This window comes from Campylobacter sp. IFREMER_LSEM_CL1846 (assembly GCF_025772105.1).
Taxonomy (GTDB): Bacteria; Campylobacterota; Campylobacteria; order Campylobacterales; family Campylobacteraceae; genus Campylobacter_D; species Campylobacter_D lari_D.
Window position 1 is genome coordinate 1 of sequence record NZ_JAKMRM010000007.1, and the last position, 86,349, is coordinate 86,349.

Genomic DNA, 86,349 nt, shown 5'->3' on the forward strand with positions numbered 1-86,349 from the left:
AGGTTTTGGTTCAGGTTTTGGTTCAGGTTTTGGTTCAGGTTTTGGTTCAGGTTTTGGTTCAGGCGCGGGCTTATTAATACTAACTTTATCTTCATCTAATACAGCAACAAAATCAATACTATTGTTTCCTGATATTTCAACTTTTTCAAAGTCATTTATATTATTTTTTAATCCAGCTAAATTTATAGTAATTATATTGCCACTAGTGTAAAACATAGGTAATGGTATGTATTGTAATTTACCACCTTCTATTTGATAAGAATTTGCTATAAGTTTAGAATTACCATTATTTCCAAAATCAAGCTGCAAAATAGCATTGTTTTTTTGGTTATATAGACCTTCTACAATTAAATCGCTTAAGTCTTGATTTCCAGGTCTCACAATTCCTTGATTGTATAAATTATTTTTTATTAAACCATTTCCGCTAAATTTACCATTAGTTAAAACTTTAACCTCTCCACTTATAATTCCTTTATTATTTTGTGTTTTTATTAGGGAAAGCTCACCCTCTTTTACTATAGTTTTACCAAGATAAGTATTTTCTCCACTTAAAATTAACCTCCCTTGACCATCTTTGATAAATCCAATATTTAAATTTTGTATTTCATCTTTTGGAGAATTTAAAGCATCGAGTCTATGTAAACTATCATCCCATTTTTTTTGAGATATGTCATTGCTAAAAATCGCGTTATATCCTTGAGTATTTATAGCATAGTAAGCTTCTTTTTCGCCATAAGTATCGGTAATATCTTGTAAATTTAATCTATTTGCATCTAAAATTCCTATACCATTTATGGCTTTTTCAATGTCTAGAATGCCTTGTCCTAAGATTTGTTCTTTTTTGAGAGTTTGTATTCCTTTGTAGTCTTCATTGGCATTTTGCATAAGTGGATATTTGTCGATTAGATTGTTTAATATCTTATCTGCTTCAAAACTCCAATATCCAGCATCTATCAAATCTTGTTTTATTTTATTTTTATCATCAGGGATAGGCGTATCTATATAAATAATAGTATAATAGGATTGTTTTCTTCCATTGGAAGTATTAAGAAGTTGAGTTTCTTTTACTGTTAGTTTTGGAGTTTTGTAATTTTTATTTGCTGTACTTAATAAAACATCAGCTATTTGTTTTCCATTTAAAAAAGGGAATTTTTCTGACACTAAAGCAGCAGCTCCACTTACCATAGGAGTTGCCATAGAAGTACCACTCATTTTAACATATAAATTTTTATCAGGTCTTCCAAAAATGGGTTGTATATTATAAGCAGCATTAACTGAATTAACAAAACTTCCAGGTGCTACTAATGAAAAATTTTCAACTCCTTTTAATCCATTGCTATACGATGCTATAGCTTTAGAGGATAATATAAGTTTTCCATTTTCATCTTTTGTAATTTTAGAAGAATCAATGGCTCCAATGCTAAGCCATGATCTTAAATTTTCATCATAATAAGGAAGAGTAGCATTAAATCCAGGTGATACTATACCCTCATTTCCAGCTGCAAATAGTATTAGAATGTTTTTTTCTTTTGCTAACTTTATAATCCCTTCAAGCGGTTTATTGTTGTTTGCTAAATTTAAAAAATAATTAGAATTTTGCTTTTTAAGATCTGATACATACCATCCGAGCTGACTCATTCCTACTATTGGATATAATTGTGTATTCCAACTATTATTGATTATTTTTATTTCTTTATCTTTAAAATAATCATAAATATTATAAGGAATTATTTTTTGACTTCCATTGTTATAGCCAAAAATTTGAATTCCATACATTTTCGCATTGTAAGCAATCCCATATGGTTCTTTAATGTTTTTAAAATTACCAAGTATAATTCCTGCTACATGTGATCCGTGAGTGTCTACTGTTAGATCAGGAGTATAAGGTTTATTATTTACTGTTGAGTATTGTTGCTCTATGATTTGTCCTTGCAAACTAGGATGATTTGCATTAAAAGCAGAATCTATGATACCTACATTTATATTTTTTCCTGTGATATTAAGATCGTGTGCTTTATGAACATTAATAACTTCAAAATCATTTAAAGCTAAAATTTGAGTTATAAAAATAAATATTATTAAATATTTTTTCATATGACTTTCTTAAATTTTATTAAAGATTCTTATAATTTTTAAGTATAACAGAAATATTTTAATTTTGATTAGAAACTTTTGTTTAAGATGCTTATATTATTTCTTTTCCTTCTATAAAAAGTTTTAACACTTCTTTGCTTTGTAAGATAAATTGCAAAGGAAGTTGTTTTAAATTTGTGCTATTTGGTAAAGCAAAAAGACTAAAATCAGCTATTTTGCCTTTTTGAATTTGACCTAGGTTTAAATTTAAGGCTTTTGCGGCTTTATTTGTTGCCATTAAAAGTAATATTTTGGCAAAATTTTCTAACTCTAAATCATCATGTATAAGTAAATTTGCTCTCATTTCATCAAGCATGCTTAAAGAAGTATTTGAACTTAAGCCATCGGTTCCTAGATGGATATTAATACCATTTTTTAAAGCAGATTTTAATTTAAAAGTATTTTTACTCAAAAGCCTATTTGAAAAAGCACAATGCGTGATTGAGTGCAGATTTTTATCTAGCAAATTCCATTCTTTAAAATACACGCAATGTGTAAATAAAGTCCTTTGATCTTTAAAAAGTTCTAAAAAGCTTTGCGGAGTGTAAAGTGGCATAGGATTTTTGCTAAATTTAGCCAAGCTCTTTTTAAAACCACCTTTTTTAAATCTTAGCCAGTTGTTTTCATGATTACTTTCAAGAAAATGTGTGCTTAGTAAATGATCATTTTCTCTAGCAAGTTTTATAGCAAATTTAGCAAGCTCTGGGTGGGTTGAGTAGGGTGCATGCACTGAAATAGCAGGGATAAATTTAGAAGTTTTAAAGCTCATGCTTTTTTCATAACGAGTTAAAAATTCCTCTTTTTTTGCTTGGATAAAATTTTCATTTGAACCTAAAATTTCATTAAAAAATATCACTCTAGCTTGTGAATTTACACAAGGGTTTAAATCGTCCCCAAAGCTTGAAATTTCTCCTATAGTAGCAGTGCCACTTTTTAGCATTTTATGAATATTTTGTGAGATTAATTTTTCTTTGGCTTTTTCGTTTAATTGCTCGCGGTTATTAAAAACACTATCAAGCCATTTTAAAAAGTCTCCAAAGACTAAATTTCCATTATTTGCACTAAATTCTAAATGCGTGTGTGGATTGATAAAAGCAGGTAAAAGTAAGGTATCTTTTGGAGTTGGTATAAGCTTAGCTTGTGGGTAGGATTTTTGTAAATTTTCTAAGCTATCAATTTCTAAAATATTATCATCAAAAAGAATAGCTTTTTTTTCTAAAATACCAAATTTATCATCACAAGTTAGGATGATTTTGGGTGCTATTATAAACATTTTCCATCCTTTAAAAAGGTAAATTGTAGCTAAAATTTAGCTTTAAAGTGTTATAATATAGTAAATTTTACTAAATAAAGGTTAGATTATGAAAGTTATGGTGATACAAGGACCAAACATTAATATGCTTGGTGTAAGAGAAACTCACATTTATGGTAATATGAAAATGGAAGATATCCACGAGCAAATGAAACAAGCCGCAAAACAAGCTAATGTGGAGATTGAGTTTTTTCAAAGTAATTTTGAAGGTGAGCTAGTTGATAAAATTCAAGAATGCTTAGGCAGTGTAGATGGAGTGATTATTAATGCAGCTGCTTATGCACACACTTCTATAGCAATCCGTGATGCGATTGCGGCGATTAATATGCCTGTGATTGAAGTGCATATTAGCAATACTTACAGAAGAGAAGAATTCAGACAAAAAAGCATGATAGCACCAGTTTGTGCAGGTAGCGTGGTAGGTTTTGGTCCTTTTGGTTATCATATGGCTCTAATGGGACTTTTCCAAATTTTTGATCAAATCAATGCATATAAAGCAGCTCAAGCAAAAGCACAACAAGCAAATCAATGAATTTTATCTTAAAAAACGAAAATGCACTTTTTTATGAGTGCGGCTATTCTTGCGATAATGCTTTATTTTTAAAACTTGAAGATAAAGCTTTTTTCATCACTGATGCAAGATATAGCTTTGAAGCTAGTGAAATGATAAAAAATGCTAAGGTAGTTTTAGCACAAGATCTTTTTGCTAGTGCTAGAGAGCTTTTAGAAAAAGCAGGGATTGATAGGGTGTGTTTTGACCCAAAAGACTTTAGCTATTTTGAATTTAAAGAACTTAGTAAAAGTGTTAATATCGTTTTTGAGGAAAAATTAGACTTAAGTAAAAATAAACGCATTATAAAAAATGCCAAGGAATTACAACTTTTGCAAAAGGCTGTAAATTTTGGTAAAGAATGCTTTGAAGAATTTGCTAAATTTATCAGCCAAGAAGGCCATGGAAAAAGCGAAAAAGAATTACATTTTAAAGCATGTGAAATTTTTCAAAAAAAAGGTGCTTTAGGGCTTTCTTTTTCACCTATTGTGGCTATTAATGAAAACGCAGCTAAAGCACATGCTTTACCTGGTGATAAATGTTTAGAATATGGAGATTTGTTATTAGTTGATGCGGGTGTGGTTTATCAAAGGTATTGTTCTGATCGCACAAGAACGGCTTGTTTTGATGAGAATGGTATAGTTTTTGATAAAAATAAGCCAAATTTTAAAGACAAAGAAATTATACAAATTTATGAGGTGGTTAAGCAAGCTCAGCTTCAAGCTATAGAAAAAGCACGCGTTGGTATGATGGCAAGTGAGCTTGATTTTATCGCAAGAGAAGTGATTAAAAACGCAGGTTTTGAAAAAGAATTTATTCATAGCTTAGGGCATGGAGTGGGGCTTGATATACATGAGTTGCCAAATATTAGTCCAAGAAGTGATTATGAGCTAAAAGAAGGTATGGTATTTACCATTGAACCTGGAATTTATATCAAAGATAAACTTGGCATTAGGATAGAAGATATGGTCTATCTTGATAAAGAAAAGGCAGTGGTGTTATAACTTGCTGATTAAAGGGGCTAGAAGGTTAGAAAAAATTCGTTTTTTTCCTTTTTATTCAAAGGCTGATAAAAAAGGAAAATACATAGCCATTATAGGACTTGGAAGCAATATAGAAGATGAAAAAAAACGCTTTCGGAGTTTATTTAGGCTTTTAATGCAAGATAAACGCTTGCAAGTATTGCAAACATCGCCATTTTTGATTAATAAAGCTTTTGGCTTTGAAGAGCAAAAAGACTTTACTAATGCAGTGATGGTTGTAAGCACAAGTTTGCATGCAAGAGCACTTTTAAAAGTTTTGTTTTTTTATGAGTTTAAATTCAAAAGAAAAAGAACTTTTAAAAATGCTCCTAGAACGCTTGATTTGGATTTGTTGTATTTTTCAAAAAAAGCGCGTAAAGATGAGTATTGCATAGTGCCTCATGTGGGGGTAAATGATAGAATTAGCGTAACTTTGCCTTTGGGCTTGTTAAGATAAGGAAAAATATGGGACAATTGATTCATACTTTTACGGTTGAAAGCACAGATGAGATTATACCTAAGGTCAAGCAAGATTATGGCGATAAGGCTTTGATAGTAACTAATAAGCAAATTCGTCCAAAAACTATCAATCAAAAGCCTTTGTATGAGGTTATAGTGGCGATTGAAGAAGCTGATTATGAAGAGCATTTAAAACAAAATAATTTGCCTATGCCACCAAAGAAAAAACCAAACACAGCAAGTTTTCCTGAGGTTAAAATTCAAGCTCCAAAACTTGAAGATGAAAAAAAAGAAGAAGATGTAGTGCTTGATTTTTCTTCGAAAGCTAAGCAAAAACCTATTAATCCTTATTTAAATACAAGCAAAAAAGATGATAATTTTTTAAATTTAAAAAACAAACTTTCTCAAGTTAGTTCAGAAATTAGCAAGGTTTCAAACTATCAAGATTTTTCTATGCCAAATCCAAATTATGATAAAAAAATAGAAGCTTTTGAAAAACAAATGAACAAGCTTAATGATAAAATGAATTTGCTTGTGGATATGATGTGGGATGATAAGGCAGATTTACGCAAAGAATTAGCTATACCACCTGAGTTTGCAAGTATTTATAAGCAAGCTAAAGCAAGTGGTATGCAAGAAGCGCATTTAGAAGCGATTATGAAAGCAACTATTGAAAATATGCCAAGCACTATGAAAGCAAATCAAGAAGCAGTGCAAAGGTATTTTTACTCACTTTTGCGTAATATGCTTCCATGTCGTTTAGAAAGTGAAATTAAAAAGCAAAAAATCATGATGTTAGTAGGCCCAACAGGAGTGGGTAAAACTACTACTTTAGCTAAACTTGCTTTTCGCTATGCTTATGGAGATAGACGCTATAAAACCGGTATTATAACTCTTGATACTTATAGAATAGGCGCAGTAGAGCAACTTTTTCAATATGCTAAGATGATGAAACTTCCTATTATTGATAGTATAGAGCCAAATGACTTAGATGATGCGATTAGAAGTTTAAATACTTGTGAGGTTATTTTAGTAGATACAACCGGAAATTCACAGTATGATAAGGCAAAACTTGAAAAAACAAAAGAATTTTTATCGCATTCTAATGCGCAAATTGATGTGAATTTAGTGCTTTCAGCAAATACAAAATATGAAGATTTATTAGAAACTTATAATAATTTTTCATTTTTAAATATAGACACTTTAATCATTACAAAATTTGATGAAACAAAAGTATTTGGAAATGTGTTTTCTTTGCTTTATGAAACTAGCACTCCGATGAGCTTTTTTTCCATAGGTCAAGAAGTACCTGATGATATAGAAGTAGCAAATAGCGACTTTTTGGTGCGTTGTGTGTTAGAAGGTTTTAGAAGGGATGAAAATGAGTAATCAAGCAGAAAAATTAAAAGATCTAGTAAAAAATGAAAACTCAAATGTAAAACATACCCATTTTATCGCAGTTGCTAGCGGTAAAGGTGGGGTTGGAAAAAGTACTTTTAGTGCAAATTTGGGCAACATCCTAGCTAAAAATGGATATAAAGTAGGGCTTTTTGATGCAGATATAGGGCTTGCAAATTTAGATGTGATTTTAAATGTGCGTGTAGAAAAAAACCTTTTACATGTTTTAAAAGGTGAATGCTCACTAGAAGATATTCTAATAGAAGTCAAGCCAAATTTATGGCTTATCCCAGGTGAGAGTGGCGATGAAATTTTAAAATACAATGATAAAAATATTTATGAGAGATTTTTAAATCAAACAAGTATTTTAGATGATTTAGACTTTTTAATCATTGATACAGGAGCAGGTATTGGTGGCAATATAGGGAATTTCTTAGAAATGTCTGATGAGGTTATTGTCATAACTGTACCTGATCCTGCCGCAATTACCGATGCTTATGCTACTATAAAAACTACTTCAAAGACTAAAGAGAATTTATTAATGGTATTTAATGTAGTTAGAAATGAAAATGAGGCTTTAAGAATTTTTGATAATATTAAAAAAGTAGCAGATATTAACATTAAGCATAATTTAAATTTAGAATTTTTAGGATTTTTAGGTCAAAGTAAAGATATTAGTTCTAGTATTAAAAAAAGAACTTTATTTAGCGATGATGATACTAATGCAAGTGATGAGCTAAAAGCCATAGCTTCTAAGCTTTTATATAGGTTGGAACAAAAAGTGCTTAATAATGTGGGAGATAAAAGCATTATGAGTTTTTTCAAAAAGCTTTTGGATCGTTTTTAGATTGAAGGAAAAAGATGAGACCAGAAAATTTTGTTGCTTTTTTTACTGTTTGTGGTTTTTTTATAGGATTAATGTTCACCATAGTTAATATAGAAGATGCAGTAGAGATAGTTGTATATACCTGTTTGATTACTTTTGTATTTTATGTGTTAATCCATATAGTAATTATGATTTTTGTAGATGCAAATAAAATTAGTGGTAGAAGCTTTAATAAAGAAAAATATGAAAATGAAAATAATAGCTTTATAGCAGAATTAGCTGCAAGAGAAAAGAAAATGGATTACTTGCTTGAAAAACTTCAAGAAGAGCGTGAAGACCTTAAAAAACTTGATAGCTCTTCAAAAAGAAAAGTAAAACATGCAGCCGCATAATGCTTATGCTTCTACGCTAAAAAAAGAACAAGATGACTTAGTCATCTCTTATATGCCCGCATTAAGAGCTATGGCTTTTAGACTTAAAGAGCGTTTGCCTGCAAGTATTGATGTAAATGATTTAATTAGTATTGGCGTAGAAGAGATGATTAAACTCTCGCGTCGCTATGATAAAGAACAAAATGACAATTTTTGGGGTTTTGCAAGAAAAAGAGTAAATGGAGCTATGCTTGATTATCTAAGAAGCCTTGATGTAATGAGTAGAAGCAATAGAAAAATCATCAAAGATATTGACGCTATTATAGATGAGTTTTATCAAGAAAATGAAAAAGAACCTGATGATGAGTATTTAGCACAAAGATTAAATTTAGAAGTAGAAAAGGTAAAAGAAGCAAGAGCAGCTCATGCTATATCGCTTGTTATGCCTTTAGATGAACAGCTAAATTGTTTTAATGATAGTAATATCATAGAACAAATAGAAAAAGAAGAATTAATAGAAAAAATCAACGCGGTTTTGGAAGAATTTAAAGAAAGAGAAAGGCTTGTGATACAGCTTTATTATTATGAAGAATTAAATTTAAAAGAAATTGCAGAGATTTTAGAGATTAGCGAGTCAAGAATTTCACAAATTCATAAGCGTTTGCTTAAGAAGATTAGAGAAAGGCTAGTTTAATGGCTGAAATACTTTCCCAAGAAGAAATTGATGCTCTTTTAGAAGTCGTTGATGATGATAGCGATGATAGTGCTGCTTCTTCAAAATTAGAAGAAATAGAAGATAAAAGAGATATTGTAGTATATGATTTTAAGCGTCCAAATAGGGTTTCAAAAGAACAACTTCGTTCTATTAAAGGAATTCATGATAAATTAGCTAGAAATCTTGCTTCGCAAATTTCATCTATGATGAGAAGTATAGTTGAGATTAAACTACACTCAGTTGATCAAATGACTTATGGTGAATTTTTGATGTCTTTACCTTCACCGACAAGCTTTAATGTTTTTTCTATTAAGCCTTTAGATGGAAATTGTGTTTTAGAGATCAATCCAAGTATTGCTTTCCCTATGATAGATAGGCTTTTGGGTGGTCAAGGTGAAAGTTTTGACACCTTAAGAGAGCTTACAGAAATAGAACTTAACTTGCTTGATTCTATTTTGCGTATTATTATGCAAAGGCTTAAAGAAAGTTGGATGAATGTTACGGAAATTTATCCAAGTGTTGAAGCAAAAGAATCAAGTCCAAATGTTGTGCAAATTGTTTCTCAAAATGAGATTGTTATCATGGTGGTAATGGAGATTATCATAGGAAATTCAAGTGGTATGGTAAATATATGCTATCCAGTTGTGCATTTGGAAAGTATTTTGAGCCGTTTAGCAAATCGTGATATTATGATGGGTGAAACTTCGGCTAAAAAGTCAAGAAACAAAGAACTTAAAACTTTGATCGGTCGTGCTGAAGTGATTTATGAAGCTATGCTTGGTAAAACTTTTATCAATGTAAATGAATTTTTAGATTTAAAACAAGGAGATATTTTAAAACTTGATAGAAGTGCAGATGATAAAGCTATAGTAGCCATAGATAAAAAAGAAGTATTTTTAGCTCAAGTAGGACTTCATAGATTTAGAAAGTCGATTAAAATCTTAGAACTTATTAAAACTGATAAAGATGAGATTAAAGAAATGCTTGAAAAATATGAAGATGAAAGAAGAGCAAAGGCAAATTCTTATGATGAAAATGAAGAGTTAGAAGAGGAAGAAGATGATCAATGATTTTTTAGGCATATTTGTCAACGAGTGCATAAGCACAATAGAAGGCTTAACAGGGAAAAGTGCTGAATTTAGCGAGTATTATGAGTATGATGTAAATTCTCAAGATTCTATGACTCCGCCACTAGTTAGTGCTACTTTTAGTGTCAATAATGAGATGAAAATCAAAATCTTAGCAAGTGCGGTTTTAATGAGTGCAATTGGTGAGTGGATGATGGGAGAAGAAGAAATCTCTAAAAATAGTGAGCTAAATGAAGATGAAATGGACGCGGCCAAAGAAGCTATACAAAATATCATTTCAGCATTTTCTACAACCTTAGGTGCACAAAAAGAAATTCCAAAAATGGAATTTAGTTTAGAAAATTGTGAATTTGTTGCAGATAGTCTAGAACTTGGCGGCTTTCATAAAATATATTTATATAATGTAAAAATAGCTGATTTAGAAGAGAAAATTTCCTTAGTATTTGATGAGAAAATTTATAAAGTTTTAACTAAAACTGATTTAGAAGAAATTGTTACAACTCATGAAGAGCATACTCAAGACCATAAAACCTTAGCAAGCGTTGAAGAGTTAAGAAATATCGGCTTGATTATGGATGTGCGTTTGCCTATAAGAGTGCGTATTGGTAGTAAAAAAATGCTTTTAAAGGATGTTTTAACTATGGACATAGGTTCAGTTATCGAGCTTGATCAATTAGCTAATGATCCTTTAGAAATTTTAATAGGTGATAAAAAGATTGCCTATGGGGAAGTAGTTATTGTAGATGGAAATTTTGGAGTACAAATTACTGAGATTGGCTCTAAAAAAGAAAGATTAGAGCAATTAAGATGAAAAATTAGTTCTCTAATCAAAAAACAATAAAAATCAATATAAGCTAAAAGGCTTAAAATCAAAATGCAAAGATTTTGGAGTATTTAGCTTGAAAGGTTTTAACTCTTTTTTAGGAGCAACAATTAAAGCATAACCGCCTTTATTATATCTATCCCAAATGCTAAAAAATTGACTTTTAGAGCTTATGTATTCTCCATGGCTTGGATCAAGCACTTGTAAATAATTCCCCTTGTGATTAATAATTACCACAAAATGTGGGAAGCGTGGGTCATCTTCAATTTTTACAAGCATTGGAATATTTACAAGCTTGTCTAAGCTTTCTCTATTGATTTGGTATGAATTGCTTTCATAACCTAGCTTTTTAACCGCATCGTTTAAATCTGCAAAGCTTACCATATCCGTATAAAGCTTTTGTCCGCTCATGGTTTGTAAAAGTTTAAGCTCATCAAACTTTTTATCATCAAGTATATTGATTAAAGTTGCCAAAGATGAAGCCCCGCAAGATTGCTCGTAAGTTTGTCTTATTATTCTTTCGTTTTTAATTTCTTGATAAGACTTGACTACCCATTCTGCTTTTGCATTCAAAGAAAGAATGGATAAAAATAATAAAATTTTTAAAATTTTCTCCATAAGCTTATCCCAAATATACTATCAGGCGAAGCAGAACTTCCCCCAAAACTAGCATTAACAGAAACTGCGGTATCTGAATTAATGCTATAAGTAGAACCTAAACTTAAAGTTGGAATAGAACGCACTTCAGAATTTTGATAGCCATTGATTTTTTGCTCGGTTTGAAATCTTTGCTCTGCTCCTAAATCCAAAGTAATCTTAGGACTTAGTATGATAGATAAATCCCCACCCACATAAATACTATTTCCATACTCTATTTTAAGGGTTTTAAATTTTCTTGATTGATTATAACCAAAACCGGTATAAATGCTATATACAACAGGGTCGCTATATCCCCTTAAACTAGCTTGTAAGCTTTGTGATTTTAGATAAAAGTTTTTGGTTTGATTGATTGCTTTTTCTCTTTGAATGACTGCAGTTTGAAAGGTAATTTGTGGAATTAAATCTGCAATGCTATCGCCTGTATAAATAAACCTAGCCATAAACTATCAAAACCTATTCTGTTTTTACTAGAATACTCATTTGTAAAAAAGTTTGTATATTCAGCTCTTGCATAACTTCCGCCCCCCCCCTGACACAAGTATATCGAACTTGGGTGTTAGGGTATAAATGAAAGTTTGAGTTAAAAACACTTGCTTTGTATCATTCCAAATTGTAGGATCTCCACCTACAATGATGTTGGGATAAAGTGCATAAGAATTTGCATTTCCTGTACTAAGCAAAGAAAAGCTTGTGATACTTCTTAAGCCTATTTGCTTTTTAAATAAACTGTCTATACTTAGTTCATCACTAGCAAAAATACAACTAAGTAAAACCATAAATGTTAAGAAAATCTTTTTCATTGTTACCTTTCTAAATATTTTTAGATTTTTTCCATTAAAACAATAAATGTTTCAAATAACAAATTGATTTTAATATGTAATTTGTGATATTCTTTAAAAAAGAGTAAAAATAGCTAAAAAAAGGAAGTTATGTTAAAGAAGTTAGCAAGTTCTTTAATTTTAGGTTCTTTGTTAGTAAGTTCTGCTTTTGCTGGGGATTTTTTAGCTAAAGTTAGTAATGGTGCTTTAAGTGATAATTCTCAAGGCGTAAAAGTTCTAAATGTAGATGAAATGAAACAAGTTAAGGGTGGGTATCAAACTAGCTTTAAGCTAGTTGGGAATAATGAGCTTTTAGCTTTTGCTAAGCCTAGTTGGACTTCAGAATTAACCTTATTTCAAGATAGTAACGGAGATCAATATTATTGGAATAGAGAAGGGCTTGTCCGATTTGGTGGAATGTGCGGTATAGATACCACAAATTGCTTAGTTAATGGAAAACATACATACACAAATCAACAAAGACTTTTGGAAACTATGAGTATAGTAGGAAATGATCCTTATCACAATTTTATTGGATATACTGTAAAAAGAAATATTGGTGTTTCTAATTTAGGAAAAAGATTTGTATATTTCTCCTATGGTGTAGCTGTTATTAACGAACAATTAGGTAGTTGGTATAGAGTAAAATCGAGCACTGTTTTAAACAATTACAAAGTAATTAAAGAAATAAGTTCAAAATATAAGAATGATATGGAATTAGCTCTTGGTGGTTATTCTATAAAATAAAAAGGATAAGTTAATGATAAACGGTATAAATTTCAATTTAAATCATCATCACACTATCTTAAATTTAAATAATAAGAAAGAAGATGAAAAATTTTCAAATAATACAATGACTGAAAATTCCATTTATCGTGGGAAAAATTTGAATTTAATTCTAAAATATTCGGACTTGATAAAAGTATTAGCAAAAAAGATATGAAAAAATTTAATAACTTTATGAAGTCAAATGCTTTAAAAGATCCAAATAAAATAGAAAAATCTTCACTTAAAAATCTTGGTAAAGATTATAATAGTTGGGATATAAAAGATGAAGATATTAAATTGATGAACTTTTCCTCTTACTCTCAAATGTTTAATCTTGGATCTGATATTACTAAAAAAGCATCTAATTTTAGAAAAGAATTTAATAATCTTATGCAAGAAGATTTAACTCTAGAGGAATTTAAAACTAAATATCTTGATTTTAAACAAAGACACGATGAGTTTGTAAAAGAATTTGAAATAGCTATGGGCGATAAAATGTTACTTAATGATAATAATGATACTAGCATACAAGAAAACAAAGAAACTTTTAAACCTATACAAGCAGAAAGTAAAAACAAAGAAACTTACAAAGATGATAATATAAGAAACGAGCTTGTAAAAAAACTATTAGAAGGTAAATTTAGTACAAGCGATGAGTTGAAAATTCTTTTTGGTGTTAAAATAGATGTAAAGATTTAAATAATAACGAATTTACTAAAATCTTTTCATAATTAAGTGTGTATAATATATAAAAGTGTGAATTTGAAAGTTTAGAAATTTAAAAAAATCTAATTTAATGCAGTTTGCAAAAGAAAATTATTTAAAAATTACATAAAAGATTATTATAAAAATTTAGCTAGAATGGAATTTATTTTAACTAAAGGTTATAAAATGAATGAAAAAATAATCCAAGATTTAGAAAAATTTGCTAACATGCCAAACCTAAAAAATGCTATAACTTTTTTTGGTTCTGCAAGATTAAAAGAAGACAATGAATATTGTATTTTGGCTTCAAAATTAGCTCAAAAGTTAGCTGATGAGGGTTATAGCATCATCAGTGGTGGTGGCGGTGGTATTATGCAAGCTGCAAATTACGGGGCTATGCAAAGTCAAGCTTCGCACTTGAAATCTTTTGGATTTAATATACATTTACCATTTGAGCAAAAAGCAAATGACTTTTTAGAGTATAATATCACTTTTAAGAGCTTAGCCATTCGCAAAATGGCTCTTATCCAAAAGAGTCTAGCTTTTGTGATTTTCCCAGGCGGCTTTGGAACATTAGATGAATTTTTTGAAATTCTTACTCTTAAGCAACTTAGTTTTAAAAAAGATGTTCCTATTATTTTAGTTGGGCAAAAATTTTGGCAACCTCTTGATGAATTTATCAAAACTTCTTTACTAGAACTTGGAACTATATCTAAAAATGATGAGTTAAAGTATAGTATAAGTGATGATTTAGATGAAATTATAAGAATGATAAAGGAAAAAGATGAAAATTCTTGTTGCAATGAGTGGGGGTGTAGATAGCACTGTAACTGCTTATAAGTTAAAGCAAGCAGGACATGAGATTATAGGTTGTTATATGAAGCTTCATGGAAAAGCTAATTATCATGAAGAAAATATACAAAAAGTTGAAAAAGTTGCTAAATTTTTAGACATCAAATATCATATTTTAGACTTACAAGAAGATTTTAAAAATCAAGTTTATATGCCTTTTGTTAATACCTACAAAGAAGGAAAGACGCCAAATCCTTGTGCTTTGTGTAATCGCTTTATTAAGCTTGGTAAGCTTTTAGAATTTGCTAAGAGTTTGGGTTGTGAGAAATTAGCTACAGGTCATTATGCAAGGATAGAAAATGGTTTGATTAAAATTGCAGTTGATGAGAGTAAGGATCAAAGCTATTTTTTAGCAAATGCAGAGAAAGAGGCTTTGGAATATTTGATTTTCCCTCTTGGAGAGATGAGAAAAGAAGATGTGAAAAAATTTGCTTCTACAATTGATGTTTTAAAATCTTTTGCAACACAAAAGGAAAGTTCTGAAATTTGTTTTGTGGAAGATACTTATGTGCAAGTTTTAGATCAGTTTATGGATACTAAAATTCCAGGTATTGTAAGAGATAGTAGTGGTAAAGAAGTAGGAAAACACGAAGGTTATATGCACTATACCATAGGTAAAAGAAGAGGTTTTGAGGTACGCGGGGCTCATGAGCCACATTTTGTGTTAAAAATTGATCCTAAAAAAAATGAAATCATAGTAGGTAAAAAAGAAGAACTTAAGATAAGTGAATTTAATCTTGATAATATTAATTTATTTGTTGATGCTAAAGAGCTAGATTGTGAAGTAAAAATACGCTATAGATCAAGATCGACCCCATGTAAAGTTTTGATTAATGAAGATAAAAGTGCAAAAATCATCTTACAAGAACCTGTTTATGGACTTGCTAGCGGGCAAATGGCAGTATTTTACGATAAAGATTTGGTTCTTGCAAGCGGATTTATTAAATAAAAAAGCTAAAGGGTTGCACCCCTTTGGCGTTGCACCCTTTATACTAACTTCTTTTAAAAAAAACTAAAATTATTCTTTTGCAATAAAAAATAAGAAAATTGCGGTTGAGGTTTTTCTAAGATAGATTAAGCAAATCTTGTCTTAGAAAAATTATATTGCATTTGATAAGTTGATCTTATTCAGTCATATCAACAATTGCTCCACGATCTTCACATCTTTCTTGTTTTACCTATTTTCGGTATGTTTATAGTTACTTTAGACTGTGTTTTTAAAGCTAAAATATCTCCATAATGCTTATATCAAACCATAAAAGATCAAATTTAAGTAAAATTCCATAAATTACTGCACTAAATAATCCTGCGAAAATTCCTGCTAAAACATCATCTAGCATTACACCCAAACCACCTTTGGTTTTTTTGTCAATTTTACCTATGATAGAAGGTTTTGTGATATCAAAAAATCTAAATAAAACAAAAGAAAGCAAAAAAGTAAAAACACTCTGTCCGCAAATTGCCAAGGCTAAAAATACCCCAACAACTTCATCTATTACAATATGCTTATCATCGTGTATGCCTGTTTGTTTTTCATATTGATCGATGATTTTTATAGAGATTAAAAAAAGTAAAATTGCAAGTAAGATCAAAGTTCCTATACCCAAATACCTTAAAATAAAAAAAGCAGGGATTAGCGCTGCTATTGTACCAAAGGTTCCTGGAGCTTTATTAACACTACCTGAATAAAAAAAAGTTAAAAATAATTTTTGCATGATTACACCATATATAACATTTGATGAAGTTTTATAAGTTGCTCATAAAATTCTTTATCGCTTCGATACTCTAAAATACCATGTGTAGGGAAAAGATTACTATAGATATTTTGTTTATTATGAAAGCGATTTGGGAAAAGCTCAGATAAAATCAAAGCTGAAATTTCTCTTCTTATAAAAACTGCTGGTGGAATGATACCAAGTCTAAGTAAATTTTTTAAAGAATCACCATGGTATTTCATATGATGATGAGCTCCATGGGGGCATGATTTGGTACTTACTACCATTTTACATTCATCACAAAATACAAATTCAGGAAGTATGGTAACTTCTATATTATAATCTTTTGCAAAATCATCAAGCACGGTAAAGGTTCTGTTTTGATTAAAATACATTCCAAGTCCTGCATGATTTTGTCCTACAAAAAGTTTATTGCAATCAAAACTTTTAGCCAAAGCACACTCAAGCACGGGGTTTAAATGCGAGGCAAAAATTTTGATATTATGTAAAGGTATGAGTAAAACCCTAGAAGATGGTAAGTAATTTTGCGCAAAAACATCAAAACAACGCTTTTTGAGTTTTAAGCTCAATCCGTTGTTTTCATAGGATTCTATAAGGAAAATAATCACTAAATCAGATTGTTCTATAGCCCATCTTAAAATTCTCTCATGTGCTCTATGAAAAGGATCAAAACTTGAAACAATGGCTGTGATATTAGAAGGATTTAATCTTTTTTTGATTTTTTCAAAATCTTCTTTAATGGCTTTGATATTATTGTGATAAATTTCAAATTCACCACTTATACAAATTTTTCCAAAATCTTGGATCAAGCAAGCATTAGGTCTAAAAATATCATTGCTATTTTTATCATTTTCAAATTTGCTTTCTAAAATGATATGTCCTATGGGTTTATCATTGCAAATAAAGTCTATTTTATCGCCAACTTTTGCATTTTCTAAAGCAGTATTATTTTCTTTTGTACTTGCAGGTGCAAAGGTAAGAGTATAAGGAATTTTTTGTTTATGTATCATTCCTGTGGCTATAACTTCATCTCTTTCTTTTTGATTCATTAATTTTGTAAAAGAACCAAAAACTCCTTCTTTGATAAAACATAAAACTTCGTATTCTTCTTCTGAGATTGTAATACTATTTTTTCTTTGTAATGCCATATTTTTTCCTTTTTTCCCATAAAGATTTTCTAGAAATTCCTAATTTTTTTGACAAATCTGTATCAGGAAAGACATTTTGATAACTAATGATAATATGTTTAACATAATCATCAATAGTTAAAATTCCATTACTTTCGAAGTTTTTCTCATCCTCACCCAGTTCTAAAATTTGAAAATCACTATGTTCAACATTTGTACTTGTATGTATAATAACAGCTTTTTTTAAAGCAAGGTTTAACACTTTTTCTTTGTCTGATGATTTTAGAGTTTGGAAATTTACAAGATAGTATAAACAATTATCTTTAAAGATTTTATCTAAATTTTGTTGATGTGAAAGATCTATGTAAATATTTGCGACATTATGCTCATTGGTATAGTTAAATACAAAATGATCTGCAAAATTTTGATTATTAGTTTTTAAAATCAAAGGCAATTTGAATTTTTTATAATCAAAAGTTGGTAATTTAGCTGTCTCAAATTTATGTTTTAAATAAGACTGATAAGTATGATTTAAAATATTTATTTTCTTAAATTCTTGAAAATGTTTGATTTTTCGCGTTAATTCTTCTATCATAAAAGGCTTTTGTATATAATCACTCGCACCGGCTTTTAGTGGCGCTAAAACTGTATCTGAGCTTATATAAGATATGAGTAAAATAATAATTTTATGCTTAAAAATTTCTACAATATGTTCAAAATTAGCCATACTAGTAGAAAGCAAAATGATTTCATAATCATGATGAGCAAGCTCATTAACATTTGCAATAATATCACAATCATAACCTATAGAATTAAGTTTTGAACCTATGCTTTGGGCTAAATAAAATTCATTTTCTACTATTAAAACTTTCATAATTTCATCCAATCAAAATATTTTAAATTCGCACTTACTAAAACAGCAATTCCTTCTTTTCTTCCTACAAAACCTAAATGCTCTGTGGTGGTGGCTTTGATATTGATTTTATTTGGTGTTACTTTTAATATTTTAGCTATATTAAAAGCAATATCTTCTTTAAAATCTTTCATCTTGGGCGTTTGTGCAATGATTGTAATATCAGCATTCACAAGTTCAAATCCATAATTTTGCACCAAAGTATAAGCATTTTGCAATAAAAGCATAGAATCTGCGTTTTTATATTGTATATCATTATCTGGAAAAAGTTCTCCAATATCTCCAAGTCCTGCTGCACCTAAAAGCGCATCAATTAGTGCATGAGCTAGCACATCTCCATCAGAATGAGCTTTCAAACCCATATTTTCATGTACTTTTACTCCGCCTAAAAGTAAGGCTCTTTGCTCTCCAAATTCATGCACATCAAAGCCATTTCCATTAAAAATTTCCCAAGATGGTTTTGGTAAATTTAAGCTTTTTAAATCTTCTTTAAAGGTAATTTTTTTAGCTAACTCATCACCTTGTACATACCAAATCTTACCACCAATAGCTTGTATTGCTGTGCTATCATCGGTAAAATTTGCATTTTGCTCTAAAGCTTTTTTGAGCATACTTGTGCGCGAAAGTTGAGGGGTTTGTATGAGTTTTATTTTATCTCTGTCGATAACTTCTTGAGCATAAATTGCTGTATCGCTTACTTTTAAAACAGGTGTAATACAATCTGCTTTATCGTAATTTTCTATAATATTATTAAAAAGGTTTTTAGAAATCAAAACCCTTGCGACATCGCTAACTAAAACATATTCACTTTGTACTAAATTTAAAGCATTAAGTAATGATTGTGCTCTTGTATTACCGCCTTTAACAAAATGATACTCAGGTGCAAATCTTTTCATATAAGAAATATTACCAGAAGTAACAATTACTTGTTTAAAAGGGTAAAAAGAACTTAAATTTTTAGTTGCATAAAGCCATAATGGATGTTCACCTAGTCTTAAAAACTGCTTTTTTACTGGAGCATTAAATCTTGATGACTCCCCTGCTGATAGCATAATCAAGGAAATATCTAACATTTGTTACACCTTAATTTTTTATTAATGTTACGATATTATACACCATAAAAGCCAAAATTTATATTTAAGTTAGTAGAATTAATCATTTTAAACAACAAGGAGAAAAATTGAAGGAAAAAATCGAAGAAAGACTAAAACAAGTTATATATCCGGGATTTAAAAAAGATATAGTAAGTTTTGGTTTTGTAAAAAAGATTGATTTGAATGAAAAACAAGCTCATATTGTAGTCGAAATCGTTTCGGCTAATGCTCAAATTGCACAAGAACTTAGACTAAACATTGCAAATGTTTTAAAAGATTTAAATTTAGAGCTTAATTTAGAAATCATACAGCCAAAAATTCCTGAAGAAAAAAGCAATTCAAGAAGTGGTAAAAATATCGCTCCGCAAATTAAAAATTTTCTTATGATTTCAAGTGGAAAAGGTGGGGTAGGTAAAAGTACTACAACTTTAAATTTAGCGATTTCTTTGGCTAAAATGGGTAAAAGGGTAGGGCTTTTGGACGCAGATATTTATGGACCAAATATACCAAGAATGCTAGGTGAGAGTAAAAGCAAACCTGAAATTGTAGGTCAAAAAATTCGTCCTATTTTATCTCATGGGGTTTATATGATGAGTATGGGTGTGTTGATAGAAGAAGGTAAGGGTTTAATGTGGCGTGGCTCTATGATCATGAAAGCGATTGAACAACTTTTAGCTGATGTGCTTTGGCCTGAACTTGATGTATTATTGCTTGATATGCCTCCAGGAACAGGTGATGCGCAAATTACCCTAGCTCAAAGCGTACCAGTGAGTGCAGGTGTGTGTGTAAGTACTCCTCAAGTAGTGTCTTTAGATGATAGCAAAAGAGCGCTAGATATGTTTGAAAAATTGCACATTCCTGTTGCAGGTATTATAGAAAATATGAGTGGCTTTTTATGTCCTGATAATGGTAAAGAATATGATATCTTTGGTAAAGGCACCACAGAAGAAATGGCAAAAGCTTATAAGTGTGAAGTTTTAGCTCAAATTCCTATTGAAATGAGTGTAAGAGAAGGTGGAGATAGCGGTAAGCCTGTAAGTTTTTATATGCCTGAGAGTGTAAGTTCAAAAAGATATTTACAAGCTGCTGAAAAAATTTGGGAATTTATAGAAAAGGTTAATCAAGAAGGTAAAGTAGATAATTCAGCTATTCAACCTATAATGAATGGCAAAAGCGCGTGCTCGCAATAAGGAGGAAAATATGCCAATAGAAAGTAAAGAAGAATTTTTAAATTTAATCAAGCAAATCGAACAAAGGATTAATTATAAAAAGCCTAAAGCTTTTGCTATAGCAAGACTTGATCTAAGTCAAGTTGATCCTAGTAAAAAACTTCAAGCTAATTTTGGTGTGATTAATTTTGAGCAAAATTATGCCGCTGCAGCTGTTATGTTTGAAGCTTTTTTTAGAAGAGGGGTTGATGTTGATTTTAATGAAAGTGAGTTTGTAGCTACTTTGATTAAAGAAGATTTGGATTTTGCACTTGAATGCTTTGCGCCATTTTTACAAGAGCAAGGTCATAAAAATATAGAAGCAATCAAAGCAGCAAAGGAAAATTTTAGAGAAAATGCTTTTTCTTTTGTTTGTATTTTTGAAGATGAAGCACCAAAAAGCTTAGAAAGTGTGTATTTAAAACTTTATTTGCTTTCAAATAAAAAAGTACCTTTGAGAAGTTTAAATTTAACAGGTGCTTTTGGGATTTTACCAAATGTTGCATGGAGTGATAATAAGCCTATTGATTTAGACTTTTTAAGAGAAAATGAGATTGATTTAAAAATGAGTGGAAGGTATCCAAGGATTGATTATGTAGATAAATTTCCAAGATTTTTAGCTCATGTTATTCCTGAGGATAATACTAGAATTTTAGAAAGTTCTAAAGTAAGAATGGGGGCGGTTTTAGCTGCAGGTACTACTATAATGCCAGGGGCTGCTTATGTGAATTTTAATGCAGGTACAACTGGAGCTTGTATGGTAGAAGGGCGTATTAGTTCATCAGCTGTTGTGGGCGAAGGTAGCGATGTAGGAGGCGGTGCTTCTATACTTGGTGTTTTAAGTGGCACTAGTGGTAATGCTATTAGCATTGGTAAAGCTTGTCTTTTGGGTGCAAATTCGGTTACAGGAATTCCTTTAGGGGATAATTGTATCGTTGATGCAGGCATTGCTGTTTTAGAAGGGACTAAATTTGCTTTAAAAAATAAAGAAGAACTTCAAAAAATCAATCCTGATTTTAAATTTGACAAAGATATATACAAAGGTTTAGAATTAGCAGGGCTAAATGGCTTACATTTTAGACAAGACTCTCAAAGTGGAGTGATGATAGCAGCTTTAAACAAAAAAGCCGTAAAACTTAATGAAGATCTACATTAAATTCTTAGCCCTTATGGGTTAAGAATTTTAAAACTCATGTTGTAGATTTTAAATTAAACTATAGATATTGTAAAAATGATTTTTAGTATTTAGTTTTTTTAGTGAAAAATCCTACATAAAAGCTTGAGCTGAATACTTATCTAAATAATATTTTGTGATGATCATTTTTCAATGATATATTTTTGTTTAAAAATACATTGAGTTGCTATAAACTATAATTATAAAATAGTACTTAAGCGAACTTGGAATTTTATAAGAGTAGTTTCTCTTGGGAAGTTAAATTTGTTTTTTGACTTAAAGCAATAAAGCTTTGTAAGTCAAAAAACATTATAAATTCTTACATAGAGCAAGTATTTTGGATAGTTGAATTAAGCATCCAAAGAACTTTTTCGTATTTTGCGATATTTTCTTGAGCAAATGCTGCGGTTGTAGTATCGCTTGCTTTTTCAGCTTCTTCATTTAATTTTTTAAATTCAGCTAAAAGATATTTATAATCTTCTCTAATAAATTCTAAAACTTCTACAGGAGTAAAGCAATCTTTACCATTTTCTAGTTTTGGGCTTTTTGCATTTTCCATTAAAACTTTTTGGCAAGTAATAGCTTTTTCTCCAAGTTGTAAAACTCTTTCAGCGCAATCATCAAAAAGTTCTGCCATTTCTTCATAAGCTTTTTCTGTATATTCATGAATTGAAAAAAACTGTAAACCTTTTACATTCCAATGATAATTATGAAATTTAACCCATAAATGATGAGCATCTGCTTGTAATTGTAATAATTGTTTTGTTACTGACATGTTATCTCCTTTTTTTATTTTTAAAATTATAACATAAAATTATTAAATAATAATTATTATTTAATAAATTTTAATGTTAATAATTATTATATTTTCATTATACTCTTTTTTTACAATAAAGCAAATTTATTTACTTAATATATTTTTGAGTATTAATTTTCCCACCTCTACGCCAGGTTGATCATAAGTATTAATTCCAAGCATAATGCCACATGCAGAAGTAAATAACTCATAATAATACATCAAATACCCACAATGATAAGCATCTAATTTTTCAAGTTCTATAACATCAACGCTTAAATTTTCAGCAATCAAAGCATGCATGGTTGCATCACATTGTGCGTTTAGAAGATCATGCAAATTAACCTCATTAGTAAAATCACAATTTTGCAAATGATTAAAGCTTATATTTGGGATACTAGGAGATTTTTGACTATCTTTGATTTTTAAAAAAGTAACAGTTTTATCTTTGGGTCCATCCATGATAAGTTGTAAAAAGCTATGCTGATCTCTAGCACCAATTAAAGCAATAGGAGTTAAACCTATGCGTTTAAAGCCTTGTTTTTTACCTAGACTTTCAGCAATTAGTTGAATATACCATTCATTAAAACCTTTAAAAGCATCCCCATAAGAAAAAAGCACATTAATATGTGCACTTTTATGTGTGCAGTAATGATAAGCCTTTTGTAAAATTTGATCACATTTTTTCTCAAAAAAATCCACATAACAAGCTTTTGCACCTTCTAATAAGGCTTTAGTATCATACCCACAAAAGCTCAAAGGAACAATACCAATGGCAGATAAAACACTAAATCTACCACCGACATTTTTAGGTATAAAAAAGCATTTTATGTTTAATTCTTCTCCTAGTTTGTGAAGTTTTGACTCAAAATCAGTAATAAACACAAAATTTTTGTGTAAATTTTCATTTTTAAAATCAAAATGAGCAATGATGAGTTTAAATAAAGAAATCACTTCTATAGTTGTGCCTGATTTGCTTGCTATGATGAAAAGTGTTTTTTGGGGATTTATTTTTTGCATAGTTTGGGTAAAAGTATGTGAGGAAGTATTATCTATAATGAAAAGTTTTTTTTCTTCTACTTGATCAAATAAAAGCTCTTTTAAAGCTTTAACCCCGCAACTTGACCCACCCATGCCCACTAAAACGATATTTTCTATATGAGTTTTAGTTGCGATAAATTCTTTGCTTTCTTTGATTAAATCAAAGCTTGTATCTACTAAGTGATAATACCCTATATCACCACTTTCTAACTCATCATTCATTCTATTTGCATAAGCGGTAATTTTTTTAAAATCTTGGGTTTTAAAAAATAAAGTATTATTTAGCATTTTTACTTTTCTCATAAAAATAATTTGTCGCCTCAACAAAGCCTTCTACGCTTCCACAATCAAACCTTTTTCCTTTAAATTTATAAGCTAAAACCATATTATTAGTTGCTTGTGAAAGTAATGCATCAGTTAGTTGAATTTCTCCGTTTTTACCTGCTTTAGTATTTTCTAAAATACCAAAAATATCAGGCGTTAGAATGTATCTTCCTATGATAGCTAAGTTGCTTGGAGCATCTTTTGGATCAGGTTTTTCTACCATAGAATTTACCATGATCAAATCCTCTTCCACAGCATTTCCTGCTATAACCCCATAGTTTGAAACTTGATCAGCTTCAACTTCCATCACAGCTATAACAGAGCAGCGGTATTTTTCATAAATTTTTACCATTTGAGCTAAGACATTTACCCCATCTTCATTTACACATAAATCATCTGCTAAAATAACTCCAAAAGCTTCATCTTGCACTAAAGGCTTTGCTTTTAAAACCGCATCTCCTAAGCCTTTCATTTCATTTTGCCTTGTAAAAGTAAAAGTGCAGCGATCTATGAGTGTTCTTATTTCACTTAAAAGATATTCTTTTTTAGTACCTGCGATTTGGTGTTCAAGTTCATAAGAAATATCAAAATAATCCTCCAAAGCTCTTTTTCCACGCCCTGTAACAAAGCCCATAGTTTCCATACCAGCTTCTAAAGCCTCATCCACACCATAATGAATTAAAGGCTTAGTTAGTATAGGTAGCATTTCTTTAGGTAGGGTTTTTGTAGCAGGTAAAAATCTAGTACCATAACCTGCTGCAGGAAAAATACAAGTTTGAAGCATAGTTTATCCTTAAATTTTTATAAGTTGTTTTGATTATAATTTTATTTAAATATTATAACTAATTTAAGGAAAAAATGAAAACTATTGATCAAATTTATCAAGCAAAAATAGAAATCAAAAAATCAACTTTTTTGTCTTTTTTATGTCCTTTTGAAGATTTTCAAACTTTAATGCAAAAGCTAAGAAATGAGCATTTAAAAGCCGTGCATTTTGTATATGCTTATAGGTATTTAAATGAATTTGATCAAATCATAGAAGATAAAAGCGATGATGGTGAGCCAAAAGGAACTTCTGCTATGCCTTGTTTGAATGTCTTAAGAGGGGCTTTGCTTATTAATTGCGCAGTGATTGTGGTGCGTTATTTTGGAGGGATTAAACTTGGTACAGGTGGTCTTGTAAGAGCTTATAGTGAAGCTACAAATGAAGCTATTTTAAATGCGATGCTTTTAGAATTTGAAGCTAAAAATATTTTAAGTTTAAACATTCCTTTTTATCTTTATGCAAGATTTGAGCATTTTTTAAATAAAAATAACATTTCATATGAAAAAAAATTTCAAGAAAATGTTGAATTGATTTTAAGTGTTAATACAAAAGAAGAAGAGGAATTTAAAAAATTTGCAAAAGAGTTTGAATTTAGCGGACTTGTTTGGAAGTAAGCGTTTGCTTACTTCTTTTCATAAAGAATTTAAAAGATCTTTTACCATATCTTTTTGGGGCTCTTGTTTTTCTTCTATATTAGCTTGCATAGGAGTTTCGTTTTGTCCTCTAAAACGATAATTATAAATATTTGACATATTTGAGCTAAAAATTCCTGTGCTAAATTGATCTTGACTCATGGCTTTTGAAAAAAGCTCATCAAGTTTTATACTTTGCTCGTTTAAATTTTCGCTATTGTTTTGACTAAGTAAAGACATAAAGTCTTCATTAGCTCCTTGAGTGCTTTTATAGGCACTACTTTGACCATATCCATACTCTTTAACCGATAAATTATCATGGTTAACTTGCATGTTTTCTCCTTTCAAAATATTACAAGGAAAAAACAAGCAAAAATCATTCCTTAATCACCATGAGTTGGGTAGTATTCAGCTTCTATTTCATTGTTTTTGATAAACTCTTCTCTAGCTTTGTTACAGCGCTCATCTCTTAGTTTTCTATAAGCATTTCTACTTTCTAATTCTTGAGAAGTTAAAGGGCGATCTTCTAAAAATGAAATGTGAAAATAAGTATCATCTTCTTTGCTGAATTTTTCATAAAATTCAACATAGTCAAAATAATCTTTTTCACTTTGAAAATCAATACTTTCTTCTACATAAATAGTTGGGCCAAAACCTCTGTGATTTTGAGTAAAATGTCCAAAACCAGCTGCATATTTTATCTTAAACGAATTCATTCTAAACCTCCTAAAAATTCGTCATAATTTCCTTTAAAGTCTGTTAATTTCCCATCTTCTAAAAACCATATACGATTAGCAAAAGCACTAATTAGCTCTCTATCGTGGCTTATGCATATCACACAACCTTTGAAATTATACAAGGCTTCACCTAATGCAATGATACTTTCAAGATCTAAATGATTATCCGGTTCATCTAAAAGCAAGAAATTTCCGCGTTCTAACATTAATCTTGAAAGCATTAAGCGGTGTTTTTCACCTCCACTTAAGCTAGAAGCCATTTTTTCTTGATCGCTTCCGCTAAAGAGCATTCTACCAAGACATTTGCGAATTTCATCTAAATCTTTGAATTTTTCACTCATTAACCATTCATAAAGTTTCAAATTTTCATTGATTAAATTTGTCGTATCTTGTGAAAAATATCCCATTTCTATGGTAGCACCAAGGTGGATGTGGCCACTATCAGGTTCTAATTTTGATGCAATGATTTTAGCTAAAGTGCTTTTTCCAACATCATTTGCTCCGATTAAGGCTATTTTATCACCTTTTTCTAATTTTAATTCTAAATTCTCAAATAAAGTTTTATCATAAGCTTTGCTAATACCTTTTAATTCTAAAACTTCATTTCCTATTTCTCTATTTGTTCTAAAAACTATACTAGGATCACGCCTACTTGAAGTTTTAATCTCTTCAAGTTCAAGTTTTTCTAAAGCTTTAGCTCTACTTGTAGCTTGTTTGGCTTTTGAAGCATTAGCACTAAAACGGCGTATGAAATTTTCTAATTCTTCTCTTTCTTTTAAGGTTTTATCGCGTTTGAGTTCAGCTTGTTTAGCAAGCAAGGTTGAAGCCATATACCAATCATCATAATTTCCAGCAAAATCGCGTATTTGTTTAAAATCTACATCTAAAATTCTTGTACAAACTTTATTTAGAAAATGTCTATCATGGCTAATTACTACTAAAGTTCCCTCATGTCTTAAAAGTTCATTTTCAAGCCAAGAAATAGCTTCTAAGTCAAGGTTGTTTGTAGGTTCATCTAAAAATAATACATCAGCACCTAAAAATAATACTTGAGCTAATAAAACTTTAAATTTATCCGCACTTTGTAAAGTACTCATGAGAGCATTAAAATCTTTAATATTTAAAGAGCTAAGAATTTTTTCACATCTAAGTTCGCAATCATAGTTTGGATCTTCTTCTGCTGTTATGATTTCAAGCTCGCTTAATCTATCATTGATTTCATCAGTAAATTCTTCACTCATATAAAGTTTTTCTTTTTCTTTTAGTGCATCATATAATCTTTTATTTGCACACATTACCGCATCTTTGATAGTGTAGTTTTCAAAAGCAAATTGATCTTGTCCTAATACTGCGATTTTTAAATTTGGATCTATACAAATTTCTCCACTGCTTGATTCTATTTCGCCTGAGAGAATTTTTAAAAAGGTTGATTTTCCTGCGCCATTTGCGCCTATAAGTCCATATCTTTCACCACGGTTTAATTTTAAATTTACATCTTCAAATAAAAGTTGGTTTGCAAAACGCATAGTGAGATTTTTTACTTCTACCATAATTTTCCTTAAGAATTTTCTAGATATTGTAGCGAAAAACTTTTGAATGAAGAAGGGCTTGAATCAAGTCAAACCTAAAATATCATACTAAAGAAAAGATTTAATCGTTTTGTAAAGCTCTTCAGAACACTGCTCTGCATATTTCTCCATTTTTGTCTGTAAAAATTTCCCATTTTCCTCATAAAACTCACTCTTAGTTAGGCTTTTAAACTCTTTAACTCTCGCTTGAGTATTTTGCTCTAAGTATTGTTTTATAATTTCACAAGTTTTACCCCTTGTGCGATATGCAACTATAAAAACATCGAAGCACTTTACACCTTGCTCCAAAGCTTCCTTATTTAAGAGCTCAAATTTATTTACAAGTTCCAAATCATCACCAGCTGAGCAAAAAGACATATATTGATCTTTAAATTCTACTATGGCTATAAAATCTCCTTTTTCATAATATTTAAAATATCTTATTAAAGGCTTCTTTTCTAAGGTACGTAAAAATGCACGAGAAATGCTTGCAGTTTTTCCTGTGTTAGCTGCACCTTGAAGTGTAATTAACGCGTTAAAATTCACCATTATTTATTCTTGTTTATCTTCATTTTCTATATTTTGTATCAAATCCATAATTTGATAAAAATTATAACTATAAGCCAAATCATCAGCTCTTGTAATATCCCAAATCCATAAAATTATAATTAAGATTTTTAAACCGATTAAAATTGCACCTCCAAATACAAATGCAATCCCTGCGAATTCACTTTGGAGTCCATTAAACACAATCCGTGGAAGAATAAGTATAGCAACCAAAAGAAATATTCTTATCCAACCTGCAACTTTTCGCCCAGTCATAAATCTAGCAATTCCAAAAGCACCGAAAAAAAATGTTAAAAATCGTAATTTTGGTGCTTCTTTTAAATTTAGTTTATCTATCCTACTATCAAATTGCTTTAATTGTTCGCTAGAAAATTTTCCAAGTTTTTGTTCAATTAAATCTAATTCATAATCACCACCAATAGCCCACGCAATGTTTGCTATCGAATCCACTTTATCCACAAAAAACTCCTTTTTAAAAAATGATATTAAATTATTCCACAATTTAGCTTAATTAATATTGAAATAATCAATATTAATTAAATAAAATATAGAATATTTCAATTGTTTTTAATAAAGAATTTTTAATGTAAAATCAGCCCATAAGTATTTAAAAATTTAGGGTAGCTTATGGCAAAAAAGAGCAAACGCGATATGGCATATGAATTAGATATTGATGTTAGCACTTTGTATAATTGGAGAAAATACAAACCTAATTTATATCGCATCGTTATGCTTGGCTTTAAATTTGATGAACTTTTGGAAAAAAATAAAAAAAATTATGAAGAGCTACTTGAGATAAATCAAACCATACAAGATGAAATTGCAAAATTTAAATAAAAACAATTTAATGATTTTAATATATTTATTAGCTTTTTAATTTCATAAAGTTTTATTTTAAAAGTTTTTTCGTGTTATCATTTGTTGCTTTGAAATTTAACTATCTAAGATAAATTACATTATTTTTTACTAAGCATATTTCAGGCATATTTATTTTAATTTCTATTTTTATTTTACTTATAATATGTATTAAAAAAATAATTCAAAATTGTTGTATAATTTTTAAAATTATTTTTAAATTAAGGTTATTTGATTGAGTTTAGTTTTATTATCTTTTTTACCTTCTTTTAGTTTTGTTTTGGAATTTTTAGCTTTATTTTTAGCTTATTTTTTTAAGCAAAATAAGATTTTTTTCTTGCTTTTGTTGATTTTATGTGCTAGGGCTTTATCTTTAGTGGCAAGTGAATATCAAGCGCATTTGTTTATCTCGGTATTTTTACCTTTTTCTTTTGTGCTTTTTGTGTTTTTGCAAGATAGTAAGCTTGTTTTTGAAAGAATTAATTTTATTAAATTTGCGTATTTAGCCTTTATGGGTTTTGTAGCGTTAATACTTAGCACAAGTACTAATTTTAATGCAAGCATTACAAGTGAAATTTTCGGCCTTTCAACGCAATTTTTTAAGCCTATTAGTGAGTTAAGCTTTTGTGTATTTTGGGTAGGAATGATATTTTTATTATTTTCATATTTTAAAAATAATGATTTTCATTTTTTGCTAGCTTATATGGGCTTGAGCGTGCAATTTTTATTTTACAATAGTGTTGATTTGGGTTATTATGAATTTGCTTCTTTGGTGTTGATAGGATTTTTAGTGTATAAAGCTTATAAAATAGCCTTTTTTGACACTTTAACCAATTTGCCAAATTTAAAGGCCTTAAGAAGATATGCCCAAGGACTTGAAAATTTTCATTTAGCCTTGATTGAAGTAAAAAATATCAATGAAATTTATCATCAAAAAGACTCAAAAATGGGCGAGTTTATAATGCATGAATTTGCTAGGATTTTAAAAAAAGCTTTACATGCTAGGGTTTTTAAAGATGATAAGGATTATTTTATTATTGTATTTGAAAATGAAAATATAGCCTTTGTGCAAAGCAAGCTTCAAATGCTTGAAAATTTTATGCAAAAATATTGTTTTGAATTTAAAGAACAAAATGTAAAGTTAGAAATTAAACTTTGTTTATCAAGCAAAAATGAAAACATAGAAGAAAGTTTAAAACAAGCAAAATTAGAACTTAGAAGACAAAAGGATTAAAATGTTAGATTTGATTTTTAGAGAGTATGATATAAGAGGGCTTTACCCAAGTGAGTTAAATGAAAAAAGTGTAAAAGCTATAGGCTATGCTTTGGGTTTAGAAATGAAATCAAGGGGTTGTGAGAAAGTAAGCGTAGGCTATGATGCAAGATATAGTGCAAATGAACTTTTTAACTATTTAATCAGCGGTTTAAATAAAGCTAATATGCAAGTTTTCAATATAGGCTTAGCACCAACTCCTATGGGGTATTTTAGTTTATTTTTTGATGATATTTTTGATGCAAATATCATGATAACAGGTTCGCATAATCCAAAAGAATACAATGGCTTTAAAATAACGATTAATAAAGAAAGTTTTTTTGGTGCTGATTTGAAAAAGCTTTCTTTAAAAGTGCAAGAGTATTTAGAACTTGAAATCAATGATGATTTAAGATATGAAAATTATGATATTAAAAGCTTATACATAGACTTTTTAGCTAAACATTTTTCACATCTTAAGGGCTATAAAGAAAAAATCATTATTGATTGTGCAAATGGAGCTACTGGAGTGATTATAAAGCCTTTGGTGGAAAAATTAAATCTTAATGCACAAATTTTATTTGAAAATCCTGATGGAAATTTCCCAAATCACGCGCCCGATCCAACAGAGCTTGAAAATTTACACGCATTGCAAGTTGCGCTAAAAGAAAATGAAAATGCAAAAATGGGCTTTGCTTTTGACGGAGATGGGGATCGTTTAGTAGTAGCAAGTAAAGACTATGTATTTAAGGGCGATGAGCTTTGCTATTTATTTGCTAAAAATATAAAAAATCCTAGAGTTTTAGGTGAAGTAAAATGTTCTAAAAATCTTTTCGATGAGGTAGCTAAATTTGGTTTTATCATGATGGGTAAGACCGGGCATTCTAATATTAAAAAAATGATGAAAGAGCAAAATATCGACATAGCAGCAGAACTTAGTGGGCATATTTTCTTTAAAGATAGATATTTTGGTTATGATGATGGAATTTATGCATTTTTAAGAACTTTAGAGCTTTTAGTAAATGGTTTTGATATAGAAAAATTAGTTAAAGAATTACCAAAACTTTATGCAAGTGAAGAGATTAAGCTTAAGGTTAGTGAAGAAAATAAATTTCAAATCATAGAAAAATTTAAAGAAAAAGTAAAAGCAAATGCTTTTGAAAATGTGCTTGATTGTAATGAAATTGACGGAGTTAGAATCACCTTTAAAGAAGGTTGGGCACTTTTGCGTGCTTCTAATACAAGTCCATATCTTATCATGCGTGCTGAAGCTACAAGTGCTGAATTTAAAGACTTTTTAGAAACAAGAGTAAAAGAACTTTTTGAAGAAATCATAAAAGAGCTTGCATAAGTTCTTTTACATCAATATTTTTTGTGTATAAATATGCTCTTAAGAGTTTAGGGATTTTTGCTTTTCTATAAATTTCTTTAAATTCTTTTGGCATTTTCTCACAACTTACAAAAGGAAAAATCAAAACTTTTTCTTGTATGTAAACAATGCCTATTTTATGCGAAATTACTCCATCGCCTTTTAAAGCTTCTTGTCTTTGTTTAGCACTTAAAAGTACTCCAAGTTTTTTAAAACATTTTGCGATTAAACTTTCATCTTTATGAGTAATGTAAATATTTTTAAATTCACAAATATTTTCTTCTTTTAAGTCTTTTTCTAGGTATTTAAAGCTTTTTTTTACTCCATTTGGATAAAGCTTTAAAAACTCATTAGCAAAATTTTTGCGTATGAAATTTCTAAAATATTTTTCATCATCATTACTCTCATCATGAAAATAGCTGATATTATTTTCTTTTAAGTAATTTGAAATTTCTTCTTTTGGAATTTCAAGCAAGGGTCTTATGATGGTAAAATATTTTCTTTTTTCAATATCTTTAAAACCAAGTAATTCTCTAAGTCCTGCACCTTTGGAAAATTGCATTAAAAACCATTCTAGTTTATCATTTAAATGATGAGCTAGTAAAAGATTATCATAAGAGTGATTTTTGCAAAGTTCTTCAAAAAATTCATAACGCAAAGCTCTTGCACAAGCTTCGAAATTTTTTGTTATCTTAGGTGCGGTTTTGATGTAAATTTTTTTATGAAAACGCTTGGCTAATTCTTTAGCACTTTGCTCTTCTTTATCGCTATTTTTGCGAGTTTTGTAGTTTATAAAAGCAAGATCAAAATCTATATTTTTTTCTAAAAGCATGAAAAATAAAGCGCTAGAATCACTCCCATGAGAAAATGCTAAAAGATTTTTCCCTTGCTTTAAATGATTTAAATATTTACTATCAATCATCAAACTTTCTTAAGGCTTTTGCAATGAGTTTTTTATCTAAGCTCTGTGTGATTTCACACTCATAAAGCTCGCCCATTTCTAAATTTCCACAATCACTTTCATTGATGAGAATTTCTCCATCAATATTTCTATCCCAACGCAAATCTTTTGCACCGATGAAAAATTCTCCTTCAGAGCTTTGACCTTCACAAAATGCTAAAGTTTTTTTACCAACTTGTTGATTAAAACTTTTTTCTATACATTCATCGACGATTTTTTCTATCACTTTTAATCTTGCATTGATGATTTTACTAGGAATTTGTTCCATTTCAAAAGCTGCGGTATCTTCTTCTTTAGAATAAGCAAAAACACTAATTCTATCAAAACCAAATTCTTTTATAAAAGCGCATAATTCTTCAAAGTCCTCATCACTTTCTCCAGGGTGTCCTACTATAAAACCTGTGCGTAAAAATGAATTTGGAGCTTGTTTCATTAAATTTAAAAGCTCGATTAATTTAGCTTTGTTAGCTCCGCGTTTCATGATTTTAAGCATATTATCACTGATGTGTTGTAAAGGCATATCAAAATAATTTACAAAAACTTTTGATTGAATGATTTTTTCTATCACTTCTTTACTAATGCTTGTTGGATATAGATATAAAATTCTAGCAGCCTTTATACCTTGGATATTTTCTATAGCTTCAATAAGCTTTAAAAGTCCATCTTTTTGACCTTGATCAAACAAATACGAACTTGTATCTTGAGCGATAAAAGAAAAGTCTTTATAGCCTTTTTTAACAAGTTCTTTTACTTCATTTATAATACTTTCTAAGCTTCTTGATTTAAGTTTGCCTTTAAAACTTGGTATAGCGCAAAATGAACATTTTTGATTGCACCCTTCAGCTATTTTGATAAAAGCATGATAGTTTGATCCTGTGATCACACGATTGGTATTTTTATCTTGTAAGTAAGTAGAATTTGAAAATAGATTAGTTTTTTTAAGTATCATTTCATCAATTTTTTCATAATCTCCCACACCGGTAAAAAGATCAACTTCAGGTAGTTCTTTCATTAATTCTTCGCGGTAGCGCTGCATTAAACATCCTGTTACAACCAGCAACGAGTCCTTTTTTCTTTGCTCGTGTAAGTCTAAAATCGCATTTATGCTTTCTTTTTTAGCACTATCTATAAAACCACAGGTATTTACAATCAAAACATCAGCCAAGCTTGGTTCATCACAAATTTCATAATCACTTAATCTTCCAAGCATGATTTCACTATCAACTAAATTTTTATTACAACCTAAAGACATTAAAAAAAGTTTTGGCATATTTCTCACTTTAAATGTTTTATTTTTTGCTAAAATTATAAGATTAAATTATATCAAAATTAGAAAGAAAATTTTTATGGATAATTACGAATACAGCGAACTTTTAAAAAAATTAAAAAACAAAGTTGGAAATATCGCTTCTATCATTAAGCCTGAAGAGATAAAAGCAAGATTAAAAGAAATAGAAAATTTAGAAAATTCCCCTTCTTTTTGGAGTGATGTAAAACAAGCAGGCGTTATAGGTAAAGAAAAAACTAAAATTTCAAATTTACTTAAAAATTATGAAAATGCAAATAATGCTTTAAATGATGCAAGTGAGCTTTTTGATCTTGCTAATAGTGAAAATGACTTAGATACTATAGAAGCTTTATTTGAAGATGCAAACAAGCTAGAAGATCTTATTGTAAATCTTGAAATTTCTATGCTTTTAAGTGGGGAAAATGATGGTAAAAATGCCATAGTTTCTATTCACCCAGGAGCAGGTGGAACGGAGAGTAATGACTGGGCTAGCATGCTTTATAGGATGTATTTGAGATTTTGTGAAAGAGAAGGCTTTAAAGTAGAAACGCTTGACTTTCAAGAAGGCGAAGAAGCAGGGCTTAAAGATGTTAGCTTTTTAGTAAAAGGTGAAAATGCTTATGGGTATTTAAAAGCTGAAAATGGCATTCATCGTTTAGTAAGAACTTCTCCATTTGATAGTGCAGGGCGTCGCCATACGAGTTTTTCTAGCGTGATGGTTTCACCTGAACTTGATGATGATATAGAAATAGAAATTGAAGAAAAAGATATAAGGATTGATTATTATAGAGCAAGCGGAGCGGGTGGACAACATGTTAATAAAACTGAATCAGCAGTGCGCATAACTCATATGCCAAGTGGTATAGTAGTGCAATGTCAAAACGATAGAAGCCAACACAAAAACAAAGCAACTGCTTTTAAAATGCTAAAATCACGCCTTTATGAGCTTGAGCTTATGAAACAACAAGATGAAGCAAATTCAAGTGAAAAAAGTGAGATAGGTTGGGGTCATCAAATCCGTTCTTATGTACTTTTTCCTTATCAACAAGTTAAAGATACACGCTCAAATGAAGCTTTTTCACAGGTTGATAATATCTTAGATGGAGATATTAAAAAAATCATAGAAGGTGTTTTAATAGCGCAAAAAGCGCAAGATTGATACTACAAAAGGATATTAAATGGAAAAAATTCTAGTTTGTGTAGATGTTTTAGAGCCTTGTAGGGAAAGTTTGCATTATGGGGTGTATTTAGCTAAAAAGCTAGATTTACCTTTAATGTTTTTATATACTATAGAACCAAATTTTACTAATGCTGAATTAGCTTGTAGTTTTGGCATAGGTGCTAGTGGGTGTGTGATTGAAGATTTAGTAGAAGAGCAAAGCCAAAAAAATGAAAATCTTTGCAAAAAAGGGCAAAGAATTTTAGAAGAATTTTGTGCTTATGCAAAAGAACAAGGCGTAAAAGAATGCTTTAGTGTGCAAAGAGATGGAGACTTAGAAGAGGTTTTAAAAGAATATAATGATCAAATAAGATTAGCCATAGCAGGTTTAAAAGGCGGGGGTAAGAAAAATAAAATAGGTATTCATACAGAAGAATTAGTAAGAGCTTTAAATGTGCCTATTTTGCTTGTAAATTCTTCTTTTAAAGAGATTAAAAGTGTGATGATGGCTTATGATGGGAGTAATTTAGCTAAAAAGGCCATAGAGCAAGCCATTAAAAGACCTATTTTTAAAGAAGCAAAGCGTTATGTAGTAAATGTTTCTAAAGATGAAAAAGCTTCTTGTGAGTTATTAGCTCAAGTAGGTCAAATTTTTAAAGAAGCAAATTTAAATGTACAAACACAGCATTTAAGCGGAGAGATTACTCAAGCTTTATTTGATTTTGGTGAGCAAAATGATATAGATTTATTGATCATGGGAGCTTATTCACATCATTGGTTAAAAAGTATTTTATTTGGTAGTTTGACAAATGATATTTTAACTAAGGCTAAAAAACCTTTATTGTTAATTCGCTAACATTAATTTATTTTGATTAAAGATTATAAAATAAATACATGAAGAATTTTCATGTATTTATAAATTTAATAATAAAATAAAACTAATTGATATAAAGATTAACCATATAAAAAGAAAAAATGCCATTAAAAATGGTTTAAAACCTGCATTTTTTAAAACATTTTTATGGATATTTACTCCTAAAGCTACCATAGCCATAGAAAGCAAAAGTGTGTCTATAGTTTGTATGCTTGGTTTTATATAGTTAAGCGCAAAATCTGTATTTAATATTTCAAGTGAGCTAATACCGCATGCAAATAAAAACCACAAAGCAAAATAAGGAATATTTGCTTTAATGGAGATTTTTTCATTATTTTTACTTAGAAATTTCAATGAAAAAAGACTTAAGAAAATCAAAAAAGGCACTAGCATTAAAACACGCATCATTTTTTCTATGACAGCACCATCTCCTGCTTTTACAGCTTCACCTGCTGCAACAGCATGTGCAACTTCATGCAAGCTTGCTCCCATGAAATACCCTATTTGCTTTAAATTAAAAAAATCAAACCAACCTAAATTCCAAGCCAAAGGATATAAAAACATCCCTAAAGTTCCAAACACAACCACAGTGCAAACTGCTACGCCAACTTTAGCAGAGCCACCTTTAACAATGCTTTCACTAGCCATCACAGCAGCTGCTCCACAAATGCTTGAGCCACTACTTATAAGTATGCTTTCTTTAAGATCAAGTTTGAATAATTTTCCTAACAAAAGCCCTATAAAAAAGGTAGAAAATACCACTAAAAATGCTAGCAAAATCCCATTTAATCCAACTTTTTCTAAATCATTAAAAGTAATTCTAAAACCATAAAGTATAATTCCAAGTCTTAAAATTTCTTTTGTTGCTATGCCTAAAACTCCTGATTTTTTGAGTAAATTTGCATTTTGATGAGCTAAATTTCCTATTAAAGCTCCTAAAATCACGGCTATGATTAAAGCTGAAATTCCAAGATTTTTAAAAAAATTAAGCTCAGAAATAGCAAAAGCACAAAAAGCAAGAGTAAAAAGCAGTAAAAAAGCTTCAAATTTTCTATTTTTATATATATTTTTATGCATGAATTTTTCCTTTTTTTGTTTTTTTGTAATCTTAATGATTTTTTTATGATAAGTAAAATTAATTTTATTTGATATAATGATTAAAAATATTTATCAAAAGAGTGCTTATGACTTTTAAACAAATAAAATATTTTCAAGCCTTGTGTAGAAATTTAAATTTAAGAGCTTGTGCTAAAGAATTAAATATAACTCAATCTGCTTTGTCTTTAGCTATATTTGAACTTGAAAAAAGTTTAAACACCAAGCTTTTTGATAGAAATGCTAAATTTTTAAGCTTAAATGAAAAAGGAAAGGTTTTTTTAAAACAAATCGCTCCTTTGATTTTAGAATTTGAACGCATAGAAAAAGCAATGCAAGATGATCAAAGCTATGAAATAAGTATGAAAGCTAGTCAAAATGTAGGTACTTATTTACTAGGAACTTTTTTAGATCAAAAGGCGGAAAATATCAAGTTAAATTTGTCTTTGGATAATAGTCAAAATATCATCAAAGATATTTTAGATAAAGAAATCGATATAGGTTTAATTGAAGGTATTTGCAAAGATAAGGATATAAAAAAGATTAAAATTTGTGATGATGAGCTTATTGTGGTGAGTAAAAATGACTTCAAAAAAGAATTTTTCATAGATGAATTAAAGGATTTTAAATGGCTAAGTCGTGAGCAAGGTTCAGGTGCAAAAGAAGTGTTTTTAAATGCTTTGCCTAAAGATGTAAAGCTTAATTTGGTTTATGAGTTAAACTCAACTGCTATGATAAAAGAGTTGGCTAAAAAAGGTAAATTTTTAGCAGTTTTACCTAAATTTAGTGTTAAAGAAGAGCTTGAAGCTAAAAGTTTATTTGAAGTAAGATTAAAAAATTTTAAAATTTCAAGAGAGCTTTGCTTGATTTATCATAAAAATAAAGAACCAAGCAATAAATTTATAAATTTATGTGAGTTTTTAAAATTTTGCATTCAAAAAGATTTAGCTTAATTCTTGAATACATTTTTTAAAAAGTTCTCCTCTTTCTTCATAAGATTTAAACTGATCTAAGCTTGCACAAGCAGGGCTTAGTAGGGCTACTTCATCATTAGTTAAGTTTTGATTGATTTTTTCTACCGCTTTAGGTAAAAACTCACAAAAATATGCTTTTAAATTAGCATTTTTAGCATAATCAAGTATTTTATTGGTGCTTTTTCCTATGGCATAAAGCTCTATATCAAGCTCTTTCATAAAAGCAAATAAAGCACTTAAATTCACTCCCTTATCATCCCCACCTATGATAAGATGAATTTTTTTATCCTTATAGCGTTTAAGAGCAGCTAAACTAGCATCAAGATTAGTCGCTTTAGTATCATTTACCCAAAGTCTATTTTTATGATCAAATATTTCTTCAAGTTTATTTTTTTCTATTTTAAACTCATTTAAAAGCTCATAAGAGCAACGATCTAGTATGATTTTTTCTATACTTAAGGCAATAAGAGCATCAAGCAAAAAAGGGGTTTTAAAATGAATTTTTTCTAAATCAATTTGCATTTTTTTAGCTAAATCTTGCTCATCTTCATAGCTTATAACATAAGCATGGGTTGGATAAGCCTCATACTTTTTAGGTAAAATTACCACATCATTTTCATTCATTCTTTCAAGCACGCTAAGCTTTGCTTGCTCGTAGTTTTCAAAGCTTTTATGCCAAGAAAGATGATCAGGTGTGATAGGTAAAAGTGCATAAATTTCAGGTTTAGCTACTTTGGTGTAAAAAAGCGAAAAAGATGAACTTTCCAAAATCCATAATTTAGCACTAATATCCATTTGTGCTAAAGGAGTTCCTATGTTTGCTCCCATTTGTGCATTGATATGTTTTAAAAGATGATGTGCCATTTGGGTGGTGGTGGTTTTGCCATTTGTTCCGCTTATCCAAACACTTTTTGGCATGCCATCATAAAAAAAATCATACTCACTGCTTAAATTTTTTGCTTGCTGTATGAGAAAATGATCATTTGGAAAGCCAGGACTTGGAATTTCTAAGTCACTTTTTAAAGGATCAAATTCACAAGGCGGTAAAAGTGTATTGTTAAATTCATCTTTACTTATACTTGCAAAATGATCATCATAAATATCGCAATTTCCAAAACGCTGCGCAAAAGCTTTAGTTGTTTTTCCGTATCCAAAAAGTGAAATTTTCATTATCTTAACTTTATACTAATTAATGCAATGATATTTGCAAGTAAGGCTATCATCCAAAAACGCACGATGATTTTATTTTCCACCCAACCTATTTTTTCAAAATGATGATGAATAGGTGCCATTTTAAATACTCTTTTATTAAAGATTTTAAAACTTCCTACTTGTAAAATCACTGAAATAGTTTCTAAAACAAATACAAAGCCTATCAGTAAAAGTAAAATTTCATTTTTACTTACTATGCCAAGATAGCCTAAAAACGCCCCTATGCTTAAACTCCCACTATCTCCCATAAAAACTTGTGCAGGATAGCAGTTATACCACAAAAATCCCATAAGCGCACCAACTAAAGCCGCACTTATTACCACAAGTTCTCCTAGACCTTGAATTTTAGGTAAAAATAAATAAGAACTATAAATAGCATTTCCACTTAAATACAAAAAAGCACCAAGACTTAAAAGAGAAAATATAGAAGGCACGGTTGCAAGACCATCAAGCCCATCGGTTAAATTTACAGCATTAGAGCTTGATATAATAACTAAAATCCATAAAAACAACATAAACATACCACCATCAAAAATAGCATGTTTGTAAAAAGGTAAATAAAATTCAGTATTTATATCAAATAAATATAATAATCCAACACAAATAAAGGCAGCGCTAAATTGTCCTAGAAGTTTCATTTTTGGGCTTAATCCTGCATGATTGTCTTTTTTTAAAATTTTCCCCAAATCATCAACTAAGCCTATAGTGCAAAATAATACTAAACATAATAATCCAACGATTACAAAACTATTATTTAAATCAGCACTTAAAACACTTGCTATGATAGTAGCAAAGATAAAAACAAGCCCACCCATAGTAGGGGTATGAGATTTAGCTTGGTGTGATTGTGGAGCGTATTCATAAATAGGTTGATTTGCTTTTTTGTTTTGAGCCCATTTGATAAATTTTGGCATTAAATACAAACTCAAAAACAAAGCAATAAAAAATGCAAAACCAGCACGCACGCTAATATAAGAAAAAAACATATAATTTGTATATTCTGTAAGATAAAACAAAATTTTAACCTTGTATTTGTTTTTTAAAAGCATAATTTTAGTAAAATCACATAAATAAATTATAAAAAAGAGTAAAAAATGAGTCAAAAATGTATTTTGATAATCACAGATGGTATAGGACATAATACAAATTCAAACTATAATGCTTTTTTTCATGCTAAAAAGCCAACTTATGATAAGCTTTTTGAAAATACCCCTAATGTTTTGATAAAAACAAGTGGCTTGGCAGTTGGCTTACCTGAAGGTCAAATGGGTAATAGCGAAGTAGGGCATATGTGTATAGGTAGTGGACGCATAATCTATCAAAATTTAGTCAAGATAAATAAAGCCATAGAAAATGACACTTTAAAAGACAATAAGGCTTTAAAAGAATTGTTGCAAAAATGCAAAAGAGCGCATATTATAGGGCTTTATAGTGATGGCGGGGTGCATTCTATGCATACACATTTTAATGCACTTTTAAAAATTTGTAAGCAAGAAAATAAAGAAGTTTTTGCACATGCAATTAGTGATGGTAGGGATTGTCCTCCAAATTCGGGTTTAGAATTTATAAAATCTTTACAGGAATTTTGCGAAAAAGAAGGGGTTAATTTTGCTTCTTTATCGGGAAGATTTTATGCTATGGATAGAGATAAGCGCTATGATAGGGTTAAGTCTTATTATGATACTTTATTTGCTAAGGCACCAAAGTGTGATGATTTTATGCAATTTATACAAAAAAACTATGATGAAAATATCACAGATGAGTTTTTAACCCCAGTTATTAGTCAAAACTTTGATGGAATTAAGGCTGAAGATGGTGTGATTTTTATCAATTTTAGAAATGATAGAATGCGTCAATTAGTCGCTTCTTTAACCCAAGAAAGTTTTAATGAATTTCCAAAAGAAGTGCTTATAAAAAATGCCATTACTATGAGTTTGTATGATGAGAGTTTTAAACTACCTGTGATGTTTGAAAAAGAAGAGTTAAATAATACTTTAGCTTCTGTGATAGCTAATGCAAATTTAAGCCAACTTCACACAGCTGAAACAGAAAAATACGCTCATGTAACCTTTTTCTTTAATGGGGGAAAAGAAGAATTAGAATGCAATGAAACAAGAATTTTAATTCCAAGTCCTAAAGTAAAAACATACGATGAAAAACCTCAAATGAGTGCTAAAGAAGTCACAGATGAGGTGCTTAAGGGTATAGAAAGTGGTATGGATTTTATCGTAGTAAATTTTGCAAATGGTGATATGGTAGGACATACGGGTGATTTTGAAGCTGCGATTAGTGCGGTTGAATGTGTAGATGAGTGTTTAGGTAGGGTTATTGCTAAAGCAAGAGAGCATGATTATGCTTTTATTATTACTTCAGATCATGGAAACTGTGAAGCGATGAGGGATGAAAAAGAAAATATGCTCACTAATCACACGACCTTTGATGTTTTTGCTTTTGTTGAAGCTAAAGGAGTAGAAAAGCTTAAAGAAGGCATGGGGCTTAGTAATATAGCACCAAGCGTGCTTAAAATTTTAAACTTACCTATCCCAAAAGAAATGGATGAGGCTTTATTTTAATTTAAAGGAGAACAATGAAATTTAGTGGAAAAAATGTTTTAATAACAGGTGCAAGTAAAGGTATAGGTGCAGCAATAGCCAAAGAATTAGCAAGTTATGGCTTAAAAGTTTGGATTAATTATAGAAGTAAGCCTGAACTTGCTGATGCACTAAAAGAAGAGATAGAAAAAAGTGGTGGTTGTGCGGCTGTGATTAAATTTGATGCAAGTGTTGAAGAAGAATTTACAAGCGCTATTGCAACTATAGTAGAAAGTGATGGTGAGCTTAGTTATTTAGTTAATAATGCAGGTATTACTAATGATAAATTAGCACTTAGAATGAGTATGGATGATTTTTCTTCAGTGATTAATGCTAATTTAAATTCAAGTTTTTTAGGTTGTAGAGAGGCATTAAAAACTATGAGTAAAAAGCGTTTTGGTGCGGTTGTAAATATTGCTTCTATAGTTGGAGAAATGGGAAATGCAGGCCAAACTAATTATAGTGCTAGTAAAGGCGGTATGATAGCTCTAACAAAATCTTTTGCTAAAGAAGGCGCAGCAAGAAATATAAGATATAACTGCATTACCCCAGGTTTTATAAAAAGTGATATGACTGAAGTTTTAAGTGATGAGATTAAACAAAATTATATTAACAATATCCCTTTAAAGCGTTTTGCAGATGCTAGTGAAGTAGCTCAAGCTGTGGCATTTTTATTAAGTGATCATTCTTCTTATATCACAGGAGAAATTTTAAAAGTCAATGGCGGGCTTTATATGTAAGCAAGGTTTTAACCTTGCTTAGTTTCTATAGCCACTACTGCTATGGCAAAACCCCCATCATGTGCTACGCTTACACTTGCTGATTTAATTTTGAATTCTTGCATGACTTTTTGAGAAAAACTAATGTGCGGAGCATTTTTATCATCCTTAGAGATGATGATGTCAAAAAAAGAACATTCTTTAGAAATTCCAACCCCCAAAGCCTTAGAGGCAGCTTCTTTAATAGCCCAAAATCCGGCTAGAGTGTTGGTATTTTTTATATAACTTTGCTCTTTCTTGGACAAAAATTTATCCAAGAAAAGCATTTTATGTCTTTCATAAATTTTTTCTATGCGAGAGCATACGACTATGTCACAGCCTATCATTAAGATACTACAAAGTCGGTAAAATAAATATTTTTGATAAAACCATCAGTTAAAACTTCATTGATCTTGCCGGTTAATTCATCTTTTAATCTTTCTTTACCCTTTGTAGTGCTTACTTCTTCAAAGGTTTTTGATGTTAAAGTTCTAATGATAATATCTCTAATAATAGCAACTTTTTTATCAAGTTCAGGAGTTAAGGTTTCAACATTTTGTTCAAGTTGAATGGTGCATTTTACATATCTTGATCCACCATCACTTAATAAATTTAGCGTAAAAGGTGCTAAAGGATACATCACGCCAATATTTGCATAATCACTCCCTCTAGCTGCTACTGCATTTGTTTTTTTAGGAGCTTGTGCAACTTGTGCGCTTTCTTCAGTTTGCGGGGTAGGATTTTCTTCAGAGCCGCCACTAAACATTAGATAAGCAATTGCTCCTACAATAACAAGTAAAAATACAAATAAAAATACAACGATAATGATTACTAAAGTATTCCCGCCTTTTTTCTTTGATTCACCTTGTTCATCCATCATATCATCAGCCATATTTTTCCTTTTATAAAATTTTAAAATGTTATTGTATCAAAAATTATATTTTTTTTAAATTATGATTATTTAATCTTTTGTAAATGTCTATAAACACTAGGTTCGGAAATATTTAAAAGCTCCGCAACTTTAGGAATAACACCTTTTACATTAAATACGCCTTTTTCATATAAGCTAGCTATCATTTTTTGTTTTTCCTTTGGTTTTAAACTTTTATTTTTAAAACTTTCAATATCTATCCCCGTAATATCTTCAACGATTTCTTCTAAATCAAGTTTTATGTATTCTTTATTTTCTTGTTCAGGACTTTCATAAGAATTATCATAAATATTTCCAAGATTTAAAATTTCATCAGAGATTTTTTTAAATGCTGAAGTATCATGATTAATACAAAGCAAACCTTCAAGTTTTTCATCTTTTTTAATAAAAAAAGTAGAGCCTGACATTACTTGTGAGCTTTTAGCTGAAGTTTTATAATGTGTTATATAATCACGCTCTAAATAGATTTTGTTTTTAATCATTTCAATAGCAAAGCCTGTTAGAGGTGAATTTATAGTTCTTTTGCTAATATGATTATTAGCTATTTCTGCTATATTAGTACCATCTTCACTTACATCATGCAAAACTATTTCATAATTTCTTCCCAAAGCATCAGCAAGAAATTTCACTAATTTAATATAGTAAGTTCTTGTTTCTTTATCCATTAAACTCTCCTTGTTTTATTAATTTTGTAGTAAAAATATTTAAAATAAGAGCACTTATTCTTATTTTTCAACAATTTTAATACAAAATAAAAATAATTATGCTTAAAAAAAGATTATTTTTTCAAAAATAATAATTTTTATTGTTTAATTTTATTTTAATAATATAGGGATATAATTTATCAAATAATAAAAATTATTATTTATAAAAAGGAGAAAAGATGAAAAAACTAACCAATGATTTCGGAAATATCATAGCCGATAATCAAAATTCATTAAGCGCAGGTGCTAAGGGTCCACTTTTAATGCAAGATTATATTTTGTTAGAAAAACTTGCCCATCAAAATAGAGAAAGAATTCCAGAAAGAACTGTTCATGCAAAAGGGAGCGGTGCTTATGGGGAGCTTAAAATCACTAAAGATATTTCTCAATACACCAAGGCAAAAGTTTTACAGCTTGGAGAAAATACACCTTTATTTATAAGATTTTCAACCGTTGCAGGCGAAGCAGGTGCAGCTGATGCAGAAAGAGATGTAAGAGGTTTTGCTATTAAATTTTATACTAAAGAAGGAAATTGGGATTTAGTAGGTAATAATACTCCGACATTTTTTATAAGAGATGCATATAAATTTCCTGATTTTATCCACACTCAAAAAAGAGATCCAAGAAATCATTTAAGAAGCAATAATGCTGCATGGGATTTTTGGAGTCTTTGTCCTGAAAGCTTACATCAAGTTACTATTTTAATGAGCGATAGAGGTATTCCTGCAAGCTATCGTCATATGCATGGTTTTGGAAGTCACACTTATAGTTTGATTAATGATAAAAACGAAAGATTTTGGGTGAAATTTCATTTTAAAACAAAGCAGGGTATTAAAAATTTAACCAACGAAGAAGCGGCAAATTTAATAGCAAATGATAGAGAAAGTCATCAAAGAGATTTATATGAAGCTATTGAAAAAGGAGATTTTCCAAAATGGACTTTCCAAATTCAAGTTTTAAAAGAAGATGAAGCAGAAAAATTAGGTTTTAATCCTTTTGATTTAACTAAAGTTTGGCCACATAGTATTGTGCCTTTAATTGAAGTAGGCGAATTAGTACTTAATAAAAATGTACAAAATTACTTTAATGAAGTAGAACAAGCTGCATTTAGTCCAAGCAATATTGTTCCTGGTATTAGTTTTAGTCCTGATAAAATGCTGCAAGCTAGAATTTTTTCTTATCCTGACGCACACAGATACCGCATAGGAACAAATTATCATTTATTACCAGTTAATCGTGCAAAAAGTGAAGTAAATACTTATAATGTAGCAGGTGCTATGAATTTTGACACTTATAAAAATGGTCTTGCTTATTATGAACCAAATAGTTATGATGATAGTCCAAAAGAAGATAAAAATTACCTAGAGCCTGACTTAGCACTTGAAGGTAATGCACAAAGATATGCTCCACTTGATAATGATTTTTACACCCAACCAAGAGCCTTGTTTGATATAATGAATCAAGATCAAAAAGAGCAATTATTTAAAAATATCGCTGCTTCTATGAGTGGGGTTGATGAAAAAATTATTGCTAGAGCATTAAGTCATTTTGAAAAAATTTCAAGTGAATATGCAAATGGTGTTAAAAAAGCTTTGAAAATGTAATTTTTACTTGCCACTTTAAAAGTGGCAAACTAAAGATTATAAAGGAAAAATATGTTTAGTAATGAAGAAGAAAAAAGAATTCAAGAGCTTTGCACTATGGCTTTTGATTACGCAAGACAAAATGATTTACAAAATTTAAAGATTATGATAGAAGCGGGTTTGAGTGTGAATTTAAAAAATCATAAAGGCGATAGTCTTTTAATGCTTGCAAGTTATCATAATGCTTATGAATGTGCTAAGTTTTTACTAGAAAATAATGCTAGGGTAGATGAGAAAAATGATAGAGGACAAACTCCATTAGCAGGGGTGTGTTTTAAAGGATATTTACCTATGTGTAAGCTTTTGGTAGAACATGGAGCAAATATTGATGAAAACAATGGTCTTGGTATGACACCTTTTACTTTTGCGTTGATGTTTGGGCATAGAGATATAGTAGAGTTTTTAACAAGGCATTCTAAAAAAAGTTTTCTTAAAAAAATAGCTTTTAGTGTATTAAAAATTTTCAAAAAATAGTTAAAAATTTATAATATATTAAAAATATATTTTATTTATTTAAAATTATTAAAAAATTCTATTATTAAATTATAAATTTTTAAAATTTTTTATTATAGAAATAAAAAATTTAAGCTAAATTAAAATAAATTCAAATAAAATTACCCCTAATTTTTTAATGAAAGGATAACAAATGTCTAACAAAACAGAAAAATTATGGGGTGGGCGTTTTGATTTACCTACAAATAAATTAGTTGAAGAATATACTGCTTCACTACCAGTTGAGCCAAGACTTGCTCCTTTTGATATACAAGGTAGTATAATTCACTGCACCATGCTTGCAAAACAAGGTATTATAAAAGAAGATGAAGCAAAAACTATCATTAAGGGCTTAGAACAAGTTAGAGAAGAAATTCAAAATGGAACCTTTGTTTTTGATATAGCTGATGAGGATATTCATATGGCTGTAGAAAAAAGAATGACACAAATCGTAGGTCCAGTAGGTGGAAAACTTCACACCGCAAGAAGTAGAAATGACCAAACTACTCTTGATTCAAAAATTCATATGAGAGCAGTTATTAAAGAAGTATTAACTCAAATTACTACTTTGCAAGAAGAAATCGTCCATCAAGCTCAAAAAAATATCAAAGCTATTATGCCAGGTTATACGCATTTACAAACGGGCCAGCCAGTGCTTTTTTCACATTGGATTATGGCGTATTTTTGGATGTTAAGTAGGGATTATTCTCGTTTTGAGGATTTATATAAAAGAATGAATGAGTGTCCTTTGGGAGCAGCTGCACTTGGTGGAACTACATTTAATATAGACAGACATTTTTGTGCCAAAGAACTAGGCTTTACTAAACCAACAGAAAATAGCATTGATAGTGTAAGTGATAGAGATCACATGGTTGAATTTACTGCTATTGCTGCAATGTGTTTCATGCACCTTAGTCGTTTTTGTGAAGAGCTTATACTTTTTTCAAGTCAAGATTTTAAATTTATAGAATTAAGTGATGATTTTTGTACCGGTTCAAGCATAATGCCTCAAAAGAAAAATCCTGATGTAGCTGAAAAAATGCGTGGTAAGACAGGTAGAATGTATGGTAATGTTATGGCAATGCTAACTATTATGAAAGGTATTCCATTAGCTTATAATACTGATATGAGTGAAGATAAGGCTCAAGTTTATGATTCTATGGATACTTTAATGGCAAGTTTAAAAATTATAACTCCTATGATAGAAAAAATGCAAGTAAATGCTAATAATACAAGAGCAGCAGCTGCAAAAGGATTTTCAAATGCCACAGATATGGCTGATTATTTAGTAAGAAAAAATATACCATTTAGAGAAGCTCATAGTATAGTAGGTTCAGCTGTGAATTATTGTATTAAACACGGAAAAATGCTTGAAGAGCTTAGCATGGAAGAATTCCATCAATTTAATGAAAATATCCAAGAAGATATTTATGAAGCAATTGCTTTAGAAACTTGTATAGACGCAAGACTTTCTTATGGTGGTACAGGAACTAAAGTTGTATTAGAGCAAATTGAACATGCAAAAGAATTGTTGGATAAATGTAAAAAATAAACAATAAGGGCGAAGATTAGATGGATATTATTTTTATACTTCAACTTTTTATTATTTTTTCTATGATAGCCATAGGTGGTAGATATGGTGGTATAGGACTTGGGGTTGCAGGTGGGCTTGGTATGTGTATTTTGGTGTTAGTTTTTGGTATGCAACCAGCTTCACTTCCTGTGAGTGTTGTGTTTATTATACTTGCTGTGATTACTTGCGTGAGTGTTTTGCAAAGCGCAGGCGGGCTTGATTTGCTAGTAAAAATAGCTGAAAAAGCATTAAAGAAAAAACCTCAAGCTATTGTTTTTATGGGCCCATTAATCACATCCACATTTACAATATTTTGTGGTACTACTTATGTGGCTTTTTCTATTTATCCAGTGATTGCTGAAGTAGCTGCTCAAGCTAAAATTCGTCCTGAAAGACCACTTTCAGTTTCAGTTATAGCAGCAGGTATTGCAGTGGTAGCTTCTCCTATGAGTGCAGCCACTGCAGGTATGGTAGCCATTTTAGCCATTAGTGGTGTAGGACTTGTTCAAATATTAGCTGTGGTAATGCCAGCATTTTTAATTGGTGTTATATGTGCTTGTTTGAGCGTTTTTAAAAGAGGAAAAGAGCTTGAGCAAGATGAGGAATTTCAAAGAAGAGTAAGAGCAGGGGAATATCAGTTTTTAACTCAAGATAAACAAGAAGATAAACAAGAAACAGATCCTAAAGTAAAAAGAGCTTTATTAATATTTGCTTTGGGGATTTTAACCATTATTTTCTTTGGGACTTTTACAAATTTGTTACCTCACTATGAGCTTGCAAATGGTAAAATAGAAAGACTTTCTACCCCAAATTTAATTCAAATGATCATGCTTGCAACAGCTTGTTTAATTATGCTTTTTGCTAAAGTTCCTGCTAATAAACTTGGTGAAGCTTCTGTATTTAAATCAGGACTTATAGGCGTTGTAGGGGTTTTTGGTATAGCTTGGATGACAGGGACATTTTTTGAAGCTTACAAGCCTTTATTTAGTGATTCTTTATCACATATTGTAGAAGATTATCCGTATTTATTTGGTGTAGCTTTATTTGCCTTTTCTATGGTGATTTTTTCTCCAGCTGCAACAGTAGCTGCTTTGATGCCCTTGGGTGTGAGTTTGGGAATTCCTCCTCAAATTCTTATCGTGCTTTATCCTTGTGTGAGTGGAGATTTTATAGTTCCAGGAGCTAATCAAATAGCTTGTGTGGCTTTTGATAGAACAGGCACAACAAAAATAGGAAAATTTGTGATCAATCACTCTTATTTAAGACCAGGTTTTGCTTTAATCATTGGTGCTGTTGTGAGTGCTTATTTTATATCGCAAATAGTTTTTTAGCTATTAAAGGCTATTTTTAAATTTTTGCAAATATCTATAGACGCTAGGTTCTGATATATTAAGTGACTTAGCAACTATAGGTATGCTTCCTTTTATATTAAAAATTCCCTTTGAATGAAGCTTTTTAATAATCTCATCTTTTTGTTCAGTGCTTAAGCTATATCCTGAATTTAAATATTTTAAGTCTATGTTTTCAGCTAGAATATCTTCTATAGAATGACTAAGTGTTTCTATATTACTCACATTGTGTAAATTTACATTGTTTTGATTGTGAATATCTAATAAATCACTAAAATCATTAATTTTTTCTAGTTCTATGATTTTACTAATAGCATTTCTAAGTTCTGTGGTGTCGTGATTTATACATAAAATTCCTACAATTTTATTTTGGTTTTTTATAAAAAAGGTTGATCCGGTAACGATCTTAGACTTTCCAACCTTTGCTTTGTAATCACATAAAAAATCTTTATTTAAATACTCTTTTTCTTGTACAAGCTCACTCGCAAAAGAGGTTAATGGAGAATTGATTGTCCTTCCGCTAATATGATTATTTGCAATGGCTGCTATATATGAACCCTCAGGTGAAATCACATGAAAAACTATTTCATACTGATCTCCAAGAACTTGCCCTAAAAATTGAGTGAGTTTGATAAATAATTCTTTTTGTTGTTCATCCATGATCTAGACCTTTTTGTTGTTTTTTGTTATTTTACAAAATATTTTCATCAAAGTTGTTAATATTTACAACAATAAAAAAAATTATTATTATGATAAAAAAATATTGACAATTTATTATTATGATGATAATATTATATTATGATTTCATTTAAACACAAGGAGTATACATGGCAAATTATCCAAAGGCTATAGGACCATATTCAGCTTATAGAGAAGCTAATGGTTTGTTATTTATTTCAGGACAACTTCCTATTAATCCACAAAGTGGAAACATAGAAAGTGAAGATGTAAAAGAACAAACAAGACAATCATTGTTAAATATCAAGGCTATATTAGAAGAAAATAATCTTTATTTTAATAATGTAGTTAAAACGACTTGCTTTTTAGCAAATATTGATGATTTTTTGGCTTTCAATGAGGTTTATTCTGAATTTTTCGCAGCCCCATATCCTGCAAGAAGTGCTTTTGCGGTAAAAGATCTTCCTAAAGGAGCAAAAGTGGAGATAGAGGTTATTGCTCATAAAGGATAGAGCATGTTGGGTTTATTTTTTGCAGGATGTTCTGTATTTTTACTTGTTTTTATGCTCTATAAAAAAATCAACGCCCACATGGCGTTGCTTTTAAGTGGTTTATTCTTGTTAGCTTTAGCAGGAATTTTTGGACTTTCTCCAATTATTAATGAAAAACAATCTTTACATTTAGGTCTTTTTGATATTTTCCAAGTAGTAAATACTAAAATGTCAAGTACTCTAGCAGGTCTTGGACTTACTTTAATGTGTATAGCAGGATTTTCTGCTTATATGGATCATGTAGGTGCAAGTTATGCTTTATTTAAAGTATTTGAAAGACCTTTAAAAGCTGTGAAATCACCTTATGTTTTATTGTTGGTTTCATATTTTGTGATCCAGTTTTTAGTGCTTTTTATACCTTCACATGCAGGTTTAGCACTTTTGCTTATGGTTACAATGTACCCTATTTTAGTGCGCTCAGGTGTTTCTAAGCTTTCTGCGCTTTCGATTATTGCTATTTGTCAATACATTGACCATGGCCCAGGAAGTGGTAATGTAATTTTAGCTGCAAAAACAGCTGAAATTGATCCTGCGGTATATTTTGTGCATTATCAGCTTCCTACAACTGTGCCTATTATCATAGCAGTGGGTATTGCGATTTATTTTTGCTCAAAATATTTTGATAAAAAAGAAAATTTCATATTTAACCGTGATGATGTTGAAAAAGAATTAGCAGAACATGATGGCAAAAGTGAAGAGCTTAAAAAGCCACCTAGAATTTATGCGATTTTACCTATTATACCTTTAGTGTTAATTTTGGGCTTTAGTAGTGTTTTAGATAGCATTATGGTGTTAATGGGATTTACTACCATGGAAGAAGTTAAAGCAGCTTCATCTACTGCAATTAGAATGAATGTGCCAGTTGCTATGATGATTTCAACTTTTATAGCAATTATTTTTGAAATCATTCGTTATAAAAGTTTAATTGATACTTTAAATTCTATCATGGTATTTTTCAAAGGTATGGGACATTTGTTTGTAATCACGGTTTCTTTGATCGTTTGTGGCCAAGTTTTTGCAAGTGGCCTTTTATCGGTTGGTTTTGTAGATACTTTAATAGATTTTGCAAAAGATGCAGGTTTTGGAGTGCTTGCTATCATCATAGCAGTTTCTATTTTACTTGCTGTGTGCGCATTTTTAATGGGTTCAGGAAATGCAGCATTTTTTTCTTTTGCACCACTCATTCCAAATATAGCAAAATCTTTTGGAGTTGAAACTATAACTATGATAGCACCTATCCAAATCATGACAGGTTTTGGTAGATGTGTTTCACCTATTGCACCAGCTATTTTGGCAATTTCAGCTATGGCTAAAGTAAATCCATTGCAAGTTGTAAAAAGAACAGCTATTCCTATGCTTGTAGCTGCTATTGTTAATGTGATTATGACTTATGTTTATTTGTAAAAAAGGACTTAAAATGAATAATAAAACTAAATTAATCCACCTAGGAAGAGGCGATCAAAGCGCTGAAGCAAGATCAGTTAATCCAACCTTAATGCGTGCATCAACCATACTTTTTAAAGATCATGCTACTTGGCAAAAATACCGCGAGCTAAGAAAAAATGAGCGTGTTTTAAGTTATGGTGCTAGAGGAACAGCTACAAATTTTGAACTTGAAAAACTTATTTGTGAGCTTGAGGGTGGTTATAGAGCACAACTTTTCCCAACAGGGCTTGCAGCATTAGCTATGGTGCTTTTAAATTATGCTAGTAAAGATGCTCATTTTTTAATCACTGATGCTATTTATGGACCTGTTAGAACAATTTGTGATTTATTTTTAACTAAAATGGGTGTAGAAATTGACTTTTTAAAAGCTGATGCTTCTGATGTAGAGGAAAAAATCAAACCAAACACAAAATTAATCCTTTGTGAAAGTCCAGGTTCTATACTTTATGAAATCATAGACTTACCAAAACTTTGTGAAATTGCACACAAACATAACATACCAGTAGCGATTGATAATACTTATTCAAGTGGGTATTTTTTAAATCCGCTTGAGCTTGGAGCAGATATTTCAGTAATTGCAGCGACTAAGTACTTAAGTGGGCATTCGGATGTTACTATGGGTATAGTAGTAATTAATGAAAAAGAATGGAAAAATTTTGACAAATTGCCAGAAGCTTTAGGATTTACTACAAGTCCTGATGATGCTTATTTAGTGCTTCGTGGTATGAGAACTTTAGATGTAAGAATGAAAGCACATGAAAAAAGTGCAGATGAGGTGGTAGAGTTTTTACAAAGTAGAAAAGAAGTTAAAACAATTTTTTATCCAAAATTAAAAACTCACCCAAACCATGAAGTTTTTATGCGTGATCATAAAGGCGCTAATGGTATGGTAACGATTGAATTTGCAGATGGTATTTCAAAAGAACAAGCTATTTTGTTTGTAGATAATTTAGAGTATTTTTCAATCGGTGCAAGCTGGGGTGGATATGAGAGTTTAGCTACTGTTACTACTCCACCAAGAACGGCAACAGATTGGAGCGCTAGAGGTCCTTTTGTGAGATTTCATATAGGTCTTGAAGATAGTAAGGATTTGATTGCTGATTTAAAACAAGCATTTGAAAAAATAAATTTTAAAGGATAAAACATGGGTGTGAGTGTATTTGATATGAGGTTGCTTCAAGATTCTTGGAGCACCTCTGCAATGAGAGCTATTTTTAGTGAAGAAAATAGAATTCAAAAATGGCTTGATGTAGAAGCTGCCCTGGCAAAAGCTCAAGCAAAACTTGGTATTATCCCTAATGAAGCAGCTATAGAAATAGCTAAAAAGGCTCATTATAAATTTATGGATATGGGTTTTATTTTTGCTGAGTTTAAAAAGACTAAACACCCTTTAGTGCCTACTGTTAGAGGTTTGGAAAAAGCTTGTGAAAATGGTCTTGGCGAATATGTGCATTTTGGTGTAACAACACAAGATATCATTGACACAGGCATAGTTTTACAATTTAAAGAAGCAATGGCTTTAATCAAACAAGATTTAAAAGATATAGCTAAAAATTTAGCAAAAATCGCAAAAGAGCATAAGAACACTGCAATGATGGGAAGAACTTTAGCTTTACAAGCTTTACCTATAACTTTTGGACACAAAGTTGCAATTTGGCTAAGTGAGCTTAATCGTCACTATGAAAGAATTATCGAACTTGAAAAAAGATTATATGTAGGATTAATCGTAGGTGCAGTGGGAACTAAAGCAAGCTTAAGTGACAAGGCTAATGAAGTAGAAAAACTTACTTTAGAAAGTTTAGGTTTAGAGGTTCCTGACATCTCATGGCAACCAGCAAGAGATCGTTTTATTGAGCTTGGTTATGTTTTAGGTAATATCAACGCAACCTTTAACAAAATTGCACATCAACTTTTAATCTTAGCTCATAATGAAATCGATGAAATTGCTGAGCCTTTTGGAAAAGGTCAAGTAGGAAGTTCTACTATGCCTCATAAAAGAAATCCCGCAGTAAGTGAAAACGCAGTGACTGTAAGTAATGCCCTAAGAGCTAATATTGCAATTTTAAGCGATATAGAAAGACATGAGCATGAAAGAGATGGTCAAGTTTGGAAAATGGAATGGAAGCTTTTACCAGAAGCATTTTTAATGCTTTCAGTGGTATTAGCAAATATGAAATTTGTCTTTGATGATTTAGAAGTTAAAAAAGACAAAATGTTAAAAAATCTTGATACGCTTAATGGCTTTGTGTTAGCAGAACGTGTAATGTTTGCTTTGAGTGATCATTATGGTAAGCAACATGCACATGAAATTGTTTATGAAAATGCTATGAGAGGTATAGAAAATCATAAAACTTTTAAAGTTGTTTTACTTGAAGATGAGCGTGTAAGTAAGGTTTTAAGTGAAAAAGACATTGATGTTTTAATGGATGCTACAACTTATGTAGGTTATGCACCAAAATTAGTTGATGAGTTCTTAGAAAAAATCGCTAATGCACAAATTCTAAAGTAGGAAAAAATGTATTTAAGTGAAAAACTAGCCGAATTTATCGTAAATTTAGACTATGAAGCTATTCCTAGTGAAGTAAAACAAAGAGCAAAAGAGCTTATGCTTGATGCACTAGGAACAGCCCTAGCTGCTAAAAATGAAGCTTGTGTTTTAAATGCAACTAAGGCTTTTGAAGCTTTAAGCGTAAATCCTAGTGAAAAAATTTGGAGTGGGGATAAAAAGCTTGATGTAATTTATACTGCGATGGTAAATGCTATTGCAGCGCATGCCCTTGATTTTGATGATACTCATACTGAAGCTATTTTGCACGCTAGTGCTATTTTAACCCCGCTTTGTTTAACTTATGGATTTAGCGTAAATAAAGATGGAAAGAAAGTTTTAAAAGCCTTTATTATTGGTTGGGAAATTGCTGCTAGAGTGGGTATAGCAAGCAAAGGAAGTTTCCACAAATGCGGCTTTCATACTACAGCTATAGCAGGAATTTTTGGTAGTGTGGCTGCAAGTTGTGTTTTGCTTGATTTAAACAAAGATCAAATCATTAATGCATTAGGTTTAGCAGGAAGTTTTGCAAGTGGGGTAAATGAGTTTTTATCCAATGGTTCTAATTCTAAAGTTTTACACATAGCTAATGCTTTGAAAAATGGAATTTTAGTAGCAAATTTCGCAAAAGCTAATATGAGCGGTCCTTTGAGTATATTTGAAGGAAGGGATAATATCTTTAGAACTTTTGGCTTAGAAGATGAATGTGATAAAAATGAACTTTGTAAGGGGTTGAATGAAATTTGGCAAGTAATGCAAGTTTCGTTAAAACCTTATCCAAGTTGTCATTTTGCACATGGGCTTATTGATTGTGCTATGAGTTTAAGGAACGATGGCTTAAAAGCGCAAGATATCAAAAGTTTGCATTGCTTTGTAGATGAAGTACCAATTTCATTTATTTGTGATCCAATAGAAGCAAAATACACTCCACAAAGTGCTTATGCGGCCAAATTTTCCATGCCTTTTTTAATGGCCTTGGCATTTTTTGATGGCAAAATTACTTTAAAATCTTATGAAAATTTAAATAGAGCTGAACTAATAGAATTTGCTAAAAAAATTAGCTATGAGAAGAAAAAATCTAGCGGTTTCCCTAAATACTTTCCAGGACATTTAGAAGCTGTTTTAAATGATGGAAGAGTAATTAAAAAAGATGTGTTTATAAATAAAGGAAATTTTGATAATCCTTTAAGTTTTGATGAATTAAAAGATAAATTTCTTTCTAATGCTAGCATAGCACTTTCTTTAGAAAAGGCTGAGGAATTAGTCAAAAAGCTTCAAAATTTAGAAAATCTAAATGATTTTGATTTCTAGCAATCTCATTTTTTGAGATTGCTTATTATTTTAAAAAATAAATAATTGAATTTTTTATATAATGTCTTATCTTAGTTTTTGTAAGGAAAAACATGACTTTAGATACATTAAAAGACAATGAAGAAGCCTTTATAGTAGGCTTTGAAGCAGATAAACAACTCCAAGCAAGACTTTTTAGTTTTGGTTTTGCAAAAAACAAAAAAGTTAAAAAAATTCGCTCTTCTATAGCAAATTCTACTATTATGGTAGAACTTGATACAACTTGCGTGATTTTACGCTCAAGTGAAGCAAAAATAATACAAATTTCAAAAGAGTTTTAATGAAAGAAATCATCGTTGCTTTAGTAGGTCAGCCAAATGTTGGTAAAAGTTTATTAATTAACGCACTTTGCAAGGCTAATATGAAAGTTGGAAATTTTAGTGGTGTTACGGTTGAAAAGGCTGAGGCTAGATTAATTTATAAAAATTATGAGTTTAAATTTATAGATTTACCAGGAACTTATGCATTAGATGGTTATAGCGAAGAAGAAAAAATTACAAAAGATTTTTTAAAAAAGGGTAAATTTGATCTTGTGGTAAATGTGCTTGATTCTACAAATTTAGAGCGTAATTTGATTTTGAGTGCATCTTTAATAGAAGCTAAAATCAAAATGATTATGGCTTTAAATATGCAAGATGAAGCTAAAAATGAAGGTTTTAGTATAGATTTTAAAATTTTATCCCAACTTCTAAATACACCTTGTCTTGGCGTGTGCGCTAAAACTAAAGAAAATCTAAATGCACTTTTGGATTTAATCATTTCAACCCATGAAGCTAAATTTGAAGCTAAAGAGCGTGTTTATAGTGATATCATAGAAGAAGAACTTGCAAAAATAAGTGAATTTTTAAATCAAAATGAAATTACTTATTTAGATTTTTCTACAAAAGATTTGGCGCTTGCTTTACTTAAAAATGAAGCCAATATAGTCATTTCACACGCTTTGAGAAAAATACTTGATGAAGCTTTAGAAAAAATTTATATGGCATATCATAGCAAAGATATGGAAAGTATTTTTAAAGAAGAACTGATTGCTTTTGCAAATGGTATATGTGTTAAAGTTTTAAGTAAGGGTGTTAAGTATAAAAATCATACTAAAGAAATAGACTCTATTTTAATCAATAAATTTTTAGGAATTCCTATATTTTTGTTTTTTATGTGGGCTTTATTTCAACTAACCTTTACTTTAGGTCAAATCCCTATGGATTATATAGAAATGTTTTTTGCTAATTTAGGTGATATGGTAAAAAATAATATTAGCAATGAATTTATCGCTTCAGCCTTAGCTGATGGTGTTTTAGGTGGAGTCGGTGCGGTTATAACTTTTTTACCAAATATTATGATTTTATTTTTTGGTATAGCCTTGCTTGAAACAACTGGATATATGGCTAGGGTTGCATTTTTATTAGATGGAATTTTATACAAATTTGGCTTACATGGTAAAAGTTTTATCCCTTTAATCACGGGTTTTGGCTGTTCAGTACCTGCATTTATGGCTACAAGAACTTTAAAAAATAAAAAAGATAGACTATTAACTCTTTTTATTATTAATTTTATGAGTTGTGGCGCAAGACTTCCTGTATATGTGCTTTTTGTTGGAGTGTTTTTTCCTACTGATGTGGCGGGAAATTATCTTTTTGGGATTTATCTTTTGGGTGCGTTTTTGGGTTTGATTGCAGCTAAGATTTTAAGAATGAGCGCTTTTAGAGGACAAGATGAACCTTTTGTAATGGAAATGCCAAAATATAGAATGCCAAATTGGAATTTGGTATGGTTTATGGTGTTTAACAAAGCCAAAATGTATTTAAAAAAAGCAGGAACATTTATTTTAATAGCTTCTTTGCTTATTTGGTTTGCAAGTAATTTTCCTGCACAAGAAAATAATACTCAAGATGCTTTAACTCAAGAGTTTCAGATAGAAAATAGTTATCTTGGACAATTTGGCAAAGCAATAGAGCCTATTTTTGCACCACTTGGCTTTGATTGGAAACTTAGTGTATCTTTGGTAAGTGGTTTAGCGGCTAAAGAAGTGATGATTTCTACTATGGGTGTGCTTTATTCTTTAGGTGATGAAGTTGATGAGACAAGTTTAAATTTACAAGAAGCTATAAAAGAAAACATCCCTTTTAACACAGCAGTAGCTTTTATACTTTTTGTTATGATTTATAATCCTTGCTTTGCAGCAACTATAGTTTTTGCTAAAGAAGCGGGAAATAAAAAATATGCATGGTATCTTTTTATATTTACATCTTTATGTGCGTATTTGATCGCTTTTGTAGGGATTAATATTACTAAATTGATAATTTAATCATCTTTATGATGATTAAATTTCCATTTTTTGCTCTAAAGAGTGTTGCCAAAAGGCCGTTTCAAGTCTTATAGTAGTATAAAAAATTTCGTTTAATTTTTTAAATTTTTCTTCACTAATGCTATTTGCATAAGAATTAAAAAAGTCTTTAAATTCTTTAATTTCATCTTGAAATTCTTTACCTGCATAGGTTAAAATCCACTCTTTGTAAGGATGATTTTCTAAGCTTTTTTCATTAAGTCCTTTATAAATTTCTTCCCCTATATATGCATAACCTATAGCACAAGCACTCAAAGCACACAGCATATCCAAATAATCTCCATTTTGTCCCACACTTAGTAAGTATCTTGTATAAGCAATATTAGTTAAACTTTCATCTTTATAGTCAAGTTTTTCTACATTAATGCCTAGTTTTAAAATACTTCTGTGAAGTTCCAATTCTCCTTCTAAAGTGTAGTTTTGATTTTTAATGGCAAATTGAATTTCTTTAGCATTATTTGCATTTAAAGCAAGCAAAGCATAGCATTTTGCATAATTATTTAAAAAAATATAATCTTGTTTAAGATAAAACAAAAATGTATCTTTTTTTAAAGTACCATTTTGAAGTTTTTTTACAAATTCATGATAGATGTATTGCTCCCAAGTTTTTTTATTTTCTTTTATAAGTTTATCCAAAAGCATAAATTTCCTTTGCTAAAATTTAAGCTTTTATTTAAACACAGATAATTAAATTTTTCGTAATAATCTTTAATTTTTAACTTTTTAAACAAGAAATTTATTTTTTTATTGTAAAATGCGTTTTAATTTTTTAAACTAGGAGATAAAAATGGCAATTTTTGATGATGTAAAAAAAGTAGTTGTTGAGCAACTTAGTGTTGATGAAGATGCAGTTAAAATGGAATCTAAAATCATTGAAGATTTGGGTGCTGACTCTTTGGATGTTGTTGAATTAGTTATGGCTTTAGAAGAAAAATTTGATGTGGAAATTCCAGACAGTGATGCTGAAAAACTAGTAAAAATTGAAGATGTTGTTAATTATATAGAAAATCTTCAAAAATAATTTTAATTTTTAATAAGGAGTGCGGTTTGAAACGCGTTGTAGTAACAGGTATAGGAATGATCAATGCTCTTGGCTTAGACAAAGATAGCTCATTTAAGGCAATTTGTGATGGCAAAAGTGGCGTTGATAAAATCACCCTTTTTGATACCACTGATTTTCCAGTGCAAATTGCTGCTGAAGTAAAAAATTTTGATCCTTTAAGTGTCTGTGATGCTAAAGAGGTTAAGAAGATAGATCGTTTTATACAACTTGGTATTAAAGCAGCAAGAGAAGCTATGGAAGATGCTAAATTTGATGAAACTTTAAACAAAGAAGAATTTGGTGTAGTTTCAGCAGCTGGTATAGGTGGTTTACCAAATATAGAAAAAAATTCCGTTACTTGCGCACAGCGTGGACCACGCAAAATAACTCCTTTTTTCATACCATCAGCTTTAGTTAATATGCTTGGTGGGATTATTTCAATCGAGCATGGATTGCAAGGACCAAATATCTCATGCGTAACTGCTTGTGCAGCAGGAACTCATGCTATAGGCGAAGCTTATAAAAGCATAGCTTTAGGCAATGCAGATAAAATGCTTGTAGTGGGAGCTGAAGCAGCTATTTGTGCTGTAGGTATAGGTGGCTTTGCTGCTATGAAAGCTCTTTCTACTAGAAATGATGATCCAGCTAAGGCTTCAAGACCATTTGATAAAGAAAGAGATGGTTTTGTGATGGGTGAAGGTGCTGGTGCTTTGGTTTTTGAAGAGTATGAGGCTGCTAAAAAGCGTGGAGCTAAAATTTATGCTGAGTTGGTAGGTTTTGGCGAAAGTGCAGATGCACATCATATCACTTCACCTACTTTAGAAGGGCCATTGCGTGCTATGAAAAAAGCCTTAAAAATGGCAGGAAATCCAAAAGTAGATTATATTAATGCACACGGAACTTCTACTCCAGTAAATGATAAAAATGAAACAGCAGCTATTAAAGAACTTTTCAAAGATCAAATTCCTTTAGTTAGTTCTACAAAAGGTCAAACAGGTCATTGCTTGGGTGCTGCTGGTGCTATTGAAGCTGTTATTTCTTTAATGGCGCTTGATCAAGGTGTATTACCGCCAACTATCAATCAAATCGTAGCAGATGAAAATTGTGATCTTGACTATATACCAAATACTGCAAGAAAAAACGAAGTTAATGTAGTAATGAGCAATTCTTTTGGTTTTGGTGGAACAAATGGTTGTGTGATCTTCAAAAAAGTAGATTAATATGGCTTCTTATTTAGATTTTGAAAAAAATATTCAGCAAATTGATGAGGATTTAGCAAATGCTAAAATCAAAGGCGATGATGAAGCAGTAAAAATTTTAGAAAAAAACCTTGAAAAAGAAACTCAAAAAGTTTATAAAAATTTAAGCGATTACCAACGCTTACAGCTTGCAAGACATCCTGATCGTCCTTATGCGCTTGATTATATTCAAGCTATACTAAGTGACGCTTATGAAATTCATGGCGATCGTGCTTTTAGAGATGATCCTGCTATTGTGTGTTATGCAGGTTATATAGGTGGGAAAAAAATTATTGTTATAGGTGAGCAAAAAGGTAGAGGTACTAAAGATAAGCTTCATAGAAATTTTGGTATGCCTCATCCTGAAGGTTATAGAAAAGCTCTAAGAGTAGCAAAAATGGCTGAAAAATTTGACATACCGGTATTGTTTTTAGTAGATACTCCAGGTGCTTACCCAGGAGTGGGTGCTGAAGAGCGTGGTCAAAGTGAGGCTATAGCTAGAAATTTATATGAGTTAAGTGCCCTTAAAACAATCACTATAGCAGTAGTTATAGGCGAAGGTGGAAGTGGTGGTGCTTTAGCTATAGGAGTAGCTGATAAACTTGCTATGATGAAAAATTCAGTTTTTTCTGTGATTTCACCTGAGGGTTGTGCTGCTATTTTATGGAATGATCCATCAAAAAGTGAAGCTGCTACTAAGGCGATGAAAGTAACTGCTGATGATTTAAAAACCCAAGGTTTAATAGATGATGTCATCGAAGAGCCAATAAGTGGAGCTCATAGAGATAAAGAAAAGGCGATAAAAAATTTGAGTGATTATGTCTTAAAAGCTATAGAAGAGTTAGAACAATACGATAAACGTGAATTAGCTGCATTAAGAATGCAAAAAATCTTTAAATTTGGAGCTTTTGCTGAATAATTTGCATTTTTATGCAAATTTCAACTTTTTTTAAAAAAACTATTGTATAATTAAAACTTCAATTCAGTGGTTGGATAGCTCAGTCGGTAGAGCAGCAGACTGAAAATCTGCGTGTCGGCAGTTCGATTCTGCCTCTAACCACCATCTTTATTTTCTATTATAAAAATCATCTAATTTTTGAAGTTCATTTTCGTTAAACCCTGCTTGTATTCTAGCTGTTTTATTATATACTTTTCCTAAAAGATTAAATTCTTTATATTTGGCGCAAAGATCAAGGTAATCATCATTTTCATTTTTTGCATAATTCCACCAAAAATCTCCTTTATTTACATGTTTAATCTCATCATTTAATATAATGGTAAAAATTTCACCAAATAAACTTTTTATAGGATGATTAGTTGTGTTTAATTTTTCTAAGACAAAAGGATTGGCATCAAGTCCTTTTGCTTCAAGTCCTCTATGCACTATGCCCATTCTGTGAGCAAGATTATCTTTGGTTAAAAATAAGGCTTTTTCAAGATTATCATGGGCATAGAAATCTCCATATTTAAAACCAAGTTCATTTAAAGTTTTTTCTAAAAGTAAAAAATGCTTAATTTCCTCATCAGTTACCTCAAGCCAATCTTGATAAAATTTCAATGGCAAATTTTTAAATCTATAACTAGCATCTAAGGCCAAATTTATAGCACTATATTCTATATGTGCAACTGAATGTAATATTTTAGCTAAAGATAAAGTACTATTTGCTTCTTTTGGACGCCTTATTTTCATAGGATGAAGGATTTTAACTTGTGAGTTTTCACAAATGATCGCTTCATGGGAATGATTAAAATCATATAAATTAGCTTTAAAATTTTCATAAAACTCATTAAATAATTCAATCTTTTTGAAAATATCTTTATGATATAAAATTTTTTCTAATTCCTCAAAAAAATTTCTTTTCATTTTTAAACCTTGTTAAATATTATATAAGATAAAAAAGTATAATATAAAAATTTTGAAAATTTAAAAAGGTTTGCTAAAAATATGTTTAATGTCATACATGCTCTTTTTTTTAGAGAGTTAAAGACAAGATTTGGTATTAATAAATATTTGGGCTATTTTTGGGTAATCGGAGAACCTATGATGGTAATTTTAGTGATTACTTCTATAATCACACTTATTAGAGAGTTTCATCATCAAATCATGCCTGAAGGTGTTTCTATCTTTTTGTTTTTAGCAGTAGGAATTATACCTTTTTTTATGTTTAGAAGTATTATTACTCAGCTTTTAAATGGTATAGGATCAAATTTAACTCTTTTTGCTTATAAGCCTATTCGCCCTATACATGTTTTTATCGCAAGAGCATTGCTTGAGTTTTGTATTTATTTTACTATTTTTATTTGTGTAATGTTTTTAGCAGGTTGGTTTTTGCATATGCAAGTTATACCTAAGCATTTTTTAGAAGTGATGTTTTCGCTTTTTTTGCTTGTGGTATTTGGCTTTGCTATGGGAATGTGTTTTGCTATAGCAGGGCATTTTGCAGAGCCTTTAAAAATGGCATTAAATTATTTAAATATAGTTTTATACTGGACAGCTTTGGTGGTATTTCCTATATGGATAGTTCCAAAACCTATTTTGGATATTTTATATTATAATCCACTTTTACATATTATGGAACTTTTAAAATATAATTTTTTTCAAAATTACCCATTACTTGATGATTATAATTACTATTATCCTATTACATGTTTGAGTGCGATTTTGTTTTTGGGATTGTTTTTTTATTATTTTACTAGAGAAAAGCTGATAGCGGTGCGATGATAAAATTAGTTAATTTAACAAAATCTTTTCCTTTACGCAATGGTGGAAGGCATTATGTTTTTAAAAACTTAAGTTTTGAATTCCCTGAAAATTGCAGTATAGGTTTAATGGGGCGCAATGGTGCCGGAAAATCAACCTTAATGAAACTTTTAAGCGGCTCCTTGCTTCCTGATAGAGGTAAGATTATAACTAATAAAAAACTATCTTGGCCTCTAGGCTTAGCAGGTGCGTTTCAACATAGACTTTCAGCAAGAGATAATGCACGCTTTGTAGCTAGAGTATATGGTTATAAAGGAAAGGCTTTAGAAGAAAAGATTAAATTTGTTGAAGATTTTGCTGAGCTTGGAAAATTTTTCGATGAGCCTATGAATACTTACTCAGCTGGTATGAGCGCTAGAATATCTTTTGGCTTAAGTATGGCTTTTGATTTTGATTATTATTTAATTGACGAAGCAGGTGCTGTGGGAGATCCTAAATTTAGAGAAAAAAGCTCTAAAATCTATAAAGAAAAGCTAAGCCAGTCAAAAGTTATCATGGTTTCGCATAATGTAGCTGAAATTAAACAATGGTGTGATAAAATTATATTCATGCAAGATGGACAAGCTACTATATATGATGATGTAGATGAGGGTATAGCGGTGTATCAAGGAAAAATAAATGCAAAATGAGTTATTAAAAAAACTTAAAAATTTAGAAATATTTAATTCTTTTAAAATAGTATTGATTTTGACAGCATTTGTTGTATTTTATTATATTTTTATAGCAGCAAATCGCTATGTGAGTGAAAGTGTTTTAAGTGTGAAATCAACCACAGGAGATAGCGGAGCTATTACTGGAATTGCCGCATTTTTGACTAATAATTCTTTTTCAAGCGAGGATATTAATTATTTAAAATCTTATATTCATTCTTTAGATATGTTAAATATCTTAGAAGAAAAAGTTCAAATTCATGAGTTATATCAAAAACAAAAACTTGATTTTTTTTATAGTATTTCCTCATCAGCCAATCAGGAAGAGTTTTTAAAGTATTATCAAAACCGTGTTAAAATTACTCAAGAAAACTCAGCTAATGGGCTTTTGCGTGTAGAAGTTGAAGGTTTTGATCCACAAAGTGCACATTTGATAGCTTCAACTATAGTTAAAGAAAGTGAAAAATTTATCAATGAAATTTCACACAAAGCCGCAAGAGATCAAATGCAATTTGCTGAAGAAGAACTTTTGCAGTTTAAAAAAAGATATCAAAAGGCTAAAGATGAGCTTTTAGCTTTTCAAAACAAATATGGAGTATTTGATCCACTCAAACAAGCAGAGGGCACTCTAAAACTCATAGCTGAACTTGAATCAAAAATAGCAGCCAAAGAAGCTGAGCTTTTAATGATGCAAAGTTATATAAACGATAATGCACCACAAATTGTTACTATAAAAAGTGAAATCACAGCCTTAAAAAAACAACTTCAAAAAGAAAAATCCAAAGTTTCATCCCCAAAATCCTCTCAAAAACTCAACGATCTTGCAGCTAAATTCCAAGATCTAACCATAGAAGCAGGTTTTGCAGAAAGTGCTTACACAGCTGCATTAAAAGCTTATGAGAGTGCTAGGATAGAGGCCTTAAGAAAGATAAAGCAGGTGGTTATAGTTCAAAGTCCAAGCTTACCTCAAAGTGCTAAATATCCAGAAGTTTTGTATAATATACTCACAGCTTTTGTGATTTTATCTTTGATTTATGGAATTGTTAAATTTATTAAAATGATTATAGAGGAGCATAGATACTAATGAGAAAGATATTTTTACTTTTACTTTTACCTTTGTTTTTATTTTCTGCAGTAGATGTTTCTCAAATTGCGAAAATTCAAAATCGACCATTAGCTCCATCTTTAGAGCCACAAATTATAAATTATGATAACAACCAAAGTGATTTTAATCAAACTCAAGCTCCGATAACTAAAGTTTTTGGTGCGCATTTGTTTAACGGAAACTTTACTAAATTTACCCAACATGTTTATAATCCTGATTATAAATTAGCAGTAGGCGATAGGATTAATGTAAAAATTTGGGGCGCAGTAGAGTTTATACAAACCTTAACAGTAGATTCTCAAGGAAATATTTTTATACCAAAAGTAGGTGCGATTAATCTTTTGGGTGTGAAAAATAGTGCTTTGGTTCAAGTTATTACAAAAGCTATTAATAAAATCTATAAAAGCAATGTCTATGTATATGCAGATATGGATATTTATCAAAATGTATCAGTTTTTGTTACAGGAAATGTGAATCAACCAGGTCTTTATCAAGGACTAAGTTCGGATTCTATTATACAGTATTTAGATAAAGCAAGTGGAATTAATTTAGAATATGGTAGTTTTAGAGATATTCAAATTTTAAGAGATAATAAAGTCATTAAAAAGGTAGATTTATATGACTTTTTACTTAAGGGTCAGCTTGATCTTTTTCCTTTTAGAATGGGTGATGTGATCTTAGTGGGTAGTGTGCAAAAGTATGTTTTTGTAGAAGGAGATGTGCAAAAACCTTTTAGGTTTGAGCTCAGTAATGATATTTTAAATTTAGAAGATATAGCCAAAGTTGCAGGAGCTAAACCTATAGTAACTAATGCTGTGGTAAAAAGCTATAGAGATGATCATAAATTACATGTAGATGCGTATAGTAAAAAGCAGTTTTTAGGTGTGAAATTATACAATGGCGATGAGATAGAGTTTAGACCTGATTATACTGCGCAAAATATTAGCATTAGCATAGAAGGTGAGCATAGCGGGTTGCATTCTATGGTAATAAAAAAAGGCACAACTTTAGCTGAACTTGCTAAAATGATTACAGTTAATGATCAATCAAACATCAACGCCTTGCAGGTTTTTAGAAAAAGCGTAGCAGCTACTCAAAAACAGCTTATTGAGGCTCAACTTAAGGAGCTTGAAACGCTAGCTCTAACAAGCTCTTCAGTTAATGCTGAGCAAGCTAGTATTAGAGCTACTCAAGCTAAGACGATTTTAGAATTTATTGCACGTGCAAAGCAAGCTCAACCAAAAGGACAAATCGTTATAGATAATGTCAAAGCGTATAATTCTATAGTATTAGAAGAAGGTGATGTAGTAAATGTACCTAGTAAAAATAATCTTGTTTTAGTTCAAGGTGAAGTTTCTATACCAGGTGCATTTGTGTATATGGATAAAGAAAAATTAAGATATTATATCAACTTAGCGGGTGGCTTTAGCGATAGAGCTGATATATCAAGGGTTTTAGTGATTAATGCTAATGGTAAAGCAACTAAATACAGTGGTAGAAGTTCAGTAGATATTAAAGCAGGAGATTCAATTTTAGTTTTGCCAGAAGTAGATAGTCAAAATTTACAAATTTTTAGCATGTTAACACAAATTTTATACCAAATAGCTATTGCAACTAATGTAGTGTTAAATATATAGGAATTTAGATGAGCCAAATAGATGCGATTAAAATAGCTAAAGAAGTTTTTGAGATAGAATCAAAAACGATTTTAGACTTATGTGACACCTTAAATGAGGAATTTAGTAAAGCGGTTAAGTTGATTTTGTCTATTAAAGGCAGGTGTGTAGTAAGTGGTATGGGTAAGTCAGGCCATATAGGAGCTAAGATAGCTGCGACCTTAGCTAGCACAGGTACCCCGAGCTTTTTTATGCATCCAGGTGAAGCACTACATGGAGATCTTGGTATGCTTACAAGTGAGGATGTGCTTTTAGCTATTTCAAATTCAGGAGAAACTGAAGAGGTTTTAAAGCTCATACCAGTGATTAAAAAGAGAAAAATTCCTTTAATTGTTATGGCAGGAAATCAAAACTCCACTTTAGCTAAACAAGCAGATATTTTTATAAACATAGCAGTAAAAAAAGAAGCTTGCCCGCTTCAACTAGCTCCAACTTCTTCTACCACGGCTACTTTAGCGATGGGTGATGCAATAGCAGTAGCTTTGATGAGAGCAAGGAATTTTAGACCTGATGATTTTGCTTTATTTCATCCAGGGGGAAGCTTGGGTAGGAAGCTTTTAACTAGGGTGGGTGATTTGATGGTATCAAATAATCTACCTATAGTCAACCCTAATAGTGATTTTAATGAATTAGTTGATGTGATGACTAGTGGTAAATTGGGACTTTGTATAGTTGTTGAAAATGAAAAATTAGTTGGGATTATCACGGATGGAGATTTAAGAAGAGCATTAAGAGCAAATGATAAGCCAAGATTTGACTTTAAAGCCAAAGAAATCATGAGTGAGAGTCCAAAAACCATAGAAGCAAATGCCATGGCAAGTGAAGCAGAAGAGCTTATGCTAAAACATAAAATCAAAGAAATAGTTGTCACTCGAAATGAAAAAATAGCAGGCATTATACAACTTTATGCAATAGGAAGTGTGTAGGTAGTTTTTATATAAGGAGTTGTAATGAAGGGTATAATTTTAGCAGGTGGAAGTGGCACTAGGCTCTTTCCAATAACAAAAGGTACTAGTAAACAATTGTTGCCGATTTATGATAAACCTATGATTTATTACCCATTATCGGTTTTGATGTTGTCTGGAATAAAAGAAATTTTAATTATATCCACACCTAAAGATTTACCAAGATTCCAAGAATTACTAGGAGATGGATGCGAGTTGGGAATTACATTGTGTTACAAGGAGCAGCCAAGCCCTGATGGCTTGGCGCAAGCTTTTTTGCTGGGTGAAGAATTTATAGGCAATGATGATGTTTGTTTGATACTAGGCGATAATATTTTTTATGGTCAAGGATTATCATATTTGCTGTTAGACAGCGTAGAAAGAGCAAAAAATAATTCTAAAGCTACTGTTTTTGGTTACTATGTTAACGATCCTGAAAGATATGGCGTTGTAGAATTTGATCAACAAGGTAGAGTGATTAGTATAGAGGAGAAACCAGAAAAACCAAAGAGTAATTATGCGGTTACAGGTTTGTATTTTTATCCTAATGATGTTATAGCTAAAGCAAAACTGGTAAAACCTTCAGACAGAGGGGAGTTGGAAATCACAACGTTAAATCAAATATATCTTGAAGAAGAAAGATTAAATGTTGAGATTATGGGAAGAGGTTATGCATGGTTTGATACAGGTACACATGATTCTCTATTGGATGCCAATATTTATGTACAGACATTAGAAAAAAGACAGGCTTTAAAAATAGCATGTTTAGAAGAAATAGCTTACAATAAAGGATATATCACCAAAAAGCAATTGCTAAAGCTAGCAAAGCCTTTATTAAAAAATCAGTACGGTCAATATCTAGCAAAAATATCAGAGAATATTTATTTTAAATGAGTTTTGATGCAAATACTTGATACGAATTTTAATGATGTTAAATTAATAAAGAAAGAATTGTTTTTTGATAATAGAGGATATTTTACAGAAGTTTTTCACCAAAAAAAAATTACAGAAAAAATATGTAAAAATATAGATTTTGTTCAAGAAAACGAAAGTTGCTCAAAAAAAAATACTATAAGAGGTTTACATTATCAAATACACCCTTTTGCACAAACTAAATTAATAAATGTTATTAGCGGTAGAATTTTAGATGTAATTGTGGATTTACGTAAGGATAGTCCAACTTTTTTAAAACATATCAAGATTACAGTAAGGGCTGAAGATAATATATTGTTATTTGTTCCTCGTGGATTTGCGCATGGTTTTATAGCATTAGAAGATTTTACAAAAGTTTCTTACATGGTTGATAATTTTTATAATCCAAAGAGTGAAAGAGGTATATTGTATAATGATCCACAGTTAAAAATTGATTGGGGTGTAAATGATTCCGAAGTTTTAATTTCTGATAAAGATCTGTATTTGCCTACACTTGAGCAAATTCAAGATTTTTTTGATTATAATGTGGATTATTATGAGTAGAAGCATTGCTATCTTGGGATCTAATGGTCAATTAGGAAAGACTTTTCAGGAATTATCTAGTTTGTATAAAAAAAAATATAGTATGTTTTTTTTTGATAAAATACAAATAAATATACAAGATAAAAATTTACTAGAATATTTTATTGATAAATATAAGTTTGATTATATAATTAATTGTGCTGCATATACTGATGTAAATTTAGCGGAAGTCAAACAGAAAGAAGCTTATATGCTTAATTATAATAGTGTTGAAAATATAGCTGATTTGACTAAAAAATATAATTTAACTTTTATTCATATTTCTACTGATTATGTTTTTGATGGTAAAAGCTGTACTCCTTACAAGGAGAATGATAAAGCAAAGCCTTTGAATGTTTATGGTAAGTCAAAGCTAAAAGGTGAGCAAGTGATTGTAGATATTAGCCCAAAAAATACAATTGTCATAAGAACATCATGGCTATACAGTAATTATAAAAGAAATTTTGTCCATACTATAAGAAATCTTGGCAAAAAAAAGGGAGAGATTAATGTTGTCTATGATCAGATAGGGACACCTACATATGCCAGAGATTTAGCTGAAGTAATTTTAAATATTTTACCATATATACAAAACGATAAACCAGAAATTTATCATTATTCTAACGAGGGTATTGCTAGTTGGTATGATTTTGCAAAAGAGATAATGAAGTTATCGCAATTAGATTGCAATATTAAACCTATAGAAAGTAAAGATTTTTTGGCATTAGCTCCAAGACCTTCTTATAGTGTGTTAAATAAACAGAAAATTAAAGAAAAATTTCATATTGAAATTCCACATTGGAAAGATAGTTTGGAAAAATGCATAAGTATATTGCAGAAGGATGATATTTTATGAAAAATTTATTACTTACAGGAACAGCAGGTTTTATTGGTTCGAATTTTGTGCCGTATTTTTTAGAGAAATACAAGGATTACATTTTAATTAATCTTGATCTTTTAACATATGCAGGTAAATTGGAAAATTTAAAGGAGTGTCAAAATAATCCTAGATTTAAATTTATAAGAGGAGATATTTGTAATCAAGAGCTGGTTCAATTTCTTTTTGAAGAATATAACATCCAAGGTGTTATTCACTTTGCTGCAGAATCGCATGTTGATAATTCTATTAAAAATCCTGAAATTTTTATTCAAACAAATATAAATGGAACATTCAATCTGCTAAATATAGCATACAAACATTGGATGGAGAAGCCATTTGTATATAAAGATAAATATCAAAATTGTAGATTCCATCATATAAGCACAGATGAGGTTTATGGGACTTTAGGGGAATGCGGTTTTTTTACAGAAAATACTCCTTATGCTCCAAATTCACCTTATTCTGCTAGCAAAGCTAGTTCTGATATGCTTGTAAGATCTTATCATGAAACCTATGGATTAAATACTGTTATTACTAATTGTTCTAATAATTATGGACCAAAACAGCATGATGAAAAATTAATACCTACAATCATACGAAATGCATTGGCGGGTAATAAAATCCCAATTTATGGAGATGGGAAAAATATTCGAGATTGGTTGTATGTTTTGGATCATTGCAAAGGCATTGATCTTGCTTTTCATGGTGGAAGATCAGGTCATATTTATAATATTGGTGGTAGAAATGAGAGGACAAATCTACAGATTGCTTATAAAGTATGCGAATTATTAGATCAATATAGACCAAAAAATATTAGCTATAAAGCACAAATTACTTTTGTGGAGGATAGGGCAGGACATGATAGACGCTATGCTATTGATGCTAGTAAAATTGAAAATAAACTTGGTTGGAAAGCTGATGAGAATTTTGATACAGGTATAATAAAAACAGTAGAGTGGTATTTAAAAAAATATGAATAATACAGTTGCGATTTTGCTTGCCACATATAATGGTGAGAAATATTTAAAAGAGCAAATTGACTCGATTTTAAATCAAACTTATAAAGATATTAAGATTTATATAGGTGATGACTGTTCAAAAGATAGCACTATTGATATTATTAGAACTTATAAGGATTTATATCCCGATAAGATTATATATTATCAGAATAACACAAATATGGGATTTATTAAGAATTTTGAAAAGCTTCTTCAAAGTTGTAGTGAGAATTATATGGCCTTCAGCGATCAGGATGATATTTGGCTGCCTAATAAATTAGAAGAACAAATGAAAGAAATAATCAAAATGGAAAAAAAATGTAATTTACCAATAATGTGTCATAGTGATTTGATTATGATAGATGAGGATAAAAAAATTCTATATAAATCTTTTTTTAAATTTAAACAATACAAAATAAACTTAAAAAAAGATTTGGGGCATATACTTGGACCTTGTGGAGTGATGGGTAATACTATGATGATAAATAAGGTGTTAAAAGAGAAAATACTGCCATTTCCAAAAAATATCAATTTTCATGATTATTATATAGCTATTATGTGTGAACTTTTTGGAAAACGAATAACATTAAGTGAATCTTTTGTTTTGTACAGAATTCACCAAAATAACACAAGCAATTCAAAATTAAATATTAAAAAGAAGAAAAATACAGCTTTACCTTATCTTGAACGAGATCTTGATTGGCTGGATAATATTAAACAGGATTTAAAAAAAAATGATCTGTTGATTATAAATAAATTTCAATCTTATATTCAAAATCCAAAAAAATTATATCATTATTTAGAATTACTTAGATATAATCTAGTAAAGAGAAATGATATTTACCGATTTAAGTTATTTTTTAGATTTTTGTATAACATATATTGGAAGACTAATGGATGAATTTTATAAAATAATAGACTTTAATGCCATAGGAAATCAGAATGATGGGTTTTTGGTGGCTTTAGAGAGTAATAAAAATATACCTTTTGAAATCAAAAGAGTTTATTATATATGGGGCAATCAGCAAGACAAGATAAGAGGAAAGCATGCACATAAAGATTTAGAGCAAATTGTGATATGCGTAAAAGGAAGTTGCGATTTTATTTTAGATAATGGTATTATTCAAAAACATATTCATCTAAATCAACCTAGTCAAGGGCTTTATATAGGTAATAATATTTGGAGAGAGTTTACTAACTTCTCGAAAGACTGTGTTGTAATGGTGATCGCTTCTAAATATTATGATATTGATGATTATGATACGGATTACTTGGAATTTAAAAGTAGGTTAAATAGTAATATACTTGCCATAACTGGGGGGGGGGATTTTAAAAACTAGTATTGATTTTCCTATAAAAAGAATTTTTTATATATATGGAAATATAAAAGAATCAAGAGGAAATCACGCTAATATTTTTTCAAAATTTATAATGTTTCCCGTTGTAGGTTCATGTAGAGTAAATATTGAAAGCAAAAATAAAAAACAGAATTTTTTACTTAATAAAAAATCTCTACTTTTTGTAAATAATATGACTTGGAAAAGAATGTATGATTTTGAAAAACAAACAGTATTAATGGTTTTATCGGATTCGTATTATATGCCTGATGAGTATATTTATGATTATAGTGAATTTAAAAAGGTGAGTAATGGATATATTTGAGATACAAAATTTTGTTTTTTCGGAAAATTCTAGAGCAGATTTGTCTAGTTTTGAAAATACATTGAAAAAAGAATATAAGATATTTGTTTATCGAAATCATTCTTTTGAAGTTCTTGAAAGCGTAATTCAGCCTTATTTGTTTTATTCTAAAATAAATGCGGAATTTGTCTATAGTAGCTATGATGATTCTTTTTCTTTTAATGAAATAGATTATAAGTCAGATATGCTTATTTTTTGGGTTGATTTAAGCCGATACGAGGAAAATGCTGAAAATTTTATTTTGCAAAGGTTGGAAGTTTTACAGAAGCAGTATTATAAGCCAGTTTTGCTTGTTTCTACTGTATCTTCTGAGCTATTTAAAAATAAGAGGTTTTATTATTACTCTTTGGAAGATATAAAAGATAACCTAGGAAATAAATTTTTTAATAAAAGATTGGAGAAATTTACTGGAACATCTTTAAGCGATAAAGCGTGCATGGAGATTGCAAAAAAATTGGGCTTAAGTTATATTCCAGCCTTGTTAAAGCCAAATTTGAAAGCAATAATTGTAGATTTAGATAATACGCTGTATCAAGGTGTGTTAGGTGAAGATGGTATAAACGGAGTTATATTGACCTCTGGCCATTATAGATTACAAGAAGCACTAAAAAAGAAAAAAGAAGAAGGCTACTTTTTGTCAATTGCATCTAAAAATAATTTAGATGATGTTAAAAAGTTATTTGTATCAAGAAAAGATTTTCCTTTACAGCTTGATGATTTTTCTTATATTATGGCTAATTGGGATTGTAAGTCAAAGTCTATTCAAAAAATAGTTTCTAAGCTTAATATAAATGTAGATAGTGTATTGTTTATTGATGATAATCCTGGCGAAATTTTATCTGTTTTATCTGTATTTAATACGTGTAATTTTATTTTAGCTTTGAGTGATGCAAACAAAACATATAATATTTTAACAAATTATCCTAGATTATTAAAATTACGTAGTAATATTGAGGATTCTGTCAGACAGAAAGATACATTGGCTAATGAGGTGCGCGAGCAAATAAAAAATACCATGTCTAATGAAGACTATTTAAAAAGTCTTGATATCTTAATAACTTATAATTTTGATAATTATAATCAAACTTCAAGAATTTCAGAACTTGCGAATAAGACAAATCAATTTATCTTCAATTATATGCGTTATAGTGAAAGTGAAATTTTAAATAGGATGGAGAATGATAGGTATATAGTTGCAAGCATTGAGTTGGAAGATAGATTATCAAATAGTGGAATTATAGGTGTTTGTGTGGGATATATAGAAGATGAAGTATTGATATTAGAAGAATGTTTTGTTAGTTGTAGAGCATTAGGAAGAGGATTGGATGATTTAATAATTTTAGGCTGTGTAGAAAAAATGTTAAAAAAAGCGAATGTATCTAGACTAAAAGTTCTTTTTAGAAAAGGAGAAAGAAATTTGCCAGCAGAAAAATTTGCTAAAGATAAATTCCGGGATTATCTTGTAGAATCACGTATTTTTAACTATACTAACACAAATGATTTTATTAAAACTATAATAAAAGGAAATTGATATGGAACAAGCATTAGAAATAATTTCGAAAATTTCAAAAATATCCAAAGAAGAATTAATCAAGAATGCAAATAATCCAATGCAATGGAGTTCTTTTACTCATATTGAAATTGTTATGGCTTTAGAGGAAGAATTTGGATGTATGTTTGATGAGAATGAAATTATTGAGATGAAAACTTTAAATAAAATATTTCATTTTTTAGAAAAAAAGATTGCTAGATGAAAAAAAACATTATACAAGAAGGTTTAAATTATAGATTAAGAATGGTTAATACTGACGATGCGGACTTTATTGTTCATATTCGGACAGAAGATTTAGAGAGAACTCGTTATGTTCACCCAATATCCTGCGATATTCAAAAACAAAAAGAATGGATTAAGCAGTATATGGAAAAAGATAACGATTACTATTTTGTAATTGAAAATAAAATAAATGGAAATCTAGAAGGATTGATATCTATTTATAATATTGAGCATTCAAAAGCTGAATGGGGTAGATGGATTTTACAAAAAGGATCGCTAGCTTCATTTGAAAGCATATTGTTAATATTCGAAGTTGCTTTTCAAAAGTTAAATTTGAATGAAATTTATTGCAGAACAATTGCTGATAATAAACCTGTAGTTGAGTTTCATGAGTTAATTCAAGAAAAATTTAGGTCTAAGTTGAATAATTTTTTTACATTAGATGATAAAATATTTGATGCGATTGAGCACTATGCAGACTACGATCATTATATGTGTGTAATAAAACCTTTATTAGAAAATAAAGTTTTTAGGATTTTTTCTAGAAATTTAAAAAAAGAACTTGGGCTATTTGAGTTTCATCATATAGGGGTTGCTTGTGATGATATCGAAAAAGAATTTTTCAGTTATAAATTTCTTGGTTATTTTAAGGAGAGCAATCCTTTTGTTGATGTAAATCAAGGAATAAGAGGGCAATTTATTATTGCAGCAAATCAACCAAGACTAGAACTTTTGGAAAATTTATCAAAATCAAATACTTTAAATCATTGGATTGATAATGGCATTAAAATGTATCACTTTGGTTATATTGTTGAGGATATAGAAAAAGCCCAAAAAATTTTTAAACAGTTAGGGGCAAAGCTTATTTCTCCGTTAAAGTATTCAGAATATTTTAAAAAAAGAATATGTTTTCTAGTTTTAAAAAATAGTTTTATTATTGAGTTAATAGAAAAATAATTTAGAAAAAAAGAGTCATAATGTCAGTTCAAAAGATTATAATTGATTTAAAAAATGAAGGATATGAAAATATATGTTTTTGGTTGCCAGCTTATAATATAGGTGGTGGTACTTTTTGTATTGCTGAATTGGTTAAACAAATTACTCCATATGCACATTTGGTTAAAATTTATATTATGGACTATCACGAGGGATATTTGTCGTTTTTGTTAAGACATAATTCACATGTTGAAGTTTTAAAATTTGATGAAAAGTATCCTTACTTTCCTTTAAAAGAAAAGTCAATTATTATTACAAATAGCACTAGAATAATACAGCTTAAACAAATGCATCCGGAAAACAAAATTTTTTTGTGGCATTACGAAACTTTACCTTGTGCTTGGAATATTGTTTTTTTGCAAAATGAAACAAGCAAAATAATGAAGTTGATGTATGACAACAACGCTGTAAATTTTATCGATTGGGCAGCAAGAGATAGTTTAAATGGCCATGGTGTAAAATTTGATAAAGAACTCTATTGGCCAATTGTGGTTAAAGAGAAAACAATATTGGACCAAGAAAAAAAAATAATCAATAAAGATAGTATAAATCTATGTTGGTTGTCGCGACTTGCGCCAGATAAAATACAATCTTTATTTGCTATTATAAAAGCATATGCAAAATACGATACCAATAAGAAAAAAATATTTCACATTATAGGAGATGGAAGAAGTCGCACATTGGTTGAAAATTTTTGTAAAGGTTATGAGGATAAAATTGAATTTATATTTACTGGAACTATAGAAAGAAATGAATTAGATGATTACTTAATAAAAAATGCTGATATCGTTTTTGGTATGGGTACTTCTATACTAGAGTCAGCTGCATTAGCTTTACCTTCTGTAGTTGTGCTACTTGATTTTAAGGATATTAATGATGATGATTTCTTTTGGTTGTATGATTCTAAAGAATATTGTGTGGGTGTATTAGTCGATCAGAAAGAAAGATTTGATATAAAATATTCAAAATTTTCAACTATTATAAATGAGGTGGTAAATACCTCAGATGGTAAAAAAATTCAAGGTGAGAAATGTTATAAATACTACATAGAAAACCATAGTAGTATAGAAAAAGTAGCTGCAGATGTTCTAAAGCAAATTAAAAACTCATCTTTGACTTTTGAGAAAATTCAAAAATGTTTAAAATATATTCCTTATAATCTCATTGAAATGTCAACTTTTAAAATGTTTAGCATTTCTATTGTGAAACGTCTTCATCATTTATATGGAACAAGATATAGAGTGTTTAATATTCCTTTTTTTAGAATTAAATTTTTTAAAAATATTAAGACATATTATTTTTTTAATTTTCCATTTTTTTCTTATATGAGATCAAATCATCATGTTATATATTGGCTATGTAAAGTAAAAATTTGTGAATATCGAAAAAAAAGTGGTTTTGTGTTTCCGACAGCAAAATTTGATGATAGGAAGAAATATAATGAGAAAAATTAGCTTTTTTAAAATTCCTATTTTGGATATAGTTAAAATTCCAAATTCATCAAATTATAATATTTATATGTTTAAAATGCCATTTTTGAGCATTAGATCAAAAAATAATTGTATAAATGTCAATTTTTTATTACTTCAAAGAATTTGGGCTAAAATCAAACCAAAGATAATTGGTTTTAAAAAAAGTTGTGCAAATTATAAATATAGAAAAAAATTAAGAATAAAATATAAAAAAGGGAAGCTTAAAATTTGTTTGCTTGCTGTGGCACGACCCAATATGTGTATTTTTGATTATATATATAAAGCTTTAGAGAAAAATGGCAAATTTGAAATTTTTATAGTTATTCCGCCAGATCCAGCATATGAATATACTATGATGTGTAAGTATGCTAAAGAAGTTTATGATGAGCTATCTTCTAAAGGATATAATCCTATAATGGGTTATGATTTTACTACTAAAAAAAATATCGATCTAAGAAAAACAATCAATCCTGATATTATTTTTTATTCGGATTTTCATAAGATGCATTTTCATAAGGATTTTTATATAACAAATTTTTTAGATAAAGTGACGGTGTTAAACGACTATGGTTTTTCAGTAATGCAAGAAGAAAAAACAGTAAATTTCGAACTAAACAATACTGTTGATATGTATTTTAGACCAACTGCTATTCACATGAAAATGGCAACAGAATTAATGGAGAATAAAGGGAGAAATACTGTATTGGTTAATGGTAGTCCAAAGCTTGATGCTATTTTTGATAAAAATCATATTTTTAAAGATGTATGGAAAACACAGCCAAAGATTAAAAAAAGAATCATATGGGCACCGCATTACTCTGATGGTCATCCAAAAGATATGTACCAGTATAATGCATTTTATGAGTTGTATGATTTTATGTTTGAATTGGCATTGAAATTTAAAGATGAAATTCAAATAGCATTTAGACCGCATCCTGTTTTAGAGTCAAGATTGGTCTTAAAATGGGGCAAAGAAAAACAACAGGCGTATTATGATAAATGGGAAAAATTAGAAAATGGACAATATTATCCTGGTGATTTTTTAGATCTTTTTGTTTCTTCTGATGCTATGATTATGGATTCTTGTTCATTTATGGGCGAATACACGGTAGTTAACAAGCCTTTATTCCATACAGTTGGGTCTACAACTAGAATTAAATTAAATGATTTTGGTAATGAAATTTACAAATTTTGTTATAAAACAAAGCAGAATTTAAAACAAGATATTGAGAAATTTATAAAAGAGGTTGTATTAGAGGGTAAAGATGTATATAAAACACCAAGAGAAGAATTTATACAAAGATATTATATAAGTAAAGATGGCAAAAATGCATCCGAAAGTATAGTAGAAAAAATAGTGAATTATATAGAAAAAGGAGGACTGTAGAATGAATATAGCTTTGATTATAGCAGGTGGCATAGGTGCTAGAATGAATCAATCCATCCCAAAGCAGTTTATGAGTATTAATGATAAGCCTATTATTATATATACATTGGAAAAATTTGAAAAACATCCTGCGATAGATGAAATTGTAGTGGTTTCGTTAAATGGTTGGGAGAATATATTATTAAGTTATGCAAAGCAATTTAAAATCACCAAGTTAAGACATATAACAAAAGGTGGAGATTCGGGACAGGAATCTATAAAAAATGGTATTTTGAAGTTGAAAGAATTTTATAGTGATGATGATATTGTTTTAATACATGATGCTATTAGACCTAATGTTTCAGAAGAGATTATTTCAGATGCTATTAGGGTGATCAATGAAAAAGGCTCTGCGGTATCTGTAATACCTTGCAATGAAGCAATGTTAGTTAGCAATGATGGTGGTATTAACTCAAGACAAACTTATGATCGACAAAAGCTGAAAAGAACACAGACTCCTCAAGGTGCAACATTAAAAGCACTGAAAGATCTTCATGATAAGGCGGAAAAAATGGGTATTAAGGATTCTGTTGCTACATGTACATTGATGATAGAAACAGGGGGAGAAATTTATTTTTCAATAGGTTCGGAAAAAAATATTAAAATCACAACAATGGATGATATTGATATTTTTAAAGCATTGTTAAAGTAGGGTATTGTGTATTTTCAAGATAAAATTTATATTAATAATTTTCAGACTATTAAGAAGGAGTGTTTTGATAGTCTACGGTCAAGTAATATTTTAATAACAGGGGCTACAGGATTAGTGGGATCTTGTATTGTTGATTTTTTGATGTATTTAAACGAATATTTTAAATATGATGTTAATATTTATGCTGTAACACGTTTTTCAAGCAAAGCTTTTGAAAGATTTAGTAGTTATGCTAATTATTGTAATTTGCATATAGTTGAATGCGATCTAAGCAAAGAAATTCCAAATATAGATGTGAATATAGATTATATTTTACATGCGGCTAGTAATACTCACCCTGAATTATATGCTAAAAATCCAGTTGAAACCATGTGTATAAATTTTATAGGAACTTTAAATATATTAAAATTTATGCAGCAAAATTATCGTAAATCTAAAATGATATTTTTGTCAACTTTAGAAGTATATGGTGAAATGCAAAAAAATAAAAAATATTTTTGCGAAAGTGATATAGGTAAAGTTGATTTTAATCTCTCAAGATCTTGTTATCCTGAGAGCAAAAGAGCATGTGAAACACTGTGCCAATCCTTTATAAAAGAATATGAATTAAATATTACTATTGCAAGATTGGGATATATTTACGGTCCTACTGTTGATTTAAGTAGTAGTAAGGCTGATGTTCAATTTTTAAAATGCGCATTAGAACAAAAAAATATAATTATGAAGAGTAAAGGAATACAAGCTAGATCTTATTGTTATGTTGTCGATGTTGTCTCGGCTCTAATGTTTTTAATGATAAACGGAAAAAATGGAGAGGCCTATAACATTGCAAATAAAGAATCTAATATTACATTAAAAGATTATGCTGTTGCATTGGCAGATCGAGCAGATGTTAAAATTGAATTTTGTGAACCTAGTGATATCGAAAAAGAAGGTTATTCTACTGTTCAAAATTCAACTTTAAATTCAGATAAAATTGAACAATTGGGCTGGAGACCGCAATTTTCATTGAGAGAAGGTGTAGGTTTTACATTGGCTATCAAAAAAAATATTAAAGGAAATTAAAAATGTTGGGTGATTTGAGAGAGGAAGTATTAGAGGCGAACATTGCCTTGGTAAAAGAAAATTTAGTTGTTTTAACTTGGGGTAATGTTAGCGCTATTAATGATCAAGGTGTTGTTGCAATAAAGCCGAGTGGTGTGGAGTATTCTAAGATGTCAAGCAATGATATAGTTTTACTAGATTTAGATGGTAGAATATTGGAAGGGCAACTAAAACCTTCTAGTGATACACCTACTCATTTGGCTTTGTATAGACAACATCCTGAAATAAAGTGCATCATTCATACTCACTCTCCTTATGCTACTGCATTTGCGCAAGCTGGAAAAAGTATCCAAGCTCTCGGAACAACTCATGCTGATTATTTTTTTGGTGATATTCCAGTATCTAGATCCTTGACAAAAGAAGAAGTGGAGGTAGACTATGAAGTAAATACAGGGAAGGTTATATTGGAAACTATTGCAGGTAGAAATGCTCTTGATATTCCAGGAATTTTAGTTAAGCAACATGGGGTTTTTGTTTGGGGGGAAACCATTAAAAAAGCTTTAGAAAATGCTGTAGTAATTGAGCAAATTGCCTATATGAATTACTTAACTTTAAACCTAAACCTTTCTATAGAAGCCATCCCAAAATTTATTTTAAATAAGCACTTTTATAGAAAACATGGTAATAATGCTTATTATGGACAAAGTAACCAAAGTAAAGGTAAGAAAAATGATTAAGTTTTTGGATTTGCATAAAATTAACAGTAGGTTTCAAGAAAAAATTAATTATGAGATTAAGGAAGTTTTAGATAGTGGTTGGTATATTCATGGTAAAAAAAATGAAGAATTTGTAAAAAATTACTCGAATTACTGTGGTGTAAAATATTGTTTGGGTGTAGCAAATGGATTAGATGGGCTTAGAATTATGTTAAAAGCTTCCGGATTAAAACAAGATGATGAGGTTATAGTACCAGCCAATACTTATATTGCTACAATTTTGGCTATAAGCGATAATGGTTATAGACCTATATTAGTAGAACCTGATATAGAGACTTACAATATTGATCCAAAATTAATTGAAGATAAAATTACGCCAAAAACAAGGGCTATTATGGCTGTTCATTTATACGGACAAGCTGCACCTATGGAAGAAATTTACACCATTGCAAAAAAATACAACTTAATAGTATTTGAAGATGCAGCGCAAGCTCACGGTGCAACATTAAACGGGAAAAAAGTTGGCAGCCTTTCAAAGGCTGCGGCTTTTTCATTTTATCCTGGAAAAAATTTAGGTTGTTTGGGAGATGGTGGTTGTATCACAACCAATGATGAGGAGTTGTATTATAAAATGCAAGCATTGTCAAACTATGGTTCACATAAAAAATATCATAATATCTATAAAGGTTTTAATTCTAGACTTGATGAAATTCAAGCAGCGATTTTAAATGTCAAACTTGCTTTTTTGGATCAAGACAATCAAGAGCGTAGAAAAATAGCAAGGCGGTATTTAAATGGTATTAAAAACCCGATAGTTGTTTTACCACGAATGCAAGATGAGATGTCTCATGTGTGGCATTTGTTTGTTGTTCGTGTAAAAAATAGAGATAAATTTCAAGCTTATTTGAGTAAAAATAAAATCGAAAGTATTATTCATTATCCAATACCACCTCATAAACAAGAAGCTTATAAAGAGTGGAATCATTTATCTTTTCCTATAACTGAGCAAATTCATAATGAGGTGTTAAGTTTACCTATATCTCCTGTTATGGAAGAATGGGAGGTTTCTAAAGTTATCGAGGTGGTTAACCAGTACGATGAGTAGCTCTTTACCTCTGATTTCTATATTAATTCCTGCTTATAATCATCAAAATTACATTCAAGAATGTATAGAATCAGTTATATGTCAAGACTATGGCAATTTAGAATTAATTATTTTAGATGATGGGTCTTCTGACTTAACTTGGCTTAAAATAATCGAATTAGAAAAAAAATGTAGAGTGAGATTTTCTAATTTTAGTTCAATGACAAGACAAAACAAAGGTATTTATGAAACATTGAATGAGTTGATTGAATTGTCAAATGGCGAATATATTTATTTATTGGCTTCCGATGATAGGATTCAAAATGAAAAAGCAATAAGCATATTATATCAAATAATATCACATGATGATAAAATAGTGTTGGCTGTTGGAGATAGTGAAATTATAGATTGCAATTCTAATCGCATAGCTTGGGATATTAAGCAAAATATTGTTAAATTTAATGAAGGGTACAATACTTTCTGGGAGTATTTTTGCTATAAACACCCTAGGGTGAAAAAAATTTCAAAAGATATGAAAAAATTTGGAAGTTATCGAACTCTCGTAAAAGGTAATTATATTCCAAACGGTTATTTAATTCGTGCAGAAAAATTAAAAAAAATAGAGAAATTTACAGCAAAAGCACCTATGGAAGATTGGTTTATGCATTTGCAACTTTCTAAATTGGGTAGATATAAATTTACTAAAGAGATTTTATTTTCTTATCGTTGGCATGATGCAAATACTATAAAAAATACAAAACAAAATAAAATAAAAAATAAAATAACTAAAAGATATTTTGGCATTCTTCATTTTTTGTATAAAATTTTTAAAAAAAGAAGGTCAAAACTTTGAAAAAAAATATAGTACTACTTGGTGGAAGTTCTATTTTTATGCAAAATGGTATCCAAGAAGGTTTAAAACAGGGTAGCTTGGCATCATCCAAGGATGAGATTTTTATTTATAATTATAGCGTAGGAGCTACAACAAGTATTCAAAATTTATGTGAGTTGGTGAGGCGGCAAAAAGTTTTAAAAACTGCTGCTTTGATTATTACTAATTCTAATACCAATGATAGCATTAGTGTTTTAAGTACTAAAGAACAACAACCAATAGAGATATTGTATAGGAATTTATTTTTATACTATCAAGAGTTGTATAAGTTAAAAAAAATAATTCTTGTTCTTATAACTCCTTTTGATCGTGATGATATAAGAAATAAATTTATTATTAATATTCATAGAGGATTGATAAAATATTTTGGATTTAATTTTATAGATATGTATGAATATTATGAACATCATAATTTATTTGAGTTTGGGAAACGAAGAGATACGGTTCATGAGTTTGATTTTGTTATGAGGGAGTTGGGTAGGAATATTATAAAAAATTTAAAATCTTTTTTTATTTCTCAAAAAAATGTAAATCACTTCCTTCAAGAATACTATTTTTTACCTGCAAAAGAACTAGAAGTCGTTAGAGGGAATGTAAAAAAAATACATCACAGTAACTTTTCATACAGTGAAGATGTGGTTAGAATCGAGACAGGTGATATTGTAAAAATACCGGATAAGTATTATAATTATCAAATTATTGCTTTACATACTTGGAACAATCATATCCCATGGGATGAAAAATGGCAAAAACTAGATCAATTTGTTTTGAATTATTCTAGTATTGAGATTAGTAATTTACAAAATAGTGTTATAAAAGAAACCAATTCTTTAATAAATGTCCTTGAGTTGCATAAGGATTTTATTATAAAACCTAATACATATATAAAGTTAAATACTACAAAAAAATGTGAAGAATTATATCATCATGCATATAGTTGGCATGATAAAGCAAAAAATAACAATTTTTGTGACATTGTTGGATTTCTTCTTGTAAGCAAACCTATACAAAATTTTCAAATTAAATTTGATATTTTAAGTAACCAAACTACTTATATTTCTAAAAAACAAGATTTTGGTTATCTTATGCCACCTGTAGAATGGTATAAAGAGATTATAGATGAGTATTGTTCGGTAATGGATCCAAAAAAATTAACACCTCTGCAAAACCAAATAAATACATTAAAATCTACAATTTCATTGTTGGAGCAAAGTAAAAATCAACTATCGCAGGAAAAAAGAGAAATACAAGAGGATAATCTTTCTTTAAAACATATTTTAAATTCTCTATCCACAAAAAAACAACAACTTGAAATTTCAATTTTAGAGCAAGATTTGATTAATAAAAAATTACAAAACAAACAATTACTAAAAATATTAAGCCCGAATATTAAGACGACCACAGTTGATTTTAACTCGGCCAAATTCCGCATTCATAACCAACTCTCTTATAAACTAGGTCAAGCTATGATAGTCAATTCTAAAACTTTTCTAGGTTATATAAGAATGCCTTTTGTATTATCTTATATAAAAGATAAACACAAACAAGGACAAAAAATCTATCAAGAAAAAATACAAAAAGATCCTTCTTTAAAACTACCTCCTTTGGAATCTTATCCTGATTATAAAGAAGCCTTAAAAGAAAAAGAATGTTTAACTTATAAACTAGGACAAGCTCTTATAAAAGCTAATAAAACTTGGTATAGAGGAGGATATATTGGATTGTTATTTGAAATTAAGAAGTTAAAAAAGGAATAAAATGAATATTTTTAGTGCAAAAGATAGAGTTAAAAATCATCTTGCTTATAAATTAGGATTTGCTATTATTCAGCATAAAAAAAATAAAAAACTAATATCTTTGCCTTATAAACTATATAGCATTAAAAAAAGACATATAAAAGAAAAAAAAATCTATAATGATATAGTAAATGTGTTTCCGTATATGAGATATCCATTATTAGAACAATGTAAAGATTATAATGAGAGTGTGCTCTATCAATTCCATCTTTCATATATGTTAGGACAAGCATATATTCGAGCGCATAATAATTGGCATAAAGGAGGTTATATAAATTTTCTATTTGAATATAAAAAAATTTATAGCAAATATCAGAAAATACAACAAATTTTAAATATATTACCAAAAGAGCTGCATTCGAAGTTGTTGATGTCTAATAATCTTTTAATAGTTGGCGATTTATTGGTAGATATACATAGTTATAGTCCAATGTTACAAATGATTATCAAAAATTTCGATTTTTTTTTACAACACTTTGATTTAATTCATGAATGGATTAATTCGGATTATTTTTATGAAAAATATAAATACAAAAACCATCCCTATCCTCCATTGGTAGATTTTAGAAAAAATAGTTTTTGCTTCAGCGTAGATCAAATGTGGGACTTAAATATACCATTGCCAAATAAATTTCAATTTATTTATCTATACAGGCATGGCTCTGGAGCACAAAACACAATGTGGTATTTTAGAAATTCTGGACTATATTTTATTGATTGTTTTAGGTGGGGAGAAGGAAAAGATAGATATTGTAAAATGTATTCAATATTAAACAATATAAATAGTAACTGTGTTATTGGTATGAGTGATATTGAGTATAAAAATGTAGAGGAGATGGAAAAATTCATTTTTTTGTTGAGACAAGATGATATGTATATTTTAACGCAAACAAGAGATCCTATAGATTTAATAAAACATGTATGCTCTAGAAGTAGACGCTATACAAAAGAGCAGCTAAATTTAATTAAAAAAAATGTATTTACAATAAATGATTTATTTGATGATGTATATCAGGAAGACTTGCAGGAAAATTATAACAAAAATATAGTAATAATGCGTTTTCCGACAATTTTTTCACATTATAAACATCTAGAAATATTGCAAGATTCTATTAAAAAAATTTACTACATTGACTTTAGTGACATAAAAAGCGATAAGATAATCAATATAATGAATGAGTTTTTTTCAGAATTAAAATTAACACCCTTGTCTATATCTAAGGCTAGAGAGGTATTTGCTGTTAATAGATATAAAGGAAGTTTAAATTTGCTATTTCCTGTTACCTTAAAAATTCATTTAGATAGCAATAAAACAAAAACGATAGCAATAAAATTTATTGAGAATTTTTTCTTGCCGCAAAATATTGATGACTTTGATGATTTTTATAAAATTATCTTTGGTTGTACACATCCATCATTTGGTGTTTATATTCATAAAAATGAATTGCTTTTCCTACGCCAGAATGGTATTTTGTATGACAAGGTATTGGAATATTTAAAGCTTTTTTTATGTAAACTTTTAAGCCGAATTGATAACGAGGAAAAATATAAGATCAGTATTGAGAATGTATTAAATGAACTAAAGCAAAACCAAGACAAAAGAAATAAATTAAAGTGTATACTACATGAAGAATTATCGTTTTGCAAGAAACATCGTCCAGATATAGTCACCTCTTGGAAATACTATCAAGAATTTGAAAGAATGTGTAAAGAATTAGATGGCGATTAATATCAGAGAAAGATAAAAAGGATATAATTATAAATTAATTTT

General features: G+C 29.8%; 88 protein-coding genes, 1 tRNA gene and 1 pseudogene. 63 read left to right on the forward strand and 27 right to left on the reverse strand.

Annotation, left to right across the window (positions count from 1 at the left end; genetic code table 11):
* Both L8W40_RS04415 and L8W40_RS04420 read right to left on the reverse strand, forming a co-directional pair.
* On the reverse strand, positions 1 to 2,094 hold a 2,094-nt coding region (locus L8W40_RS04415), incomplete at its 3' end, for a S8 family serine peptidase (RefSeq protein WP_263664772.1).
* Positions 2,095 to 2,185: 91 nt separating this feature from the next.
* Positions 2,186 to 3,406 (reverse strand): metal-dependent hydrolase, encoded by a 1,221-nt coding sequence (locus tag L8W40_RS04420; RefSeq protein WP_263664773.1) that lies wholly within the window; start codon positions 3,404 to 3,406, stop codon positions 2,186 to 2,188.
* 88 nt (positions 3,407 to 3,494) lie between these two features.
* Between L8W40_RS04420 and aroQ the strand changes: the two genes are divergently transcribed.
* From aroQ to fliY, 9 genes are read left to right on the forward strand one after another with little or no spacing between them, the layout of a single operon-like run.
* Positions 3,495 to 3,977 carry a type II 3-dehydroquinate dehydratase gene (gene aroQ / locus L8W40_RS04425; protein WP_039625266.1) on the forward strand — a complete coding sequence of 161 codons (483 nt, stop codon included), beginning with the start codon at positions 3,495 to 3,497 and terminating at the stop codon, positions 3,975 to 3,977.
* Positions 3,974 to 4,999, forward strand: a complete 1,026-nt coding sequence (locus tag L8W40_RS04430; protein WP_263664774.1) for a M24 family metallopeptidase — start codon at positions 3,974 to 3,976, stop codon at positions 4,997 to 4,999. Before aroQ ends, L8W40_RS04430 begins: the two co-directional genes overlap by 4 nt.
* Before the next feature lies 1 nt (position 5,000).
* Entirely contained in the window at positions 5,001 to 5,474 is a 474-nt protein-coding gene (folK, locus tag L8W40_RS04435) for a 2-amino-4-hydroxy-6-hydroxymethyldihydropteridine diphosphokinase (RefSeq protein ID WP_263659453.1), read from the forward strand.
* Between the two features lie 8 nt (positions 5,475 to 5,482).
* On the forward strand, positions 5,483 to 6,865 hold the full coding sequence (gene flhF, locus L8W40_RS04440; RefSeq protein ID WP_263664775.1) for a flagellar biosynthesis protein FlhF: 1,383 nt from the start codon (positions 5,483 to 5,485) through the stop codon (positions 6,863 to 6,865).
* A complete protein-coding gene (locus L8W40_RS04445; protein WP_263664776.1) occupies positions 6,858 to 7,721 on the forward strand; it encodes a P-loop NTPase in 864 nt (287 codons plus the stop codon). The genes flhF and L8W40_RS04445 overlap by 8 nt, the downstream gene beginning before the upstream one ends.
* Positions 7,722 to 7,735: 14 nt before the next feature.
* Complete coding sequence (locus L8W40_RS04450) at positions 7,736 to 8,092, forward strand: hypothetical protein (RefSeq protein WP_133319627.1); 357 nt, start codon at positions 7,736 to 7,738, stop codon at positions 8,090 to 8,092.
* Positions 8,079 to 8,765, forward strand: a complete 687-nt coding sequence (locus L8W40_RS04455) for an RNA polymerase sigma factor FliA (RefSeq protein ID WP_133319626.1) — start codon at positions 8,079 to 8,081, stop codon at positions 8,763 to 8,765. The genes L8W40_RS04450 and L8W40_RS04455 overlap by 14 nt, the downstream gene beginning before the upstream one ends.
* Positions 8,765 to 9,856: a flagellar motor switch protein FliM gene (fliM, locus tag L8W40_RS04460; RefSeq protein ID WP_133319625.1), complete on the forward strand. Its 1,092-nt coding sequence runs from the start codon at positions 8,765 to 8,767 to the stop codon at positions 9,854 to 9,856. Before L8W40_RS04455 ends, fliM begins: the two co-directional genes overlap by 1 nt.
* A complete protein-coding gene (fliY, locus tag L8W40_RS04465; RefSeq protein ID WP_133319624.1) occupies positions 9,846 to 10,685 on the forward strand; it encodes a flagellar motor switch protein FliY in 840 nt (279 codons plus the stop codon). Before fliM ends, fliY begins: the two co-directional genes overlap by 11 nt.
* A 33-nt stretch (positions 10,686 to 10,718) precedes the next feature.
* On the opposite strand, the gene L8W40_RS04470 is transcribed toward fliY, so the two are convergent.
* A complete protein-coding gene (locus L8W40_RS04470) occupies positions 10,719 to 11,315 on the reverse strand; it encodes a C39 family peptidase (protein ID WP_263664777.1) in 597 nt (198 codons plus the stop codon).
* A pseudogene (locus L8W40_RS04475) lies at positions 11,300 to 12,157 on the reverse strand (hypothetical protein). The gene L8W40_RS04470 and the pseudogene L8W40_RS04475 overlap by 16 nt, the downstream one beginning before the upstream one ends.
* A 129-nt stretch (positions 12,158 to 12,286) precedes the next feature.
* Between L8W40_RS04475 and L8W40_RS04480 the strand changes: the two are divergent.
* From L8W40_RS04480 to mnmA, 4 genes are all read left to right on the forward strand, one after another.
* A complete protein-coding gene (locus tag L8W40_RS04480; RefSeq protein ID WP_263664778.1) occupies positions 12,287 to 12,922 on the forward strand; it encodes a hypothetical protein in 636 nt (211 codons plus the stop codon).
* Positions 12,923 to 13,114: 192 nt separating this feature from the next.
* Positions 13,115 to 13,642 carry a hypothetical protein gene (locus L8W40_RS04485; protein WP_263660682.1) on the forward strand — a complete coding sequence of 176 codons (528 nt, stop codon included), beginning with the start codon at positions 13,115 to 13,117 and terminating at the stop codon, positions 13,640 to 13,642.
* A 192-nt stretch (positions 13,643 to 13,834) separates the two neighbouring features.
* Complete coding sequence (locus tag L8W40_RS04490; RefSeq protein ID WP_263664779.1) at positions 13,835 to 14,470, forward strand: TIGR00730 family Rossman fold protein; 636 nt, start codon at positions 13,835 to 13,837, stop codon at positions 14,468 to 14,470.
* A complete protein-coding gene (gene mnmA, locus L8W40_RS04495; protein ID WP_133319621.1) occupies positions 14,433 to 15,449 on the forward strand; it encodes a tRNA 2-thiouridine(34) synthase MnmA in 1,017 nt (338 codons plus the stop codon). Before L8W40_RS04490 ends, mnmA begins: the two co-directional genes overlap by 38 nt.
* Before the next feature lie 274 nt (positions 15,450 to 15,723).
* Here the strand turns inward: mnmA and L8W40_RS04500 are convergent, their stop codons facing one another.
* From L8W40_RS04500 to L8W40_RS04515, 4 genes are read right to left on the reverse strand one after another with little or no spacing between them, the layout of a single operon-like run.
* Entirely contained in the window at positions 15,724 to 16,215 is a 492-nt protein-coding gene (locus L8W40_RS04500) for a phosphatidylglycerophosphatase A (RefSeq protein ID WP_133319620.1), read from the reverse strand.
* Positions 16,216 to 16,217: 2 nt separating this feature from the next.
* On the reverse strand, positions 16,218 to 17,384 hold the full coding sequence (locus L8W40_RS04505) for a sulfate adenylyltransferase (RefSeq protein WP_263664780.1): 1,167 nt from the start codon (positions 17,382 to 17,384) through the stop codon (positions 16,218 to 16,220).
* On the reverse strand, positions 17,362 to 18,237 hold the full coding sequence (locus tag L8W40_RS04510) for a hypothetical protein (RefSeq protein ID WP_220566787.1): 876 nt from the start codon (positions 18,235 to 18,237) through the stop codon (positions 17,362 to 17,364). Before L8W40_RS04510 ends, L8W40_RS04505 begins: the two co-directional genes overlap by 23 nt.
* On the reverse strand, positions 18,234 to 19,349 hold the full coding sequence (locus L8W40_RS04515) for a bifunctional 2-C-methyl-D-erythritol 4-phosphate cytidylyltransferase/2-C-methyl-D-erythritol 2,4-cyclodiphosphate synthase (protein WP_133319617.1): 1,116 nt from the start codon (positions 19,347 to 19,349) through the stop codon (positions 18,234 to 18,236). The genes L8W40_RS04510 and L8W40_RS04515 overlap by 4 nt, the downstream gene beginning before the upstream one ends.
* Before the next feature lie 107 nt (positions 19,350 to 19,456).
* On the opposite strand from L8W40_RS04515, the gene L8W40_RS04520 reads away from it, so the two are divergent.
* Both L8W40_RS04520 and L8W40_RS04525 read left to right on the forward strand, forming a co-directional pair.
* Positions 19,457 to 20,560: an Mrp/NBP35 family ATP-binding protein gene (locus tag L8W40_RS04520; protein ID WP_133319616.1), complete on the forward strand. Its 1,104-nt coding sequence runs from the start codon at positions 19,457 to 19,459 to the stop codon at positions 20,558 to 20,560.
* A 10-nt stretch (positions 20,561 to 20,570) separates the two neighbouring features.
* Positions 20,571 to 21,734: a tetrahydrodipicolinate N-succinyltransferase N-terminal domain-containing protein gene (locus L8W40_RS04525; RefSeq protein ID WP_114640023.1), complete on the forward strand. Its 1,164-nt coding sequence runs from the start codon at positions 20,571 to 20,573 to the stop codon at positions 21,732 to 21,734.
* Positions 21,735 to 22,071: 337 nt separating this feature from the next.
* On the opposite strand, the gene L8W40_RS04530 is transcribed toward L8W40_RS04525, so the two are convergent.
* From L8W40_RS04530 to galU, 3 genes are all read right to left on the reverse strand, one after another.
* A complete protein-coding gene (locus L8W40_RS04530) occupies positions 22,072 to 22,527 on the reverse strand; it encodes a Dps family protein (RefSeq protein ID WP_133319614.1) in 456 nt (151 codons plus the stop codon).
* A 126-nt stretch (positions 22,528 to 22,653) separates the two neighbouring features.
* Positions 22,654 to 23,877: a glucose-6-phosphate isomerase gene (locus tag L8W40_RS04535; RefSeq protein ID WP_263664823.1), complete on the reverse strand. Its 1,224-nt coding sequence runs from the start codon at positions 23,875 to 23,877 to the stop codon at positions 22,654 to 22,656.
* A complete protein-coding gene (galU, locus tag L8W40_RS04540; RefSeq protein WP_039667975.1) occupies positions 23,867 to 24,697 on the reverse strand; it encodes a UTP--glucose-1-phosphate uridylyltransferase GalU in 831 nt (276 codons plus the stop codon). Before galU ends, L8W40_RS04535 begins: the two co-directional genes overlap by 11 nt.
* Positions 24,698 to 24,771: 74 nt before the next feature.
* On the opposite strand from galU, the gene L8W40_RS04545 reads away from it, so the two are divergent.
* Entirely contained in the window at positions 24,772 to 25,353 is a 582-nt protein-coding gene (locus L8W40_RS04545; protein WP_263664781.1) for an IMPACT family protein, read from the forward strand.
* Positions 25,354 to 25,371: 18 nt separating this feature from the next.
* On the opposite strand, the gene L8W40_RS04550 is transcribed toward L8W40_RS04545, so the two are convergent.
* The 5 genes from L8W40_RS04550 to L8W40_RS04570 all read right to left on the reverse strand — a co-directional run bounded on the left by L8W40_RS04550 (position 25,372) and on the right by L8W40_RS04570 (position 28,702).
* On the reverse strand, positions 25,372 to 25,704 hold the full coding sequence (locus L8W40_RS04550; RefSeq protein ID WP_039627883.1) for a hypothetical protein: 333 nt from the start codon (positions 25,702 to 25,704) through the stop codon (positions 25,372 to 25,374).
* Between the two features lie 50 nt (positions 25,705 to 25,754).
* Positions 25,755 to 26,087: a hypothetical protein gene (locus tag L8W40_RS04555; protein ID WP_039617462.1), complete on the reverse strand. Its 333-nt coding sequence runs from the start codon at positions 26,085 to 26,087 to the stop codon at positions 25,755 to 25,757.
* A complete protein-coding gene (locus L8W40_RS04560; protein ID WP_263664782.1) occupies positions 26,084 to 27,658 on the reverse strand; it encodes an ABC-F family ATP-binding cassette domain-containing protein in 1,575 nt (524 codons plus the stop codon). The genes L8W40_RS04555 and L8W40_RS04560 overlap by 4 nt, the downstream gene beginning before the upstream one ends.
* Before the next feature lie 87 nt (positions 27,659 to 27,745).
* On the reverse strand, positions 27,746 to 28,225 hold the full coding sequence (locus L8W40_RS04565; protein WP_263664783.1) for a hypothetical protein: 480 nt from the start codon (positions 28,223 to 28,225) through the stop codon (positions 27,746 to 27,748).
* Between the two features lie 3 nt (positions 28,226 to 28,228).
* Positions 28,229 to 28,702, reverse strand: a complete 474-nt coding sequence (locus tag L8W40_RS04570) for a hypothetical protein (protein ID WP_133319608.1) — start codon at positions 28,700 to 28,702, stop codon at positions 28,229 to 28,231.
* Between the two features lie 168 nt (positions 28,703 to 28,870).
* Here L8W40_RS04570 and L8W40_RS04575 point away from each other — a divergent pair, with 168 nt between their 5' ends.
* The 3 genes from L8W40_RS04575 to L8W40_RS04585 all read left to right on the forward strand — a co-directional run bounded on the left by L8W40_RS04575 (position 28,871) and on the right by L8W40_RS04585 (position 31,701).
* The gene (locus L8W40_RS04575; protein ID WP_039662706.1) at positions 28,871 to 29,080 is read left to right on the forward strand and encodes a hypothetical protein; all 210 of its coding nucleotides are present in this window, start codon (positions 28,871 to 28,873) and stop codon (positions 29,078 to 29,080) included.
* Positions 29,081 to 29,333: 253 nt separating this feature from the next.
* Positions 29,334 to 30,332 carry a hypothetical protein gene (locus tag L8W40_RS04580; protein WP_133319607.1) on the forward strand — a complete coding sequence of 333 codons (999 nt, stop codon included), beginning with the start codon at positions 29,334 to 29,336 and terminating at the stop codon, positions 30,330 to 30,332.
* Between the two features lies 1 nt (position 30,333).
* The gene (locus L8W40_RS04585) at positions 30,334 to 31,701 is read left to right on the forward strand and encodes a phosphomannomutase/phosphoglucomutase (protein WP_263660689.1); all 1,368 of its coding nucleotides are present in this window, start codon (positions 30,334 to 30,336) and stop codon (positions 31,699 to 31,701) included.
* Here the strand turns inward: L8W40_RS04585 and tilS are convergent.
* Both tilS and rimO read right to left on the reverse strand, forming a co-directional pair.
* Positions 31,682 to 32,644 carry a tRNA lysidine(34) synthetase TilS gene (gene tilS, locus L8W40_RS04590; protein WP_263664784.1) on the reverse strand — a complete coding sequence of 321 codons (963 nt, stop codon included), beginning with the start codon at positions 32,642 to 32,644 and terminating at the stop codon, positions 31,682 to 31,684. The two genes, L8W40_RS04585 and tilS, sit on opposite strands and share 20 nt — an antisense overlap.
* A complete protein-coding gene (gene rimO / locus L8W40_RS04595; RefSeq protein ID WP_263664785.1) occupies positions 32,634 to 33,950 on the reverse strand; it encodes a 30S ribosomal protein S12 methylthiotransferase RimO in 1,317 nt (438 codons plus the stop codon). The genes tilS and rimO overlap by 11 nt, the downstream gene beginning before the upstream one ends.
* A 76-nt stretch (positions 33,951 to 34,026) precedes the next feature.
* On the opposite strand from rimO, the gene prfB reads away from it, so the two are divergent.
* Both prfB and L8W40_RS04605 read left to right on the forward strand, forming a co-directional pair.
* Positions 34,027 to 35,127, forward strand: a complete 1,101-nt coding sequence (gene prfB / locus L8W40_RS04600) for a peptide chain release factor 2 (RefSeq protein WP_039617474.1) — start codon at positions 34,027 to 34,029, stop codon at positions 35,125 to 35,127.
* Between the two features lie 19 nt (positions 35,128 to 35,146).
* Positions 35,147 to 35,983: a universal stress protein gene (locus L8W40_RS04605; protein WP_263664786.1), complete on the forward strand. Its 837-nt coding sequence runs from the start codon at positions 35,147 to 35,149 to the stop codon at positions 35,981 to 35,983.
* Between the two features lie 57 nt (positions 35,984 to 36,040).
* Here L8W40_RS04605 and L8W40_RS04610 read toward each other — a convergent pair whose 3' ends face one another.
* Positions 36,041 to 37,078 carry a YeiH family protein gene (locus tag L8W40_RS04610; RefSeq protein WP_263664787.1) on the reverse strand — a complete coding sequence of 346 codons (1,038 nt, stop codon included), beginning with the start codon at positions 37,076 to 37,078 and terminating at the stop codon, positions 36,041 to 36,043.
* A gap of 107 nt (positions 37,079 to 37,185) precedes the next feature.
* Between L8W40_RS04610 and L8W40_RS04615 the strand changes: the two genes are divergently transcribed.
* Positions 37,186 to 38,049, forward strand: a complete 864-nt coding sequence (locus L8W40_RS04615; protein ID WP_263664788.1) for a LysR family transcriptional regulator — start codon at positions 37,186 to 37,188, stop codon at positions 38,047 to 38,049.
* Here L8W40_RS04615 and murD read toward each other — a convergent pair.
* Together murD and mraY are read right to left on the reverse strand one after the other, a co-directional pair.
* On the reverse strand, positions 38,041 to 39,240 hold the full coding sequence (murD, locus tag L8W40_RS04620) for a UDP-N-acetylmuramoyl-L-alanine--D-glutamate ligase (RefSeq protein WP_263664789.1): 1,200 nt from the start codon (positions 39,238 to 39,240) through the stop codon (positions 38,041 to 38,043). The two genes, L8W40_RS04615 and murD, sit on opposite strands and share 9 nt — an antisense overlap.
* Positions 39,240 to 40,298 carry a phospho-N-acetylmuramoyl-pentapeptide-transferase gene (gene mraY, locus L8W40_RS04625; protein WP_263664790.1) on the reverse strand — a complete coding sequence of 353 codons (1,059 nt, stop codon included), beginning with the start codon at positions 40,296 to 40,298 and terminating at the stop codon, positions 39,240 to 39,242. The genes murD and mraY overlap by 1 nt, the downstream gene beginning before the upstream one ends.
* Before the next feature lie 78 nt (positions 40,299 to 40,376).
* On the opposite strand from mraY, the gene gpmI reads away from it, so the two are divergent.
* Both gpmI and fabG read left to right on the forward strand, forming a co-directional pair.
* On the forward strand, positions 40,377 to 41,855 hold the full coding sequence (gene gpmI / locus L8W40_RS04630) for a 2,3-bisphosphoglycerate-independent phosphoglycerate mutase (protein ID WP_263664791.1): 1,479 nt from the start codon (positions 40,377 to 40,379) through the stop codon (positions 41,853 to 41,855).
* Between the two features lie 14 nt (positions 41,856 to 41,869).
* Positions 41,870 to 42,613, forward strand: a complete 744-nt coding sequence (gene fabG, locus L8W40_RS04635) for a 3-oxoacyl-ACP reductase FabG (RefSeq protein WP_220566803.1) — start codon at positions 41,870 to 41,872, stop codon at positions 42,611 to 42,613.
* An 8-nt stretch (positions 42,614 to 42,621) separates the two neighbouring features.
* Here fabG and acpS read toward each other — a convergent pair whose 3' ends face one another.
* From acpS to L8W40_RS04650, 3 genes are all read right to left on the reverse strand, one after another.
* A complete protein-coding gene (gene acpS, locus L8W40_RS04640) occupies positions 42,622 to 42,978 on the reverse strand; it encodes a holo-ACP synthase (protein WP_133319595.1) in 357 nt (118 codons plus the stop codon).
* Positions 42,978 to 43,523: a flagellar basal body-associated protein FliL gene (gene fliL / locus L8W40_RS04645; RefSeq protein ID WP_133319594.1), complete on the reverse strand. Its 546-nt coding sequence runs from the start codon at positions 43,521 to 43,523 to the stop codon at positions 42,978 to 42,980. The genes acpS and fliL overlap by 1 nt, the downstream gene beginning before the upstream one ends.
* A gap of 65 nt (positions 43,524 to 43,588) precedes the next feature.
* Entirely contained in the window at positions 43,589 to 44,227 is a 639-nt protein-coding gene (locus tag L8W40_RS04650; RefSeq protein ID WP_220566805.1) for a transcriptional regulator, read from the reverse strand.
* Between the two features lie 218 nt (positions 44,228 to 44,445).
* Between L8W40_RS04650 and L8W40_RS04655 the strand changes: the two genes are divergently transcribed.
* From L8W40_RS04655 to L8W40_RS04670, 4 genes are all read left to right on the forward strand, one after another.
* Positions 44,446 to 45,870 (forward strand): catalase, encoded by a 1,425-nt coding sequence (locus L8W40_RS04655; protein ID WP_263661128.1) that lies wholly within the window; start codon positions 44,446 to 44,448, stop codon positions 45,868 to 45,870.
* 51 nt (positions 45,871 to 45,921) lie between these two features.
* Positions 45,922 to 46,383 carry an ankyrin repeat domain-containing protein gene (locus L8W40_RS04660; protein ID WP_263664792.1) on the forward strand — a complete coding sequence of 154 codons (462 nt, stop codon included), beginning with the start codon at positions 45,922 to 45,924 and terminating at the stop codon, positions 46,381 to 46,383.
* A 172-nt stretch (positions 46,384 to 46,555) separates the two neighbouring features.
* Positions 46,556 to 47,953: an argininosuccinate lyase gene (gene argH, locus L8W40_RS04665; protein WP_263659423.1), complete on the forward strand. Its 1,398-nt coding sequence runs from the start codon at positions 46,556 to 46,558 to the stop codon at positions 47,951 to 47,953.
* A 20-nt stretch (positions 47,954 to 47,973) separates the two neighbouring features.
* Positions 47,974 to 49,305 carry an anaerobic C4-dicarboxylate transporter family protein gene (locus L8W40_RS04670; protein ID WP_220566809.1) on the forward strand — a complete coding sequence of 444 codons (1,332 nt, stop codon included), beginning with the start codon at positions 47,974 to 47,976 and terminating at the stop codon, positions 49,303 to 49,305.
* A gap of 3 nt (positions 49,306 to 49,308) precedes the next feature.
* On the opposite strand, the gene L8W40_RS04675 is transcribed toward L8W40_RS04670, so the two are convergent.
* The gene (locus tag L8W40_RS04675; RefSeq protein ID WP_133319588.1) at positions 49,309 to 49,983 is read right to left on the reverse strand and encodes a transcriptional regulator; all 675 of its coding nucleotides are present in this window, start codon (positions 49,981 to 49,983) and stop codon (positions 49,309 to 49,311) included.
* Between the two features lie 167 nt (positions 49,984 to 50,150).
* On the opposite strand from L8W40_RS04675, the gene L8W40_RS04680 reads away from it, so the two are divergent.
* The 7 genes from L8W40_RS04680 (at position 50,151) to feoB (ending at position 58,198) form a co-directional block, all read left to right on the forward strand.
* Entirely contained in the window at positions 50,151 to 50,513 is a 363-nt protein-coding gene (locus L8W40_RS04680; RefSeq protein WP_044598311.1) for a Rid family detoxifying hydrolase, read from the forward strand.
* Positions 50,514 to 50,516: 3 nt separating this feature from the next.
* Positions 50,517 to 51,956 carry a C4-dicarboxylate transporter DcuC gene (gene dcuC / locus L8W40_RS04685; RefSeq protein ID WP_263664793.1) on the forward strand — a complete coding sequence of 480 codons (1,440 nt, stop codon included), beginning with the start codon at positions 50,517 to 50,519 and terminating at the stop codon, positions 51,954 to 51,956.
* Positions 51,957 to 51,969: 13 nt separating this feature from the next.
* Positions 51,970 to 53,139, forward strand: coding sequence for a trans-sulfuration enzyme family protein (locus L8W40_RS04690; RefSeq protein ID WP_263664794.1), 1,170 nt, complete (start codon positions 51,970 to 51,972; stop codon positions 53,137 to 53,139).
* A 3-nt stretch (positions 53,140 to 53,142) separates the two neighbouring features.
* A complete protein-coding gene (gene purB, locus L8W40_RS04695) occupies positions 53,143 to 54,507 on the forward strand; it encodes an adenylosuccinate lyase (RefSeq protein WP_263664795.1) in 1,365 nt (454 codons plus the stop codon).
* A 6-nt stretch (positions 54,508 to 54,513) separates the two neighbouring features.
* Positions 54,514 to 55,854, forward strand: coding sequence for an MmgE/PrpD family protein (locus L8W40_RS04700; protein ID WP_263664796.1), 1,341 nt, complete (start codon positions 54,514 to 54,516; stop codon positions 55,852 to 55,854).
* Between the two features lie 92 nt (positions 55,855 to 55,946).
* Entirely contained in the window at positions 55,947 to 56,174 is a 228-nt protein-coding gene (locus tag L8W40_RS04705) for a FeoA family protein (RefSeq protein WP_039627920.1), read from the forward strand.
* Positions 56,174 to 58,198, forward strand: coding sequence for a ferrous iron transport protein B (feoB, locus tag L8W40_RS04710; protein ID WP_263664797.1), 2,025 nt, complete (start codon positions 56,174 to 56,176; stop codon positions 58,196 to 58,198). The genes L8W40_RS04705 and feoB overlap by 1 nt, the downstream gene beginning before the upstream one ends.
* A 15-nt stretch (positions 58,199 to 58,213) precedes the next feature.
* Here the strand turns inward: feoB and tenA are convergent, their stop codons facing one another.
* The gene (gene tenA, locus L8W40_RS04715; RefSeq protein WP_263664798.1) at positions 58,214 to 58,879 is read right to left on the reverse strand and encodes a thiaminase II; all 666 of its coding nucleotides are present in this window, start codon (positions 58,877 to 58,879) and stop codon (positions 58,214 to 58,216) included.
* Between the two features lie 145 nt (positions 58,880 to 59,024).
* Between tenA and acpP the strand changes: the two genes are divergently transcribed.
* The 4 genes from acpP to L8W40_RS04735 all read left to right on the forward strand — a co-directional run bounded on the left by acpP (position 59,025) and on the right by L8W40_RS04735 (position 61,580).
* Positions 59,025 to 59,258: an acyl carrier protein gene (acpP, locus tag L8W40_RS04720; protein ID WP_039617517.1), complete on the forward strand. Its 234-nt coding sequence runs from the start codon at positions 59,025 to 59,027 to the stop codon at positions 59,256 to 59,258.
* 26 nt (positions 59,259 to 59,284) lie between these two features.
* Positions 59,285 to 60,499 (forward strand): beta-ketoacyl-ACP synthase II, encoded by a 1,215-nt coding sequence (locus tag L8W40_RS04725; protein ID WP_263664799.1) that lies wholly within the window; start codon positions 59,285 to 59,287, stop codon positions 60,497 to 60,499.
* A gap of 1 nt (position 60,500) precedes the next feature.
* Positions 60,501 to 61,436, forward strand: a complete 936-nt coding sequence (locus L8W40_RS04730) for an acetyl-CoA carboxylase carboxyltransferase subunit alpha (protein ID WP_263664800.1) — start codon at positions 60,501 to 60,503, stop codon at positions 61,434 to 61,436.
* Positions 61,437 to 61,504: 68 nt separating this feature from the next.
* A tRNA-Phe gene (locus tag L8W40_RS04735) sits at positions 61,505 to 61,580 on the forward strand.
* 3 nt (positions 61,581 to 61,583) lie between these two features.
* On the opposite strand, the gene L8W40_RS04740 is transcribed toward L8W40_RS04735, so the two are convergent.
* Positions 61,584 to 62,381, reverse strand: coding sequence for a ferritin-like domain-containing protein (locus L8W40_RS04740; RefSeq protein ID WP_263664801.1), 798 nt, complete (start codon positions 62,379 to 62,381; stop codon positions 61,584 to 61,586).
* Between the two features lie 81 nt (positions 62,382 to 62,462).
* Here L8W40_RS04740 and L8W40_RS04745 point away from each other — a divergent pair, with 81 nt between their 5' ends.
* From L8W40_RS04745 to L8W40_RS04860, 24 genes are read left to right on the forward strand one after another with little or no spacing between them, the layout of a single operon-like run.
* The gene (locus tag L8W40_RS04745) at positions 62,463 to 63,239 is read left to right on the forward strand and encodes an ABC transporter permease (RefSeq protein ID WP_263664802.1); all 777 of its coding nucleotides are present in this window, start codon (positions 62,463 to 62,465) and stop codon (positions 63,237 to 63,239) included.
* Positions 63,236 to 63,907, forward strand: coding sequence for a capsular polysaccharide export system, ATP-binding protein (locus tag L8W40_RS04750; protein ID WP_039617525.1), 672 nt, complete (start codon positions 63,236 to 63,238; stop codon positions 63,905 to 63,907). The genes L8W40_RS04745 and L8W40_RS04750 overlap by 4 nt, the downstream gene beginning before the upstream one ends.
* Positions 63,897 to 65,012, forward strand: coding sequence for a capsule biosynthesis protein (locus tag L8W40_RS04755; RefSeq protein WP_263664803.1), 1,116 nt, complete (start codon positions 63,897 to 63,899; stop codon positions 65,010 to 65,012). Before L8W40_RS04750 ends, L8W40_RS04755 begins: the two co-directional genes overlap by 11 nt.
* Positions 65,012 to 66,670, forward strand: a complete 1,659-nt coding sequence (locus L8W40_RS04760) for a polysaccharide biosynthesis/export family protein (protein WP_263664804.1) — start codon at positions 65,012 to 65,014, stop codon at positions 66,668 to 66,670. Before L8W40_RS04755 ends, L8W40_RS04760 begins: the two co-directional genes overlap by 1 nt.
* 8 nt (positions 66,671 to 66,678) lie before the next feature.
* Positions 66,679 to 67,635, forward strand: coding sequence for a KpsF/GutQ family sugar-phosphate isomerase (locus L8W40_RS04765; RefSeq protein ID WP_412175292.1), 957 nt, complete (start codon positions 66,679 to 66,681; stop codon positions 67,633 to 67,635).
* A 24-nt stretch (positions 67,636 to 67,659) separates the two neighbouring features.
* Entirely contained in the window at positions 67,660 to 68,547 is an 888-nt protein-coding gene (gene rfbA, locus L8W40_RS04770) for a glucose-1-phosphate thymidylyltransferase RfbA (RefSeq protein WP_263664805.1), read from the forward strand.
* Between the two features lie 6 nt (positions 68,548 to 68,553).
* Positions 68,554 to 69,129: a dTDP-4-dehydrorhamnose 3,5-epimerase gene (rfbC, locus tag L8W40_RS04775; protein ID WP_263664806.1), complete on the forward strand. Its 576-nt coding sequence runs from the start codon at positions 68,554 to 68,556 to the stop codon at positions 69,127 to 69,129.
* The gene (gene rfbD / locus L8W40_RS04780; protein ID WP_263664807.1) at positions 69,122 to 70,003 is read left to right on the forward strand and encodes a dTDP-4-dehydrorhamnose reductase; all 882 of its coding nucleotides are present in this window, start codon (positions 69,122 to 69,124) and stop codon (positions 70,001 to 70,003) included. The genes rfbC and rfbD overlap by 8 nt, the downstream gene beginning before the upstream one ends.
* Positions 70,000 to 71,007, forward strand: coding sequence for a dTDP-glucose 4,6-dehydratase (gene rfbB, locus L8W40_RS04785; RefSeq protein ID WP_263664808.1), 1,008 nt, complete (start codon positions 70,000 to 70,002; stop codon positions 71,005 to 71,007). The genes rfbD and rfbB overlap by 4 nt, the downstream gene beginning before the upstream one ends.
* Positions 71,000 to 71,926: a glycosyltransferase family 2 protein gene (locus L8W40_RS04790; RefSeq protein WP_263664809.1), complete on the forward strand. Its 927-nt coding sequence runs from the start codon at positions 71,000 to 71,002 to the stop codon at positions 71,924 to 71,926. Before rfbB ends, L8W40_RS04790 begins: the two co-directional genes overlap by 8 nt.
* A complete protein-coding gene (locus L8W40_RS04795) occupies positions 71,919 to 72,365 on the forward strand; it encodes a sugar 3,4-ketoisomerase (RefSeq protein WP_263664810.1) in 447 nt (148 codons plus the stop codon). The genes L8W40_RS04790 and L8W40_RS04795 overlap by 8 nt, the downstream gene beginning before the upstream one ends.
* Before the next feature lie 43 nt (positions 72,366 to 72,408).
* Positions 72,409 to 72,687 (forward strand): sugar 3,4-ketoisomerase, encoded by a 279-nt coding sequence (locus tag L8W40_RS04800; RefSeq protein ID WP_263664825.1) that lies wholly within the window; start codon positions 72,409 to 72,411, stop codon positions 72,685 to 72,687.
* A complete protein-coding gene (locus tag L8W40_RS04805; RefSeq protein WP_263664811.1) occupies positions 72,674 to 74,257 on the forward strand; it encodes an HAD-IIIC family phosphatase in 1,584 nt (527 codons plus the stop codon). Before L8W40_RS04800 ends, L8W40_RS04805 begins: the two co-directional genes overlap by 14 nt.
* Position 74,258: 1 nt before the next feature.
* Positions 74,259 to 74,480: an acyl carrier protein gene (locus L8W40_RS04810; RefSeq protein WP_263664812.1), complete on the forward strand. Its 222-nt coding sequence runs from the start codon at positions 74,259 to 74,261 to the stop codon at positions 74,478 to 74,480.
* Positions 74,477 to 75,457 carry a GNAT family N-acetyltransferase gene (locus L8W40_RS04815; protein ID WP_263664813.1) on the forward strand — a complete coding sequence of 327 codons (981 nt, stop codon included), beginning with the start codon at positions 74,477 to 74,479 and terminating at the stop codon, positions 75,455 to 75,457. Before L8W40_RS04810 ends, L8W40_RS04815 begins: the two co-directional genes overlap by 4 nt.
* Before the next feature lie 20 nt (positions 75,458 to 75,477).
* Positions 75,478 to 76,950, forward strand: coding sequence for a hypothetical protein (locus L8W40_RS04820; protein WP_263664814.1), 1,473 nt, complete (start codon positions 75,478 to 75,480; stop codon positions 76,948 to 76,950).
* Positions 76,937 to 78,355, forward strand: coding sequence for a CDP-glycerol glycerophosphotransferase family protein (locus L8W40_RS04825; RefSeq protein WP_263664815.1), 1,419 nt, complete (start codon positions 76,937 to 76,939; stop codon positions 78,353 to 78,355). The genes L8W40_RS04820 and L8W40_RS04825 overlap by 14 nt, the downstream gene beginning before the upstream one ends.
* A 1-nt stretch (position 78,356) precedes the next feature.
* Positions 78,357 to 79,046 (forward strand): IspD/TarI family cytidylyltransferase, encoded by a 690-nt coding sequence (locus L8W40_RS04830; RefSeq protein WP_263664816.1) that lies wholly within the window; start codon positions 78,357 to 78,359, stop codon positions 79,044 to 79,046.
* Between the two features lie 6 nt (positions 79,047 to 79,052).
* Entirely contained in the window at positions 79,053 to 80,111 is a 1,059-nt protein-coding gene (locus tag L8W40_RS04835) for an NAD-dependent epimerase/dehydratase family protein (RefSeq protein ID WP_263664817.1), read from the forward strand.
* A 2-nt stretch (positions 80,112 to 80,113) separates the two neighbouring features.
* Positions 80,114 to 80,827: an L-ribulose-5-phosphate 4-epimerase AraD gene (araD, locus tag L8W40_RS04840; RefSeq protein ID WP_263664818.1), complete on the forward strand. Its 714-nt coding sequence runs from the start codon at positions 80,114 to 80,116 to the stop codon at positions 80,825 to 80,827.
* Positions 80,820 to 81,911 (forward strand): DegT/DnrJ/EryC1/StrS family aminotransferase, encoded by a 1,092-nt coding sequence (locus L8W40_RS04845; RefSeq protein WP_263664819.1) that lies wholly within the window; start codon positions 80,820 to 80,822, stop codon positions 81,909 to 81,911. The genes araD and L8W40_RS04845 overlap by 8 nt, the downstream gene beginning before the upstream one ends.
* Positions 81,904 to 82,743 carry a glycosyltransferase family 2 protein gene (locus L8W40_RS04850; protein ID WP_263664820.1) on the forward strand — a complete coding sequence of 280 codons (840 nt, stop codon included), beginning with the start codon at positions 81,904 to 81,906 and terminating at the stop codon, positions 82,741 to 82,743. The genes L8W40_RS04845 and L8W40_RS04850 overlap by 8 nt, the downstream gene beginning before the upstream one ends.
* Positions 82,740 to 84,539 carry a hypothetical protein gene (locus L8W40_RS04855; RefSeq protein ID WP_263664821.1) on the forward strand — a complete coding sequence of 600 codons (1,800 nt, stop codon included), beginning with the start codon at positions 82,740 to 82,742 and terminating at the stop codon, positions 84,537 to 84,539. Before L8W40_RS04850 ends, L8W40_RS04855 begins: the two co-directional genes overlap by 4 nt.
* A 1-nt stretch (position 84,540) precedes the next feature.
* The gene (locus L8W40_RS04860) at positions 84,541 to 86,307 is read left to right on the forward strand and encodes a DUF2972 domain-containing protein (RefSeq protein WP_263664822.1); all 1,767 of its coding nucleotides are present in this window, start codon (positions 84,541 to 84,543) and stop codon (positions 86,305 to 86,307) included.
* Positions 86,308 to 86,349 lie beyond the last annotated feature (42 nt).

Excerpts from the sequence above, each read along its gene's own strand:
- L8W40_RS04420 (WP_263664773.1), bottom strand. The coding sequence starts at position 3,406 with ATGTTTATAATAGCACCCAAAATCATCCTAACTTGTGATGATAAATTT.
- aroQ (WP_039625266.1), top strand. The coding sequence starts at position 3,495 with ATGAAAGTTATGGTGATACAAGGACCAAACATTAATATGCTTGGTGTA.
- L8W40_RS04430 (WP_263664774.1), top strand. The coding sequence starts at position 3,974 with ATGAATTTTATCTTAAAAAACGAAAATGCACTTTTTTATGAGTGCGGC.
- flhF (WP_263664775.1), top strand. The coding sequence starts at position 5,483 with ATGGGACAATTGATTCATACTTTTACGGTTGAAAGCACAGATGAGATT.
- L8W40_RS04445 (WP_263664776.1), top strand. The coding sequence starts at position 6,858 with ATGAGTAATCAAGCAGAAAAATTAAAAGATCTAGTAAAAAATGAAAAC.
- L8W40_RS04450 (WP_133319627.1), top strand. The coding sequence starts at position 7,736 with ATGAGACCAGAAAATTTTGTTGCTTTTTTTACTGTTTGTGGTTTTTTT.
- L8W40_RS04455 (WP_133319626.1), top strand. The coding sequence starts at position 8,079 with ATGCAGCCGCATAATGCTTATGCTTCTACGCTAAAAAAAGAACAAGAT.
- fliM (WP_133319625.1), top strand. The coding sequence starts at position 8,765 with ATGGCTGAAATACTTTCCCAAGAAGAAATTGATGCTCTTTTAGAAGTC.
- fliY (WP_133319624.1), top strand. The coding sequence starts at position 9,846 with ATGATCAATGATTTTTTAGGCATATTTGTCAACGAGTGCATAAGCACA.
- L8W40_RS04470 (WP_263664777.1), bottom strand. The coding sequence starts at position 11,315 with ATGGAGAAAATTTTAAAAATTTTATTATTTTTATCCATTCTTTCTTTG.
- L8W40_RS04480 (WP_263664778.1), top strand. The coding sequence starts at position 12,287 with ATGTTAAAGAAGTTAGCAAGTTCTTTAATTTTAGGTTCTTTGTTAGTA.
- L8W40_RS04485 (WP_263660682.1), top strand. The coding sequence starts at position 13,115 with ATGAAAAAATTTAATAACTTTATGAAGTCAAATGCTTTAAAAGATCCA.
- L8W40_RS04490 (WP_263664779.1), top strand. The coding sequence starts at position 13,835 with ATGAATGAAAAAATAATCCAAGATTTAGAAAAATTTGCTAACATGCCA.
- mnmA (WP_133319621.1), top strand. The coding sequence starts at position 14,433 with ATGAAAATTCTTGTTGCAATGAGTGGGGGTGTAGATAGCACTGTAACT.
- L8W40_RS04500 (WP_133319620.1), bottom strand. The coding sequence starts at position 16,215 with ATGCAAAAATTATTTTTAACTTTTTTTTATTCAGGTAGTGTTAATAAA.
- L8W40_RS04505 (WP_263664780.1), bottom strand. The coding sequence starts at position 17,384 with ATGGCATTACAAAGAAAAAATAGTATTACAATCTCAGAAGAAGAATAC.
- L8W40_RS04510 (WP_220566787.1), bottom strand. The coding sequence starts at position 18,237 with ATGAAAGTTTTAATAGTAGAAAATGAATTTTATTTAGCCCAAAGCATA.
- L8W40_RS04515 (WP_133319617.1), bottom strand. The coding sequence starts at position 19,349 with ATGTTAGATATTTCCTTGATTATGCTATCAGCAGGGGAGTCATCAAGA.
- L8W40_RS04525 (WP_114640023.1), top strand. The coding sequence starts at position 20,571 with ATGCCAATAGAAAGTAAAGAAGAATTTTTAAATTTAATCAAGCAAATC.
- L8W40_RS04530 (WP_133319614.1), bottom strand. The coding sequence starts at position 22,527 with ATGTCAGTAACAAAACAATTATTACAATTACAAGCAGATGCTCATCAT.
- L8W40_RS04535 (WP_263664823.1), bottom strand. The coding sequence starts at position 23,877 with ATGCTAAATAATACTTTATTTTTTAAAACCCAAGATTTTAAAAAAATT.
- galU (WP_039667975.1), bottom strand. The coding sequence starts at position 24,697 with ATGCTTCAAACTTGTATTTTTCCTGCAGCAGGTTATGGTACTAGATTT.
- L8W40_RS04545 (WP_263664781.1), top strand. The coding sequence starts at position 24,772 with ATGAAAACTATTGATCAAATTTATCAAGCAAAAATAGAAATCAAAAAA.
- L8W40_RS04550 (WP_039627883.1), bottom strand. The coding sequence starts at position 25,704 with ATGCAAGTTAACCATGATAATTTATCGGTTAAAGAGTATGGATATGGT.
- L8W40_RS04555 (WP_039617462.1), bottom strand. The coding sequence starts at position 26,087 with ATGAATTCGTTTAAGATAAAATATGCAGCTGGTTTTGGACATTTTACT.
- L8W40_RS04560 (WP_263664782.1), bottom strand. The coding sequence starts at position 27,658 with ATGGTAGAAGTAAAAAATCTCACTATGCGTTTTGCAAACCAACTTTTA.
- L8W40_RS04565 (WP_263664783.1), bottom strand. The coding sequence starts at position 28,225 with ATGGTGAATTTTAACGCGTTAATTACACTTCAAGGTGCAGCTAACACA.
- L8W40_RS04575 (WP_039662706.1), top strand. The coding sequence starts at position 28,871 with ATGGCAAAAAAGAGCAAACGCGATATGGCATATGAATTAGATATTGAT.
- L8W40_RS04585 (WP_263660689.1), top strand. The coding sequence starts at position 30,334 with ATGTTAGATTTGATTTTTAGAGAGTATGATATAAGAGGGCTTTACCCA.
- rimO (WP_263664785.1), bottom strand. The coding sequence starts at position 33,950 with ATGCCAAAACTTTTTTTAATGTCTTTAGGTTGTAATAAAAATTTAGTT.
- prfB (WP_039617474.1), top strand. The coding sequence starts at position 34,027 with ATGGATAATTACGAATACAGCGAACTTTTAAAAAAATTAAAAAACAAA.
- L8W40_RS04605 (WP_263664786.1), top strand. The coding sequence starts at position 35,147 with ATGGAAAAAATTCTAGTTTGTGTAGATGTTTTAGAGCCTTGTAGGGAA.
- L8W40_RS04610 (WP_263664787.1), bottom strand. The coding sequence starts at position 37,078 with ATGCATAAAAATATATATAAAAATAGAAAATTTGAAGCTTTTTTACTG.
- L8W40_RS04615 (WP_263664788.1), top strand. The coding sequence starts at position 37,186 with ATGACTTTTAAACAAATAAAATATTTTCAAGCCTTGTGTAGAAATTTA.
- murD (WP_263664789.1), bottom strand. The coding sequence starts at position 39,240 with ATGAAAATTTCACTTTTTGGATACGGAAAAACAACTAAAGCTTTTGCG.
- gpmI (WP_263664791.1), top strand. The coding sequence starts at position 40,377 with ATGAGTCAAAAATGTATTTTGATAATCACAGATGGTATAGGACATAAT.
- fabG (WP_220566803.1), top strand. The coding sequence starts at position 41,870 with ATGAAATTTAGTGGAAAAAATGTTTTAATAACAGGTGCAAGTAAAGGT.
- acpS (WP_133319595.1), bottom strand. The coding sequence starts at position 42,978 with ATGATAGGCTGTGACATAGTCGTATGCTCTCGCATAGAAAAAATTTAT.
- fliL (WP_133319594.1), bottom strand. The coding sequence starts at position 43,523 with ATGGCTGATGATATGATGGATGAACAAGGTGAATCAAAGAAAAAAGGC.
- L8W40_RS04650 (WP_220566805.1), bottom strand. The coding sequence starts at position 44,227 with ATGGATAAAGAAACAAGAACTTACTATATTAAATTAGTGAAATTTCTT.
- L8W40_RS04655 (WP_263661128.1), top strand. The coding sequence starts at position 44,446 with ATGAAAAAACTAACCAATGATTTCGGAAATATCATAGCCGATAATCAA.
- L8W40_RS04660 (WP_263664792.1), top strand. The coding sequence starts at position 45,922 with ATGTTTAGTAATGAAGAAGAAAAAAGAATTCAAGAGCTTTGCACTATG.
- argH (WP_263659423.1), top strand. The coding sequence starts at position 46,556 with ATGTCTAACAAAACAGAAAAATTATGGGGTGGGCGTTTTGATTTACCT.
- L8W40_RS04670 (WP_220566809.1), top strand. The coding sequence starts at position 47,974 with ATGGATATTATTTTTATACTTCAACTTTTTATTATTTTTTCTATGATA.
- L8W40_RS04675 (WP_133319588.1), bottom strand. The coding sequence starts at position 49,983 with ATGGATGAACAACAAAAAGAATTATTTATCAAACTCACTCAATTTTTA.
- L8W40_RS04680 (WP_044598311.1), top strand. The coding sequence starts at position 50,151 with ATGGCAAATTATCCAAAGGCTATAGGACCATATTCAGCTTATAGAGAA.
- dcuC (WP_263664793.1), top strand. The coding sequence starts at position 50,517 with ATGTTGGGTTTATTTTTTGCAGGATGTTCTGTATTTTTACTTGTTTTT.
- L8W40_RS04690 (WP_263664794.1), top strand. The coding sequence starts at position 51,970 with ATGAATAATAAAACTAAATTAATCCACCTAGGAAGAGGCGATCAAAGC.
- purB (WP_263664795.1), top strand. The coding sequence starts at position 53,143 with ATGGGTGTGAGTGTATTTGATATGAGGTTGCTTCAAGATTCTTGGAGC.
- L8W40_RS04700 (WP_263664796.1), top strand. The coding sequence starts at position 54,514 with ATGTATTTAAGTGAAAAACTAGCCGAATTTATCGTAAATTTAGACTAT.
- L8W40_RS04705 (WP_039627920.1), top strand. The coding sequence starts at position 55,947 with ATGACTTTAGATACATTAAAAGACAATGAAGAAGCCTTTATAGTAGGC.
- feoB (WP_263664797.1), top strand. The coding sequence starts at position 56,174 with ATGAAAGAAATCATCGTTGCTTTAGTAGGTCAGCCAAATGTTGGTAAA.
- tenA (WP_263664798.1), bottom strand. The coding sequence starts at position 58,879 with ATGCTTTTGGATAAACTTATAAAAGAAAATAAAAAAACTTGGGAGCAA.
- acpP (WP_039617517.1), top strand. The coding sequence starts at position 59,025 with ATGGCAATTTTTGATGATGTAAAAAAAGTAGTTGTTGAGCAACTTAGT.
- L8W40_RS04730 (WP_263664800.1), top strand. The coding sequence starts at position 60,501 with ATGGCTTCTTATTTAGATTTTGAAAAAAATATTCAGCAAATTGATGAG.
- L8W40_RS04740 (WP_263664801.1), bottom strand. The coding sequence starts at position 62,381 with ATGAAAAGAAATTTTTTTGAGGAATTAGAAAAAATTTTATATCATAAA.
- L8W40_RS04745 (WP_263664802.1), top strand. The coding sequence starts at position 62,463 with ATGTTTAATGTCATACATGCTCTTTTTTTTAGAGAGTTAAAGACAAGA.
- L8W40_RS04750 (WP_039617525.1), top strand. The coding sequence starts at position 63,236 with ATGATAAAATTAGTTAATTTAACAAAATCTTTTCCTTTACGCAATGGT.
- L8W40_RS04755 (WP_263664803.1), top strand. The coding sequence starts at position 63,897 with ATGCAAAATGAGTTATTAAAAAAACTTAAAAATTTAGAAATATTTAAT.
- L8W40_RS04760 (WP_263664804.1), top strand. The coding sequence starts at position 65,012 with ATGAGAAAGATATTTTTACTTTTACTTTTACCTTTGTTTTTATTTTCT.
- L8W40_RS04765 (WP_412175292.1), top strand. The coding sequence starts at position 66,679 with ATGAGCCAAATAGATGCGATTAAAATAGCTAAAGAAGTTTTTGAGATA.
- rfbA (WP_263664805.1), top strand. The coding sequence starts at position 67,660 with ATGAAGGGTATAATTTTAGCAGGTGGAAGTGGCACTAGGCTCTTTCCA.
- rfbC (WP_263664806.1), top strand. The coding sequence starts at position 68,554 with ATGCAAATACTTGATACGAATTTTAATGATGTTAAATTAATAAAGAAA.
- rfbD (WP_263664807.1), top strand. The coding sequence starts at position 69,122 with ATGAGTAGAAGCATTGCTATCTTGGGATCTAATGGTCAATTAGGAAAG.
- rfbB (WP_263664808.1), top strand. The coding sequence starts at position 70,000 with ATGAAAAATTTATTACTTACAGGAACAGCAGGTTTTATTGGTTCGAAT.
- L8W40_RS04790 (WP_263664809.1), top strand. The coding sequence starts at position 71,000 with ATGAATAATACAGTTGCGATTTTGCTTGCCACATATAATGGTGAGAAA.
- L8W40_RS04795 (WP_263664810.1), top strand. The coding sequence starts at position 71,919 with ATGGATGAATTTTATAAAATAATAGACTTTAATGCCATAGGAAATCAG.
- L8W40_RS04805 (WP_263664811.1), top strand. The coding sequence starts at position 72,674 with ATGGATATATTTGAGATACAAAATTTTGTTTTTTCGGAAAATTCTAGA.
- L8W40_RS04810 (WP_263664812.1), top strand. The coding sequence starts at position 74,259 with ATGGAACAAGCATTAGAAATAATTTCGAAAATTTCAAAAATATCCAAA.
- L8W40_RS04815 (WP_263664813.1), top strand. The coding sequence starts at position 74,477 with ATGAAAAAAAACATTATACAAGAAGGTTTAAATTATAGATTAAGAATG.
- L8W40_RS04820 (WP_263664814.1), top strand. The coding sequence starts at position 75,478 with ATGTCAGTTCAAAAGATTATAATTGATTTAAAAAATGAAGGATATGAA.
- L8W40_RS04825 (WP_263664815.1), top strand. The coding sequence starts at position 76,937 with ATGAGAAAAATTAGCTTTTTTAAAATTCCTATTTTGGATATAGTTAAA.
- L8W40_RS04830 (WP_263664816.1), top strand. The coding sequence starts at position 78,357 with ATGAATATAGCTTTGATTATAGCAGGTGGCATAGGTGCTAGAATGAAT.
- araD (WP_263664818.1), top strand. The coding sequence starts at position 80,114 with ATGTTGGGTGATTTGAGAGAGGAAGTATTAGAGGCGAACATTGCCTTG.
- L8W40_RS04845 (WP_263664819.1), top strand. The coding sequence starts at position 80,820 with ATGATTAAGTTTTTGGATTTGCATAAAATTAACAGTAGGTTTCAAGAA.
- L8W40_RS04850 (WP_263664820.1), top strand. The coding sequence starts at position 81,904 with ATGAGTAGCTCTTTACCTCTGATTTCTATATTAATTCCTGCTTATAAT.
- L8W40_RS04860 (WP_263664822.1), top strand. The coding sequence starts at position 84,541 with ATGAATATTTTTAGTGCAAAAGATAGAGTTAAAAATCATCTTGCTTAT.